88 protein-coding genes and 1 tRNA gene (1 of these 89 running past the window's edge) are annotated in these 115,343 nt (G+C 74.3%); 31 read left to right on the plus strand and 58 right to left on the minus strand.

The window, feature by feature from the left end; genetic code table 11:
* Positions 1-1,337, plus strand: partial view of a xylulokinase gene (gene xylB / locus JE024_RS05305; protein WP_205372466.1) — the 3' portion only. It extends 148 nt beyond the left edge of the window; the window shows 1,337 of its 1,485 coding nt (coding positions 149-1,485); the start codon falls outside the window, past its left edge; it ends in the stop codon at positions 1,335-1,337.
* Positions 1,338-1,822: 485 nt separating this feature from the next.
* Here the strand turns inward: xylB and JE024_RS41890 are convergent, their stop codons facing one another.
* A complete protein-coding gene (locus tag JE024_RS41890) occupies positions 1,823-2,458 on the minus strand; it encodes an ATP-binding protein (RefSeq protein ID WP_280521547.1) in 636 nt (211 codons plus the stop codon).
* Between the two features lie 292 nt (positions 2,459-2,750).
* On the opposite strand from JE024_RS41890, the gene JE024_RS05315 reads away from it, so the two are divergent.
* The 3 genes from JE024_RS05315 to JE024_RS05325 all read left to right on the plus strand — a co-directional run bounded on the left by JE024_RS05315 (position 2,751) and on the right by JE024_RS05325 (position 8,814).
* Entirely contained in the window at positions 2,751-5,621 is a 2,871-nt protein-coding gene (locus tag JE024_RS05315) for an ATP-binding protein (RefSeq protein ID WP_205372467.1), read from the plus strand.
* Between the two features lie 220 nt (positions 5,622-5,841).
* Entirely contained in the window at positions 5,842-6,243 is a 402-nt protein-coding gene (locus tag JE024_RS05320) for a hypothetical protein (protein WP_205372468.1), read from the plus strand.
* A 225-nt stretch (positions 6,244-6,468) separates the two neighbouring features.
* Complete coding sequence (locus JE024_RS05325; protein WP_244882597.1) at positions 6,469-8,814, plus strand: FlgD immunoglobulin-like domain containing protein; 2,346 nt, start codon at positions 6,469-6,471, stop codon at positions 8,812-8,814.
* Here the strand turns inward: JE024_RS05325 and JE024_RS41895 are convergent.
* On the minus strand, positions 8,730-9,398 hold the full coding sequence (locus JE024_RS41895; protein ID WP_205372469.1) for a hypothetical protein: 669 nt from the start codon (positions 9,396-9,398) through the stop codon (positions 8,730-8,732). The genes JE024_RS05325 and JE024_RS41895 overlap by 85 nt on opposite strands.
* 566 nt (positions 9,399-9,964) lie before the next feature.
* On the opposite strand from JE024_RS41895, the gene JE024_RS05335 reads away from it, so the two are divergent.
* On the plus strand, positions 9,965-10,414 hold the full coding sequence (locus JE024_RS05335) for an Lrp/AsnC family transcriptional regulator (protein ID WP_205372470.1): 450 nt from the start codon (positions 9,965-9,967) through the stop codon (positions 10,412-10,414).
* 120 nt (positions 10,415-10,534) lie between these two features.
* On the opposite strand, the gene JE024_RS05340 is transcribed toward JE024_RS05335, so the two are convergent.
* From JE024_RS05340 to JE024_RS05355, 4 genes are all read right to left on the minus strand, one after another.
* A complete protein-coding gene (locus tag JE024_RS05340; RefSeq protein ID WP_205372471.1) occupies positions 10,535-12,304 on the minus strand; it encodes an ABC transporter ATP-binding protein in 1,770 nt (589 codons plus the stop codon).
* Between the two features lie 111 nt (positions 12,305-12,415).
* Positions 12,416-13,483 carry a hypothetical protein gene (locus tag JE024_RS05345; RefSeq protein ID WP_205372472.1) on the minus strand — a complete coding sequence of 356 codons (1,068 nt, stop codon included), beginning with the start codon at positions 13,481-13,483 and terminating at the stop codon, positions 12,416-12,418.
* A 279-nt stretch (positions 13,484-13,762) separates the two neighbouring features.
* A complete protein-coding gene (locus JE024_RS05350; RefSeq protein ID WP_244882599.1) occupies positions 13,763-15,091 on the minus strand; it encodes an MFS transporter in 1,329 nt (442 codons plus the stop codon).
* Positions 15,092-15,435: 344 nt separating this feature from the next.
* The gene (locus tag JE024_RS05355) at positions 15,436-16,029 is read right to left on the minus strand and encodes an MBL fold metallo-hydrolase (protein WP_205372473.1); all 594 of its coding nucleotides are present in this window, start codon (positions 16,027-16,029) and stop codon (positions 15,436-15,438) included.
* Positions 16,030-16,119: 90 nt separating this feature from the next.
* Here JE024_RS05355 and JE024_RS05360 point away from each other — a divergent pair, with 90 nt between their 5' ends.
* The gene (locus JE024_RS05360) at positions 16,120-17,085 is read left to right on the plus strand and encodes a GlxA family transcriptional regulator (protein ID WP_205372474.1); all 966 of its coding nucleotides are present in this window, start codon (positions 16,120-16,122) and stop codon (positions 17,083-17,085) included.
* Positions 17,086-17,218: 133 nt separating this feature from the next.
* On the opposite strand, the gene JE024_RS05365 is transcribed toward JE024_RS05360, so the two are convergent.
* Complete coding sequence (locus JE024_RS05365; RefSeq protein ID WP_205372475.1) at positions 17,219-17,971, minus strand: maleylpyruvate isomerase family mycothiol-dependent enzyme; 753 nt, start codon at positions 17,969-17,971, stop codon at positions 17,219-17,221.
* Between the two features lie 221 nt (positions 17,972-18,192).
* On the opposite strand from JE024_RS05365, the gene JE024_RS05370 reads away from it, so the two are divergent.
* Genes JE024_RS05370 through JE024_RS05380 form a run of 3 tightly spaced genes read left to right on the plus strand, consistent with a single transcriptional unit; the run spans position 18,193 to position 20,806 of the window.
* On the plus strand, positions 18,193-19,164 hold the full coding sequence (locus JE024_RS05370; protein WP_205372476.1) for an ABC transporter ATP-binding protein: 972 nt from the start codon (positions 18,193-18,195) through the stop codon (positions 19,162-19,164).
* Complete coding sequence (locus JE024_RS05375; RefSeq protein ID WP_205372477.1) at positions 19,161-20,000, plus strand: ABC transporter permease; 840 nt, start codon at positions 19,161-19,163, stop codon at positions 19,998-20,000. Before JE024_RS05370 ends, JE024_RS05375 begins: the two co-directional genes overlap by 4 nt.
* Before the next feature lie 5 nt (positions 20,001-20,005).
* Positions 20,006-20,806, plus strand: a complete 801-nt coding sequence (locus tag JE024_RS05380; RefSeq protein ID WP_205372478.1) for an ABC transporter permease — start codon at positions 20,006-20,008, stop codon at positions 20,804-20,806.
* A gap of 90 nt (positions 20,807-20,896) precedes the next feature.
* Here JE024_RS05380 and JE024_RS05385 read toward each other — a convergent pair whose 3' ends face one another.
* From JE024_RS05385 to JE024_RS05405, 5 genes are all read right to left on the minus strand, one after another.
* Positions 20,897-22,552: an N-acyl-D-amino-acid deacylase family protein gene (locus JE024_RS05385; RefSeq protein ID WP_205372479.1), complete on the minus strand. Its 1,656-nt coding sequence runs from the start codon at positions 22,550-22,552 to the stop codon at positions 20,897-20,899.
* Positions 22,553-22,626: 74 nt separating this feature from the next.
* The gene (locus JE024_RS05390) at positions 22,627-24,066 is read right to left on the minus strand and encodes a Na+/H+ antiporter NhaC family protein (protein WP_205372480.1); all 1,440 of its coding nucleotides are present in this window, start codon (positions 24,064-24,066) and stop codon (positions 22,627-22,629) included.
* A 225-nt stretch (positions 24,067-24,291) separates the two neighbouring features.
* Positions 24,292-25,683 (minus strand): type III PLP-dependent enzyme domain-containing protein, encoded by a 1,392-nt coding sequence (locus tag JE024_RS05395; protein WP_205372481.1) that lies wholly within the window; start codon positions 25,681-25,683, stop codon positions 24,292-24,294.
* A 126-nt stretch (positions 25,684-25,809) separates the two neighbouring features.
* Entirely contained in the window at positions 25,810-27,516 is a 1,707-nt protein-coding gene (locus JE024_RS05400; protein ID WP_205372482.1) for a PucR family transcriptional regulator, read from the minus strand.
* A 124-nt stretch (positions 27,517-27,640) separates the two neighbouring features.
* On the minus strand, positions 27,641-28,597 hold the full coding sequence (locus tag JE024_RS05405; RefSeq protein WP_205372483.1) for an SMP-30/gluconolactonase/LRE family protein: 957 nt from the start codon (positions 28,595-28,597) through the stop codon (positions 27,641-27,643).
* Between the two features lie 100 nt (positions 28,598-28,697).
* Here JE024_RS05405 and JE024_RS05410 point away from each other — a divergent pair, with 100 nt between their 5' ends.
* On the plus strand, positions 28,698-29,150 hold the full coding sequence (locus tag JE024_RS05410) for an Lrp/AsnC family transcriptional regulator (protein ID WP_205372484.1): 453 nt from the start codon (positions 28,698-28,700) through the stop codon (positions 29,148-29,150).
* Positions 29,151-29,418: 268 nt separating this feature from the next.
* Here the strand turns inward: JE024_RS05410 and JE024_RS05415 are convergent, their stop codons facing one another.
* The 3 genes from JE024_RS05415 to JE024_RS05425 all read right to left on the minus strand — a co-directional run bounded on the left by JE024_RS05415 (position 29,419) and on the right by JE024_RS05425 (position 32,527).
* On the minus strand, positions 29,419-30,249 hold the full coding sequence (locus tag JE024_RS05415) for an SAM-dependent methyltransferase (protein ID WP_205372485.1): 831 nt from the start codon (positions 30,247-30,249) through the stop codon (positions 29,419-29,421).
* 116 nt (positions 30,250-30,365) lie between these two features.
* Positions 30,366-31,043: a response regulator gene (locus JE024_RS05420; protein WP_205372486.1), complete on the minus strand. Its 678-nt coding sequence runs from the start codon at positions 31,041-31,043 to the stop codon at positions 30,366-30,368.
* Entirely contained in the window at positions 31,040-32,527 is a 1,488-nt protein-coding gene (locus JE024_RS05425) for a sensor histidine kinase (RefSeq protein WP_205372487.1), read from the minus strand. Before JE024_RS05425 ends, JE024_RS05420 begins: the two co-directional genes overlap by 4 nt.
* Positions 32,528-32,659: 132 nt before the next feature.
* Between JE024_RS05425 and JE024_RS05430 the strand changes: the two genes are divergently transcribed.
* Together JE024_RS05430 and JE024_RS05435 are read left to right on the plus strand one after the other, a co-directional pair.
* Positions 32,660-33,571, plus strand: a complete 912-nt coding sequence (locus JE024_RS05430) for an ABC transporter ATP-binding protein (RefSeq protein WP_205372488.1) — start codon at positions 32,660-32,662, stop codon at positions 33,569-33,571.
* A complete protein-coding gene (locus JE024_RS05435; protein ID WP_205372489.1) occupies positions 33,568-34,461 on the plus strand; it encodes an ABC transporter permease subunit in 894 nt (297 codons plus the stop codon). Before JE024_RS05430 ends, JE024_RS05435 begins: the two co-directional genes overlap by 4 nt.
* A gap of 211 nt (positions 34,462-34,672) precedes the next feature.
* Here JE024_RS05435 and JE024_RS05440 read toward each other — a convergent pair whose 3' ends face one another.
* Entirely contained in the window at positions 34,673-35,215 is a 543-nt protein-coding gene (locus tag JE024_RS05440; protein ID WP_205372490.1) for a GNAT family N-acetyltransferase, read from the minus strand.
* 262 nt (positions 35,216-35,477) lie between these two features.
* Here JE024_RS05440 and JE024_RS05445 point away from each other — a divergent pair, with 262 nt between their 5' ends.
* Both JE024_RS05445 and JE024_RS05450 read left to right on the plus strand, forming a co-directional pair.
* On the plus strand, positions 35,478-36,674 hold the full coding sequence (locus JE024_RS05445) for a hypothetical protein (protein WP_244882600.1): 1,197 nt from the start codon (positions 35,478-35,480) through the stop codon (positions 36,672-36,674).
* A gap of 57 nt (positions 36,675-36,731) precedes the next feature.
* The gene (locus JE024_RS05450) at positions 36,732-37,247 is read left to right on the plus strand and encodes an HAD domain-containing protein (RefSeq protein WP_205372491.1); all 516 of its coding nucleotides are present in this window, start codon (positions 36,732-36,734) and stop codon (positions 37,245-37,247) included.
* A 36-nt stretch (positions 37,248-37,283) separates the two neighbouring features.
* Here JE024_RS05450 and JE024_RS05455 read toward each other — a convergent pair whose 3' ends face one another.
* From JE024_RS05455 to JE024_RS05480, 6 genes are all read right to left on the minus strand, one after another.
* Positions 37,284-37,616, minus strand: a complete 333-nt coding sequence (locus JE024_RS05455) for a glyoxalase superfamily protein (protein WP_205372492.1) — start codon at positions 37,614-37,616, stop codon at positions 37,284-37,286.
* Between the two features lie 140 nt (positions 37,617-37,756).
* Positions 37,757-38,404 (minus strand): SMI1/KNR4 family protein, encoded by a 648-nt coding sequence (locus JE024_RS05460; protein ID WP_205372493.1) that lies wholly within the window; start codon positions 38,402-38,404, stop codon positions 37,757-37,759.
* Between the two features lie 150 nt (positions 38,405-38,554).
* A complete protein-coding gene (locus JE024_RS05465) occupies positions 38,555-39,199 on the minus strand; it encodes a gamma carbonic anhydrase family protein (protein WP_205372494.1) in 645 nt (214 codons plus the stop codon).
* Between the two features lie 111 nt (positions 39,200-39,310).
* On the minus strand, positions 39,311-39,763 hold the full coding sequence (locus tag JE024_RS05470; protein WP_244882601.1) for a DUF6336 family protein: 453 nt from the start codon (positions 39,761-39,763) through the stop codon (positions 39,311-39,313).
* Positions 39,764-39,841: 78 nt separating this feature from the next.
* Entirely contained in the window at positions 39,842-41,845 is a 2,004-nt protein-coding gene (locus tag JE024_RS05475) for a glycoside hydrolase family 5 protein (RefSeq protein ID WP_244882602.1), read from the minus strand.
* A gap of 145 nt (positions 41,846-41,990) precedes the next feature.
* Entirely contained in the window at positions 41,991-42,578 is a 588-nt protein-coding gene (locus tag JE024_RS05480) for an isochorismatase family protein (protein WP_205372495.1), read from the minus strand.
* Positions 42,579-42,626: 48 nt separating this feature from the next.
* Here JE024_RS05480 and JE024_RS05485 point away from each other — a divergent pair, with 48 nt between their 5' ends.
* On the plus strand, positions 42,627-42,803 hold the full coding sequence (locus JE024_RS05485) for a hypothetical protein (protein WP_205372496.1): 177 nt from the start codon (positions 42,627-42,629) through the stop codon (positions 42,801-42,803).
* Complete coding sequence (locus tag JE024_RS05490) at positions 42,800-43,612, plus strand: N-formylglutamate amidohydrolase (protein WP_205372497.1); 813 nt, start codon at positions 42,800-42,802, stop codon at positions 43,610-43,612. Before JE024_RS05485 ends, JE024_RS05490 begins: the two co-directional genes overlap by 4 nt.
* Positions 43,613-43,645: 33 nt before the next feature.
* Here the strand turns inward: JE024_RS05490 and JE024_RS05495 are convergent, their stop codons facing one another.
* Entirely contained in the window at positions 43,646-44,110 is a 465-nt protein-coding gene (locus JE024_RS05495; RefSeq protein ID WP_205372498.1) for a pyridoxamine 5'-phosphate oxidase family protein, read from the minus strand.
* Positions 44,111-44,353: 243 nt separating this feature from the next.
* Here JE024_RS05495 and JE024_RS05500 point away from each other — a divergent pair, with 243 nt between their 5' ends.
* Positions 44,354-45,451, plus strand: a complete 1,098-nt coding sequence (locus JE024_RS05500; RefSeq protein WP_205372499.1) for a hypothetical protein — start codon at positions 44,354-44,356, stop codon at positions 45,449-45,451.
* Between the two features lie 153 nt (positions 45,452-45,604).
* Here JE024_RS05500 and JE024_RS05505 read toward each other — a convergent pair whose 3' ends face one another.
* The 4 genes from JE024_RS05505 to JE024_RS05520 form a co-directional block, all read right to left on the minus strand.
* A complete protein-coding gene (locus tag JE024_RS05505; protein ID WP_205372500.1) occupies positions 45,605-47,692 on the minus strand; it encodes an iron ABC transporter permease in 2,088 nt (695 codons plus the stop codon).
* Between the two features lie 4 nt (positions 47,693-47,696).
* Complete coding sequence (locus tag JE024_RS05510) at positions 47,697-48,680, minus strand: ABC transporter substrate-binding protein (RefSeq protein ID WP_205372501.1); 984 nt, start codon at positions 48,678-48,680, stop codon at positions 47,697-47,699.
* Positions 48,677-49,486, minus strand: coding sequence for an ABC transporter ATP-binding protein (locus JE024_RS05515; protein WP_280521570.1), 810 nt, complete (start codon positions 49,484-49,486; stop codon positions 48,677-48,679). Before JE024_RS05515 ends, JE024_RS05510 begins: the two co-directional genes overlap by 4 nt.
* A 530-nt stretch (positions 49,487-50,016) precedes the next feature.
* On the minus strand, positions 50,017-51,891 hold the full coding sequence (locus JE024_RS05520; protein WP_205372502.1) for a rhamnogalacturonan lyase: 1,875 nt from the start codon (positions 51,889-51,891) through the stop codon (positions 50,017-50,019).
* A 274-nt stretch (positions 51,892-52,165) separates the two neighbouring features.
* Between JE024_RS05520 and JE024_RS05525 the strand changes: the two genes are divergently transcribed.
* The 4 genes from JE024_RS05525 to JE024_RS05540 all read left to right on the plus strand — a co-directional run bounded on the left by JE024_RS05525 (position 52,166) and on the right by JE024_RS05540 (position 54,868).
* Positions 52,166-52,648 carry a nucleotide triphosphate diphosphatase NUDT15 gene (locus JE024_RS05525; protein ID WP_205372503.1) on the plus strand — a complete coding sequence of 161 codons (483 nt, stop codon included), beginning with the start codon at positions 52,166-52,168 and terminating at the stop codon, positions 52,646-52,648.
* Between the two features lie 276 nt (positions 52,649-52,924).
* A complete protein-coding gene (locus JE024_RS05530; protein WP_205372504.1) occupies positions 52,925-53,425 on the plus strand; it encodes a DUF6232 family protein in 501 nt (166 codons plus the stop codon).
* Positions 53,422-53,778, plus strand: coding sequence for a hypothetical protein (locus tag JE024_RS05535; protein ID WP_205372505.1), 357 nt, complete (start codon positions 53,422-53,424; stop codon positions 53,776-53,778). The genes JE024_RS05530 and JE024_RS05535 overlap by 4 nt, the downstream gene beginning before the upstream one ends.
* Before the next feature lie 229 nt (positions 53,779-54,007).
* Entirely contained in the window at positions 54,008-54,868 is an 861-nt protein-coding gene (locus JE024_RS05540) for a thermonuclease family protein (RefSeq protein ID WP_205372506.1), read from the plus strand.
* A 132-nt stretch (positions 54,869-55,000) separates the two neighbouring features.
* On the opposite strand, the gene JE024_RS05545 is transcribed toward JE024_RS05540, so the two are convergent.
* Both JE024_RS05545 and thrS read right to left on the minus strand, forming a co-directional pair.
* On the minus strand, positions 55,001-56,563 hold the full coding sequence (locus tag JE024_RS05545) for a right-handed parallel beta-helix repeat-containing protein (RefSeq protein ID WP_205372507.1): 1,563 nt from the start codon (positions 56,561-56,563) through the stop codon (positions 55,001-55,003).
* 338 nt (positions 56,564-56,901) lie between these two features.
* The gene (gene thrS / locus JE024_RS05550; RefSeq protein ID WP_244883128.1) at positions 56,902-58,077 is read right to left on the minus strand and encodes a threonine--tRNA ligase; all 1,176 of its coding nucleotides are present in this window, start codon (positions 58,075-58,077) and stop codon (positions 56,902-56,904) included.
* 476 nt (positions 58,078-58,553) lie between these two features.
* Here thrS and JE024_RS05555 point away from each other — a divergent pair, with 476 nt between their 5' ends.
* Both JE024_RS05555 and JE024_RS05560 read left to right on the plus strand, forming a co-directional pair.
* Positions 58,554-59,603 carry a DUF2804 domain-containing protein gene (locus JE024_RS05555; RefSeq protein WP_205372509.1) on the plus strand — a complete coding sequence of 350 codons (1,050 nt, stop codon included), beginning with the start codon at positions 58,554-58,556 and terminating at the stop codon, positions 59,601-59,603.
* 183 nt (positions 59,604-59,786) lie between these two features.
* On the plus strand, positions 59,787-61,211 hold the full coding sequence (locus JE024_RS05560; protein WP_205372510.1) for an MFS transporter: 1,425 nt from the start codon (positions 59,787-59,789) through the stop codon (positions 61,209-61,211).
* A 139-nt stretch (positions 61,212-61,350) separates the two neighbouring features.
* Here JE024_RS05560 and JE024_RS05565 read toward each other — a convergent pair whose 3' ends face one another.
* The 9 genes from JE024_RS05565 to JE024_RS05605 all read right to left on the minus strand — a co-directional run bounded on the left by JE024_RS05565 (position 61,351) and on the right by JE024_RS05605 (position 81,836).
* Positions 61,351-64,209, minus strand: coding sequence for an AMP-binding protein (locus JE024_RS05565; RefSeq protein ID WP_205372511.1), 2,859 nt, complete (start codon positions 64,207-64,209; stop codon positions 61,351-61,353).
* On the minus strand, positions 64,206-65,924 hold the full coding sequence (locus JE024_RS05570; protein ID WP_205372512.1) for an ATP-binding cassette domain-containing protein: 1,719 nt from the start codon (positions 65,922-65,924) through the stop codon (positions 64,206-64,208). The genes JE024_RS05565 and JE024_RS05570 overlap by 4 nt, the downstream gene beginning before the upstream one ends.
* 205 nt (positions 65,925-66,129) lie before the next feature.
* Positions 66,130-67,935 carry an ATP-binding cassette domain-containing protein gene (locus tag JE024_RS05575; protein WP_205372513.1) on the minus strand — a complete coding sequence of 602 codons (1,806 nt, stop codon included), beginning with the start codon at positions 67,933-67,935 and terminating at the stop codon, positions 66,130-66,132.
* The gene (locus JE024_RS05580; RefSeq protein WP_205372514.1) at positions 67,932-68,627 is read right to left on the minus strand and encodes a thioesterase II family protein; all 696 of its coding nucleotides are present in this window, start codon (positions 68,625-68,627) and stop codon (positions 67,932-67,934) included. The genes JE024_RS05575 and JE024_RS05580 overlap by 4 nt, the downstream gene beginning before the upstream one ends.
* Complete coding sequence (locus JE024_RS05585; protein ID WP_205372515.1) at positions 68,624-70,336, minus strand: beta-ketoacyl [acyl carrier protein] synthase domain-containing protein; 1,713 nt, start codon at positions 70,334-70,336, stop codon at positions 68,624-68,626. Before JE024_RS05585 ends, JE024_RS05580 begins: the two co-directional genes overlap by 4 nt.
* Positions 70,333-73,845, minus strand: coding sequence for an AMP-binding protein (locus JE024_RS05590; RefSeq protein WP_205372516.1), 3,513 nt, complete (start codon positions 73,843-73,845; stop codon positions 70,333-70,335). The genes JE024_RS05585 and JE024_RS05590 overlap by 4 nt, the downstream gene beginning before the upstream one ends.
* 195 nt (positions 73,846-74,040) lie before the next feature.
* On the minus strand, positions 74,041-75,102 hold the full coding sequence (locus tag JE024_RS05595) for a phytanoyl-CoA dioxygenase family protein (RefSeq protein WP_205372517.1): 1,062 nt from the start codon (positions 75,100-75,102) through the stop codon (positions 74,041-74,043).
* Positions 75,103-75,123: 21 nt separating this feature from the next.
* Positions 75,124-80,601, minus strand: coding sequence for a MupA/Atu3671 family FMN-dependent luciferase-like monooxygenase (locus JE024_RS05600; protein WP_205372518.1), 5,478 nt, complete (start codon positions 80,599-80,601; stop codon positions 75,124-75,126).
* Between the two features lie 20 nt (positions 80,602-80,621).
* Positions 80,622-81,836 (minus strand): beta-ketoacyl [acyl carrier protein] synthase domain-containing protein, encoded by a 1,215-nt coding sequence (locus tag JE024_RS05605; protein ID WP_205372519.1) that lies wholly within the window; start codon positions 81,834-81,836, stop codon positions 80,622-80,624.
* Between the two features lie 665 nt (positions 81,837-82,501).
* On the opposite strand from JE024_RS05605, the gene JE024_RS05610 reads away from it, so the two are divergent.
* The 5 genes from JE024_RS05610 to JE024_RS05630 all read left to right on the plus strand — a co-directional run bounded on the left by JE024_RS05610 (position 82,502) and on the right by JE024_RS05630 (position 85,679).
* The gene (locus JE024_RS05610) at positions 82,502-82,759 is read left to right on the plus strand and encodes a hypothetical protein (RefSeq protein ID WP_205372520.1); all 258 of its coding nucleotides are present in this window, start codon (positions 82,502-82,504) and stop codon (positions 82,757-82,759) included.
* Complete coding sequence (locus tag JE024_RS05615; protein ID WP_205372521.1) at positions 82,734-83,264, plus strand: DUF6879 family protein; 531 nt, start codon at positions 82,734-82,736, stop codon at positions 83,262-83,264. The genes JE024_RS05610 and JE024_RS05615 overlap by 26 nt, the downstream gene beginning before the upstream one ends.
* Before the next feature lie 26 nt (positions 83,265-83,290).
* Positions 83,291-84,139: a helix-turn-helix domain-containing protein gene (locus JE024_RS05620; protein ID WP_205372522.1), complete on the plus strand. Its 849-nt coding sequence runs from the start codon at positions 83,291-83,293 to the stop codon at positions 84,137-84,139.
* Between the two features lie 603 nt (positions 84,140-84,742).
* Positions 84,743-85,174, plus strand: coding sequence for a UCP032817 domain-containing protein (locus JE024_RS05625; RefSeq protein WP_307840721.1), 432 nt, complete (start codon positions 84,743-84,745; stop codon positions 85,172-85,174).
* Positions 85,175-85,247: 73 nt separating this feature from the next.
* Complete coding sequence (locus JE024_RS05630; protein WP_205372523.1) at positions 85,248-85,679, plus strand: hypothetical protein; 432 nt, start codon at positions 85,248-85,250, stop codon at positions 85,677-85,679.
* Positions 85,680-86,233: 554 nt separating this feature from the next.
* Here JE024_RS05630 and JE024_RS05635 read toward each other — a convergent pair.
* A tRNA-Leu gene (locus JE024_RS05635) sits at positions 86,234-86,321 on the minus strand.
* A 167-nt stretch (positions 86,322-86,488) separates the two neighbouring features.
* On the opposite strand from JE024_RS05635, the gene JE024_RS05640 reads away from it, so the two are divergent.
* Positions 86,489-87,799: a DUF2254 domain-containing protein gene (locus JE024_RS05640; protein ID WP_205372524.1), complete on the plus strand. Its 1,311-nt coding sequence runs from the start codon at positions 86,489-86,491 to the stop codon at positions 87,797-87,799.
* A 264-nt stretch (positions 87,800-88,063) separates the two neighbouring features.
* Here the strand turns inward: JE024_RS05640 and JE024_RS05645 are convergent, their stop codons facing one another.
* The 18 genes from JE024_RS05645 to JE024_RS05730 all read right to left on the minus strand — a co-directional run bounded on the left by JE024_RS05645 (position 88,064) and on the right by JE024_RS05730 (position 111,581).
* A complete protein-coding gene (locus tag JE024_RS05645; RefSeq protein ID WP_205372525.1) occupies positions 88,064-88,726 on the minus strand; it encodes an HAD family acid phosphatase in 663 nt (220 codons plus the stop codon).
* 224 nt (positions 88,727-88,950) lie between these two features.
* A complete protein-coding gene (locus JE024_RS05650) occupies positions 88,951-90,126 on the minus strand; it encodes a sugar phosphate isomerase/epimerase family protein (RefSeq protein ID WP_205372526.1) in 1,176 nt (391 codons plus the stop codon).
* Positions 90,127-90,195: 69 nt separating this feature from the next.
* Positions 90,196-91,650, minus strand: coding sequence for an alkaline phosphatase family protein (locus JE024_RS05655; RefSeq protein ID WP_205372527.1), 1,455 nt, complete (start codon positions 91,648-91,650; stop codon positions 90,196-90,198).
* Positions 91,647-92,819: a metabolite traffic protein EboE gene (eboE, locus tag JE024_RS05660; RefSeq protein WP_205372528.1), complete on the minus strand. Its 1,173-nt coding sequence runs from the start codon at positions 92,817-92,819 to the stop codon at positions 91,647-91,649. Before eboE ends, JE024_RS05655 begins: the two co-directional genes overlap by 4 nt.
* Before the next feature lie 10 nt (positions 92,820-92,829).
* Positions 92,830-93,681: a TatD family hydrolase gene (locus JE024_RS05665; protein ID WP_205372529.1), complete on the minus strand. Its 852-nt coding sequence runs from the start codon at positions 93,679-93,681 to the stop codon at positions 92,830-92,832.
* Positions 93,681-94,364: an EboA domain-containing protein gene (locus JE024_RS05670; RefSeq protein ID WP_205372530.1), complete on the minus strand. Its 684-nt coding sequence runs from the start codon at positions 94,362-94,364 to the stop codon at positions 93,681-93,683. The genes JE024_RS05665 and JE024_RS05670 overlap by 1 nt, the downstream gene beginning before the upstream one ends.
* Complete coding sequence (locus JE024_RS05675; RefSeq protein ID WP_205372531.1) at positions 94,361-95,236, minus strand: sugar phosphate isomerase/epimerase family protein; 876 nt, start codon at positions 95,234-95,236, stop codon at positions 94,361-94,363. The genes JE024_RS05670 and JE024_RS05675 overlap by 4 nt, the downstream gene beginning before the upstream one ends.
* Positions 95,233-96,486 carry an SCO3242 family prenyltransferase gene (locus JE024_RS05680; RefSeq protein ID WP_205372532.1) on the minus strand — a complete coding sequence of 418 codons (1,254 nt, stop codon included), beginning with the start codon at positions 96,484-96,486 and terminating at the stop codon, positions 95,233-95,235. The genes JE024_RS05675 and JE024_RS05680 overlap by 4 nt, the downstream gene beginning before the upstream one ends.
* A 296-nt stretch (positions 96,487-96,782) precedes the next feature.
* Positions 96,783-97,964: an inositol-3-phosphate synthase gene (locus tag JE024_RS05685; RefSeq protein ID WP_205372533.1), complete on the minus strand. Its 1,182-nt coding sequence runs from the start codon at positions 97,962-97,964 to the stop codon at positions 96,783-96,785.
* Between the two features lie 143 nt (positions 97,965-98,107).
* Positions 98,108-101,797, minus strand: a complete 3,690-nt coding sequence (locus JE024_RS05690) for a ThuA domain-containing protein (protein ID WP_205372534.1) — start codon at positions 101,795-101,797, stop codon at positions 98,108-98,110.
* Positions 101,798-102,148: 351 nt separating this feature from the next.
* Positions 102,149-103,156 (minus strand): sugar phosphate isomerase/epimerase family protein, encoded by a 1,008-nt coding sequence (locus JE024_RS05695; RefSeq protein WP_205372535.1) that lies wholly within the window; start codon positions 103,154-103,156, stop codon positions 102,149-102,151.
* A gap of 12 nt (positions 103,157-103,168) precedes the next feature.
* Positions 103,169-104,395 carry a Gfo/Idh/MocA family protein gene (locus JE024_RS05700; protein WP_205372536.1) on the minus strand — a complete coding sequence of 409 codons (1,227 nt, stop codon included), beginning with the start codon at positions 104,393-104,395 and terminating at the stop codon, positions 103,169-103,171.
* Between the two features lie 106 nt (positions 104,396-104,501).
* Positions 104,502-105,551, minus strand: coding sequence for a substrate-binding domain-containing protein (locus JE024_RS05705; protein ID WP_205372537.1), 1,050 nt, complete (start codon positions 105,549-105,551; stop codon positions 104,502-104,504).
* Between the two features lie 88 nt (positions 105,552-105,639).
* Positions 105,640-106,671 (minus strand): ABC transporter permease, encoded by a 1,032-nt coding sequence (locus JE024_RS05710; RefSeq protein ID WP_205372538.1) that lies wholly within the window; start codon positions 106,669-106,671, stop codon positions 105,640-105,642.
* The gene (locus JE024_RS05715; RefSeq protein ID WP_205372539.1) at positions 106,668-108,191 is read right to left on the minus strand and encodes a sugar ABC transporter ATP-binding protein; all 1,524 of its coding nucleotides are present in this window, start codon (positions 108,189-108,191) and stop codon (positions 106,668-106,670) included. The genes JE024_RS05710 and JE024_RS05715 overlap by 4 nt, the downstream gene beginning before the upstream one ends.
* A 371-nt stretch (positions 108,192-108,562) precedes the next feature.
* Positions 108,563-109,744 (minus strand): ROK family transcriptional regulator, encoded by a 1,182-nt coding sequence (locus JE024_RS05720; protein WP_205372540.1) that lies wholly within the window; start codon positions 109,742-109,744, stop codon positions 108,563-108,565.
* A gap of 364 nt (positions 109,745-110,108) precedes the next feature.
* Positions 110,109-110,570 (minus strand): NUDIX hydrolase, encoded by a 462-nt coding sequence (locus JE024_RS05725; protein WP_205372541.1) that lies wholly within the window; start codon positions 110,568-110,570, stop codon positions 110,109-110,111.
* Positions 110,571-110,633: 63 nt separating this feature from the next.
* Entirely contained in the window at positions 110,634-111,581 is a 948-nt protein-coding gene (locus tag JE024_RS05730; RefSeq protein ID WP_205372542.1) for a beta-ketoacyl-ACP synthase III, read from the minus strand.
* Positions 111,582-111,921: 340 nt separating this feature from the next.
* Between JE024_RS05730 and fdhD the strand changes: the two genes are divergently transcribed.
* Positions 111,922-112,761: a formate dehydrogenase accessory sulfurtransferase FdhD gene (gene fdhD / locus JE024_RS05735; RefSeq protein WP_205372543.1), complete on the plus strand. Its 840-nt coding sequence runs from the start codon at positions 111,922-111,924 to the stop codon at positions 112,759-112,761.
* Positions 112,762-112,901: 140 nt separating this feature from the next.
* On the opposite strand, the gene JE024_RS05740 is transcribed toward fdhD, so the two are convergent.
* On the minus strand, positions 112,902-113,948 hold the full coding sequence (locus JE024_RS05740) for a bile acid:sodium symporter family protein (protein WP_205372544.1): 1,047 nt from the start codon (positions 113,946-113,948) through the stop codon (positions 112,902-112,904).
* A 195-nt stretch (positions 113,949-114,143) separates the two neighbouring features.
* Between JE024_RS05740 and JE024_RS05745 the strand changes: the two genes are divergently transcribed.
* A complete protein-coding gene (locus JE024_RS05745; RefSeq protein WP_205372545.1) occupies positions 114,144-115,031 on the plus strand; it encodes a LysR substrate-binding domain-containing protein in 888 nt (295 codons plus the stop codon).
* Positions 115,032-115,343: the final 312 nt, after the last annotated feature.

The following is a 115,343-nucleotide window of genomic DNA, read 5'->3' on the forward strand; positions in this document are numbered from 1 at the left end:
CGGCGGTCTGGTGGAGCGCCCTGCGGGACGCGGTCGCCGAGGGCCTCACCGCCCTGCGGAGCACCGGGACCGACGCCTCGGCCGTCACCGGGATCGCGGTGGCCGGGCAGCAGCACGGCCTGGTCGTGCTCGACGGCGCGGGCGTCCCGCTGCGCCCCGCCCTGCTGTGGAACGACACCCGCTCGGCGCCGCAGGCCGCCGCGCTGACCGAGGCCCTCGGCGGCCCGGACGCCTGGACCGCCCGCACCGGGTCGGTGCCGGTGGCCTCGATGACCGCGTCGAAGTGGCAGTGGCTGCGCGAGCACGACCCGGCCGCGGCGAAGGCGGCCGCCGCGGTGCGGCTGCCCCACGACTTCCTCACCGAGCGGCTGGCCGGCGTCGCCGCCACGGACCCGGGCGACGCCTCCGGCACCTGCTGGTACTCGACGGCCACCGGCGCCTACGACCCCGAGCTGCTCGACCTGGTCGGCCTCGATCCCGCCCTGTTGCCGCCGGTGGCGGCGACCGGCGGCACCCGGGTGGGCACGCTCACCGCCGCGGCCGCGGCGGAGCTGGGCCTGCCCGCGGGCATCGCCGTCGCCGCCGGCACGGGCGACAACATGGCCGCCGCCGTCGGTCTCGGGCTGGGCGGCGAGGGGCTCCTCGACCATCCGGTGCTGAGCCTCGGCACCTCGGGCACCGTCTTCGCGGCGACCCGCTCCCGGCCCGCCTCTCCGGCCCTCGCCGGGTTCGCCGCCGCCGACGGCACGTACCTGCCGCTGGCGTGCACGCTCAACTGCACCCTCGCCGTGGACAAGGTCGCCGCCCTGCTGGGCCTGGAGCGGGAGGCGGCGCTGCCCGGCGGGGACGTGGTGCTGCTGCCGTACCTCGACGGCGAGCGCACCCCCGACCTGCCGGGCGCCTCCGGCCTGCTGACGGGCCTGCGCCACACCACCACGCCGCAGCAGATCCTCGGCGCCGCCTACGAGGGCGCCGTGGTCACCGTGCTGCGCGCGCTGGACGAGGTCATCCGGGCGTGCGGGGAGGACCCGGCCGCCCCCGGCGCGGCCGACCGCCCGCTGCGCCTGGTGGGCGGCGGTGCGCAGGGCCGCCACTGGGTCGAGACAGTGCGCCGCCTGTCGGGCAGGCCGCTGATCGTCCCGGAGAGCACCGAGCTGGTCGCCCTGGGCGCGGCCGCGCTCGCCGCGTCCGCCGCCTCGGGCGAGGACGCGGTCGCGGTCGCGACGTCCTGGGGCACGGGGTCGGGCCGTGCGCTCGACGCGGTGGAGCGCGACACGGAGACCTGGGACCGCGTCTCCTCGGTCCTGGACCGCGCCTCGGGCCCGCTCCTGTCCTGACCCTCGCGGGCCGCGCCGCGACGACCGGCCGCACCCCTCAAGCCCGTCCGGCGCTTGAGGACACGGACCGAAGGGCCGTGCCACGACCACCGGCCGCACCCCTCAAGCCCGTCCGGCGCTTGAGGACACGGACCGAAGGGCCGTGCCACGACCACCGGCCGCACCCCTCAAGCCCGTCCGGCGCTTGAGGACACGGACCGAAGGGCCGTGCCACGACCACCGGCCGCACCCCTCAAGCCCGTCCGGCGACCGAGGACACGGACCGAAGGGCCGTGCCACGACCACCGGCCGCACCCCTCAAGCCCGTCCGGCGACCGAGGACACGGACCGAAGGGCCGTGCACACCCCACCGGCCGGTGGGCGCGGCACCGCCTGCGGCGGCGTCCTCAAACGCCGGACGGGCTGAGGCCGCCGGTCGCCGGACAGCACCCCCGGCGCACGCCGGACGGGCTGAAGAGGCCCGGGCCGAAGGGCCCCGGGCCCGGTCAGGACCGGGCGTCCAGGTCCAGGTCGAAGTCGAGGTCGCGCTCCATCTCCTCGATCTCCATGTCGTCGAGTTCCTCCGCCAGCTCCCGGTCCCGCTCCGCCTGGGTCCCTTCGTCGAGGGCGTCGGCGAACTCCAGCTCCACCTCGAGCTCCAGATCCGGGTCCGCGTCCCCACCGGGAGGCTCCCCCGCCGCACCGTCCTCCGCCGGTGCGCACAGCCCGCGGCCCGCCTGCTCGCCCTCGGCCGCGTGCCGCGCGGAGCGGTCGCCGTCGAGGGCGATCTCGGCCAGCACCACGCTCCCGGTCTCCGACCGGCGGGCGACGGTGCTGTGCGCGTACGCGTCGACCAGGCGCAGCCCGCGTCCGCAGGGCACGTCCGCGTCGAGCGGCTCCTGCCGGCGGTCGCGGCGGTGCTTCCAGCAGCCGGCGTCCATGACCTCCACCGTCAGCGCGTCCCCGCGGAAGCTGATGACGGCGGACACCCAGGGGCTGCCGCTGTGCATGACCACGTTCGTCACCAGCTCGGTGACGATGACCGACAGCGCCTCGTCGAGATGCTCGGCCAGTCGCCATCGGCGTGCGACTGCCCGGGCGAAGCGCCGTAGTCGGCGGGCGGCCTCGGGTGAGGCCGGCATCGCGCAATGGGCCAGACCTCGCAGGGCAGCCGTCGGACCGGCCCGTTGCCGGGCCGGTTCCGAGGCACGTTCAATGGCGATCACTTGGGCTCCTGTTCGGTCGGGCACCGATGCCCTGACCTGGGTCCAGCGGCCGTGGGGCGGGCATGCCCCGCCGGCCGTCGACAGCCATGCAGACCTTCTGCGGCAGCACAACACTGGTCGCCGAGGCACAAGGGGTGCAATCAGGGACACTGAAACCCGTATACGTAAAGAAACGAATTGCCCCGGAACCTCCCAGGAGAGTGATTCGGTGGACACGGTGAGTGAGCGCGCGGCGGACCACTGGCTGACGCGCGCGCTGGAGAACGCCGGCGCCCCGGACGACCGCGCCCTCCACCAGCAGCCGGCCGCGCTGCTGCTGGTGGAGGGCGCGGCCGGGACGGGCAGGTCGCGCCTGGCCCGGCTGATGCTGGAGCGGGCGGCCTCGGCCGGCGCCGGGACGCTCGCGGTGGGCTTCACACCGTTCGGGGCCACGGTCACCGCCCGCCCTCCCGCGGCCCCGTCGCCGCCCCCGGCACCCCGCGTCCCGGGAAGGCCGCCGCCCGGCGGCACCGGCACCGGCACCGGGCGGCACGGCGACGAGGGCGACGGCCGCCCCCGCGGCACCCTGCGCGAAGCCCTCGCCCCGCTGTCGGGCGCGGACCGCACCCCCGGCGGCGTCCCCCTGCTCCTGGTCGCCGACGACGTCCATCTCGCCGACCGCCCCGCCCGGGACGCGCTGCGCAGGGTGCTGGCCCGGCCGCCCGCCGGGCTGGCCGCCGTGCTGACCTACCGGCCCGAGGAGCTGCGCGAACCGGGGCTGGTGCTCGGCCGCACCGCCGCCCTCCCCGCCTCCCTCGCGGTGCGGCGCCTGACGCTCGCGCCCCTGGACGGCGAGGAGGTCCGCGCGCTCGTCGACGAACTGCTGGGCGGCCCCGACCGCGGCCCCACCGAGCTGTACACCCGCATCACGCAGCGTTCGGGCGGGGTGCCGCAGGTGGTCGTCGATCTGGCCGGTCTGCTGCGGGAGACCGGTGAGCCGCGCGAGCGGTACACGCTGCGGGACCTGGAGGCCGCCGGGGTGCCGCCCCGGCTGCGGCAGCTCGCCCTCGGCCGGGTCGCCGCCCTCCCCGAGGAGCTGCGCCCGGTCGCCTTCGCAGCCGCCGTCCTGGACGAGCCCGCGGAGGCGGAGGAGCTGGGGGCGGTCGCCGGGCTGACGGCCCAGGCCGGCACCGAGGCGCTGGTGCGCGCGCTGCGCGGGGGCGTGCTGCGCGAGGACGGGCTCGGACGGTACGCCTTCTTCGTCCCGCTGGCCGCCACCGCCGTGTACGACGCGATACCCGGGCCCGTCCGCCGTCTGCTGCACCGCAGCGCGGCGCGGGTCCTCTCGCACCGGCGCCCGGAGCCGTGGGTGGCGCTGGCCCGGCACCGGCGCCACGGCGGCGAGGTGCGCGGCTGGCTGCACGCCGTGGAGCAGGCGGCCACGGAACGCGCGGCGGCGGGCGACCACCAGGCGGCGATCGACCTGCTGGAGACGACCCTGTCCCGGACGACGGTCCCGCTGCACGCCCGGGCCCGGCTGGCGCCGCTGCTGGCGCACAGCGCGGTGCTCGGACTGCGCTCCGAGCAGACGGTCACGGTGCTGCGGCAGATCCTCGACGAGCAGTCCCTGCCGGCCGCGGTGCGCGGGCAGATCCGTCTCGACCTCGGACTGCTGCTGTGCAACCAGGCGGTGGCCGGGATGCAGGGCTGGCTGGAGCTCCAGCGGGCGGTGGAGGAGCTCCAGGAGCGGCCGGTGATGGCCGCCCGGGCGATGGCCGCGCTGGCGATGCCGCTGCTGTCGACCGTCCCCCTGGAACGCAATCTGCACTGGCTGCGGCGGGCGGAGAAGGCGGGGGCGGAGAGCGACGACGAGGAGGCCCGGACGGCTGTCGCGGCCAACCGGGTGGGCACCCTGATGTACATCGGCGACCCGGCGGCCTGGGAGGCGCTGGAGGCGCTGCCGAGGGACACCACCGACGCGGTGTACCAGCAGCACGTCGCCCGCGGACTGTGCAACGCCGCCGACGGGGCCATGTGGCTCGGACGACTGGCACCGGCGCGCGAACTCCTCGCGGAGGGAGTGGAGTTGGCCACCCGCAGCGGTGCCGCGTACGTCGAGGAGGGCGCGCGCGGCACCTCGCTGCTGCTCGACTGGGCCGAGGGGCGCTGGGACGATCTCGCGGCCCGCGCGCGGGCGTTCGCCGCGGAGGCGGAGACCATGCCCGGCATGGCCGTGGACGGCCGCACCGTGCTCGGGATGCTGGCGCTCGCGCGCGGGGAGTGGCAGCAGGCGACGGCATGGCTCGTCGGCGAGGGGCCGCGCGAGCCGAACGCGGCCGCCGTGCCGCATGTGGCCGCCGCCTCCGGCGCGATGATCCGGATGGCGCTGGTCCGGGACGACGTGGACGCCGCGGTGGCCGAGGCATCGGCGGCCTGGGACCGGCTGCGGGACAAGGGCGTGTGGGTGTGGGGCGCGGAGCTGGCGCCGTGGGCCGTCGAGGCGACCCTGCGCTCGGGGCGGACCGCGGTCGCGCGGGCGATGGTCGCCGAGTACGCCGCGGGCCTCGAAGGGCGCCAGGCGCCCGCCTCGGACGCCGCCCTTGCGTGGTGCCGCGCCCTGGTGGCCGAGGACGCGGGCGACCACACGGCGGCGACGGCGCTGTTCCGGCAGTCGGCGCTGGTGTACGCGGGGCTGCCGCGCCCCTACGCGGCCGTGCTGGCGACCGAGGGCGCCGCCCGTTGCCGGCTCGCCGCGGGCGGGGACACGGCCCCGGCGGTCGCGGACCTCGCCTCCTGCGTGGGCCGGCTGACGGAGCTGGGCGCCGTCTGGGACGCCGCCCGCGTCCGCGCGCTGCTGCGCGCCCACCAGCCGGCGGACGGGCACCGGCCCCGCGGCCGTCCCGCGTACGGGGACCAGTTGTCACCGCGCGAGCAGGAGGTGGCGGATCTCGCGGCGACCGGGCTCACCAACCGGGAGATCGCCGCGACCCTCCATCTCTCCCCGCGCACCGTGGAGCAGCACGTGGCCCGCGCCCGCCGGAAGCTGGAGTCGCAGTCCGGGCAGAGCCTGCCCCGGGGCCGCGCCCGGCGCCCCGGCTGATCCTCGCCCGGGGCCCCGGCCGAGCACGACCGGCCCGCGCCGGGTGTCCCGGCCGAGCACCGCCGACCGCGCCGGGCGTCCCGGCCGAGCACCGCCGACCCGTGCCGGGCGTCCCGGCTGACCCGCGTGCGGAGCCCCGGCCGACCGTGCCCCGGGCCGGTGGCCGCCTGCCGCCTGCCGCCCGGGACGGGTGTTCGAGGCGGCGTGGTTGAATGCGCGCATGATCGAGCTCGTGCTGACGGCCGTGGTGCTGGCCCTCGCCGTATGGATGCTGAGCAAGCAGCTCCGGCAGCGGTCCGCCGGCACCACCGCGGAGAAGCCCACCGGCGTGCCCTGCATGCTCGCCTCGGGCAAGGGACGGCCCAGGTTCCGGCCGGGGCGGCTGGTCGTCGGATCCGAACCGCTGACCTGGAAGCCCTCGCTCGGCGGCCGTGACGTCGTCCTGCCCGCCGATCTCGCCCACACGGCCACGCGCTCGGTCACCGTCAGGGAGGCCGTCGGCGTCAACCCCCGGGCGCGGATCGTGGAGTGCGCGTCGGCGGACGGCGCGTGGCTCATCGCCGTCCTGCCGGAGGAACTGGAGCACGTCCTCGGTGCGGTGCGGCCGGCCACGGCCGCCTGAGCCCCCCTTTCCGGCGCGGGCGGTTCCGGCCCGCCTCCACCTCTCCTCCCTGCCCTCCCCCCTCCCTCCCCCTTCAAGGCCCGCACTCCGTGCGGGCCTTCGTCGTGCGCCCCCGACACGCCGCCTCCTGGGCGCCGCTGTACACAACTCCGTTCACCAGTTAGCTTGTTGACTCGGTTCACAGCGATATGCCGTGAAGTCCGCGACTACACATTGGGGGGTCAGGTGTTCCGTCACCTGCTCATGTACCGCCGCACGAACCGCACCGCCTTCACCACCGTCACGACCCGCACCACCGTCCCGACCCGCACCGCCTTCACCGCCGTCACGTCCGCCGCGATCGCCGTGGCGCTCGGCGCCGGGCCGGCCACCGCACTGCCCGCCACCGCCCGCGCCGCCGGACCGGCCGGTCCGGCGCAGGGCACGGCGGGCGCCGAGGTGCTCGTACCGGCGCCCGCCGTCCACGCCGACGGCCCGCAGACCCTGCTGACCAGCGGCAGCGACGGCATGCTGCACCGCGAGGGCGGCGGCTACCTCTGGACGACCACGTACAACCGCACCACCAGGCCCGTCCCCGAACTGGACGGTGTGCCGGAGGAGTCGATCGTCCGGCAGCACGACACCGTCAACCGGGTCACCTACACCAGGCCGCGCGAGGACGGCGGCACCGACATCGTCCGGATCGGGATGGAGGACCCCCGCTTCGGCTCCACGCTCACCGTCCCGGCGGGGTATCTGAACCCGACCGTCGCCGGCGGCTGGGTGCTGGCCACCGTCGACCAGGGCGACGGCACGTACCGGCTGGTGGAGTACCGCAACGGCCGGGAGAGCCCGATCCGCCTCCCCGACGGCGCCACCACCGGCGCCGAACCGGTCACGTACGGCTCCGCCTACGGCCGGCTGCTCATCGGCTGGACCGGCGCCGACGGCACGCCGGGCTACGGCGTCGTCGGCACGCCGGACAACACGGTGACCCCGCTGCCGGTGCGCGGCGAGGCGAGCAGCCTGCGGGTGACGCAGGAGGAGGTGAGCTGGGTGACCCGCGACGGCGGCACCACCGCCGTGCACATCAGGGGCGTGGACAGCACCGCCGCGCCGCGCGTCGTCCCGCTCGACGTCCGCTCCCCCGGCAGCGCCGTGCAGGCGTACCCCGTCGGCGACAACGTGCTCTGGTACGAGGGCGAGGGCGGCACCCTGCGCCTGACCCCGTACGCGGGTGCGGAGACGTCCCGGGACCTGCTCACCGGCGTCGAGTCCGGTTACCAGCTCATCGAGGGCCGCGGGGAGTTCGCCGCGCTCGGCAGGGACGCGGACGGCCGCCGCGGGATCCATCTGTTCGGCGTGGACGGCCTCGGCCTCGTCTCCGACCTGGCCGTCCGCCAGGCGCCCCGTACCCAGGTGGGGCGGGGCACCGTCCGGGCACTGTCCCTGGCCGGGGGCCGGCTCCGGCACACCACCGACCTGTCCGGCACGACGACCCTGCACGGCCTGGACGTCGGCGTGGGCCCGCAGCCGCGGCACGGCGCCGCGCTGCCGGACTTCGCAGGACTCGCGCCGGGGCGGTTCGCGGACGGCGGCGACGAGGGGACGGCCCGGCTGCTGACCGACCCGGAGACGGGCCACGACGTCCTGGTGACGGGCGACGACCCGCGGCAGCCGGCGGACACCTTCGCCCTCCCGCACGCGGACGGCCGGATCACCGGCGTCTCCCCCGAGTTCCTGCTGTACCGCGCGGGCGGGCGCGTCCTCGTCGTCGACACCGCCCGCGACCGGATCGTGCGCGACCTGCCGGAGCAGGCCGCCGCCCTGGACCACGGCACCCTGCTCGTGGCGTCGCGGTGGCTGCCGGGCACCGTCCACGGCATCGACCTGCGCAGCGGCCGGATCACCGGCGCCCTGCGGACCGGCGCCTCCTGTGTGCCGGACGAACTCCAGAACAGCGGCACGCTGCTGTACTGGAGCTGTGCCGGGCAGGACACGGCGGGCGTCCGCGACCGGGCCACCGGGCGGACCTGGCCCGCACCCGCCACCGGCACGCTGCTCGGCGACCGGTTCCTGGCCGCCCGCAACGGCGGCACCCTGCGGCTGACGGGCCTGGAGGCCGACGGCGGCACGACGGACCTGGGCGTCGTCGACCACCTCAAGCCGACGGCGTCCGGCGAGGACCGCGGCCGGACGTGGACCGTCGACCCGGGCGCGGGCAAGCTCGCCTGGGTCGACGCGGACGACACCGTCCATGTCACCGCCCCGCAGCAGGCCGTCTCCCCGCTGACGGTGGCCGACTCCGTCACCCCCGCCACCGCCGGGGCCGCGGGATGGGACGGGGTCTGGTGGCTGTCCAAGCCCGCCGCCTCCTGGACGCTGGTGCTCACCGACCGCCGGACCGGCGCCGAGATCCGCACCTGGACGGGTGCGGACACCCGCGGCAGCGTCCGGGTGAGCTGGGACGGCACCTCCGCCACCGGCGCCCCGGTCCCGCGCGGCGGCTACGTCTGGAAACTGACCGCCGCCCCGGCCGACGGCACGGGCGGGCCGGCGACGGCCACGGGGCAGGTGCGCGTCACCGGCTGATCCGGCGAGGGCACCGGCCCCTCCCCCGGGGCGGGGCCGGTGCCGTCTCCCGGTGCCGTCCCGGGGAACGGCACCGGCCCCGGGACTCCACGACCACGCGGAAGCGGTACCCGGGCGGCGCGGGCGGCGCGCCCGCGCTCCGTCACCACGCGGACCCGGCGCACGGGCCTCACGAGGCCACGGGGACGGGGACGGGGACGGGGCAACCGCGGCACCACGGCGCGGAGACGGGGACAGGGACGGGGCAACCGCGGCACCACGGCGCGGAGACGGCGCACCGGCCGCACCGCGGCCCGGGCCGCCGGACCGGTGAGGGCCAGGGCGACGAGCGCGACGGCGAAGGCGAGGACCCCGAGGCGGGCCGCCGTCACGGACAGCACCAGGACGAACGCCAGGGTGCCGACGGCGGACCGGGCCGCCCCGCGGCTCATCGCCGCCGCGGCGGCCGGCCCAGCCGCGCGGTGCGCGGCGGGAACCATGATCGCGAGCAGCACCGGGAGCGAGGAGAGGACACCGCCCGCCCGGGAACCGAGCGCGCCGGCCGCGGCCACGGCGGTCAGGACCGTCGTGGCGGCCAGCGCCATGCGCGCGGGCAGGTCCCACCACCGGGGCGCGCGGCCCGCTCCCGCCGGCGCGGCGGGGGCGGACCCGCGCGGGGCCGGCCGCCGCGAGCACGGCGGAGAGCCCCGCCGTCGCCCAGACCGACGGGGAGAGCGCCCCCGCGCAGGCACCGGCGCCCGCCGCCGCCAGGGCGGCTCCGAACGCGCCGGCGGGGCGCAGCCGGGTGGCGAGCCACGCGTAGGCGAGGCAGAAGCAGACGACGGCGAGCTGGCCGGTGACACCGCCCTCGGCGGCCTCGGCGGCCGCCGTGCCGCCGCTGTCGCAGCACATCAGCAGGAGGAACGGGCCGGTGGTGGTCGGTGCGCCGAGCAGCCGCCCGCCGAGGGCCGGCCCGGCACGGCGCGCGACGAGGGAGACGACGAGGACGAGGGAGGGGGCCAGCAGGATGCGAAGCAGTGCGATGTCCACGACTGCGATCGTCTCAGTGAATCGCCCGACTTTGGCTCGGAGTTCATGGCCGCAGGGGCCCTTCCACCGAATAATCCTCGGCGCCTCATCGCTGGTGCCGAGTTTTCCGTATCCTTGCGGGATGGACCGTATCGACCGGCAGATCCTGCACGTCCTGCTCACCGACGCCCGCGCCACCTACCAGGAGCTGGGCCGGCGGGTGCAGTTGTCCGCCAACACCGTCGCCGAGCGGGTGCGCAGGCTCCAGGCGAGCGGTGTGGTGCGCGGCTACCGTGCCGAGCTGGATCTCCACGCCCTCGGCCACGGCATGGAGATGATCAGCAACATCCGCCTGCGGGAGGGCTTCGACCGCGCCGCCTTCGAGGAAGGGCTGCGGACCGTCCCGCAGGTCGTCGGCGCGATGCGGCTCACCGGGGACTTCGACTACCAGCTCCGGATGGCCTGCGCCGACTCCCGCGAGTTCGAGGCCGTGATCGACCTCCTGAAGGCCGAGCACGGCGTCCAGCGCCTGAACAGCCGTCTGCTGCTCCACGAGGTCGACCTGGGGCCGGGACGGCTGGTCGCCCCCTGAGCGCGCCGCGGCACCGCTCGGCGCCGGGTGACGACCGGGCGGGGGCGGGGGCGGCCCGGCACACGGGCCGCCCGTCCCGGGAGCGGACGGCCCCGCGCCGCCCCCGGACCCGGGAGCGGATCAGCCCCGCGCCGCCGCCGGCTGGAGCTCCGCGTACGCCCCTCCCCTGGCGAGCAGTTCGTCGTGGGTGCCCGATTCGCGGACCGTGCCGTTCGCCATCACGACGATGCGGTCCGCGCCCTGGATGGTGGAGAGCCGGTGCGCGACGACGAAGACCGTGCGCCCGTGCACCAGCCGGGCGAGCGCCTCCTGGACGAGCGCCTCGGAGCGGTTGTCGAGCGCCGAGGTCGCCTCGTCCAGCACCAGGACACGCGGGTCGCGGATGAGGGCGCGGGCGATGGCGAGGCGCTGCTTCTGGCCGCCGGACAACCGGGCTCCGCGCTGGCCGACCACCGTGTCCAGGCCGTCGGGCAGCCGCTCCACGAACTCCAGGGCGTTGGCGTCACGCAGGGCCTGCTGGAGCGTCCGCTCGTCGATGTCGCTGAGCCCGTACGTCACGTTGTCGCGGATGCTGCCCTCGAACAGGATCGATTCCTGCGGGACGACCGAGAGGAAGCGGCGGTAGCTGCGCAGATCGAGCGTCGACATGTCGACGCCGTCCAGCAGGATCCGGCCGGACGTGGGCCGGATGAAGCCGATCAGCAGGTTGAGCACGGTGGACTTGCCCGCGCCCGAGGCGCCGACCAGGGCGATCGTCTCGCCCGGGCGCGCGGTGAGGCTGAAGCCCTCGACGGCCGGGGCCGCGTCGTCGTAGGCGAAGCCGACCTGCTCGAAGTCGATCCGGCCGGTCACCCGCTCCACCGGCGCCTTGCCCTCGTTGCTCTCCAGGTCGGGCGCCTGGAGCACCTCGCCCGCGGAGCGCACGGATTCGAGCCCCTTGCTGATGACCGGGGCCAGGCCGAGGAGCGTGGTCACGGAGCCGGTGAGGACGGTGAAGAAGGAGCTGAGCATGACGACGTCGCCGGGGGTGACGGGCAGCCAGCCGTGGTAGGCGACCAGCGCCGAACCGGTCAGGCACAGGACGCCGAGGATGTTGAGGGTGACCCAGGCGGCGGAGTTGAAGCGGCCGTTCATCACGTCGAGCCGCAGACCGGCCGCGAACACCTGGCGCAGGCTCCCGTCGACACGGCCGAGCGCGGCGCGTTCGAGGCCGTGGGCACGGGTGATGGGGATCAGCGTGGTCATCTCCCCGACCTGGGAGGAGAACTGCTCCACCTCCCGCCGGAAGTCCTCGTTGTGGCTGCGCAGGTGCCCGCGCAGCCGCATCACCAGGAAGCCGGCCGCGGGCACCACGATCAGGAAGACGGGCAGGAACTCGGGGGTGCGGATACCGATGACGACGAGCCCGCCGGTGAGCGTGACCAGCGCGCCGAGCCCCAGGTCGGCGCTCTGCTGCACCATGTGCTCGACCGACTCCACGTCCCGGACGACCTTGGTCTGCAGGACGCTGGCATGGACGCGTGCGTGGTAGCCGATGGACAGGTGCTGGAGCCTGCGGCACAGCGCCGAGCGCAGGGCGGTGCCCATCCGCCGGATGCTGCCGCCGAGGAGGCGGACGTACCACTGGTGCAGCGGGTAGTTGATCACCAGGATGAACAGCAGGACGCCGGTGGCCTGCCACAGGTCGCCCAGCGAGCCGTGCTGGACGACGACGTCGAGCACGGTCGCGGTGATCAGCGGCAGCAGCCAGATGGGGCTGTGCTTGACCACGAAGATGGCCGCGGCGAGCAGCAGTTTCCCGCGGTCGGGGCGGAAGAGGTGGCCGAGGGTGCGCACCGGGTTCTCGCCGCGGTAGCAGTGGTCCAGGTGGTTGGGGACGTGTTGCGTCATGCCTCCATCCCACCCCATTCCGCGCCGGACAGTAAGCGCTTTCTCACATCGCGGGCACCTGCCGCCCCGGGCCCGCGCCGCCCCCGGCGCCGCGGGCCCGGCCGCCACGGGTCAACCGGCCTCCGGGGCCCAGCGGTCGAGGGTCTCGCGGGCGGGGTCGAAGGTGAGCCAGGTGCCGTCGCCCAGGGGCCGGACGTGGCCGCCGCCCCGGCCCGGAGGGTAGGCGACCGTGCCGCGCACGCGCAGGGTGCGGGCGTCCAGGAGCCAGTGCCGCCCGGCCAGGTCCTCGTCGCTGTCGGTCGTCGAGGCGATGACGGTGTCCGCGTCGACGAAGCCGCAGCCGTAGTCCCAGAACGCCGGATCGTCGTCCGGATCCTCGGGCGGCAGGGGCGCGCCCTCGGCGAGCACCGTGCCGTCCGGTGCGTGCAGGACCAGGTCCTCGCCGTAGTGCTCGACCGTGAGGAAGCCCGGGTGGTCCCGGTGGACGTCCACCAGGATCCGGTCCTCGCCCCCGCCGGCCTCCCGGAACACGGGCCGCGGGCCGTCCAGGCGCGCCCAGCGGGTCAGGACGCCGTCCTGGCCCATGCCGACGCACAGGCCCATGTGGACGCCGTCGGGGTGGGAGAGGTGGTGCGACCCGGAGGCGCAGCTGTCCAGGGGGAGCCGGCCCGTCTCCCGGCCGTCCCGGGCGTCGAGGACGACCCAGTACTCCGGATCGGCATCCCCTTCGGGGTCTGCGACGACATGCGCCCAGACGAACCGCCCGTCGTCGGAGACCCGGCAGGAGCCGTGCTCGCTCCCGCGGCACACCTGCTGTGCGTCACCGGTGTGCGGATGCCCGAGCTCCGGGCCCCAGCAGGCGTGCGGGTGCTCCCACAGCGTCCGGCCGTCCCGGGCCACGGCCCGGACCGCGCGCTGGCCGGAGAACACCGCGAAGGTGCCGTCCGGGCTCACCGAATGCACGCCCCCGTGCCAGCCGGGCCAGGGGGAGGGGAAGACGGCGGCCGGGGCGGACTCCCCCGCGAACAGCTCGCGCAGGTCGTGGACGAACAGCTCGTCTCCGCGCCGGAGCAGTGCGCGAGAGGGCCCGCCCCGGCGGATCTCGAAATCTGATCCGTCGACGAGTGCGGCGCCGCCGGGCAGCCGTACCGAGTCGCGCGGATGTGCGGTGATCGACATGCCCCGACGGTAACCGGGCCCACCGACAACGCCGTTGCCCCCGGGGCACCCCGGGCCCGCCCACCGTCCCGCACGCGCCCGCCGCCGCGGCGGGCTCCGGCACGGCGGCCGCGCCGCCGCCGCGTCTCTGCCGGCCGGCGGCCCCGGGGCCACGGGTGCGGGGCGCGGCGCACACGGCTCAGGCCGCGGGCGGGGTTCCCCGGCGCCATGCGGGAGCTCGCGCCGGCCGGCGGCCCGGGCGGCCCCGGGGCCACGGGTGCGGGGCGCGGCACGCGCGGGTCAGGCCGCGGGCCCGGAGTGCCCCGGCGCCGCGCCCGCACGGATGTCCGCGGCGCGCGCGGCGCGGGCGACCGACGGACGGGAGGCGACGGTCACCGCGATCGACGCCGCCGCCACGGCGGTGATCGCCGCGGCGGGTGCGAGCACCGAGGCGACGCCGCCCGCGACGGCGGCACCGAGGCCCTGCCAGGTCATCCGGCCCGCGGACTCCACGCCCTGGACCTGGCCGCGGACCGCGTCGGGTGTCGCGGCGAGCAGCAGTTCCTGGAGGGGAAGCGTGGCGGCGAAGCCGGCACCGGAGACGAACACCGCCACCAGGGCGAGCGGCAGCGGCGGATGGAGCGCGAAGAGCAGATAGGGGACGGCGAGCAGCAGCCGGAGCGGGAACGCCGCGCGGCGGCGGCCCGCGGCCGTGAGCAGCCGTCCGACGACCAGGTCGCCGAGGAGCATGCCCGCCGACGCCGCGGCGAGGAGGGAGCCGGCGTGGTCGGGGGCGTAGGAGAGGAACAGCGCCTCGCAGCCGACGACCAGGCCGTTGGGGACCCACAGGTTCAGCAGCAGCGCCCGGCGCCCCGGGTCGCCGATGAGCTCCCGGTTCGCGGCCCGGGTGCGGCGCAGCCCCGGCCGGCCCGCCGGGCGGATCGAGTGCTCCCGGACGGTCGCCGCCACGACGGCCAGCCCGGCCGCGGTCAGCGCCGCGGCGACGAGGAACACCTGGTACGGCGTCAGGTGCCGGGTCAGGACGCCGCCCACGGCGTAGCCGAGGACCGCCGTGGCGCCCGCGGTGACGTTCATCAGCGAGCGCGCCGGGGCGTACCCGGCGCGCGGGACCACCTCCGCGAGCAGCCCCAGCCGCGTCCCGGTCCCCAGCGACTGGAAGAAGCCGAGCAGCAGGAGCAGGCCGAACCGGGCGGCCAGCGGCAGCCCCGGCAGTGCCTGGGCGGCGACGCCCGCCAGTGAGACGCACTGGAGCGCGACCAGGGTCCGGCGCGGGCGCCCCCCGTCCGCGACCGACATCAGGGTGAGCGCGCCGATCACGGTGGCGAAGGTGGCGCCGTACATGCTGACGGCCGTCAGGAAGGGGGAGCCGGTCCGCGCGTCGACGAGGGTGCCGAGGGCGAAGCCCGAGAGGGTGCTCGCGGCCACCGAAAGGGTGAGCCCGGCGTAGAGACCGGCGAACTCCCGGTTGCGGAGCAGCGCGCGGTAGCCGTGGCCGGTGCCGGACGGCCCGGCCGCCGGTGCGTCGGGGGCGGTCGAGGGCGAAGGGCCGGAGGGAGGGGGGACGTTGCCGGAAGGGGTGGCGCCGGAGGCGGAGGTGTCGGAAGGCATGAAAAAAGCCTCCGAGCGCACCCGCCGGGGGCGCCGAAGGCCAACTCCCCCATTCTAGCCCACCGTCCTTCGCCCACCGCCCTCGGGCTCGCCGCCCTCGGGCCCGCCGGGCCCCGCCGGAGACCTACCGCCCTCGGGCCCGCCGGATGCCCACCCTCCTCCGCCCACCGCCAGGTGCCCCCACAGCAGGGCGCCCACAGCCGGGTGCCCCGCCGGATGCCCACCGCCAGGCACCCACCGCCCTCGGGCCCGCCGGATGCCCCCCTTGCCGAGGCCCTGCCGCGCGCCGCGGCACGCGGGCCCGCCCCCGCCCGCCCCGGCCCGCCACGCCCCGGCGGGGGCCGCTAGCGCGGCGCGGAGCCGTCGGCCGGGAACGCCGGGCCGTGGCCGGGGACGATCACGTCGGCGGCGGCGAGGACGCGGAGCCGGGAGGCCTTCAGGACGCCGTGGTCCGGGGCCACCGGGTCCTCGACCGGGCCGTCGGGCCGCCACCACAGATCGCCGGCGAAGGCGACCACGCCCGTGTCCGTGCCGGCGAGCAGGGTGATGTCCTCGGCGCTGTGGCCGGGCGTGCGGATCAGGCGCAGGGACGGGGCGAGTTCGTGGCCCTCCGCGTCACGGTCGGTCCACTGGTCGTTCTCGTAGATCGCCTTGTGGTCGTGGACGCGGGCGCGGCCGAAGAGGCCGACGTTCATGGTGTTGTCCGGATGGTGGTGGCTGAGCACCACATCGGTGATGTCGTCGGGTCCGAGGCCCAGTTCGGCGAGCGGACCGAGGATCCGGTCGCGACCGGCCACCATGCCGGGGTCGACGATCACATGCCGGTCCCCGTCACGGACGTAGGAGACGGTGGCGGCCACCCCCGGCCCGGTGGAGAGCGTGTAACCGGTGGTCAGGATCGTGTAGGCGGCGCTGCGTCCGCGCGGTGCGTCGGTCATGGCCCCAGTCTCCGGTGGGGCGACGGGCCCGACGAGTGGCCGTGATGCCACCGATCGCAGGAATCGTGCCAACCGTGCCACACTCGCCGGATGACGCCCTTCGTCTCCGTCGCCGCGTACGCGCCGCCCGGTGTCGGCATGCTCGGGGCCGGCATCGTCTCCGAGGTCTTCGACGTGCGCGGGCAGGGCCTCCCCCGGTTCGACTTCGCGCTGTGCACCGACCGGCCCGGGCGGATCCGGAGCGACACCGGGCTGCCGCTCTTCGTGGAGCACGGCCTCGACCGGCTGGCCTCGGCCGACCTCGTGATGGCCCTGCCCTGGGCGGATTTCCGTACGCCGCCCGGCGCGGCCGTGCTCGACGCGCTGACCGCCGCGCACGAGCGGGGCGCACTGGTCGCCGCCCACTGCGTCGGCGCGTTCGCGCTCGCCGCGGCGGGGCTGCTCGACGGGCGGCGCGCCACCACCCACTGGCGGTTCGCGGGCCTGCTCGCCGACCGCCACCCGGCCGTCACCGTCGACGCCGCCGCGCTGTACGTCGACGAGGGACCGATCGCCACCGGCGCGGGGGCTGCGGCCGGCTTCGACCTCTGCCTGCACCTGCTGCGGCGGGAGCACGGGGCCGCCACGGCCAACGCGATCGCCCGGGACCTCGTGCTCCCGTCCCACCGCGACGGCGGCCAGGCCCAGTACCTGGCCGCCCCCGTCCCCGAGGACTCCCGGGACGACCGGCTCGCCGAGGTGCTCGCCTGGGCCCGCACCCGTCTCCACGAGCCGCTCGGGGTGGCGGAGATGGCCCGCCGCGCCCTGATGAGCCGCCGCTCCTTCGCCCGCCGCTTCGCCGCCTCCACCGGGACCACCCCGCACGCCTGGCTGCTCGGGCTGCGGCTCGCGCACGCGGAGGAACTCCTGGAGACCACGGACCTCCCGGTGGAGGAGATCGCCCGCCGGGCCGGCTTCGGCAGCGCGGCGGTGCTGCGCGCGCAGTTCGTACGCCGCCGGGGGGTGCCGCCGCGCACCTACCGCCGGTCCTTCACCCGCCTGCCCCCATCGCCCTGACGGACCGTCGGCGGGCCCGTGGGGCGATCCCGGCTCGACCCGCCCGGCCGCGCGGTCGGGGACCCTCCGCGTCCCGGGCGGGTCCCCGCCCCTGCCCCTGCCCGGCGGCTCCGGCACACACCGGGCGATGAGGTCAGCCGATCCCCGAGGTCCGGCGCCAGAGGTCCGCGAGGGCCCGGTCGCCCGTGACGGCCGCCGCATCGAGGGGCAGGCGGTTCCACAGCAGGAGGTAGAGGGTCTGCGCCGGGCCGCTCAGCTCGCAGTCGGCCGGGCCGTCCGCGGACCGTTCGGCGCGCGGCGGCGCGTCGGCGGACAGCCGCACGGTCCACACCGGGCCGGTGTCGGTGTCGGTGGGGCGCACGCGCAGGGTGCGCGGACGCTCGGTGCGTACGCGGCTTCTCGTGCGGGCGTGGAAGCCGGTGAGCAGTTCGTCGATGCCGTCGGCCGCGAAGGCCGCGTCCAGGGGGGTGAGTTCACCTCTGCGGGCGGACTCGGCGTCCACCCGGTGCACCGCCGTCTCGTGGGCCTGCCGCCGCGCCCAGAACGTCAGGGGCGGCGGTGCGCCGGGCAGGAAGGTCCAGCAGTCGGCCGCCGGGCCGGCCGCTTCCAGCGTCCGGAGCAGAGCCGCGTGTCCGTCCCGGAACCAGGGCCACAGGTCCGTGCCGGTGGGCACGCCCGGCGCCGGATCCTCCGGTACGGGCCCGGGCAGCGACCCGGCGACGATGCGGGCCGCCCAGCGGTGGAAGGTGCTCGTGTGCCGGACCAGGTCGCCCGTGGTCCAGCCGGGGCAGGTCGGGACGGGGGCGTGCTCACCCGCCCGCTCGGCGGCGTCCGCGAGGAGTTCGCCCTCTCGCCGCAGGGTGTCGATGTACTCGGTCGTCTCCATGCGGCGGATTCTGCACGTACGGCGCGCGAGGCGCCGGGGCGGGCCCGCCGTGACGACGCGCGCCCGGACTCCGCCGCGGGCCCGAGGCGGCCTCGGCGCGGTGCCGGAGGGCAGCACCGTGCCGCCGCACGGAAATTGATTGGACTAGACCAAGTCGCCGTGTGCACACTCGCTGCTCGACCGTGCCCGACAGGGCACGGCCCGCTCCAGGAGAGGCACACATGCCCGTCATCGAGGTGGCAGACCTCGTCAAGGAGTTCAGCCGACCCACCCGGCAGGAGGGCGCCTTCGCGGGCGTCCGTACGCTGCTGACGCGGGAGCGGACCGTCAAACGCGCGGTCGACGGCGTGAACTTCACGGTCCGGCAGGGCGAGATGGTCGGCTATCTCGGCCCCAACGGCGCGGGGAAGTCCACCACCATCAAGATGCTCACCGGCATCCTCGTGCCCACGTCCGGCACGGTCAGGGTCGCCGGCGCCACGCCCTGGCGCGACCGGTCGCGCAACGCCCGCCGGATCGGGGTGGTGTTCGGCCAGCGCAGCCAGCTCTGGTGGGACCTGCCGCTGCGCGACTCGCTCTGGCTGATCAGCCGCCTCTACGACGTGCCCCAGGACCGGTTCCGGGCGAAACAGCGGCAGTTCGGCGAGGTGCTCGACCTCGGTCCGTTCCTCGACACCCCCGTGCGCCAGCTCTCCCTCGGCCAGCGGATGCGCGGCGACCTCGCCGCCGCGATGCTCTACGACCCGGACATCCTCTACCTGGACGAGCCGACCGTCGGGCTCGACGTCGTCGCCAAGGAGCGGATACGCGCCTTCGTCGGTGAGCTGAACCGCGCGTCGGGCACCACGGTCGTCCTCACCACCCACGACCTCGACGACGTCGAGGAACTCTGCGACCGCATCATCCTCATCGACCACGGCAAGGTCGCCTACGACGGCGCGGTGGACGAGCTGAAGGCCCGCTACGCCCCGCACCGCGAACTCGTGGTGCAGACCGACGGGCTGGAGAGCGTCGAGGGCGCGGAGGTCGTCCGCCGGGAGGGCGGCAAGGTGTGGCTGCGCTTCGACCCCGTCCGCACACCGCCCGCCGAGCTGGTGGCCGCGGTGCTGGCGCAGCACCGGGTGACCGATCTGTCGATCGTGGAACCCGAGCTGGAGAGCGTCATCCACCGGATCTACGCGGACCGCGGATGACCGCGCCGACGGCCCCCGCCGCCGTGCGGCAGCCGCCCCGCACCTGGCTGAGGGCCCATCTCGCCTGCGCCCGGATGGAGTTCCGCGCCGCCCTCACCTACCGCACGGCCTATCTGTCGTCGTTCGCGATGATGCTCCTCCAGATCTGGCTGCTGACGGTCGTCTGGAGGGCCTTCTACGACGGGCGGGCGGAGGTGGACGGGCTCGGCCTCGCCACCATGACGGCGTACGCGACGCTGACGACGCTCCAGTACCAGCTCGTCAGCCCGTGGCGGTCCTCGCCCATCGACCAGCGGGTGCGGGAGGGCAAGGTCGCCGTGGACCTGCTGCGGCCCGTCGGCTTCCCCGGGCAGATGCTCGCCGGCCAGCTCGGATGGGCGTCGGCCGCCGTCCCGGTCCTGGTGGTGGCACTGCCGTTCGCGCTGCTGATCGGCGCGGGCCGGGCGCCCGCGTCGGCGGCCGCGGGGTTCGCCTACCCCGTGGCGCTGGCCGGCGCGCTGCTCGTGAACCAGCTGCTCGGGCTGCTGCTCGGCATGGTCTCCTTCTGGACCCTGGAGGTGAGCGGCGCCCTCATGGCCTACCGCTTCGTCGCACAGTTCTTCTCCGGGGCGCTGGTCCCGCTGTGGTTCATGCCGGGACCGGTCAGGGCGGCCGCGGAATGGCTGCCCTTCCAGGCCACCGCGTACACCCCGGCGGCCGTCTACCTGGGCGAGATCGAGGGCGCCGGCATCGCGGCCGCCCTCGGTGTGCAGCTCGCCTGGATCGCCGCCCTCGGCGCGCTGGCCGCGTTCGTCTGGTCGCGCGCCCGGCGCCGTGTCATGTCGCAGGGGGGATGAGGACGATGCGAGGTGCGCGTGTCTATCTGCTGCTGGCCGGTGCGGCGTTCCGCGCCGAGTTCCAGTACCGGGGGAACCTGTTCGTCAACATCATCGGCGGCCTGTTCTACCAGGGCGTCGGGCTGGCCTTCATCTGGGCGGTGCTGGACCGCTTCGGGCAGGTCGGCGGCTGGGGGCTGGGGGAGATCGCGTTCCTCTACGGGATGCGGCTCACCGCCCACGGGCTGTGGCTGCTCCCCGGCCACCAGCTGGTCCACGTCGACGAGGTCGTCATCGAGGGCGAGTACGACCGCTATCTGGTGCGCCCGGTGTCCCCGCTGGTCCAGCTCCTCACCCGCAGGGTCCGGCTGAGCTCGCTCGGCGACCTGGCGGGCGGAGTGGCCCTGCTGTCCGTCGCCTCGGCCTCCGCGCCGGTCGACTGGTCGCCGGGGGCCGTGTGCTTCCTGCTGCTCGCGGTGGTGGGCGGTGCGCTGGTCGAAGGCTCCCTGCAACTGGCGGCCTCCGCGCTGGTGTTCAGGATGAAGCGGGTCTCCCCCGTCAAATTCGCCATCGACATGATCTTCAGCGACTTCGGCAACTACCCGCTGAAGATCTTCGGCCCGGTGGCCGGCTTCGGGCTGACCTTCGTCTTCCCGCTGGCCTTCGTCGCCTATCTGCCCGCGACCGTGCTGATGGACCGGGAGGAGGAACTCGCCGTGCCCCAGTGGCTCGCCTGGGGCGCCCCGGGCATCGGCGTGGTGCTGATGTACGCCGCGTACCGCTTCTGGGAGCGGCAGTCCCGCCACTACGAGAGCAGCGGGCACTGAGCGGGCCGGCGGGCCCCGGGACGGCCGGCGCGCACGGAGCGCGCCGCCCGGTCCCGGGGCCTCCTCACCCGGCGATGACTCCCCCGGGCGTCACACCGCGGCGGGCTCCCGGCGCAGGGTGCGGCCCGGGCGGGCGCCGGTGGTGTGCCCGTCGCGCAGGACGCACGTCCCGGACACGAACACGTCGCGCACACCGACGGCGTACTGCCACGGGTCCGCGAAGGTCGCCCGGTCGGCCACGGCCTCCGGGTCGAGCACGACGAGGTCGGCGATCTGCCCGGCGGCCAGCGTGCCGCGCCCGGGCAGCGGCAGGCGGGACGCCGGCAGGGACGTCATCTTGCGTATGGCGTCGGCGAGTTCGAGGACCCGCTGCTCGCGGACGTAGTGCCCGACCACCCGGGCGAAGGTGCCGAAGTTGCGCGGGTGGGGGTGTCCCTCGCCCGGTGCGTTGAGCACCCAGCCGTCGCTCGCCACCGCGCTGCCGGGGTGGCGCAGCACGGTGTCGACGTCGTCCTCCGCCATCGCGTGGTTGACGATCATGACCTCGCCGCGGTGGGCGGCGAGGACCTCCAGCACCGCCTCGGCCGGCTCGACGCCCTCGTCGCGGGCGATGTCGGCGATGCTGTCGCCGATGCGGTCGCTGTAGCGCCCCGGCCCGGTCATGGCCAGGACGACGCCCTCGGGGAGGAAGGTGCGGCCCACGGCCGGACGCAGATCGTCGAGGACCCGGGCGCGGGTGCCGGGGTCGGCGAGGCGATCGACGAGCGCGTCCGTGCCGCCGTCCATCGCCCAGTCGGGCAGCCGGGAGGTGAGCCGGGTCGAGGACGCGGTGTACGGGTAGACGTCGCAGGCCACGTCGAGGCCCTCGGCGGCGGCCGCGTCGATCAGGGCGAGCGCGGTGCGGACCTTGCCGTGGTTGGCCGGGCCCATCGCCTTGAGGTGCGAGATCTGGAGCCGGACGCCGGAGGCCCTCGCCACCTCCAGGGCCTCCTCGACGGCCTCGGTGACCTTGTCGCCCTCGTCGCGCATGTGGGTGGCGTAGAGCAGTCCGCGGCGGGCGGCCTCGGCGGCGAGGGCGGTGATCTCGTCGGTGCCGGCGAAGGAGCCGGGGGCGTAGATCAGGCCGGTCGACATGCCGAACGCGCCCTGCTCCGCCGCGGTCGCCAGCAGGGCCCGCATGGCGTCGAGTTCGGCGGGGCCGGCCGGAGTCCTGGCCGCGCCCGTCACCGCCGTCCGCAGGGCGCCGTGCCCGACGAGGGGGGCGATGTTGACGGCGGGACGGGCGGCGTCCACAGCCGCCGCGAAGGCGTCGAGGTCCGCCCATCCGCCGCCGCCCAGGGTGCCCGGCGCGGGGTCGGCCGGGGCCTCGGCGGCGGGGTTCGGGAAGGGGGAGAGCCCGCAGTTGCCGGTGACGAGCGTGGTCACCCCCTGCCGCAGGCACGCCTCGGCGTCGGGCATCGCGAGGACGGAGAAGTCCGCGTGGGAGTGCAGGTCGACGAAGCCCGGGGTGACGGCGAGGCCGGTCGCGTCCAGGGTGGTGACGGCGCGTGCGTCCGGCTCCGGGTCGCCCACCCGGACGACGCGGTCGCCGCGCACGGCGACGTCCGCGCGGCGCGGCGCGGCACCGGTCCCGTCGATCACGGTGCCGCCGGTGATCAGCAGGTCGTACGGGACGGTCGCGAAGTCCGGGCCGGTCACGGTGTCCGGGGCGGTCGCGGTGTCCGGGGCGGCGGTCTGGTCGGGCATGGCGGGCTCATTTCCGGGTGGTGCGGGCGGAGTCGAGGGGGTGGCGGGCACGAGCGGGGTGCCGGGGCGGCGGCTCACAGGATGAAGACGAGCAGCACGGTGTACAGGGCGCACGCCGGGATCAGCAGGGCCCATCCGGTGCCCAGCAGATAGGGCAGCCGGTCGGCCCGGGCCAGCCCCATGGTGCCGACCATGTTGGCGTTGGGCAGCGGCCCGTAGGTGTCCGCCTTGGACGCCCACAGCAGCACGACGACCCAGGCGGCCGGTCCGATGCCGAGTTCGGTGCCCAGCGGCCCGAACACCTCGCCGATCAGGATCACCTGGGCGGCCGTGGCGCCGGGGACGCCGACCCAGCCGAGGGCCGCCACGGCGAGCGCGAACGGCAGGGCGGACATGTGCCGCAGCTCCGGTCCGAAGGTGTCGAGGACGACGTCGTACGGCTTGGCCAGGTCGATGAAGCCGAACAGCGCGGCCAGCATCCAGAACAGGGCCAGCATGGGGAGCATGCGGCGCGCCCCGGTCAGGAAGGCCCTGACGGCGCGGCCCGGCGGGAGTCCGGCCGCCGCCACGGTCACCGCGGACAGCAGGGGCAGGGCGATCAGCGGGAACGTCGTGCCGGCCCTGGTCACGGTGGCGTAGCCGACGGTGATCACGAGGGTGAGCGCGAACGCCCAGGTCGCGCGGCGGGCGCGGTCGGGCCGCCCGGCGGCGTCCGACGGCTCCTCGGCGGCCTCCTCGGGCCGGTAGAAGTCCTGCTGCGCGGCGCTGCGCCGCTGGACCCAGGGCACCACCACCGCGGCGAGCAGCAGCGACAGCACCGCGAGCGGGCCCGCGCCCACGGCGACGTAGAGCAGGTAGCCGGCGTCGGCGGTGTCCATGATGGCGATGTTGGAGCCGGCGAAGGGGGCGAGGGCGAGGCCGGCGCAGCCGCCGAGGAACATGGTCGCCGCGGTCGCGGACCGCGTGAACCCGGTCCGGGCGGCCACCGGGACGAGCAGCGGTCCGGCGATGGCGAGGGCTCCGGCGAGGGTGCCCAGGCTCGCGACCAGCACCAGGCAGGCGAGCATCATGCCGTACATCAGGACCGTCCGGCCGCGGCCGTCGGTGAGCCGCAGGATGGAGCGGACGAGGGTGTCGGCGACTCCCGTGACCCGCAGCACCTCCCCGGTCGCCGCGCCGAAGACGATGATCAGGCCGATGACGGTGACCGGGTCGGTGACGGATCCGCCGAGCACGTCGGCGGCCTTCCCGGGCGCGGGCAGCACCACCAGGGCGGCGCTCACCAGCGCGAGCGCGGTGACGGTGACGAGCGAGGTGCCGGTCAGCGCGAGCACGGCGTAGAGGGCGATCGGCAACAGCCCCCAGGCGGTGGGGCCTTCGGTGGTGAGGCCGACGGCCAGGCTGAGCAGCAGGGCGGCGGCCGCCGCGCTCCGGGTGAGGAGGAGCCGGCGGCGGGCGGGGGCCGGCGGCGGGCCGCCGTCGGTGGCGGCCGTGGGAACGGCGGACTGAGGCATGGCGGATCCTCGGGGATGGGCGGGCAAGGGGGTCGGGGGCCGGGGGGCACCCGGTGACACGACCGGGTCGGCGGCGTGCCCCGGCACGGGGATTCGGCGCGGGGTGTGCAGGGGGTCGGTGTGCCCCGGCACGGGGTTCAACGGAAGGAGCGCAGGGCGTCGGTGTGGCCCCCGAAGGGTGCAACGCCGGGCACGCAGGGCGTCAACGCGCCCCGGCACGGGGGTTCAGCGCAGGGTGTGCAGGGCGTCGGCGTGCCGCGCCCCGCTCTCCGCCGCGATCTCGTCGAGGGTCTGGGCGTCCCGGACGGGTGCGCAGCGCACCTGCCCGCCGTCGAGGACGTAGCCGTGCACGGCGGGCCGGGGCAGGCTGTTGTACGCCCACGGAGTGGAGAAGTAGTAGGCGCCCGTGTCGTAGAGCACCACGTGGTCGCCCTCGGTGAGCGCGGGCAGCGGGCGTGCCTCGGCGACGACGTCACCGGCGAAGCAGCAGGGCCCGGCGACGTCCTGCACGACGTCGGGGCCGGTCTTCGGGTGTCCCTGCGCGTCGAAGGCGCCGACGCGCAGCGGCCAGGCGCCGGGCATCAGCACGGTGCGGGTCGCGGTCTGCGCCCCGGCGTGGGTCACGGCGATCCGCCGGCCCCCGGCCTCCTTGGCGTACTCGACACGGGCCGCGATGAACCCGTTCTTGGCCAGCAGCGACCGGCCGAACTCGGTCACCAGGCCGTAGCGTCCGTCGAACAGGCCCGGCACCGCGGCCCGCAGGGCGGCCGTGTAGTCGTCGAACGTGGGGCGGACGGTGTCGTCGGCGAAGTTGACCGGCAGGCCGCCCCCGATGTCGAGGCCGGTGATCTGACGCCTGCCGAGCCGTTCGTTGATCTCCTCTGCGAGGCGGTACGTCTCGGCGACGCCCTCCGCGATGAGCTCCAGCGGGCAGCCCTGCGAGCCGACATGGGCGTGCAGCCGGGTCAGCCAGGGCCGCCGCGCGAACGCGCGGTGCACGGCCTCGCGGGCGCCCTCGTCGCGCAGTGCCACCCCGAACTTGGAGGTGGCCGTCGCGGTGCTCATGGCGCCGATCGACCCGCCGCCCACCTGCGGGTTGACGCGCAGTCCGACGACGGAGGCGCAGCCGTCCGGGCGGAGGGCGTCGATGCGGTCGAGTTCGTCGAGGTTGTCGGCGTTCAGGGCGACGCCGAGGGCGAGCGCCTCGGCGATCTCCTCGCGGGTCTTGGCGGGCGAGTCGAGGACGATGCGCGAGGGGTCGCAGCCGGCGTCCAGCGCGAGGCGCAGCTCACCGGGGCTGGCCACCTCGCAGCCCATGCCCAGGCCGGTGAGCAGCCGCAGCACCGGCACGAGGGAGGACGCCTTCACGGCGAAGGTGTGCAGGACGTCGGGGACGGGGGCGAACGCGGTGTGCAGGGCCCTGACCGTCTCCCGGACGCCGTCGGTGTCGAGGAAGCCGGCGACGGGCTCCCGGGCGGTGAGCAGCCCCTCGTCGAGGGCGTGGCGCAGGACCAGGCCCGCGCGCCCGGCGGCGGTGGACGTGCCGACCGCGGGCTGGGCGGTCGGGGTCGGAGTCGGGTCAGCGGGGACCCCGGGGTGCGGAGAGTGCGAAGTCACGGGCCGGCTTTCGTCGCGGATCGGATGGCACGAGGGTGCTCCGCGGGCGTCGCCGCCGTCTTCGTGGCGCGGGACAAAGGAAGCGCGATTGCTTGTCCGCCCGGCACAAGACCGTGCCGTACGGGGTCAAATCCCCTCACCCGTGGGGCGGTCGCCGCCGGTGGCGAGGCGTACCGCCAGGGTGACCAGCAGCCGGGTGTCGGGGTCGTCGAGGTCGATGCCGAAGCGCTCCCGTACACGGCGCAGCCGGTACCGCAGGGTGTTGGGGTGCAGGACGAGGCTCTGCGCGGCCCGCGGGACGTCACCGGCCGCGTCGAGGTAGGCGGTGAGCGAGCGGACGAGTTCGCCGCCCGCCGCGAGGTCGGCCAGCACCATGTCGTGGACGGGGCCGCCCTGGGTCTCCCACAGCGGGCGGACGGCGTCGAGCACCCGGAGCACGGCCACGGTCTGCGCCACCTCCCCGGGCCCGGCGTGCCGCACGGGCCGCTCCCGCCGCTCCGGCGCCCCGGCCCCGGCGGTGCGGCCGGGTGCGGCCCCGCGGGCCGCGCGCTCCCGCAGGGCGCGGACGACCAGCACGGCCTCCGCGCGGGAGTCCGCCGCTTCGAGCGGTGAGCCCACCAGCCGGCCGGCCCCGATCCAGACCGCGGGGGCGTCCGGCATGGCGGCGGCCAGCGAGTCGAGCTCCCTGGCGAGCGCCAGGGCCTCCCGCTCGTCGCCGTCCGGCACCGGGAGCAGCACGGTGAGCCGGTGGCTCTCGCGGAGCACGCGCACGGCGGACCGGTGGGCGGACGCCTGGAGCGCGAGTGCCTGGAGGCTGCGCTCGGGCACCGGGGCGGTGGTGAGGTCGCGTTCGGCGACGAGGACGACGCAGGGCAGTTCCGGGGCGAGCCCGAGCGACCAGATGTGGGCACGGCGGTCCCCCTCGCCGCGCAGCAGTTCCCGCAGCGCGTGCTCCTCGCGGCGCCGGTTGCTGCTCACCCGCAGACGGTGCTGGAGCAGGTACGGCACGGCGACCTCGGCGGCGCGGCGCAGGGCCTCGCGGGCGTCCGGCGAGAAGCTGCGGCCGTCGGCGGCCGCCCAGATGGAGCCGAGGATCTCGCCGCCGCTGCGGATCGCGACGACCAGGCGTTCCGGATCGGTGCCGTCCGCGGCCCGGTGGATCACGTCGCGTGAGGTCCACAGGGCCTTCAGCAGTCCGCTGCGCCGCAGTTCCGCGACCCGCCAGTCCGGCACCTTGCCGCCGAGGATGGTGGACTGCCGCACCGGGTCGGCCTCGGGGCTGGTCGCGGAGTGGGCGAGGACCCGGAAGCGGGTGTCCTCGACGGTGATCGAGGCCTGGCAGTAGCGGGCGACGACCGAGGCGAGGACGGCGAGACCGCCGCCCGCGATGTCCCCCGCGAGACGGTCCCCGGTGCCCACGGCGGCGAACGCGAACGCCGCGCGCAGCATCTCGACGGTGTCGGCCCAGTCCGCCCAGCCGCCCCGGGCCAGCAGCGCCACACCCGTCTCCCGCGCCGCCGCGACCACCTCGGCGGCCGGGTCCCCGTCCCCGCGCCCGCGGACCACGACCGCACCGGCACCCCGCCGCGCCGCCTCCCGCACGGCCTCGGCCGCGCCCGCACCGGCCTCCGCGGAGACGCCCGTCACCAGCACGATCCGCCCCGCGTACGGGCGGCCGCCGTCCTCGTCCCCGATGATCACGCCGACCAGCTCGGCGTCCTGCCCGCGCGGGGCGAGCACCAGCCGCAGGATCCCGTCCTCGTCGTACGCGAGCAACTGCCGCAGCGTGACCACATCCTGCGGAGCGCTCGCCTCCGCCCCCTCGCCGATCATGCGGGGACGGCACGGCGGGCGGTGGGTGCGTTCATGCCGCCAGCATAGAAACCCAGCTCGGGGGACCGCCGTCACGGGCCGCGCGGCGCGGCGGGGACCGCCCGCAGCCCTCCTGCTCCCCCTCCTACTCGCCCGCGTACGGCACCCGCCTGCGGCCCGGTCCCGTGGGGTGGGTGCCGGTGACGCCCATGACGATCGAGTAGAGGCTGGTCTCGGCGGTGACGAAGAGGCGGTTGCGCTTGACGCCGCCCCAGGTGATGTTGGCGACGCGCTCGGGGATGTCCAGCCGGCCGATGAGCGTGCCGTCGGGGTCGTAGCAGTGGACGCCGTCGTCCATGGCGGCCACCCAGAGCCGGCCCTCGTCGTCGAAGCGGAGGTTGTCGAAGCGGGCCCCTTCCCGGCTGGTGGCGTCGGCGAAGACCTCGCCGTCCGAGATGGTGCCCTCGTCGTGGACGTCGAAGACGCGGATCACGTTCGCCCTCGTGTCGGAGACGAGCAGCCGCTTCTCGTCGGGCGAGAAGACCAGGCCGTTCGGTGCGCCGAAGCAGTCGGCGACCAGGCGCACGTCACCGGTGGCGGGGTCGGTCCGGTAGACGTTGCCGGCCCCGATCTCGCTCTCGGCACGGTGGCCCTCGTAGTCGCTGGTGATGCCGAAGTCGGGGTCGGAGAACCAGATGGAGCCGTCGGACCGCACGGTGGCGTCGTTGGGGCTGTTCAGCCGCCTGCCCTGCCAGCGGTCGGCCAGCACCGTCAGCGAGCCGTCGTGCTCGGTGCGGGTGACCCGGCGGTTGCCCTGCTCGCAGGTGATCAGCCGGCCCTCCCGGTCGAGGGTGTTGCCGTTGGTGTGGCCGGCGTCGCGCCGGAAGACGGAGACGGCTCCGGTCTCCTCGTCCCAGCGCAGCATCCGGTCGTTGGGGATGTCGCTCCAGACGACCTGCCGCCAGGCGGGGACGTAGACCGGCCCCTCGGCCCAGCGGCAGCCGGTGAACAGGACCTCGGCCGCGTCGTCGCCGTTCATGCACCTGCCGGTGCGGAAGCGGTCGTCGAACTTCTCGTACAGTGCGTGCCGTTCACGGGCCATGCCGGTCTCCCCATCCGAGCGTCACCGAATCACCTTCGGTACGGATCGAAGATTGCGAGATGAGATATGGTCGACGCAAGTCATTACCGAACGGAGAGTCGTGGATCACATCGACCGCACCTTGCTGGCGCAGCTTCAGGAGGACGCCACCCTGTCGTACGCGGCGCTCGGCGAGGCGGTGGGCCTGTCCGCCGGGGCGGCCCACGAGCGGGTCCGGAAGATGCGTGAACGCGGGGCGATCCGGCGCACCACCGTCGACGTGGACCCGGCGGCGGTGGGCAGCGGCGTCCTGGCCTACGTCATGGTCGACTCCACCGCGTGGATGGGCGATTCGGCGGCCGGCTTCGCCGCCCTCCCCGAGATCCTGGAGGCGCATGTCATCGCGGGCAGCGCCTCCGTCCTGGTCAAGGTCAGGACGGCGACGACCGAGCAGCTCCAGGACGTGCTGCGCCGGATCTACGCGATCGAGGGGGTCAGCGGGACGCAGGCGACGGTGGTGCTGGAGACCTTCTTCGAACGGCCCGTCTCACCACTGGAGCCGGGCGGGGCCTGACGCGGCCACCCCCGGGTGCTCCCGGTGCGCCGCTCCCCACGCCGGGCACGAGGGCGGCCAGATCGGTCATGCAGGGCCCGAAGAGAGCGTTCTCGACGTCCAGCGGCCCGGGGAGCACGAACGGGGTGGCCTCCGCGCGCCGGGTGATCGCCTCGGCCGCCGCCCGGTGCAGCCGCACCCGCCCCGCCGGCAGGGCCGGGCGGGGTGCGGGCGGCGTCGCGCCGGACGGGGCCGGGGGCGACCGGGCCCCGGGCCGTCGCGCGGCGGGCTACGGCTTGCGGGCCACCGCGCCGTAGAGGGAGATCACCGCGTCGGGGGCGACGGTCTCGTTGACGCCGAGTTCCGGGTGCCACTCGGTCAGGGTGACGACTCCCGGCTCGACGACCTCCAGCCCGTCGAAGAACCGCGCCACCTCGGCGTGCGTCCTCGGGGCGAGGGTGACGCCCGACGCGGCGTACATCTGGACACCGCGCATCACCGCCGCCGGGTCGAGGTCGGCCGTGAGCTGGGACAGCACCAGGTAGCTGCCCGGGGGCAGCGCGTCCACGAGGGCGGACACCAGCTCGTAGGGGCGGTCGTCGTCGCCGAGGAAGTGGGTGAGCGCGACCAGGGAGAGCGCGAGCGGCCGGTCGAAGTCGACCGTCTTGCGGGCCTGTTCGAGGATGCGGGCCGGGTCGCGCACATCGGCCTGGACGTAGTCGGTGGCGCCTTCCGGTGTGCTGCGCAGCAGCGCCTCGGCGTGGGTGAGCACGATCGGGTCGTTGTCGGTGTACACGACCCGGGCCTCGGGGGCGACGGACTGGGCGATCTGGTGCAGGTTGGGCTCGGTGGGTATGCCCGTGCCGATGTCCAGGTACTGCCGGACGCCCGCCTCGCGGGCGAGCCAGCGGGTGACGCGCTGCATGAACCAGCGGTTGGTCCGGGCGACGTGCTGTGCGGTGCCGTCGAGGCTCATGATCTGCCGCGCGAGCGCCTCGTCGACCGGATAGTTGTCCTTGCCGCCGAGGTACCAGTCGTACACCCGCGCCGGGTGGGGCTTGCTGGTGTCGATCCGTCCCGACGCGGCTAACGCGTCGCGCGGGGCCTCGGTCCCGGTCATGGTTCACGCTCCTCGTGTGCGACGGCACGACACCGTCGCGTCGGCCGGGCATGATCCTCGCAGCAGGCGGCTCGACGGGCAACCAACGGGCCCACCGCGTGCGGAGGTCGGCCGTCTCACCGCGAGGGCGTCACCAGGCCCCACTCGTAGGCGGTGATGACGAGGTGGACGCGGTCACGGGCGGAGAGCTTGGTGAACAGGCGGCCCACATGGGCCTTGGCGGTGGCCGGGCTGATGAACAGGGCCGCCGCGATCTCGGCGTTGGACAGGCCGCGGCCGACGAGCGTGAGCACCTCGCGTTCCCGCTCGGTGATCCCCTCGCCGCCGCCCGCGCCGCTCCCGGCCCGCGGTCCCTCGGGGCGGGCGGCGAACTCCGCGATCAGGCGGCGGGTCACGGCGGGCGCGATCAGGCCGTCCCCGGCGGCGACCACCCGGATCGCGGTCAGGATGGCGTCCAGGTCCATGTCCTTGACGAGGAATCCGGCGGCTCCGGCGCGCAGGGAGCCGTAGACGTACTCGTCGTCGTCGAAGGTGGTCAGGACGAGGACGCGCGCGCCACCGGGGCCGCCGGTGATGCGCCGGGTGGCCTCGATGCCGTCCGTGCCGGGCATCCGGATGTCCATCACCACCACGTCCGGGCGTACTTCGGCCGCCAGCCGGACCGCCTCGTCGCCGTCGCCGGCCTCCCCCACGCACACCAGGTCGCCGGTGGTGTCGACGAGGACCCGCAGTCCGGCGCGGACCAGCGGCTGGTCGTCGACGAGGAGCACGCGCACCCCGGGCGCCGCGGTCATCGGGCGCCCTCCGGCAGCGGCAGCCAGGCGGCGACCCGGAAGCCGCCCTCGGGGCGGGGGCCGGCCGTCAGCCGGCCGTCCAGCAGGGCGGCGCGCTCGCGCATGCCGGTGATCCCGTACCCGCTCCCCGCCGGGAGCGCCTCCCGCCTGCCGTCGGGACCCCGCGTGCCGTGCGGGCCGGTCCGGGCGGGGGCGTCCGGGCGGCCGGGCGCGTCCCGGGGGCCGTCGTCGGTGATCTCCACCGCCAGGCGGTCCGTTCCGTAGTCGACGACGAGGTCGCACCGCCGGGTGCCCGCGTGGCGGACCACGTTGGTGACGGCCTCCTGCACGATGCGGTAGGCGGAGAGCTCCACGTCGGGCGGCAGGGCGCGCCGCTCCCCGCGCCAGCGGACGGCGACCTCCAGGCCCGCCTCCCGGAAGCCGGCGAGCAGCCGTTCGAGGTCGCCCAGCCCCGGCGCCGGGTCCCGGGGGCTCTCGTCCGGGTCGGCCCGCCGCAGACCGCCGAGCATGCGCCGCAGCCCGGCGAGGGTCTCGCGCGAGGTGGACTCGATGGCGGCGAGCGCGTCCCGGGCGGCGGCGGGCCGGGTGTCGACGACCCGGCGGCCGACGCCCGCCTGGATGGCGATCACACCGATGCTGTGCGCGACCATGTCGTGCAACTCCCTCGCGATGCGCAGACGTTCCTCGGTGACGGCCTGCCGCGCGGCCTGCTCGCCGACCGTGCGGGCGTGCTCGCGCCGTTCGCGGATCATCAGGCCGGCCAGCCAGGCGATGGCCACGGCGAGGACGAACATCAGCACGGCGGAGACGAACCGGTCCGACCCGGACCGGTGGTAACTCGCCGCCCCCACCTGGACGGTGAGGGCCGCGCACGCGGCGGCCACCACCGTCCGCGCCCTCCGCGTGGCGGCGAGGTACACGAGCGCTGCGTCGATCACCACCGCCTGGAGCGCGGCGATCTGCCAGGCGTTGCCCTCCGCTCCGAGCTGCCGGGCCCCGGGCGGGCCCGTGTGCCCGGGCCCGGTGTGTCCGGGGCCGGCGTACCCGGGGTCCGCGAATCCGGCCCCCGCGGCGAGCACCGACGCCGCGGTCACCGTGGCCGCGAAGGTGCCCGCGAGCACCAGGGCCAGTGTCACCAGCGGCCGTCGGCGCAGCAGGGCGACCGGCAGCACCGCGAGGAGGGCGGGCAGCGCGAGCCGCGTGCCGGTCGGCTCGCCCTCGTTCAGCACGGCGGTGTGGAGCAGTACGGGGTAGGCGAGGGCGGCGCACCAGGCCGCCACGGTCCGGGCGGCACCGGGAAGCCTGCGGGGCGGCCGGGCCGGGGTGCTCTCGGTGCCGGCCCCGCCGTGGCGGGCGCCCACGGCACCGCCGTCCTCGTCCGAACGCGTCGCCGCCGCACCCGGGCGGGCCGGGCGGACAGCGGATACGGGTACCCGGCGCCACCAGGCCCTCACGGTCCGGCGACCCGGCTGCGGGGCGGTCATGGGGCGATCCTAGGGAGCCCGGGGCCGGCGGACATCGGCCCGGGGGCGTACACCCCGGGGCCACCTCGCCCGGCGGCGCCGTGACCGGCGGGCCGATGCGCGGCGGTCCGCGCCACCGGCACGGTGGGCGGTGTGATCGACATCCACGAACTGACCAAGAGATATGGGGCGAAGACCGCCGTGAACGGTCTGAGCCTCACGGTCCGCCCGGGCCGGGTCACCGGCTTCCTGGGCCCCAACGGCGCCGGAAAGTCCACCACCCTGCGCCTGATCCTCGGCCTGCACACCCCCTCCGCCGGGACGGTCACCGTCGACGGCCGGCCGTTCCGCGACCGCCCCCGGGGGCTGCGCCACGTGGGCGCGCTGCTGGACGCCCACGACGTGCACGGCGGGCGCAGCGCCCGGGCCCATCTGTCGGCCCTGGCGCACGGCAACGGGCTCGGCGGCCGCCGGGTCGCCCAGGTGCTGGAGGAGGTCGGGCTGACCGACGCGGCCCGCCGGCGGATCGGCGGCTTCTCGCTCGGGATGAAGCAGCGGCTCGGCATCGCCGCGGCCCTGCTCGGCGACCCGCCCGTGCTGCTCTTCGACGAGCCGCTGAACGGCCTCGACCCGGAGGGCGTGCTCTGGGTGCGCGGCCTCTTCGCCCGGCTGGCGGCCGAGGGCCGCACGGTGCTGGTGTCGAGCCATCTGATGCGCGAGATGGAGCACACGGCCGAGGAACTGGTCGTCATCGGCCGGGGCGAACTCATCGCGGCGGAGAGCCTGGCGGCCTTCTCGGCGCGGGGCACCCGGCGGACGGTGACCGTCCGGACGCCCGACACCGCCGCGCTGGCCGCCGTGCTGACGGCGGAGGGCGGAGAGCTGCGCACCGAGGCGGACGGCTCCTGCACGGTGACCGGCCTGGCCGCGGACCGGGTCGGCGCGCTCGCCCACCGGCACCGGCTGATGCTGCACGAACTGACCCCGCAGGCCTCCTCCTTGGAGGAGGCGTTCATGGAACTGACCGCCGACAGCGTCGAATACGGCTCGGGAGACCGACGATGAGCGCACCCGCCACGGGCCGGGCCCCGGCCGCCCGCCCCCGCCCGGACACCCCGCCCACCGCGGAACCCCGGGCGCGCTTCCGTCATCTGCTGGCCGCCGAGTGGATCGCCCTGTGGTCGCTGCGTTCGACCCACTGGGTGCTGTGGGCCGGTGCGGCACTGGTCAGCGGGATCAACGTGAACTCGGCCCTTTCGAACGCGCGTTGGCTGGCCGACATGCCCGAGCCGCCGCCGGGCCTGGAGCAGGGGGCACGGCCGGAGTTCCTCTTCGACCCGCTGACGAGCGCGTTCACCACCCCGGCGTGGCAGATCCTGATGGTGATCGCGGGCAGCCTCGGCGCGATGGCCGTCTTCGGCGAATACACCACCGGCCAGATCCGCACCACCTTCGCCGCGGTCCCGGACCGGCGGGCGGTGGTCGCGGCCAAGGCGTCGGTCCTGGCGGCCGTGACGCTGGCGCTCGGCACGGTGGTGACGGCCGTCTCGTTCGGGGTCACCCAGTGGATCCTGCGGGACCACGACGGACTGTCCGTCACCTCGCCGGGCGCCCTGCGCGCGGTCGCCGCGTCGGCCCTGCTGGCCCCGCTGTGCGCGCTGGTGGGCCTGGCGCTGGGCGCCGTGATCCGTCACGCGGCGGGCTCGGTCGCGGCGGTGGTCGGTGTGCTGGTGCTGCTGCCGACGCTGTTCCTCGGCGAGACGTACCGGTGGGTCAAGGAGATCGGCAACGCGATGCCGTTCAACGCGTGGAACGCCCTGGTGGAGAACCCGGCCCGGGACCACGCCCCGCAGAAGTACCCGGTGTCGCTCACCGAGGCGTGGACGGTCTTCGGGGTGTGGGCGCTGGTGGCCGTGGCGGTGGCGGTGGTCATGACGGACCGCCGGGACGTGTAGCGGGCCACGGCGGTGCGACGCTCCCGGCCGGGGTGCCCGTTCGCCGGGGGCGCGCCGGCCGGGCGGCCCGTCGGCGCGTGGGCCTCGTCCGGGCGGCCCGTGGGCGCGTGGGCCCTCGTCCGGGCGGCCCGTCGAAGCGTCAGCCCTCGTCCGGGCGGCCGGCCGGCCTGTCGCCCCCGGCCTGCCGGCCCGCACCGGCCCCCTCGTCCGGTCAACCGGTCGGCGATCCGGCCACGCTCCCCGTCGCGTCCGCCGCCCCGCTCACCGCCCCGTCCACCGCCCCGGCCGGTAGCTCCACGACCACCTCGTCGCCCTCGGACGCGGCCGTGGGGCGGAAGCCCAGGGACGTGTAGAGCTTCCCGGCGGCCGTGTTGCCGGGCTCGTACGACAGGCGCAGCACGTGGCAGTCCTCGCGTCCGGCCAGCCAGGCCATCAGCGTCCGCACGGCCGCCCGCCCGACGCCCGCGCCCTGCTCGGGGCCGTCGATCAGCATGCCGCCGATCCAGTGGGAGCCGTCGTCCTCGTCGCGCGCCCACATCACATGGCCGACCACCGTGCCGCCGGCGGTCACGGCGAGCGAGTGCCACACGCCCTCGCGCGACGACAACAGCAGATAGCGGGCCGCGAGCGCGGGCGCGAACGCGCGCTGCTCGTCGAGCGGGGCCACGTCGGCGACGGCCCGCCAGTTCTCGTCGTCCACCTCGCACAGGGCGATGTGCCGCCCGGCCCGGTCCGTAAGTCCTGCACTGATCATCGGCGCAGACTACGCAGCGGCGGCCGTGACGCGCAGTCGATTTCGACGAGGCCGCCCGTCCCGTCGGCGGCGTCCGCCCCTCTCGGCGACGCCGCCTGGCCGTGCCGCCCCGATTGCCCGCTCCCGCACCGGAGCAGCCCCTCCGACCTGCGCCGATCGTGATCCGTTCGTGCTGGCCGAGCTCTCGGGCGCCGTGCACGATATCCCCATCGTGCATGCACAAAGGGTGGGGAACGCGAAGACCGCAGGTCGTAGAAGAGCCGTGCTGGCACTCCTGCCGGTGCTCCTGGGCACCGCCGCGTGCGGCTCGGGCACCGAGGAGGCGCCGGGCGAGGCCGTGTACGGAGTGCCGCTCGCCCAGCAGTTCCACGCGGCGACGGCGGCCACCCGGGAGGCGGGCACCTCGCGCTTCCTGGCGACGCTGACCTACGCGACGTCCGGGGCGAAGACCGTCGAGAGGGCTTCCGGGACGCAGGACTACGCCGCCCGGACCTCCAGCGCCACACACGAACTGCACATCCCCGCGGACTTCCCCGAGAAGGACGCGGGATACATCGGGGAGGCCGCACGCGTCGCCGTCGCCACCGCCGGCGACGACGTCTACGTCCGGCGCGACGACTCCAGTTGGCTGCGCTACTCACCGGCCGCGTTCACCGTGCTGGGCGACGGGGCCGAGGAGCTCTCCGTCCACGCCGCTGGCGAGGTGGCACCGTGGTCGGGCACCCTCGCGGACCTCGTGCCCCGCTCGGTCCCCCGGGAGGAGCCGCGCCGCGAGAAGGACGGCAGCCGTGTCTACGAGGTCACGGCCCTCCCCGAGAACGCCGCCGGACTGCTGCCCTCGTCCGTCAAGGTCGGCCCCGGCGACAGCTGGGGCGACGAGCAGGTCCCGATGACGGTCCGGCTGGACGCGGAGGGCCGCCTCAGCGAGGTCACCGCCGACCTGCGGCCGCTGCTGGACATCCTGCACGAGGACGGGATCCTGAAGGAGGTCACCGGCCTCCGGGCCTCCTACACCCTCAGCGAATTCGGCGAACCGGTCGACAACGGCGTGCCCGCCGAAGGCGTCGAGGACGCGGAGAAGACGGTGGCCTCCCTCGACGCCCTGGACCCGGGCCGCTGCGCGGACCACAACACCGGAGTGGCCTCGCGGATGGTCGTGCGCACCGTGGACTGCTCGGCGCCCCACGACATCCTCGTCGTCGCCCAGGTCGTGCTGGACGAGACGATCCCCGGCAAGAAGACGGACAAGGACCCGGACTGGTTCGCGAAGAAGAAGTGCGACACCGCCTTCGCCGAGGCCCCGGACAGCCTCCTCCGCGAGAGCCGTCTCCCCGGCAAGACCCTCGCCTACGCCGGCTCGGCCGTGCAGGGCCTCCAGGTTGCCCAGGGCCAGACCTCGACGACCGTGACCGGCACCTACACCTGCTTCGTCGTCGACGAGGACCTCACGGAGCGGTGAGCGCCGTGCGGTCGTACCGGCAGCCCTTGCGCACCACCCGCCCCCTAGAGTGCCGTCGTGACCAGTCCCCCCAAGCGGCGCCCGCTGCTCTTCCTCGATGTGGACGGCCCGCTCCTGCCGTTCGGCGGTGAGCCGGAGGAGTACCCGCGCTTTCGGCACCCCGGCGCCGATCCCGGCGGGAACCCGCTGTTGTCCAGGCTCGATCCCCGGCACGGTGCCCGCCTGGCCGGTCTCGGGTGCGATCTGGTGTGGGCCACGACCTGGATGGACGACGCCAACGACTGCCTCGCGCCCCTCCTCGGCCTGCCCCGCCTCCCGGTCCTGGACTGGCCGGACGCGCCGGACCGGAACACGGCGCTGCACGCCAAGACCCGGGCCGTCGTCGCCCATGCGGCCGGGCGCCCGTTCGTCTGGGCCGACGACGAGATCACCCCGGCGGACCGCGCCTGGGTGACGTCCCACCACCCGGGCGCCGCCCACCTCCACCGGGTCGATCCCCGGCGGGGCCTCACCGACGGGGACTACGCGACGATCGCCGCCTGGCTCGACGACCGCTCGCCGCGGGAGCGCTGACGCCGAGGGGTGCGCGCGCCCGCGCGGGATCCGTGTTCAGCCCGTCGGTGTGCCGATCCGGAGGCGATTGCCGTCCGGGTCGCGCAGTTCGATCTCGCGCGCCCACGGAGCGTTCTCCACCGGGACGCCGAACGCGGCGGCGACGGCCTCGACATCCCGGACGCGGAGGTAGACCAGCGTGTCGGGGCGGGCGTCTCCCGTGTGCTCCGACAGGAACAGGCGCAGGCCGCCCCGGGCGACCTCGACGAACGCGGGGAGTCCCGGCTCGAAGCGGTGTTCCCACTGCGGGGTGAAGCCCAGGCGTTCGTACCAGGCGACCGCCGCCGCGGCGTCCGCCACGCGAAGAATGGGGATGACCTCTTCGTCCATGGAGCCATCGTCGCAGAGCGCCGGATGCCGTCCCCGTCGGCGGCCTGCGCGACGGGTGGAGCCCGATGAGGGCGTCCTCCCCTGTGCCCGCCGGCCCGGGGCACCGTGCGGCCCTCCCGCCGGAGCCCGGACCTCGCGCGCTACCGCGCGCTCTCGCCCCGGGCAGTGCGTTCCGCCCAGGTCAGCCAGTGGTGGTACCACTCGGCGAAGGACAAGTACCCCTCGGTGGAGGCGAGACGCTGCGGGACGACGCCTTCGCCGACGGCGCGGACGTCCTCCCACACCGTGCCGCTGTGCGGGCCGCCCACCACCAGGACGGAGTAGTAGGCGCAGCCGCGGTCTCCGATGTGGAGGGTGCCGTCGACGAGGGCGTCGTCCAGGGCGTCCTCGCGGGTCCGCCAGGCGGCGTGGGCGGCGCGGAACGCCTCGTCGTCGGGATGGCCGGCAGGCCGGGGCTCGTCGAGGGCGTGTGCGTCGACCAGGGCCGTGAGTTCGGGGCGGAAGGGGCGGGCGGCCTGCCGGTCCGCGGGTGGTGCGCCGGGTGCCGGGGGGCGGATCGGGAACAGGCCGTAGTCGGGGCCCGCTCCCCCGGCGCCGACCTCCAGCAGGAAGGTGCGGTACTCGTGCGGCAGGGTGACGCCGAGGTGCGCCTCGGCGGCGGCGAGTTCGTCCGGGGTGAGGGCGGGGAGCAGCTCGAAGCCGTGGCCCGTGCGGTCCGCGCCGAAGACCTTGCGCCAGTGGGGCGCGTCCCGCAGCGCGAGCACCCGCTCACGCACTCCCGTCCACATGTGGTCCTCCCCTGTGCAGGGCTCGCCGGCCGCGGACGCACGACCGCATACCGCCGTCGTCGCGGCGCCCCCTTCGGACGCTCGGCAGCCCTGGAAGCGTCCGAGGTCATGAACCTCGCAGACGGGGCGCCGGCGGCGCAACCGCGTTCCTCACGGGCCGGGTTCCAGCACCTCGTCGTCCGCGTGCGCGGCGAACTCGGCGGCCCGCACCTCCGCGACGCGCTCGTACCGGCTGATCCGGTCGGTCCCTCCGGCGTCGACGCCGAAGGCCACCTGCGCGAAGCCCACTCGGGCGACGGCCTCGGCGAGGCCGGGGTCGCCGGCGGCGAGCAGCCGCACCGGCGTGTGGAGCGCCACGGTGTGCGGCGGCACGAAGAACTCGTCCGGCAGGACGGTCCGCGCGTGGACGAGGGCGCCGACGGCGACGACCGAGCCGTCGCCCAGCCGCGCTTCCTGGAGGACCGTCGCCGCCGTCGCCACGTAGACGCACCTGCCGACCCGGCAGCCGAGCAGGGTGGCGTGCGGTCCGACGAAGGTGTGGTCGCCGACGACCACCGGCTGGTCACCGGCGACGGCGGAGGCGCGCAGCACGGCGTTCTCGCAGATCGACGCCGCTTCCCCGATCTCGACGCGGGACCCCTCGGCGTCGAGCACCGCGCCGTACATCACCCGCGCTCGCGGGCCCACGCGGACATCGCCCACGAGGGTGGCCGTCGGGGCGACACAGGCGCTGGGATGGACCTGCGGTTCCCGCCCGCGGTGCCGGATACGGATGCCCTGCGCTGCTGTGGTCATGGGCCCATGCTCGCCCGGTGGCCCACGGGCTCGCTGGCGGGTTTCGGACATCGCGTTCCGCCCGGTCGGCGCGGCGGCGGCGGTACGGGACGAGGGCGGGCCGACGCGGCCCTATTCGCCGTACAGGAAGCTGTCGTAGGCCGCCGCGTCGACCAGTTCGTAGAGGCCGAGGGCACCGGGGAACAGCACCAGGGCGAGCATGCCCGTGCGCACCAGCGCCGGGCCCATGATCGTGACGGCCCCGCCCTGCCCGGTGATGGTGCGCCAGTCGCGCCAGCGCCGGACATCGCGGCCGGAGACGGCCCAGAGGAGCGCACCGAAGAGGAGGCAGACCGCGGCCCCGACCATGGCGAAGCCGGCGACCACGGCGAGGAAGGTCTCGCGGTCGTGGTGGCCGGTGACGAGCAGCATGCCCGCGGCCAGTACGAGCACGGCGGCGGTTCCGTGGGCGGCACCGCGCAGGACGACGTCGCGCACCCGCAGACGGGGCAGGCGGACCCCGTCGGCGTCGGTGGGGTGCGGTGCCACCGGCCGGGGAGGGACCGGTGGTCGGGCTGCGGGCATGCCCGGCACGGTATCGCAGCCGGCCGGGCCTCCCGTGGAGGGGCTCCCCTCACGCGGGGCCCGCCGGCACCGGTGGCCTCATCCGAGCTTCCGGCACAGCAGCGCCGCCGGGTTCCCCGAGGAGCCGATGCGGGTGGTGTAGGCGATGCCGGCCGCGTACTCGTCGTCGGCGCACTGGCCCTTGTACCGGCCGTGGGCGAACTCGCCGCCGCGGGCGTTCGCGGGGCGGTTGTCGCCGCGGTCGAACCAGACGGTGCGGGCGGCGGCGCCGAGCGCGGTCCGGGACTCGGCGCACAGCGCCGAGGAGACGGCGGCGCCGCGGACGGACCAGCCGGTGAGGAAGTGGCCCGCGGGGCACTGGAGTTTGGTGTATCCGCTCGCCCAGTCGCCGCCCTGCGGCACATGGCGTTCGTCGCGGACGGCCTCGTGGCGGCCGCCGGTGGCCCACAGGTCGCGGGCGGCCGTGTCGGTGCACAGGCCGCGGTTGCCGGTGCGGCTCAGGCCGGCGAGGCGCTGGCCGTCGGGGCAGGCGGACTTGCGGGCGCCCTGGTCCCAGTCGCCGGCGTCGCGCATGCGCAGGGACTGCACGGCGTCGGCGTGGTCGGGGGCGAGCATCGACCAGCGGTCGGTGACGGGCACCGGGCCGGTGCGCCCCTGGGCGCCGACCAGGCGGCTCCAGGCGCCGGCCCGCCAGTCGTCGCCGTCGAAGACGCCGGCGCGCCGGCCGGCGGAGTCCCAGTGGAGCAGGGCCCAGCCGTTGCCCTTGCGGTCCTGGTGCCAGCCCACCAGGGGCCAGTACGCGAAGTCGGCGTCGGCGGCGACGAGATGGTCCACGAAGTTCTCGAACCAGGCCCGCTGCTTCACGCCGTGCTCGTCGCGTCCGCCGACCCCGAACTCGCTGATCCACACGGGTGCGGTGAAGTGCCGGTCCCCTTCGGCGGCGACGTAGAGGGCCTGCCGGTTCAGGACGTCGAGCAGTTCGCCGCGGGTGAAGTCCTGGTAGCGGGGGTCGGTGGTCTCGCCGATGCCGGTGGCTCCGCTGTGGTTCGGGCCGGTGTAGCCGTAGAAGTGGGCGGAGTAGACGAGTTTGCCGGAGCGCACGAGGGTGTGGGAGAGGTGCCGGACGGGCTCCAGGGTGGGGCGGCCGTGCGGGAGGCCGTCGACGGGGATACCGGTCCAGTTGATGCCCTCGACGATGACCAGCAGCTCGGGGTCGGCCTCCCGCAGGATGCGGTCGGCGACGCGCTGGGAGGCGGCGAACCAGTCGTGGCGGTCGCCGCGCCCCCAGTTGGGGTCGTCGAGCACGGTGCGGCGCACCTCGTTGTAGAGGTCGGCGCCGACGACGCGCGGGTTGTCGCGGTAGCGGCGGGCCATGAACAGCCAGTCGGCCTCCCACTCCGCGTCGGTCCGGCTCGCGTTCCAGCGTTCGTTGCCGTCGACGGCGCAGCACCAGCGGGTGGTGTTGGTGTGGTTGTTGAGGATGACGGCGAGGCCGGCGTCGGTGAGGGCGGTGACGGCGGCGTCGTAGACGGCGAGCGGGGTCCGGCCCAGCAACTGGGGGTTGGCGGCGACGGAGGCGTCGGCCACCGGGCGGGTGTCGTGCACCATCTCGTTGGAGAACGGAAGGCGGACGCTGTTGAGGCCGAGTTCCAGGAAGCCGTCGACGATCTCGGTGATCGGCGCCCGGTCGAGGCCGAGCGGGATGCGGTCCGCCTTCTCGCCCGCGTGGTGGTTGGCCGGGTCCTCGCGGTCGCCCGAGCCCGTCCAGGTGCCGCTCGCGCCGTGCCAGTTGCCGGACTTGAGCTTGAAGCGGTCGCCGTCCGCGTCGACGATCCAGCGGCCCCGGGTGCTGAGCGGCGGCGTCCAGTCGGCGGCCCGCGCGACGAGGGCCCGGGATGCGGCGGCCTGCGCGCCGGGGGCCCGGGATGCGGGAGCCTGCGCGCCGGGGGCCCGGGATACGGGAGCCGCCGCGCCGGGTTCGGCCGAGGGGCCGGTGGCGGCCGGCGGGGCGGCGCCGACGAGCATCAGGGCCGAGAGCGCGGCGGCCAGTGCCGCCCGGACAGGGGTGAGGTGCAGGGCCATCCGTCCGCCTCGGGGAGCTCGGTCGACGCTTGTCATGACTGCGCCATCATGCTGGCCGAACGGCTCGTTGGCCACCGTGCCCGCACGCAGTCGGCCGGATCCCGTCTGCGGCGGTACGTCGCGCAGCGGGTGCCCCGAGGGGCGCTCAGGCGCCGGGCGCACCGCCCGGCGGCCCGAAGACCACGTCCGCCGCCCGTGCGACGACCTCCGCGTCGCTGCCGAGGGCCCACTCCGCGACCCGGGAGACCACGGCGGCCGGCACCCGGTCGCCGAGGCCCTGGGCGGGCGGGATGTCCTGGGTGGCGTGGGCGTCGTGCGGCAGGACGACGCGGTAGTCCAGCGCCAGGGCCGTACGGGCGGTGGCCTGGACGCACATCTCGGACATCACCCCGCACACGGCGAGCGCCCGCACACCGTGCCCGACGAGCAGTTCGCCGAGCGCGGTCTCCGCGAAGCCGTCGTCGTGCGGCTTGCGTATCACGGTCTCCAACGGGCCCTCCTCGACGGGGTGGTGGAGCTCCCATCCCGGCGTGTGCGGCTCGTCCTCCGCGCCGGGCGGACCGTCGTTCTGGAGGTGCACGACGAGGGCGCCGGCCGCGCGGGCGCGCGCGAGGAGGTCCGCAGTCCGGCCGGCCAGCCGCACGGCGTCGGGCACGGCGCCCGGACCGGTGACGAAGGCGGACTGGACGTCCACGACGATCAGGGCGCCGACGGGCGGCACGGAGTTGCTCATGCCGCCATGATGTCGGCCGGGGCGGACGCTGCTCCAGCGGGTTTCCCGGTGCGCACGGAAACCCGGTTCGCAGTGCTGTCGGTGCCGTCAGTGCTGTCGGTGCCGTCAGTGCTGTCGGTGCTGTCGGTGCTTTCGGTGCTGTCGGTGCTGTCGGTGCTGTCGGTGCTGTCGGTGCTGTCGGTGCTGTCGGTGCTGTCAGTGGGGTGTGGTCGGATGACGGCATGAACGAGACCGCCGCCGGCTTCCGGCTGCTGCCCGGAGCACCGGACTCCCCCGTGCTGCTGCACGTCCCGCACGCCTCGCGGGCCGTGCCCGGCGACGTCCGCCGGGACATCGTGCTGGACGGGCCTTCGCTCCACCGCGAGCTCGACCACATCACGGACGCGTGGACGGACGAGATCGCCGCCGGAGCCGCCGCCGACGCGGCGGTCCGCCCCTGGCGCTTCGTCAACCGGCTGTCCCGGCTGGTCGTCGACCCGGAGCGGTTCCCCGACGAGCGCGAGGAGATGCTCGCGGTCGGCATGGGCGCGGTCTACACCCGGACCACGCACGGCGAGGCGCTGCGGCCGGCGGATTTCGACGGACGCGACCTGGTCGCACGGTACTTCGCGCCCTACGCGCGGGCGCTCCAGGAGGCCGTGGACGCGCGGCTCGCGGCCACCGGCCGCGCGGTGGTCGTCGACGTGCACTCGTATCCGACGGCCCGTCTCCCGTACGAGCTGCACGGGGAGGGCCCCCGGCCGCCGGTCTGCCTGGGGACGGACGCCTTCCACACACCGCCGGAGCTGGTCGCCGCCGCGCGGGAGGCGTTCGCGGAATTCGGCGGGACGGCCCTGGACAGCCCGTTCGCCGGCACCTATGTGCCGTTGAAGCACTACGGGAAGGACCCGCGGGTCACGGCGCTGATGATCGAGATACGCCGCGACGTCTACATGTCCGAGCCGGGCGGCGCCCCCGGCCCGGGCCTGGGCGCGCTCGCCGGGGCGCTGGCCCGGCTGGTGGACACGGTGGGCGCGCCGGGGGCGCCGGGGTGAGCGGCACCCGGGCGGGAGGGGCGGCCCGGGGTCTCAGGCGTGCCAGCGGCCGTCCGTCATCAGCTCCCGGCCGCGCATCTCGTTCACCTCGCGCCATGCCTGCACGCTCACGGGCGTGACGCGGAAGTACGGGTACGGGGGCCGGGCGGCCCGCGGGTCGAAGCCCGTACGCGCCGCGAAGGCGTCGGCCTCGCCGGGGGCGAGACCGTCCGCCTCCAGCAGGGCGGCGGTGCCGTGGACGAGCACGACGTCCCGGGTGACGCCGAAGGCGAGGCGTGCCTCGCCGCTCGCGAGGAGGTTGCGGGCGGTGGGGTTGTTGCGGTGGGTGGAGATCAGGAACGCCGCGCCGTCCCAGTGGAACGACAGCGGCACGAGGTACGGGTGGCCGTCCGCGTCCGCGGTGGCCACCCAGACGTCGACGTCGGTCTCGAACCGCTTGCGGGTGTCCGCCAGCCGCTCGTCGAGGCTGCGGGGTGCGTCGGGTGCGTCGGTGGTCATGTGCCGCTTTCCGTTCGGGTCGGCCGGCCGTGAGCCGGAGGCGCGTGCCGGGGCCCGGCGGGTGCCTGGCGCCAGCATGGCGGACGGCGGGGGCAGCCCACCTCCCGGGGGCGCTTCCCGGGCGGTGCGCGATCTTCCCAGCGGCGTTGCCCTGCGGGACACTTGGACGTTTCGCAGCACCGCACCCGCTCCCCCGTGCCGTCCGCGGCCCGGGCGGGCGCCCGGCGGAGGGAGACCCCGCGCATGACCGGCGCAGCACCCGACCCGTTGTCCGACGACGAGATCCTCGCGGCGGTCGCCGCGTACCTGCGACTGCCCGACCCCTCGGACCGGCTGCGGCTGGCCGGCGCTGCCCGGATCGCACGGCAGCCGCTCCTCGCATGCACCGTCACCCGTTGCGTGGAGTCGCGCACGGAGTCCGAGCAGACCCGCCCGGCGCCCCACGACCTGTCGGACGTCCCGGTCTACGGCGACCTCGGCACCTACGATCCGGGCCCGGTGAAGGACGTGCACCGGCACACCACGGTGCACCTGGTGCACGACGGCTCCGCCCGGGAGACCGGCTGCACGAAGTGCAGCCACGGGCGGCGGCAGTGCGCGAACTGCGGCGGCAGGGGCCGTCAGCCGTGTCCCGCGCTGCAACCGTGCGCGCTCTGCCGTGGTGCGAGACCGTGCACCGCGTGCGAAGGCAAGGGCACGGGGCGCAGAGCCGCCGTGCGGCCGCGGGCGGCACGGAAGGTGAAGCAGCCTGACGTGCGGACCGGCTGCGACCTCTGCGGGGAGCAGGGCACCGCCTGCCCCGGCTGCGGCGGGCGCGGCAGGACCCTGCACGAGGAGTGCGGCGGCTCCGGGGAGGCCGAGTGCCGTACCTGCCGCGGGAACGGCACCGAGGAGTGCGGCGTCTGCGAGGGCAGGGGCAGGCTCACGGTGTGGACGCGCGGGACGATCGAGCGGACCCCGGTCACGGAGACGGTCGGACCCCCGCCGCCGCACCCGCCCTGGCTGGTGCGGCGGCGGCTGCGGAACCGGGGCGCGTGGCGCACCCATGTGCTGGGGGACGGCGACGCGCTGCCCGAGGAGCTGGCGGAGCATCACCGCCGGGCCGTGCGGGAGCGCCTGGTGCGGCGGAAGGGCGAGATCACGCGGGAGGTGTCGCTCCGTCACCTCCCGCTGGCACGGGTCGAGCTGCACGAGCTGCCCGGCAAGGTGCTCCATGTGTACGCGGGGCACACGGAGCCGGGCGTCGTCGCGCTGCCGTCGCGCCGGGTGGTGACGCGTCTCTCCGCGGCCGCCGCGGGGTGTGCGGCCGTGGTGGTCCTGCTGCTGGCGACGCTGCGCTGAGCGGTGGCCCGCGGCACCGGACGCCGGGAGCCCCGGGGGCTTCGGCCCCCGGGGCTCCCGGCCGGGCGGACGACAGGCCCCGGGCCGTGTCCGACGGATCCCGCAGGGCGCGCGACGCCCCGCGGGCGGACGGCGCCGTGCGCCGGACACGCCCTAGCGGCGGCTCCGGACCAGGAGCCACAGGAAGTACGGCGTGCCGATGACCGCGGTCATCAGGCCCGCGCCGAGCTGCGACGGCGCGATGACCGTGCGGCCGAGCAGGTCCGCCGTGCACACGAGGACCGCGCCGAGCAGCATCGAGACGGGCACCACCCGCACATGCCGGCGGCCCACCAGGGCGCGCGCGGCGTGCGGGGCCACCAGGCCGACGAAGGCGATGGTGCCCGCCGCCGCCACGGAGGTGGCGCTCAGCAGGACCGCGGCCGCGAGGAACCCGAACCGGGTGCGCGAGAGGTTCAGGCCGAGCAGCCGCGGTGTGTTCTCGTCGAGGGAGACGAGGTCCAGTTCGGTGCGCCGTACGGCGGCCGCGACGGCGGCCACCGTGAGGACGCCCAGCAGCGGCAGCGTGTCCGGCATGGTGCGGCCGTAGGTGGAACCGGACAGCCAGGTGAGCGCCTTCGTCGCGTTGAACGGGTCGGTCAGCACGATGAGCAGGCTGATGAGGGCCGTGGTGCCGGTGGCGATGCCGATGCCGACGAGGACGAGCCGGTTCTGCTGGAAGCCGCCCCGCGCGGACAGCCCGAAGACGAAGACCGCGGCGACGGCGGCACCGGCGAAGGCCGCGCCCACGATGCTCCACGAGCCCGCCAGGGGCACGGTGGTGACGAGGAGTACGGCGCCGAGGGCCGCGCCGCCGGAGACGCCCATGACGCTGGGGTCGGCGAGCGGGTTGCGGGTCACCGCCTGGATCAGGGTGCCGGCGAGGGCGAGCGCCGCGCCGGCCAGGATCGCGGCGACGACCCGGGGCACCCGGGTGTCGAGGACGAAGGTGATGGACCGGCCTGCGCTGCCCTGCGCCCAGTTGACGACGTCGCCGAGGAGCAGTTTGGCGTCGCCGAGGAGCACTCCGGCGATCGTGACGCCGACGAGGGCGGCCACCAGGACGCCGACGGTGGTGAGGAAGGCGGCGCGGCTGCGGATGCGGAGCCGGTCGACGGCCGCGGCCCCGGCGGTGTCCTTGACGCGGACGGCCATCACCACGAGGAAGACGGCGCCGACGATGCTGGTGACGACACCGGTCGGGACGGCGACGGCCAGGTCGGCGCTGACGAAGGTGCGCAGCAGGACGTCGGCGCCGAGCACCAGCCCGGCTCCGGTCAGTCCGGCGACGGGGATCGCCGTCCGGGACCTGGTGAAGCCGCGGAACCGGCGGGCGAGCGGGCGGACCAGCGCGGGGGCGACGAGTCCGACGAAGCCGATCGGTCCGGCGAGGGTGACGGAGGCGGCGGACAGCAGCGCGGCGAGCGTGACGACGGTGACGCGGGTGGCGCGGACCGGCACGCCGAGGCCGCGGGCCGCGTCGTCGCCGAGGGCCAGGGCGTCGACCCTGCGGCCCGCGAGCAGCAGGCCCACGAGGCCGACGAGGGCCAGCGGCAGCATCTGGAGGACGCCGCCGAAGCCGTTCTGGCCGATGCTGCCCTGGTTCCACTGGTAGAGGCCCTCGGTCTGCTCGGGGAAGAGCAGCAGCAGGCCCTCGGTGACCGAGGCGAGACCGAGCATCAGGGCGGTGCCGGCGAGGACGAGCCGGACGGTGCCGGCGCCGAGGCCGGAGAGTCCGAGCACGACGGCGGCGGCGGTGAGGCCGCCGATGAGGGCCACGCCGGACGAGGCGATGAACGGCAGCGAGACGCCGGTGACCGAGACGACGGCGAGCGCCAGGTAGGAACCGGCGTTCACGGCCAGGGTGTCGGGCGAGGCGAGCACGTTGCGGCTGACCGCCTGGAGGGCGGCGCCCGCCATGCCGAGGGCGAGTCCGACCATGATCGCGGCGGTCATCCTCGGCAGCCGGGAGGCGATGACGACGGACGCGTCGCCGGGCTCGGCCCGGCCGGTGAGCGCCTTCATCACCTCGGACGCGCCGACCGCCGCGGTGCCCTGGGTGATGTCCACCAGGGCGAGTACCGCGACGAGCAGCACGAGCGCGGCCGTCACCGCGGCCGCGCCCGTCCGCGGCGTGGCCTTCGTCTCCGGCTGTTCCTGCGAAGGCCGGCGGGTGTCGGGGGTGGTAGCGGTGACGGCCATCGCGTTACTTCGTGAGCGCGGCGACGACGGCGTCGATGTACGCCTCCATCGAGACGGGTCCGCCGAACATCCAGATGCCGTCGTCCAGGCGGTGGACGTTGCCCTTCTTGACGAACTCCAGGTTCTTCCAGACGGCGTTGTCGGCGAGCTCCTTGCCGAACGGGTCGCTGGAGGCGTCGGTCTTGTTGCCGATGTAGGCGAAGTGGACGTCACCGAGGGAGGTGAGGCCCTCGACGTCGGTGGAGGCCAGACCGTAGGCCGGGTCGCCCTCCATCTTCCAGGCGTTCTTCAGACCGATCTTCTCGTTGACCGCACCGAGCAGCGAGGTGGCGGTGTACGGGCGGACGGAGACCTGGTTCGACTGGACGTAGCCGTCCGCGAAGGCGAACCCGGCGCCGCCGAGACCGGCGTCGGCGAGGGCCTTCTTGCCCTCGGCGACCTTGGCGTCGAAGGACTTCCTGGTCTCGTCGGCCTTCGCCTCGGTGCCGGTGGCCTGGGCGATGAGGTCCAGGTTCTTCAGCATCTGGCCGATCTGGTCCTTGCCGTCGGCCGAGGTGAGGGTGAGGACCGGGGCGACCTCGCGGAGCTGCTTCACGGCGGGCGCGGGCAGGTCGCTGGTGGCGACGATCAGGTCGGGCGCGAGGGCGGCCACGGTGTCCATGCTGGGCTCGCCGCGGGTGCCGATGTCCTTGGGCTCGTTCTTCAGCGGGACGCCCGCGGCCCAGGCCTTGTAGCCCTTGACGTCGGCGACGCCGACGGGGTCGACGCCGAGCGTCACGAGGCTCTCGACGACGTTCCACTCGGTGCCGACGACCTTCTTGGCGGGGCCGTCGAGCTCGACCTTGGCGCCGGTGGCGTCGGTCAGGGTGATGGAGGTGGGCTCGGCCGAGGCCTTGTCGGCGTCGTCGGCGGCCGGTTCGGTGGTGCCGCACGCGGACAGGGCGAGCGCCGCGGCGACGGTGGCCGCGGTGGCGATGAGGCGTCTCATGAGGGTGTGCCGAGCCTTTCGGTTCTGGTGTGGTGGCGGCCTATCGCGCGGGTGCGCAGGCGGCCGGTGAGGGGGTCGGTGTCGACTTCGATGCGGATGCCGTAGGTGGCGGTGAGCCGCTCGGGCGTCAGCACCTCCTCGGGCAGGCCGTCGGCGATGACGCGTCCGGCTTCGAGGAGTACGACGCGGTCGGCGACGGCGGCGGCCTGGTCGAGGTCGTGGAGCACGACGCCGACGGCGATCATGTGGTCGTCGGCCAGATCGCGTACCAGGTCGAGGAGTTCGATCTGGTAGCGGAGGTCCAGGTACGTGGTCGGTTCGTCGAGCAGCAGGACGCCGGTGTCCTGGGCGAGGCAGCCGGCGAGCCAGACGCGCTGGAGCTGGCCGCCGGAGAGGTGTTCGGCGCCCCGTTCGGCGAGTTCCTCGACGCCGGTCAGGCGCAGGGCGCGGTCGACGGCCGCCCGGCCGCCCGGGTCGGCTCCGCCCCAGCGCCCGCGGTACGGGTAGCGGCCGAACTCGACCACGTCCCGGACGGTCAGGCCGCTGGGCGTGGGGCGTGCCTGGGTGAGCAGGGCCACGCGCCGGGAGAACTCCCGCGGGCTCAGGGCGAGGGCGTCGGTCTCCTCGTCGATGGTGACGGTGGCGCTCCGGGGGCGCTGGAGTCGTGCCAGCGTCCGCAGGAGCGTGGACTTGCCGCTGCCGTTGGGCCCGACGAGGGCGGTCACACGGCCGGGCCGCAGGGTCATGGCAGCGTCGTGCACGACGTCGACACCGTCATAGGCGACGGTGACGCCGGTGGCCGACATGGTGTGCCCGCCCACGGTGGGTGCGTTGGCCGCTTCTTCAGCAGATCTCACGCTGCGAAGGTTAGCCTAACCTAAACCTTGCTGTTCAGCAGGGGGCGGAAACTTTTCGCCGCCCCCGGCCCCCGACGGCCGGGCGCACGCCCCGGCGCACGGAAGCGCCCACCCGCCCGGGCCACCCGGCGGCCGAAAACCACCCCTGGTCCGCACCCGCCGGGGCGGAGCCCGGCCGGCGGCCCTTCCGCGTGGACACGCGGCGGCTCACCAGGTGGGACGCGCGCTGGAGTTCGGCCCGCAGGGCACCGCTCGTCCGCGGGCTCCCGGCTCGGCGCGCCCTCTCCCCGCGCACCCGCGGCCGGTACGCGGAGGGCTGTGCACGAAGGGCGCACCGGGGCGCGAAGAGGCGCACACCCGGGCGCGCACCGCGGCCCGACCGGGGACGAACCGGACAGCCACCAGGCCGCGGCCCGCGCCGGGCATGCCGGTGGTGCCGCCGGGCGGGGCCGGCGGCACCACGGGGCGGAGCGGGCGGGTCAGTTCTGGCCGAGGTAGAAGCTCGGGTGCGGGGGCTGGTTGTACGCCGTGTTCTGCCAGGCGAGGGCCGTGCGGTACATCCGGTCCTGGAGCAGGGTGGTGAAGCGGTGGCCGGTCTCGATCGGGGTCGAGTAGATCCGCAGGGCGCTGTCGTCACTCGTCGGCCAGACGACCTCCTCGCGCCAGTCGCCGAGGATGTCGCCCGAGAGCGAAGGGGTCGCCTTGGTGCCGTTGTTGGAGTGGACGCCGGAGGCGGTCAGCAGCCGGGTGTCGCCGCCGGTGCCGTACTTGTCGATGCGGGTGCCGTCGAGGAGTTCGCGGGTGGTGTCGCCGTCCCACCAGGCGAGGAAGTTGACGGAGGAGGGCTCCCGGCCGCGGGTCGCGCCGGTGCGGTCGCGGATCGAGGTGTCGGCCGCCGACCACATCTCCGCGCCGGCGTTCCCGGCCCAGATGTCGCCCGCGACGCCGCGGCCGTTGTCGCTGCCGGTGCCCGTCTTCCAGCGGAAGGCGCCGTTCGACGGGTCGATGTACAGGGACGAGGGCTGCGAGGACGACTCGGAGACCTTGAAGTACTCCAGGCCCGGGTCGGCCGGGTCGAGGTCGGCGAGGTGCTGGGCGTCGCCGTGGCCCGTGCGCGTGGTCCACAGGCCGTGGCCGTTGTCGTCGACCGCCATCGCGCCGTAGACGATCTCGTCGCGGCCGTCGCCGTCGACGTCGCCGACGGACAGGCTGTGGCTGCCCTGGCCGTCGTAGCCCTTGCCGGCGTTGGTCGAGCTGTTGGTGTCGAAGGTCCAGCGGCGGGTGAGCCGGCCGTCCTTGAAGTCCCAGGCGGCGATGACCGTACGGGTGTAGTAGCCGCGGGCCATCACCAGCGAGGGGGTGCTGCCGTCGAGGTAGGCCGTACCGGCGAGGAAGCGGTCCACCCGGTTGCCGTAGTCGTCGCCCCAGCCGCTCACCGTGCCCCGGCCGGGCACGTAGTCCGCGGTCGACAGGGCGGCGCCGTCGGAGCCGCGGAACACGGTGAGGAACTCCGGCCCGCTCAGCACCCTCCCCTCGCCGTTGCGATGGTCGGCGGACGCGTTGCCGATGACGGTCCCGACACCGTCGCGGGTGCCGTCCGCCGTCTTCGTCGCGACCTCGGCGCGGCCGTCGCCGTCGTAGTCGTACACCTGGAACTGCGTGTAGTGCGCGCCCGACCGGATGTTGCGGCCGAGGTCGATGCGCCACAGCCGGGTGCCTTCGAGGGTGTAGCCGTCGAGGACGGTGTTGCCGGTGACGCCCGACTGGGAGTTGTCCTTGGAGTTGGTCGGGTCCCACTTGAGGACGAAGTCCAGGTCGCCGTCGCCGTCGAGGTCGCCCACGGAGGCGTCGTTCGCGGTGTAGGTGTAGCCGGAGCCGCCGGCGGGCTTGGAGATCGGCACGTCGAGGTAGCCGGCCCGGAACTGCACGGCGTGGGCGGAGAACTCCTGCTCCTGGCCGCCGACGACGGCCTTCACCCGGTAGTCGGCGTGCGCCGGGGCGTCCTTGTGGCGGAAGTTGGTGGAGCCGGTGATCGGGGCGTCGTTGACCTTGACGGTGCCCCGGTACACGTTGAACGCCACGCCGGCCGGGTCGCCGGACAGCAGGCGCCAGCTCACCAGGTTGTCCGCACCCTCGTGGATGCTGACGAGTCCGCGGTCCAGGTTCTCCGCCCGGACCGAGGGCCCCGGCGCGGTGGCGGCGTACGCGCCGCCCGACTGCGGACCGAACGACGGCAGCGCGGCGGCCGTGACGACGGCCAGGCCCGCGGCGACGACCGCGCGCAGCGGCCTCGGTGTACGGGACGGGCGCCTCGGGCGCCCGCCGGTTGGGTTGCGCACGTGTCCTCCTGACATGGGGGGGCGAGGTCAGTGGCCTCGTTCCTCTGTCAGTGGGCGCCGGGGGGAGGGAGGTTGCCGCCCGTTTCCCCCGGGTCTCCGGGATGTCTCCCGGGTGTTGCGGACAGGGTGCCGCCGCCCGGCTCCGGGTGTCCCGGGTGATGCGGGTGGTGCGGGTGATGTTGGTGGGGTGGTGCGGACGGGGTGCCGCGTCCGGCTCACGCGGGTCCGGGCGGGAGCGGCGGGTACAGTCCCGTCCGGACCAGGTCCCGACCAGGAGAGGTGTGCCCGCATGGCATCCGGCCCGCGCCCCGAGCGGGCGTTCCCCGCGCCCAACGGTCTCATCGGTGTCGGTGTCGTGGTGCCCGGCCCGGCGGGGCGGGTGCTGCTGGGGCTCGGGCACGACGGCCGCTGGGAGCTGCCCGGCGGCAAGGTCGACGCGGGCGAGGGCTTCGAACAGGCGGCGGTCCGTGAACTCGCCGAGGAGACCGGCCTGTCGGCGCGGCCGGACGATGTGCGCGTCGCCGCGGTGCTGGTCGACGCGACGGGCGGCATCCCCCGGGTGACGGCCGCCGCCCGGGTCGGGCGGGCCACGGGCACGCCCTCGGTCCGGGAGCCCGACAAGATCGCCCGCTGGGAGTGGTTCCCTCCGGACGCGCTGCCCGGCGCCCTCTTCGCCCCCTCGGCGGCGGTGCTGGCGAGCTGGTTCCCCGGGGCGGTCGCCCGGGACCCCGCGTTCCGCGGATACCCGGTGGCCGGCACGGACGGCACCTGACGCGCCCTTGGCCGGGGCAGCCTGGCCGCGTGGGGGCGCACATCCGGATGCGCCCTCCGTTTTTGGCTGCTTTTCGTCTCTCCTCCGGCGCCCCCGCACCCCCTAATGGTCCGCACAGTGATGTCAGTGAGGTCAGTGACATCGGACCTGACGGGGGACGGATGGACAGCACGCACACCCCCGGGGGCCCTGCCGCCCCCACCGCCGCACCGGCCGCCCGCGACGCCGCCACGCCCCGCGCCGCCACCGCCACCGCAGCCGTCGGGCGATGTCGTCATGCGCGTGGGCGCCAACCTGCTGTGGGTGGGCGAGGCGGCCTACCCGTTGCGCAACATCACCCGCGTCCACACCTTCGTCCTCGAACCGAAGCGTCTGGAGGCCTTCCTCGGCTTCCTCAAGTGGTTCGCGGTGACGGCGCTCTCGGCCCTGGTGCTCGCCGCCGCGAGCGAGGACTCCTCCACCGGGTCGGGCCAGACGGTGCTGGTGCTCGGCGGCGTCGTCGCGATCGGCCTCGTGGTGCAGCTGGTCAAGGAACTCGCCGCCCCGTCCCAGCACGTGCTGGAGGTGGAGACCTCCGGCGCCTCCACCGCCATGGTCACCCTGCCCGACCCGGCGCGGCTGCGCCGCCTGCTGGAGGCGCTCGTGCACGCCATCGAGCACCCGGAGGTCGAGTTCCAGATGCGGGTCGAGCGGGTGCTGGTGAATCCGAAGAACTACCACTTCGGCGACAACGTCAACATGTACGGCGGCATCAACAACACGGGGGTGAGCAAGTGAGCGAGGGCACCGGGCACCACTACGGCAGCAACGTCCACGGCGGCGACAACGTCAACATCTACGGCGGGAGCCACATCAATGGCATCGTCAAGCACCAGGCACCGGCGCCCGGGCTGACGGAGGCCCTCGCGCGGCTGGAGCAGCTCGTGGGCGAGCTGCGCGCACAGGTCGAGCCCGGCAGCGCGCGGGTCCTCGACAGCTCCCTCCCGGCGATCACCTCCGACGCCACGGCGCCAGCGACCCGGCGCGACGCCCTGGTGGCCGTCGCCACGATCGCGGCGACGGTGGGCGCGCTGGGGCAGCCGGTCGTGGACGCGGTGACCCAGGTGCTGGCGCTGCTCGGAATCGGCTGAGACCTCCTCTCCGGCGCGGCACCGGAGAGGGCTGAGACCTCCTGTCCGGCGTGCGGCACCGGAGGTGCGAAGCGGTGGATCGAGGCGCACCATCTGAAGTGGGGGACGTGTCGGACGGGGTCCGGGGCCCGGTTCAACTCGGCGACGGGGCAAGGGGTTCGGCCGTCCGTCGTGGCTCCCCGCGCGGTCCCTCGCAGCCATCACACCGTTCCACCGCCGAGGAGTCGCCATGCCCATGCTGCTCATCAAGGGCTTCTACCAGATCGAGGGATCGCAGCCGGACGGCGACACCGTCCACTTCACGGCGGACGACCCGGCCGAGTGGGGTCTGGTCGGCGGCGGGGGCGGCCGCGCGGTCGGGCACAGCGCGACCGGCCGCGCGAAGCTGCGCCTGGACGCGGTCGACGCGCTGGAGACGCACTACGGCCCCGGCCGCGTCCACCAGCCGCTGCGGTTCGCCCATGCCGCACGGGACGAACTGCTGAGCCGGCTCGGGTTCACCGATGTGCAACGCCGCCCTGACGAGACGGTGACCGCCACCACCCCCGCCACCGTGCCGGGCTTCGTCCTCACCCGGGGCTCCGACGTCCACGGCCGTTGCGTGGCCCTGGCCGGAGCCGGCACCGCGCCCGGCACCAGCGGGCTGGAGATCGACGTGGACGTGGCGACGCTGCGCACGACGGTGAACCACCAACTGATCGCGCAGGGGTTCGCCTACCCGACCTTCTACCGCAGCCTCTTCACCGGTCTGCGCACGGAGATGGCCGCCGCGGCCGTCGAGGCGCGGGCGGCCGGGCGGGGCCTGTGGGAGAGCGATGTGACCACGGACGGAGCGAAGATCACCGGCCTCGACTCGCTCACCGAGGACGTGGTGATCCTGCCCAAGCTGTTCCGCCGGCTGGTGGACCATCTGCGTCTCGGGCTGCCGCTCGCCTGCTTCCCCGCGTTCCTCGCCGGAGTCGGGGACCGGTACTCCGTGCTGTCCACGGGTGAGCGGCGCGCCGGTCTGCAGCACGTGGTGGAGACGGCGAACGGTCATACGGTGCGGATGACGCACCCGCCGGAGGACCTCCTCTTCGAGGACGCCTGACACGCCGGCGGCCCGGTCCGCCGGGGTGGGGCTCCCGACGGGCCGGGCCGTGGTGTCGTGGTGGGGCGTCTGTCGTGGTGGGGCGGTGCTGGAGGGCGCGTCCGCGGTGGGGCCGCGGGCGCGCGGGGCAGGTCAGCCGAACGTGACGTTCAGCCGGCCGTCGGAGGCGTACGACCAGCGCAGCGCACCCGCGTAGGCGGAGCACTTGGAGCCGTTGGTGCCGGTCCAGAACTGGTTGGAGCCGTCCGCGTTGCCGACGGTCTTGTCGTTGGAGCCGTCGCCGCTGCGGCACGAGACGTTGTTGCGGAAGACGGACGAGCCGTTGTCGAAGGAGAAGTTGCGCTCGGTGTTGTCGATGCTGATGTTGTCGGAGATCGTCATGCTGCCCAGGTTCCTGTTGTAGGTGAACCCGTGCTTGCCGTTGTCGTAGGCGATGTTGCGCCGGATGACGTGGTTGACGCCGATGTCCTCGCCGCCGAGCTTGTAGCCGTTGCGGTCGCCGCTGGAGTTCTGGGTGCCGTCGGAGAGGGTGCCGTTCTCGTAGGCGAGGGAGTCCTCGATGGTGACGGCGCCGATGGGGCCGGTGTCCGTCTTGGTGTACAGGTCCCAGCCGTCGTCGATGTTGTTGTGGGCGACGGCGTAGCGGAAGACGTTGCCCGGGCCGGAGGTCAGCTTGGCGGCGAAGCCGTCGGCGTCCTCGCCGTCGGAGTCGGCGTTGTCGTGCGACTCGGCGCTCAGGATCAGGTTGTTCGAGGGCCACTGGTCCTTGGGCGTGCTGGAGAGCATCCGGGAGAGCTGGAGCCCGGTGTCGCGGTTGTAGCGGGTGACCGTGCGCTCGAAGATGTTGTTGCTGCCTCCGACGAAGATGCCGTTGTCACCGGCGCGTTCGACGACGATGCCCTTGACGTGCCAGTACGAGCCGTTGACCGCGAGGCCGCGGTTGGCCGGGTCCTCGGTCTGGGCCGAGAAGTTCAGCACCGGGGTCTCCCCCGGGTAGGCGGACAGCTCGGTGCGGTCGGCCGCGGTGCCGTTGTTGCCCTGGGGGATGGTGACCGTCTGGGAGTGGCGGTAGGTGCCGCCGCGCAGATGGATCGTCCCGCCGGGGGTGATGCGGCTGATCGCCGAGGTGAGCGTGGTCGGGTCGGACAGCGTGCCGGCCGCCCCGTCGGTGCCGCCCGGGGCGACGTACAGCGCGGCGGAGGACGGCGGCGGCGTGGTGGTGCCGCCGCTGGTCTCGGCCTCCAGGTAGTCGATGTTGGCGAGGCCCGCCGAGGTGGTGGGGTTGAGCCGGACGGTGTTGCTTCCGGCCGCCACCGGCACGGTGACGGTCTTGGTGACCCAGGTGCTCCAGGCGCCGGTGCCCTCGAAGGACAGGGTGGCGACGGTGGTGCCGCCCACGACGACCGCGGCGGGGCGCGCGGTGGTGGTCCCGTTGGCGAAGCGCACGGTCAGGGTGGCGGTGCCGGCGGCCGGTGCGTTCACGGTGAACTGCACGTGGGCGCCCACCGCGTTGGTGGCGTTGCAGAACCCGCTGCCGGACCAGCCGGCCCACTCGGTCTCGACGGCGCCGGTGCAGATCGCCGGGGCCGTCTCGGCCTCGTAGCGCACGGTGGCGGCGTGCGCCGGTTGGACGGACACCACGGCTAGAGCACCTGCCAGCAGGCCGGTGCACGCGAGGGCGGCTCTCATGTGCATGGTTGGTCTCCATGTCGGTCGGCTCGGGCGGCCCGTCGGGCCGCTGATGGGGGGCGAGCACGGGGTGGGGCTGTGCTGCGCACGGTCCCGGCGCCGCGGTGGGCGCCTGTTCGGCGGAGTGAACGGGTGGGGCGCCCGTCGCCCCCCGCCGAGGACCGTGTGAACGGCGCTGGGTAAGCGCTTTCGTCGGGAACCTAGGGCTCTCCCGCCGGACCGTCAATGACTTGTACATGATTTGAGTTCATGGACATGAACTTTCTGACACCGTTTCGGACATCCGGCACGGCTCGGTCAGGACGGCCGGGCGGGGCCCCCGGCGGAAGCCCGGCCCGGCTCGGTCAGGGCGCCGGAGAGGGATCCCCGGGGAGGTCGTCGAGGCGGCCCGCGACCGCCGCGGCGATACGCTCCAGCACCTCGGCGACGGGGGCCGGCGCGGTGCTCCGGCCGTCCCGGAGACGGACGGCGGCGAGCCCGCCCGCCGCCTCCCGCGCACCGGCGACCATCCGGTAGGGCACCAGCCGCGCGGCCCGCACCCGCGCGCCGAGGGTGCCCGCCTCCGGGCCGTCGAGCCGGGCGCGCAGCCCGAGCTCCAGGCAGCGGGCCACCAGCCCCCGGGCGTACGGCAGTTGGGCGTCCGGCACCGGCAGGACCGCCAGTTGCACCGGGGCCAGCCAGGCGGGGAACGCTCCCCCGTGCTGTTCGAGGAGATGCGCGACCGCACGCTCCACACTGCCGACGACACTGCGGTGGATCATCACGGGCCGGTGCTTCGCCCCGTCCGGTCCGGTGTAGTGCAGGCCGAACCGCGCGGGCTGGTGGAAGTCGATCTGCACGGTGGACAGGGTGGCCTCACGGCCGGCGTGATCGGTGATCTGCACATCGATCTTGGGCCCGTAGAACGCCGCCTCGCCCTCCACCGCCTCGTACGGCAGACCCGCGCGGTCGAGCACCTCGGTGAGCAGCGCAGTGGCTCGGCTCCACATCTCGGGGGCGTCGACGTACTTGCCGCCCGGCCCGGGAAGGGAGAGCCGGTAGCGGGCCGCGGTGATCCCGAGCGCCGCGTAGGCGTCCCGGATCAGAGCGAGCGCGGCCGCCGCCTCGCCGGCCACCTGGTCGAGGGTGCAGAAGACGTGCGCGTCGTTGAGCTGGATCGCCCGGACCCGGGTCAGCCCGCCGAGCACCCCGGACAGCTCGGCGCGGTACATGCCGCCGAGTTCGGCCATCCGCAGGGGAAGTTCCCGGTAACTGCGGCCCCGCGAGCGGTAGATGAGGGCGTGGTGCGGACACAGGCTCGGCCGCAGCACGACCTGCTCACCACCGAGGTCCATCGGCGGGAACATGTCCTCGCTGTAGTGGTCCCAGTGGCCGGAGATCTCGTACAGCTCCCGTTTCCCGAGCACCGGCGAGTACACGTGCCGGTAGCCGGCCCGCCGCTCGGCCTCCCGGATGTACTCCTCCAGCGCGTGCCGCACGACGGCCCCGTCCGGCAGCCAGTACGGCAGCCCGGCCCCCATCAGCGGATCGGTGTCGAACAGACCGAGCTCCCGCCCGACCTTCCGGTGGTCGTACCGGGGACGCCCCCCGGGCGCGGGGTCTTCGGCAAAGGCCTCGGGGACGGGGTTTCCGGCCGCGGCATCCTCGGGTTCGGAATTGCCGCTCGAGGCATCGGAGTTGGGGCCTTCGGCCGCGGCACCCTCGGGCTCGGGTCCCCCGGCAGGGTCCTGTGCGGCGCGGGCGGGACGGGCTGCGTGCATGGTCGGTCCTCGTGGTCGTGGGACGAGCGACCGCAGCACGAAGCCCCGGGGCACTCGCCCCGGGGCTTCGGATCAGGCATCGATCAGCGCGCCGGGACACTCCTCGGCGTCGTCGTCATCGCAGCGCGCTTCATGTGCCGGAGGCTAGCAGCGGACCCGGCGGCCCCCGCAAGGGGATTTCCGCGGGCGTGACAGCGGGCGAGCCCGGGGCCGAACGGCCCCCTAGGCTGCGCCCCATGACGACCCATGAGCGCGAGATCACCGAGCCCGTCGACCTGTGCCGTGCGGACGGGAGGCTGGAGGCGGAGGCCGTGGGGTGGTCGCGGCGGCCGTTGCACCGGACGGGGATGCGCGGCTGGGGGCGCGGCAAGCGGTGGGAGTACTGGTGTGTGACGACGCCGACGCATCTGGTGGCGCTGACCGTGAGCGACCTCGACTTCCTGGCGCTGCACACCGTGTACGTGCTGGAGTACGGCGCCGGGGGGCTGGAGTTCGAGCGGACCGCGATCGTGCCCGGCGGCTTCGGGGTGGCGCTGCCCGACGCGGTGGCCGGGGCCCCGGGGACCGCGCCGGTGGTGGTCGGGCCGGCGCGGCCGGTGCGGGGGCAGGTGCGGGTGGAGATCCGGTCCGAGGGGGCCGGGACACGGTTGCGGGCGCGCTGTCTGACGCCGGGCGGGCGGCTGCCGGTGGAGGTCGATCTCCTGGTGGGGATGGATGAGGGGCACGAGACGCTGTCGGTGGTGGTGCCCTGGAGCGAGCGGCGCTTCCAGTACACCTCCAAGCAGACGGCGCGGCCCGCGTCGGGGACGGTGCGGGTCGGGGAGCGGGTGCTGGAGTTCGGGGAGGACGCCTGGGGCACCCTCGACCACGGGCGCGGCCGGTGGCCGCGCTCGGTGGACTGGAACTGGGGCGCCGGCTCGGGCCGGACGGACGGCCGCACGGTGGGGCTCCAGTTCGGCGGGGGCTGGACGCGGGGCACCGGGAGCACGGAGAACGCGCTGTGCGTGGACGGCCGGCTCAGCAAGATCGGGGACGAACTGGAGTGGGACTGGTCCCCCGCCGACCATCTCGCCCCGTGGCGGGTGCGCACCCCCGGCGGGGACGCGGTGGACCTGGTGTTCACCCCGTTCCACAACCGCTCCACCCGGACCGAGGCGGTCCTGATCGCCAACCGCACCGACCAGTGCTTCGGCCACTGGTCGGGCACGGTCCGCACGGACGATGGCGAACGGATCGCCGTGGACGGGCTGCTGGGATGGGCCGAGGACGTCCATATGCGCTGGTAGAGGCGACGGGCGCGGGAGCCGGGCACGACGCGGGTCGTCCCACATGGTGATACGGGCTGACTGAACCATGAGATGTCTGAGATCGTCAGCAGACCCGTGCCCCACGCACGGATCTCGTACAGGGAGGCTCCGCCCGCGGCGGCCGGTCTCCGCACCGCGTGAACGAACGTGAAAGACCGAGACATGCCCGCACCATCCACCGGCCAGGCGCCCGCCCCCGTCAACTCGCGGTCACGCGTGCTCGTCGCGAGCCTCATCGGCACGACGATCGAGTTCTACGACTTCTACATCTACGCGACCGCCGCCGTCCTGGTGTTCCCCACGCTCTTCTTCCCGAGCAGCGACCCGACCACGGCGCTGCTCTCCTCCTTCGCCGTCTTCGGGGCCGCGATGGTCGCCCGTCCGATCGGCGCCATCGTCTTCGGGCACCTCGGCGACCGGATAGGGCGCAAGGCCACGCTGGTGGCCTCGCTGCTGACCATGGGCGTCGCGACCTTCCTCATCGGCGTGCTGCCCACCTACGAGCAGGCCGGATGGATCGCCACCGCGCTGCTGGTGCTGATGCGGCTCGCCCAGGGCTTCGCCATCGGCGGCGAGTGGAGCGGAGCCGCCCTGGTCGCGACGGAGAACGCGCCGAGCGGCAAGCGCGCGCTGTACGGCACCTTCCCGCAGCTCGGCGCCCCGCTGGGCTTCATCATCGGCAACGGTCTCTTCCTGCTCATCGGCGCCCTGCTGCCGTCCGCCGCGGGCGCCGACCCCTCGCAGCCCTCCGAGGCGTTCCTGGAGTGGGGCTGGCGGGTGCCGTTCCTGTTCTCCGCGGTGATGGTCGCGATCGGCCTGTGGGTGCGGATGCGCCTGGTCGAGTCGACGGTCTTCTCCCGGACGCGCGAGGCCGGGCTGGTGCGCAAGCTGCCGCTGGCCACCGCGTTCCGCAGCCACTGGCGGCAGCTGATCCTCGGCACGTTCTTCATGCTGGCCACGTACGTGCTCTTCTATCTGATGACCACGTTCTCGCTGAGCTACGGCCGCACCGCGACGGACGCCGCCGTGCCCGGTCTCGGGTACAGCTACACCACGTTCGTGCTGATGATGATCTTCGGCGTGCTGTTCTTCGCCGCGTTCACCCTGATCTCCGGCCCGCTCGCCGACAAGTACGGCCGCCGCGCCACGCTGATCGCGGTCACCGCCGCGATCGTGGTCTTCGGCCTGCTGTGGGTGCCGCTGACCGGCATGGGCACCCTGGGCGTGGTCCTGTGGCTGGTGCTCGGCTTCACGCTGATGGGCATGACCTTCGGCCCGATGGGCGCCCTGCTGCCGGAGCTGTTCCCGACGAGCGTGCGCTACACCGGGTCGGGCATCTCCTACAACGTCAGCTCCATCCTCGGCGCGGCCGTCGCCCCGTTCGTCGCCGTGGCCCTGTGGGAGGCCGGCGACGGCTCGCCGTGGCTGGTCGGCGTCTACCTCTCCGCGATGGCCCTGCTGACGCTGGTCGCCCTGCTGCTGGGCAAGGAGACGAAGGGCGTCGCCCTCGACGGGGGCGAGACGCCCGAGGCCCCGGAGCAGGACACCGCCGCGGACGCCTCCCCCGCCGTCCCCGCGTCCCGCTGAACCCCGTCGCCGCCGGTCCTCCGCCCCGGGGTGCGGAGGACCGGCGGCGACGTGTGCGCGGGGGCGCCGCCCGCGCAGTGCGCGGCCGCGGGTCCGCACGAGGAGACCGGCAGCCGGAACGCGGGCGGCCCCGCCGCGCTCACCCGGCCGCGGTGGCCGCCACCTCGTCGAGGGCCCATTCGAGGGACCGCGTCCACAGCACTGCCAGGCGCTCGGCGTCGTGGGCCTCCATCGCGCCGAGGGCGTAGCGGAAGGCTGCCTTGAGCCCGGCGGCGGTGTCCGAGACCTCCGCCATCAGTTCCAGGCCCGTCTCCGTCAGATGGAGCGGGACGTCGGCCACCTCCAGGCCCTCCAGTGCCCAGTTCGCGTCCACCTGCATGGCGGTGGGGACGAAGACGATCTGCCAGATCGGGTTGCGGCGCGCGGCGGTGACCGCGGGGTCGCGGAACTCCTCGGTGAGGAGGGCGACCGGGTGGTCGCGGTGTCCCAGGGCCGCTCGGACGGCCTGCTTGCAGTCGTCGACCAGCCGCCACGGGTCCGCGTCGGCGGGGGTGCGCGAGCGCAGCGGCACGAGGTTCTGGAAGAAGCCGACCGTCTCGAAGTCCTCCACCGTGCCACGGGTGTCGGCGGGTGCCACCACGAGGATGTCGTCCTCGTCGGCGAACTGCTTCATCGCGCGGAAGAAGGAGGCCAGCAGCAGCTCGAACCGGGTGCACCTGAGCCGGCGGACGAGGCCGTCGATCTCGTGGCGGCGGTCCCCGAGGAGGTCGAACTCGTGGCTGCCGGCGCGGAAGGCGGCAGGGTCGGCGACCGGGTCGGGGCTCGGCAGCACACGAGGCGGCAGGGGGTCGAGCGCCGCCAGCAGGACCGGCACCTCGCGGGCCGGCGGGAAGTCGCCGCGGATGCGGGCGGGGTCGTAGGGCACGGCGGGGCCGAGCTTGTGCCCGTCGCCCTGGTAGAGGAGGGCCAGTTCCTCCTGGAGCATCGCCTTGGAGCGCTCGTCGACGGCGATGTGGTCGAAGATCAACAGCAGCGAGAAGAGTTCGGGTGCGCGGCGGTACACCACGGCCCGCATCATGCTCTGGCGGTCGGGGTCGGAGAAGCGCTTCTCCTCGTCCCTGAGAGCGCGTTGGACGTGCTCCGCGGCCGCCCGGTCGTCGAGTACGCCGTTCAGCGGGCGTACCTCCACCACGTCGTCGGCGGGCCCCTCGTGCACCACTGCCACCACGCGCCCGTCGAGCTCCGCGTAGGTGGTGCGCAGGATGGAGTGGCGTGCGACCAGCTCCCGCAGGGCGGTGGTGAGGCGGGGGAGGTCCAGGGCGCCGCGGATCACGAGGTGGTTGGCCACCATCAAGTGGGGCGGGCGCCCCGGGATGCGCCGCATGCCGATCAGGCGTTCCTCGGGGAGGGACACGGGGCGGACGGCCGCCCAGCCAGCGCGGCGGGCGGCCGGAGTCCCGGCGGCGCCGGCAGGGGCGGACGGCTGACGCGGCGGCAGGGGGCGCAGCCCGCACTCCTCGGTCAGGCGGGGTACGTCGATCTCCAGTTTGGCGGTGCGGGGAAGGCGCTCCACCACGCGCAGGACGGTCGGCACCATGTACAGCGGCAGCACGGCCGCGAGGCGGCTCCGGCAGGCCGCGGCGGTGACCTCGCTGGACTCGACGACCGCGCCGAGGGTGATCCCGCCGTCCGCCGCCCCGGTCGGGTAGACGTGGCAGTCCGTCACACCGCCGACGCCCCGCACGGCGGCGGTGACCTCGGCCAGGTCGACCCGGGCTCCGTGGATCTTGAACTCGTTGTCCTGCCGGCCCACCCAGTGCAGCAGCCCGTCCTCGTCGAGCCGGCCGAAGTCACCCGACCGGTATGCCACTTCGCCTGCGGTGACGTCGGTCGGGACGAAGCGGCCGGGGACCTCTCCGGCCAGGACGCGGGTGGTCCGCGCCGCGATGCCGCCGATCAGGATCTCGCCGACCACGCCGGTGGGCACCGGCCGCAGCGCGGAGTCGACGACCGTCAGGGTGGTGCGGTCGACGGGCCGGCCGACGGGTACCGTCGAGCACCGCTCGTGCTCCTCGCCGCAGACCAGCCAGGACACGTCGATGCAGCACTCGGCGGGCCCGTACTGGTTCAGCACCGTCGCGTTCGGCAGCGCGGCCCGCGCCTTCGCCAGCGTCGCGCCGGACAGGGGGGCTCCGCCGGAGAACACCCGGCGCAGGCCGGGGCAGCCTCCCGACGAGGCGGCCAGGTCGCTGAACTCGTCGAGCATGCGGGGGAAGAAGTGGACGGCCGTGGCTCCCTCGTCCTCGCAGCGGCCCAGCAGAGTCTCCGCACTCGCCGCCTCGAAGGCGGTGGTGAGGACCAGGCGGGGGCCGAAGCAGAGGGCGGCGGTCACCTCCCAGACGTAGAAGTCGAAGCTGGGGCGGGAGGTCGACAGCAGCACGTCGTCCGGACCGAGCGGGTAGGCGCCCTGTCCCCACCGCAGGCGGTTCTCCAGCGCCGCGCCGTCCACGCGCAGCACCTTGGGCTCGCCGGTGGTGCCGCTGGTCTGCACGCAGTAGCCGCCCGGGGTGAACGAGGGCTCGAACGGGATGTCGCCGGCGCCGGGCCCGTACGCCGTGCGCACCGGAACGACCGCCGTCGCGGTGCGGGCGAGTTCCTCCTGGTGGCCCCCGGGCGCGTCGGTGTCCAGGACCAGGCAGCTAGGCCGGAGCACGTCGAGGAAGCGCGCGGCGCGGGCGGGCGGGGCGTCGAGGTCGATCAGCGCGAAGTCGGCCCCGGAGTACACCACGGCGGCCAGCGCGACCACCTGTTCCACGTTCTGCGGGAGGGCGATCGCCACGGTGTGGCCGGGCCCCGCGCCCTGTGCCCGCAGGGCCGCCGCCAGCCGTGCCGCGGCCGCGTGCAGCGTGGCCCCGTCCAGGGAGCGGCCGTCCGCACCGGTCACGGCGGGCCCGTCGCCCCGGCGCAGGAGCGAGCTGTGCATCAACGATCCGATCATCGGCTTTCCTTGTTCTCCTGAGTCGTGGCGAGGGAGGACTCGGAACCGCGCGCGTAGGCGCGCCGCTGGGCCCCGTACAGCTCCCGGTAGAGGGGATGGGCGAGCAGGTCCTCGTGCGGGCCGACGGCGAGCACTCTTCCCCGGTCCAGCAGGATCACCTCGTCCACCTCCCGCACCATCGAGAGCCGGTGGGTGACGACGACGGCGACCCCCGAGGCGGCGCGGGCCGTGCGGCGCGCCCAGGCGGCGAGGTCGGACAGCAGCCGGTCCTCGGCGAGCGGGTCGACGGCCGAGGTGGGCTCGTCGAACATCAGCAGGCCGACGCCGTCCGGCAGCAGCCCCCGGGCCACGGCGATCCGCTGCCACTGGCCGCCGGAGAGCTCCGTGCCGTCCGGGAAGGAGCGTCCGAGCCGGGTTCCGTCCTCCAGCCGTCCCTGGTCGAGGAGTTCGGCCAGGCCGGAGTCCCGGTAGGCGCGAGCGCGGTCCGAGGCGGTGGCGTCCTCGGATCCGAGGGCGACACTGTCGGCGAGCGCGAACTCGAAGCGGGCGAAGTCCTGGGAGACCAGGGAGGCCGCGCCGCGCCGGCGCGGATCGACGCACGGTCCGCCCTCGACCGTCCCGGAGGCGGGCGGCAGGAGTCCGGCGAGCACCTGGACGAGAGTGCTCTTGCCACTGCCGTTCGCACCGACCAGGGCGTACACCCGGCCCGGCCGGAGCGTGAGGTCGACCGCGTCCAGGGCGGGGGCGCCGGCCCCGGGGTAGCGGAAGGTCGCACCGCGCAGGGTGATACCGCTCCGGGCCCCGGCCGGCGCGGCGGGGAGCTCGGTCTCCTCCAGCCGCCCGCGCGTCTCCAGCAGGAGCCGGGTGACCCGCAGGGAGTCGGAGAGGGCGGACGCGTACCGGATCAGGGCTCCGGTCAGCGCCGTGACGCTGGACAGCAGCAGCAGGGCGGCCAGACCCGTGACCACGGACGTCGAGCCGTCGCGCAGGGAGCCGGTGAGCGCGGCGATGCCGGCGCCGTACGCCGCCGCCAGCACCAGGGCGCCCAGCGCCGACCAGGCGAACCCGGCCCAGGCACCGCGTGCGCGGATCCGCTCGGACGCGCGGCCGTGGGCGTGGTGCCGGGCGAGGGTGAACGCGCGGCCGCCGGTCAGCCGCAGCTCGTCGCGGTGGTCGGGGTCGGTGCCCAGGGCGAAGTACTCGGCCCGCAGCCGGGCCGCCTCCGCTGCCGCCTCCCGGCCGCGCTGCCGGGCGTGTTCGGCCCTCAGGGTGCACGCGTAGGAGACGGCCGAGGCGGCCGGCACCAGCAGCAGCCAGCCCGTGGCGAAGGCGGCGACGGTGACGGTGCAGCCCAGCCGCAGCAGCGTGCCGGCGATCAGCCCGGTGACGTCGGCGCCCTCGGTCAGCCGGGGCCGCTCGGCGCGGACGACCTCCAGCGTGTCGAGGAGTGCGGGGTCGTGGTAGTGCTCCAACGTCCGCCGGTGGTGCAGCAGTTGCTGGAGCTCGCCGTCGACCAGACGTCCGGTGCGGTCGACCATCCGGGCCGAGATCGCCAGGGAGGTCTTGGCGGACGCCAGTTGGACGACCAGCGCCGCGCACGCGCCCGAAGCCAGCGCGAGTGCCGTGCCGAGGTCCCGCTCCAGCAGCGCGGCGAGCATCCCGGCGAGCCCCAGTGCGAACAGCACGGTGGCCAGCGGCCGGAGGGTGAACAGCACGAGGGTCGCCCAGGCTCCGCGGCGGTCAGCCCGGAAGGACAGTCCGAGGAACAACGCGAAGGGGCGCTCAGGGCGCCGGCTACGCCCCGGACGCCCGGCGGGCGGGCCGTCCCCCGAGCCGGGATCCGCTCCGGTGGCCGTCTCCTCAGCGGCCGTCTGCTCAGCGGTCGTCTGCTCAGAGGTCGTCTTCTCAGCGGCCGTCTTCTCAGTGGTCATAGCGCCTCGCCTGGGCCGTGAACATCTGCGCGTAGCGACCTGGCCGCCGCATCAGCGAGGCGTGGTCGCCCCTCTCCCGGATGTGTCCGTCGGCGAGTACCAGGATCTCGTCGGCGTCCTTCACCCCGGAGAGCCGGTGGGAGACCATCACCATGGTGCTGCCCGGTCCGGTCAGCGCGCCGGCCTCGCCGAAGAAGCGCGCCTCCGCCTGGGCGTCGAGAGCGGCCGTCGGCTCGTCGAGGACCAGGACGCGGCAGGTCTCCGGATCGAGCGCCTGCACCGCGCGGGCCGTGGCCACCCGCTGCCACTGCCCCCCGGACAGGCCCGCCCCGCCGCGTACGCCTTGGGCCAGCAGGGGCGAGGGCTCCTCCTGCGGGACGAGGCCGGCCACCAGGGCGCGGGCCGCGGGCCGCACGGGCACGGTGCGCGCCGTCAGGGTGACGTTCTGGTCCAGCGTCGCGGGATAGCGGACGAAGTGCTGCCCGAGGAAGGCGAAGGCGGGGGCGGGCCGTTCCTCGGGCGGGCCGAGGGGCTCGCCGTCGCAGGTGATGGAGCCCGCGTCGGGGCGGAGCACACCGGTGAGCAGCCGGACCAGGGTGGATTTGCCCGCACCGTTGAGGCCCACGACCGCCAGGCTGCGCCCGAGGCGTACCTCGAAGCTGAGGTTCTCGAAGACCGGATCGCCGCCGGGGTAGCGGAACGACACGTTCTCGAAGCGGATCACACTGCCCTCGCCCGGCACCGGCCGCCCCGCGGAGGCGGACGCGGGCCCGGAGGGACGCTCGGGCGGGTGCTCGGGCGGGTGCTCGCCCGGAGGCGTCCGCCGTGTCCGTCCCCGCAGCACGCCGGCCTCCCTGACCTGTGCGAAGAGGGCCACCGCCAGGCCGGAGTGGACGACGTTCATGGTGACCGCGAAGACGCCGGTGAGGGCGGTGAGGGCGGCCACACCGACCGCAAGCCCGCCGGCGTCCAGCAGGCCGTCGGCCGAGCGGCGGGCGAGGTCGGCCAGCAGCAGCACCCCGGACAGGAGGACCGCCGCGTACGCCACGCGCAGCGGACGCGCGGTGCGCGAGGAGACCTCGCCGTGTTCGGTGGCCGCCTCCTGGTAGCGGCGCACGATCCAGTCCGCGGCGCCGAACACCTTGATCTCGCGCGCGGCGGCCGGGTCGAAGGCGAGCGAGAGCAGGTGGCGGGGCCGCCGGGTGGAGTCGGCCACCGAGTAGGCGCGCGCCTGTTCCCGGTCGTAGTCGGCCTCCAGCAGCAGCGCGCAGACCAGGAAGCACACCACCGCCACCGCCCCCGTCGGCGGGGCGAGGGCGACGAGCAGACAGCCGGCCAGAACCGCCTGTCCACGGGTCAGGAGGTGCTGGCAGGTCGCCACCACCAGGTGGCGCACCGGCCCGGTGTCGCGCAGCCGCTCCACCAGTTCGCGCACCGGGGCGTCGGCGCCGGTGCGGGCGTCGACGAGGGCCTCGATCGCGGCCCGCTCGACAGCCCCTTCGAGCACACCGCCGTACAGGTCGGAGACGGTCGCCACCAGCAGCGTCGCCAGCTGCCCGACGAGGAAGACGACGACCAGGGCTGCCACCACCGGTGCGATCGCCGCCGTGCCCGAGGCCCCCGGCAGCGCGGCACCGACCAGCAGGCCGGTGCACCAGGCGGAGGCCGCGGGCGCGGCGGCCGCGACCAGCAGGGCCGCGGCCGTGCCCAGTGTCCAGCCAGGGGCCACCCGCGCCCCCACCGCCAGGGGCGTCAGCCGCAGCCGGTCGGTCCAGACGCGTCGCTCGCCGCTCACCCGGCCCTCCAGTCGCGTATCGCGGCGGCCGTCGCCGCCGGGTCGTCCTGGTGGAACATGTGTCCTCCCTTGACCTCCACGCAGGTCAGCCGGGTGACGTGGGGGGTCCAGTGGCGCCGCGCGTCGAGCGGGCAGACGGGGTCGTCGGTGCCCAGGAGCAGCAGCACGGGAGTCTTCTCCAGCCGGCCGTCGACCCGGTGTCCCTCGTACACCCGCAGGTCCCGGCGCAGCCGGGGTGCGAAGGCGGCGAACACCTCCCGGTCGGCGGGCGAGGGGCGCCGGCCCCGGACCACGTCGAAGGACCAGTCGAGGAGTTCGTCGTCGGTGCAGGTCTGCGGGGAGATCCGGGCGGCCGGGCGGACGGCGCCCCCCGGCACGCAGGCGCCCATCACCAGGGCCGCGGCCGGCGTGCCGCGCCGTTCGAGGCGCACCGCGGTCTCGAACGCGACCAGTCCGCCGAGGCTGTGCCCGTACAGGCAGGCGTCCTCGAATCCGGCGTCCGCGCATCCGGCGTCCTCTCGCGAGCGGAGCCAGCCGTCGACGAACTCCCCCACGCTCGCGGGCGGCCCGGCCCCTTCCACGGCCTGGGGGTAGTCGACGGGATGGAAGCGGTCGGGGGCGATCTCGCGGGCCAGCGGGCGGAGTTGGTGGGAGAGCCCGCCGCTGTGGGGGAAGCAGTACAGGCCGGTCATGAACCCGTGCCGCCGCCCGCCACGCGCCCGGTGATCTCGTCGATCATCTCGTCGACGCTGCTGAACATCAGCATGTCGATGACGTCCAGCTCGACTCCCCAGCGGGAGGCGATCACCTTGCCGACGGCGAGCAGGTCCACGGAGTCCAGTCCCAGTTCGACCGCGCCCAGGCTGCCGGCCGCCTCGGGGTCGGGCCGGTCGGCGGCGATCCGGTCCAGGACCAGTTCCAGCACCTCGCGCCGGACGGTCCCCGCGTCGGCGGGGTGCCCCGGCGCGGTGGCCGTCTCCACGCGGGCGGTGGCGGTGGACGCGGCGGAACCCGGTCCGCCGTCCACCGCGCCGTCCACCGGGCCGGACGCCGGGGCGGCGGACGCGGGCCGGTCACGACGGGGAACGGTCACCGCGCGGTCGGAGACCACGGCGTGCACGCTGGTCCCGCTGGCACCGAAACAGCTGATGCCGACGCGGACGAGGCCGTCGGGGCCCGGGACCAGTTCCGTCGGTGCGGCCGAGGGACGCGCGACGCCGCCGGACAGGGCGTCGGGGGTGCGGGTGAAGTTGACCGTACCCGGCATGGATCCGCGTCGCAGTCCGAGCAGCACGTTCACCAGGGAGGCGACGCCCGCCGCGGTGTCCAGGTGACCGAGCGCGGGCTTGACGGATCCCACGGGCAGGGGCGTCGCGCGGTCGGCGAACACCTCGTTCAGGACGGAGAGTTCGACCAGGTCGCCGACGGGAGTGCCGGTGCCGTGGGCCTCCAGGTGGGCCAGGTCGTCCGGTCGGGCCCCGGCATCGCGCAGCGCACCGCGCAGGACGCGCAGTTGACCGTCGTAGGCGGGGGCGGTGTAGCTGGCGCGGGCCGACCCGTCGCTGCCCATGTGGATGCCCTCGACGACGCCGTGGACGCGGTCGCCGTCACGAACCGCGTCGTCGAGGCGCTTGAGCACGAACACGCCGCCGCCGCTGCCGCCGACCGTGCCGTTCGCCTCGGCGTCGAAGGCGCGGCAGACGCCGTCGGGGGAAAGGATGCCGCCGCGCTCGTAGCGGTAGCCACGGACCCGGGGGAAGTACAGGGAGGCCGCCCCCGCGAGAGCCAGGCCGACCCGGCCCGACCTGAGCAGGAGGCAGGCGTACTCGACGGAGGCGAGCGCGGTGGAGCAGGCGGTCTGCACGTTGACGGCCGGCCCGGTCAGCCCGAGCCGGTAGGCCACCCGGCCCACCGTGTGGTCGCTCGCGTTGCCGACGAGGATCTCCGGAGGGACCGACTCCTCCAGCAGCGCGGTGTCGTGCCGCAGGTGTTCGGTGAAATGGCTCGACAGTCCGTTGCCCGCGTACAAACCCATGCCGACGCCGCCGACGCACGCCACCTCCCGCCCGGACACCTCGCGCAGCGGGATGCCGGCGTCCTCCAGTGCCGCCACCGCGCAGTCCAGGAAGAGGAGTTGCTGCGGGTCGGTGACGAGCCGCTCGCGCGCGGAGAGCATGTCGATGTGCTTGGCACCCTCGACCGTCCAGCCGGTCGACGCCGAGCGGGGCACGTAGTCGGGCCGGTCCGCCTCCGCCGGAGCGACGCCCTGCTCCAGCAGTTCCTCGCGGCTGTGGGTCCGCACCGCGCTGCGCCCGGTGGTCAGGAAGTCGTCCAGGTCGTCCAGGCTGTCGCCGCCCGGCAGGTGCGCGGCGTAGCCGATGACGGCGACGGGCCCGTTCATCGTCCTCCTCCGCCGCCCGTGGTGGCGGGCCGGGCTGCCGCGCGGGCGTGCAGCGCACCGGCGAGGGCGGTGACGCTGGGATAGCGCATCATGTCCACGAGCGTGATCTCCTGTTTCTCCTCGCGCGCGATGCGCTTGGCCAGCAGCGGCAGGTCGACGGAGGTCAGTCCGAGGTCGAACCAGTTGTCCTCCGGGCTCGCTTCGAGGCCGGGCAGCACCTCACGGGTGAGGCGCAGCAGCCGGGCGGTGAGGTCCTCGCCGTCGCCCGCGGCCGTCCCGGCGTGGGACGGGGCGAGGGCGGGGTCGGCGGCAGGCCGGCTGGCGGGCGCGTCGGCGGGGGCGGCGGGCCGGGGAGCGGGCGCTTCGGCGAGGCGTACCCGCAGGCGGCGGGCCCCCTCCTCGTTGACGTACCGGTTGCGGGGCGCGACGCCCAGCAGCAGGGACGGCGGCCGGCCGGGCGTGGTGAGCACGCCGACGAGTTCCTGGAGGGCGACGGTCCGGATGCCGGAGAGGGTCGCGACGTCCTCGCCGCCGGTGAGGTGCTCGGCCCCTTCCACCCGGGAGCAGGAGATGACGGTGACCTCGCCGCCGGTCAGCGCGGCCCGGGCCTCGGCAGCGCTGCAGGCCGCCGCGTAGTGGGGCACACCCGCGCCGCCGAGGTGGGCGTTGACGGAGGACAGGACGGTCACGCTCGCACCCGTCTCCCGCGCGACCGCCAGGGTGCGGGCCAGGCCGTCGGTCTTGGGACCGAGGATCTCGGAGGGCGTCGAGGCGCCGGCGACTCCGGGCGGGCCAGCCAGGTGGACGAGGTGCACGGGGCCGTCGTCGGTGTCGCGCAGCGCGTGGCGCAACGCCTCCTGGCCGGCGTCGGTGGTGATGTCGCAGAGGAGGTCGGCGTCGGGGCCGCGGCCGGCCACCGTCACCCGGTGGCCGCGGGCCGCGAGCAGGCCGGCGAGGGCCCGGCCGAGCCGGCCGGTGCCACCGATCAGCACCTGGTGTGCGGGCGGGGCCGAGCCCGGCGGCAGAGCGAGGGGTTCCAGGACGCGCGTCCAGGTCGTCCCGTCGCCGTCCAGGAAGCGGTCCCGCAGGTCGGTGACGCCGACGGCTCCCGCCACGGCGTCCCGGCCGGCCCCGGGGGCGGCCCACAGGGTGCGGACGTTGGCGAATCCGCGTTCGGCGAGGTGCGCGCGGATCCACCCGGCCAGCGGGTGCGAGGCAGGCCCCGGGGTGCCGCCCCGGCTCTCCTCGCGGACCAGGACGGTGACCAGCGCCGTCCTGGGCAGCCGTTCGCACAGGGCGGTCAGCCAGGGGCCCCAGCGGTCGCACCGGGCCTGCAGGTCGGCGGAGGTGACCAGCGCCGTGCCGGGGCCCAGCCCCTTGCCGTGCAGGACGATGCCGCGGGCGTCCGGGGAACCGCCTTGCGGCGCCTCGGCCGGGTCGGCGGCGTCCGGTCCCAGGATGCGGAAGGGGGCGGGCGGACCGGTCCGTTCGGCGGGCTCCTGGCGCCGCCAGACGATGCGTGAGGCCCGCACCGATCCGGCCGGGGCGGTCGCGGGGGCGGGGTCCGGGCCGCCCGCGTCCTCGGCGAGGAAACGCTGGACGAGCTGCTTCTTGCGCACCTTGCCGATGCCGGTGCGCTCGATGTCGGCGGGGTCGACGACCAGGACCCGCCGCACGCCCAGCCGGAGACCGGCCAGCAGGTGGTCGCGCACGGCCTGGGGAAGGGCCGCCGGGTCGCCGCCCTCGGCGGCGGCGCAGAAGACGACGAGTTCCTCGGTGCCCGAGCTCCGGGCGCGGTGCCCGACGGCGACGGCGGTGCCGGGGACGACGCCCGGGGCGCCCTCGACGCAGGTCTCGATGTCCGCGGCGTTCCAGTTGACGCCGTTGATGATGATGCGCCCCTCGTCCCGGCCGGAGATGTGCAGGCCGTCCTCGGCGATCCAGCCGAGGTCGCCGGTGCGGAACCAGCCCTGCGCGTCGGGGTCCGCCGCACCGGCGCCGACCGCGTACCGCTCCAGGACGGACGGCCCGCGCACCTCGACCCGGCCGATGAGCGGCCCGTCGGCCGCCTGCTCCTCCAGTGGCACGACGCGGATCTCGACGCCGGGCAGCGGGAAGCCCACCGAGGGCACGCCGGGTTCGGCGGTGCGCGCGTCGAGGTGGGTGTGGTACGTGACGCCCGAGCAGGTCTCCGTCATGCCCCAGGCGGGGGCCACGACGCCCCGTGGCAGGCCGAACGCGGCGAGCCGCTCCTCGAACTCCCGGACGTCGCCGACCGACACGGCCTCGCCGCCGTTGAGGTAGAAGCGCAGGCAGGCCAGGTCGTAGGACGCCCCGTCGGCCAGGGCCGCGGTCGCGGTGCGGGAGAGCAGTTTGAGAGCGAAGTTCGGCGACCAGGTGGCGGTGACCCGGTGGGCGTCCACCAGGCGGAACCACTCCTCGGGGTCGGAGAGGATCCGTCCGGGGGCGACGGTGATGTGCTCGGCGCCGATGTAGGCGTCCCGCACCAGGTTCATCATGATGCCGCCGACGTGCGACAGCGGCATCCAGTTGAGCCCGACGTCGTTCCCGTCCAGGCCGTTCATCCAGCTCGATCCGGCGGCCACGCTCAGCAGTGCGGCGTGGCGCTGCGCGATGACCTTGGGGCGTCCCGTGCTGCCGGAGGTCATGAACGAGACGGTGCGCGCCGGGTCGCCGGAGAGCGGGTGGCCCTCGGCCCAGGCGGCGCGCCGCCCGGCCAGGTCCGCGGGGGGCTCCTCCCCGTCGGCGGCGAAGGCGTCGCAGCGGGTGACCGGGGTACCCGGGCCGGCCACCCGCCCCCAGACGGCGGCGTCGTAGTCGGGGGCGTCCCGGTGGGTGACGACCAGGTGGAAGCCGTACTCCTCCTGGAGACGGGTCGTCCAGGCGCGGATCTCCGGCTCGGGCGCCGTGAGGAGTTCCGCGGGGACGAGGACGGGATCGAGGTCGGCCATCACACAGGACCAGAAGGCGAGCAGCGTCGCCGACGGTTCGACGGTGGCGAGCAGCACACGTCCCGAGGACGTGCCGGCGGCGTCCCGCAGCCGGTCGCCGGTCACCAGGGCGAGGTCGCGCAACCGGGCCCAGGACAGGTGCAGTTCGCTGCCGTCGGAGTCGACGGTCCGGATGCCCCGGCCTGCTTCGGCGGCCCGGGTGAGGGTGTGGCCGAGGGTCACCAGGCGTTGCCGGTGCTCGTCGGCGGCCTCGGCGGGCGGGCCGACGAGCGCGATGATCCCGGTCTGGCGCCCCGCGCGCGGCGCGGCGGCGCCCGGCCACTCCCGCGGTGCGGGGAGTTCCTCCACCTCGACGGGGGCCAGCCGGGCGAGCCGGCGCCGCAGTTCGGCGGCGGGCTCGTCCCGCTCGAGTTCCACGTCGAGGAACGGTCCCGCGCCCGGGGTGTCGCCGCGGGTGAACCGCCGTACCCGGATGTCGCGGTCAAGGGCCTCGGCCAGCAGGCCGAGGCCGGGTGTGTCGTCGTGTCGCATGCTCATCCCGTGTCCGGCGGCTTGGGGTCGTCGAGGGTGTGTGTCCGGCGGCTTGGGTCGTCGGGGGTGCGGTCGTCCGCGGGCGCCCGTCGCCGCGGGCGCGCGGCCTCGCGGATCCGCGTCGACCGGGGCGTCTCGTCCCTCGGCCGCGGCACCGGGTTCCGGCGCGGGTGCGCCGCCCGCGGGCCGCGGCCCTCGTCGTCAGAGGCTCGGCTCGACGGGGACGCCGTCCTTGAGGATCAGGTAGTGGCTGTCCATGTAGTTCGCCGGCGTCTTCACCTGGCGGCCCCACGGGTCGAGAGCGATCCGCTGCATGCCGTCCGGGGCGTACTCCATCATGATCGCCTTGCGGGTCCAGCCGCGCTCGTTGCCGCCGGTCATGTGCGGCAGCGTGGCGGTGAAGACCGCCATCGAGCCGGCCTTCATCGGGACCGGCGTCATGCCCTTGGGGTCCTCGCCGAAGACGTAGTTGCCGAACTCGCTCCGGTGGTGGCGCAGCGTCCCCACCCGGTGGCCGCCGGGCAGGACCCGCAGGCAGCCGGACTCGACGTCCACGTCGGTGAGGGCGATCCACACCGTGAAGAGCTGCTCGTAGTCGACGAACGTGTAGCCGGTGTCCTGGTGCCAGGGGAACGGGTCGGAGCAACGGGCCGGCTTGTAGACCGACTGGTCCCAGTACAGGCGCACGTCGGGGCCGATGATGTCGTGGCCGAGGTGCTGGAACAGCGGCAGGACGCAGAGCTGTTGCACCATCCGCAGTCGCCGGGACGGCTGCGCGCCGAAGCTCATCCGCTTCTCGGCCTCCGCGTCTCCGGTGCGGCGCAGGGTCGCCAGCCGGCGGGCGTCGTGCTCGTCGAGCTCGTCGGTGAGCCGCTGGAGGAAGCCCTTGTCGAAGACGTCCTCCAGGATGACGTAGCCCTGCTCGTTGTACTGGTGCGCCTCCGCCTCGGTGAGGATCCGCCGCCCCGTCTCGCCGATCGGGTCCCAGGTGAAGTTCTCGTTGAGCGGGTGGCGTTCGAAGTGCGGCCAGAGGTCGGACCGGAGGCCGAAGTTCTCCTGGCAGAACAGCGCCCAGTCGGAGCGCCGGTCGGCCGCGAGCGGTGTCCGCGAGCCCGGCAGGTGCACCCGCAGCCGCTCGTCGACGACGACCTGGACGTCGTCGGGCAGGATCCCGTCCTCGAACCCGTGGCCACGGGCCGCGGTGCCGCCGGGGTCCTCCCAGAAGGCGAACCGGCGCACGTCCCCGAGCGTCGTTCTCGTCATCGCTGTCACGGTCTTGCCCTCCTAGCCACGCGCCGGCGCGTGGGAGTCGTCGGTGCGCTCGGATTCCAGGGTGGTGTCCAGGGCCGACGCGAGGGCGTCGACGGTGGGGTGCAGGTAGACGAGATTGACGGGCAGGCTGCCGCCGAGCCGGCTGTTCAGCTCGGCGACGACCCGGATCGCGGCGATGGAGTCGCCGCCGAGGTCGAAGAAGTCCTCGTCGGCCCCGAAGCCGGTGCGGGCGAGTGCCTTCTCCCAGGCCGTCCGCACGGCGGCCCGGAGGCCCTGAGCGGTGGCGTCCTGTCCGGCGGACCCGGGGGCCGGGGTGGTGGCGGCCTGTCCCGCGGCCCCGGGGCTCGGAGCGGTGCCCGTCCGTCCGGCGGACCCGGAGCCCTGAGCGGTGCCCGTCCGTTCGGCGAGGACGGCGGCGGCCCGGTCCAGGACCGCGGTGCGGCCGGCTCCGTGCCGCGCCGTCAGGCCGTCGAGCAGGGCCGTCACCGCGGCGGGCCCGGAGGGCGTCACAGGGAGCGGCGCGTCGGCCTCGACATAGGTCCAGGCGGACATTCCCACCACGACGTGGTCGTCGCTCGACTCCCTCCCGGACGAGGTGGCGCGGATCTCCAGCAGCACACCGTCCCCCTTCTCCTCGGCGACCCGGTCGGCGAGGCCGAGCATGGCGCTGACCAGTACCGCGCCCACCAGGTCCTGCTCCCGGTCCGCCGCGATGCGCACGCCGGTGACCCGGCTGACGTCGCAGCGTTCCAGGACGGCGGCGGCAGTGGCCCGAGCCTTGCTGACGATCAGCCCCGCCAGGTGCTCCTGTCCGTCGAGACGGAGAGCGCGGACCCAGTCGTCGCCGGTGGTGCGCACCGCCGCGGCGGCGGCGTGGGCGAACGCCTCCGCCGTTCCGAGCGGGCCGGTGGCCGGCGGGGCGGGCTCCTCGGGCCGCGGAGCGGCGGCCGGGTGGACGCCGTACCGCTCGGTCAGCGAGGTGTGGAGCGACTCGAAGCACTTCTCGGCCGTTCCCTCGTCCATCCACTCACCGACGTCGAGAGAGAGGGTGACGGTGTCGCCGGGCTCCACGGTGAAGGTGACCGCGAGCGGGAAGCGGACCACCTCGGTGCGCTGGGGGAGTTCGCGGATGGCCGCCTCTCCGAGGCGCATCGAATCGAAGTGGTCCCAGGCGAAGGTCACATCGGGCATGACCCGCCGCCGTTCGGGGTCTCCCGCGGTCTCGCTCTCGAAGATCTGGGTGAAGGTGAGCGAACCGTGCCGCAGCCCGTCCAGGACCGCCGACCGGCAGTGCGCGCGCAGGTCGCCGGAGGCCGTGTCGGCCCACAGCGGCAGCAGGTTGGCGTTGCTGCCGTACTCCTCGGTGCGGGGGCGCAGCGCCGGGAACGAGTAGAGCAGGGGCCGCCGGGAGAACGCGTCGAGGCTCTCCACGGTGGTCGCGAGGGTTTCGACGAACGGGGTGACGCGGTGCCGGCGGCCCTGGGCCTTCACGGCGTCGAGCCAGTCGGCGGGCAGTCTCCTGCTGAGCCGCCGCCCTCGCCAGCTGCGGTCGAAGACCGGCCGGCCGAGGGCTTGGTCCAGGGTCCTGCGGGGGATCCGGGCGACGGTCTCGCGCCAGAAGGCGCGGTCGCGGTCGCCCTTGGACGTGTCGACGGGGGCGCGGGCCGGGAGGCCGGGCAGCTCGGTGCCTCCGGCGTAGACCTGCCCGACCTGCGTCAGGATCTCGGAGAACTGAGTTCCGTCGATGATCGCGTGGGAGGCGGCGAGGTGCAGGAAGACGCCGTCGGCGCCGGGCTGGCAGCGCAGCACGATCCCCGGGCTCCGCTCGGGGTCCAGCGGCGTGGCCGCCAGGTCGGCGGCGACCCGGTCGCAGAACGCGTCCTGGTCGGCGGCGACCCCGTCGTAGAGCACGAAGGCGTCCTGGTGCTCGGTGGAGAACTCGGGGATCACGCCCCCGTCGCCCGCGGTCCGCACGGCCAGCCGCAGCGCGGGGTCGTGCCGCATCACCGCGCGGAAGGCTTCCCCGAGCCGCTGGAGGTCCACTCTGCCGCGGATCTCGAACAGCCGTTGGATGGTGTAGGCCGCCATGGCGTTCGGGCTGGACTTGGAAGCGGCCCAGATCTCCACGGCCCCGCGGGTCAGGGCGACGTCCCGGCCGGTGACCGGCGTCGGCGCCGGGGCGGGCGGCGTGAGGGCGGCCGGCGTGAGAGCGGGCGGCGTGAGAGCGGGCGGCGTGAGGGCGGCTGCCGTGAGGGCGGGCGGAGTGGGGGTGGCCGGAGTGGGGCGGGCGATCCGCTCGCGCAGGGCGGTGAGGGCCTCGACCGTGGGCCGCCAGCTCTCGGGCCGGGTGGTGAAGTCGATCAGGCAGGAGATCTCGGTGGCGCCCGCTTCCCGGAGCGCCCGGCACTGCCGGTCCCAGGCGTCCTGGTCGCCGATCAGGCTCAGCCCGTCCATCAGGCGCTGGGCAGCCGCCCGGGTGCGCGGCGTCCAGTCGACCGTGTCCAGGGAGGCGGGGTCGGGGTGGGTGCTGCGGAAGGTCTGCAGCATGTAGCTCTCGAGGTCGCGCACGGCAGCCTCGCGGGTCTCCTCGTCGGGCGTGTACGCGGTGTGCACCAGGACGGTGACCTGGCCGCCGTCGGGGTCCAGCCCCGCTTCGCCGCGGGCTTCCCGGTAGACGCGCAGCTTGGACTTCAGCTCCGCCAGGTCCTGCTGGATGAGGTTGGTGAGGATGTTCCGTCCGGCGCGGCCCGCCTGGCGGAAGGACCGCTCGTCACCGAGCACCGCCTGCCACAGAGGCAGTTCCCGCTGGACGGGCTTGGGGAACAGCTCCACTTCCGCGGCGGTCCCGGCGGGGCTCTCCAGCCGGACCTTCTCCCCCGCCCACAGCCGGGTGATCTCCGTGATGCGCTGTTCGAAGAGGTCGCGCCGCGCCTCGTAGGGCGCGTCGGACAGGACGAAGTCGCGCCGCATCCAGCCGGAGGCGACGGCGAGGCCGACCCGTCCCCCGCTGGCGACGTCGAGCATCGCCCAGTCCTCGGCGACGGTGACCGGTGGGTGCAACGGGAGGACGGCGCTGCCGGCCCGCAGGGCGATGCGGTGGGTGCGGGCGGCGACCAGGGCGGCGAGCACCGCGGGGTTGGGCGAGAAGCCGGCGAAGCGGTCGAAGTGCCGTTCCGGGAACCAGAGGGCGTCGAGTCCGCCCGCCTCCGCCGCCTCGGCCAGGCCGGTCACGGTGTCGTAGAAGTTGCCTCCGTGCGCGCTGTCCTGCATGCCGAAGAAGGCCAGGCTGACGGCGAGCGGCCGGGCTGCGGCGACCTCGCGGGCTGCGGAATCGGAGCCGGCGGCATCGGATACGGCGGCACCGGCGACGGCGGGTCCGGCGGCCTCGCGCCCGGTGGCCGGGACGGTGGCGGCCTGCGGCGAAGAGGTCTCGGCCGGGCGGGCCGTTCGCGAGGGTCGCGGACGGACCGCGCGCTCCACGGCGGCGACGATCTCGTCGAGCACCTCGTCGGTGTGCGCGTCGGAGACATAGCTGAGGCCGGTCTCCGTGATGTAGACGCCCTCGGCGATCAGGTTCCGCCGGAACTGGTGGAAGTCGCTGCCGATGAACGCGAAGCTGGTGCTGTCGGCCCGCACGAAGCGGAAGGCGGTGCCCCGGCCGATGACCCTGACCCCGGTGCCCGCCTCGTTCAGCACGGCGTCGATCCGGGCCCGCAGCCGGTCGCCGCGCTCGTTCATGGCGGCCTGGAACTGCGGTCCCCGGGCGATGAGTTCGTCCATCACGGCGTTCGCCGCGGCCACCGCGAGGGGGTGCTTGACGTAGGTGCCGGCCGTGTAGGTGAGACGGTCGGAGGGCACCCTGAGATCCTGGGTCCAGGGACCGCCGTCGACGAGGTCCATGATGTCGGCGCGACCGGCCACCACGGAGATGGGCAGCCCCGCCCCGACCGTCTTGCCGTAGGTGACCAGGTCGGCGCGGACTCCGTACAGCTCCTGGAACCCGCCCGGTGCGAAACGGAACCCGGTGAGCACCTCGTCGAAGACCAGCAGGATCCCGGCCTCCTGGGTCACCCGGCGCATCTCGGCGGCGAGTTCGCCGAGGTCGCGGTCGGGGGAGCCGTTCTGCAGGGGCTCCATGACCACGGCCGCGATGTCGTCGGCGTTGTCCAGGAGGAACCGGGACAGTTCCGGGTCGTCGACGGAGCCGATCAGGACGTCCTCGGCGCCGGAGCGCGAGACTCCGGGAGCGTTCGGCGTCGCCGCCCGCCGAGTCCGGCCGCCGGGCCTGGGGCCGTAGAGCGTGGTGTCGGAGTGTCCGTGGTAGGCGTTCTTCAGCAGCAGGACCTTCGGCCGGCCGGTGTACGCACGCGCCAGCCGAACCGCGGTGAAGACCGCCTCGGTGCCGGTGACGCAGAAGTTGACCCGCTCGACGCCCGTCAGGGTGGTGATCTTCCGGGCCAGCTCACCCGTCCCGGCGATCTCGGCGCCGAGGTGGATCCCCCGGTCGAGCTGGCGGCGCAGCGCCTCGGTGACGAAGGCCGGACTGTGGCCGAAGAGATGGGAGCCGTAGCCCATGGCGATGTCGATGAGCCGGTTGCCGTCCGCGTCCCGGACGTAGGGGCCGTCGGACTCGGTCACCCAGATCGGGTAGGAGCCCGCACGCTCCTTCTCGTCGCGCTCGGCGAAGCGCCGGTTGTTGCAGAGGACATCCTGGAACCGCTCGGAGAGCCGTAGCGACGCGGCGGTGGCCTCGGCGAAGTCCCTGTCCGAGTCGGGCGCGGGGGCGGAGGACGCGACCGGCTCGGGTACGGCAGGCACCGTCGGCGCGGGGGCTGTCGTCTCCGGCTCGGGTACGGCAGGCGCCGTCGGCGCGGGGGCGGTGGACGCGACCGGCTCGGGTACGGCGGGCGCCGCCGGCGCGGGGGCTGTCGTGTCCGGGGCGGCTGTCGGGGTGCCGCCTTCCTGCTCGATCCAGCGGGCGACGGCGTCGACCGTGACCACGTCCTCGAACAACTGCTGGACCGATATCTCCACGCCGAATTCCTGCTCGACCCGGTGCGACAACTCGATCAGGACCAGCGAATCCGCGCCCAGATCGAGCAGTGGAGTTCCGGTCGGAACGTCTCCGGATATCTCCAGCAGTTCGCCGACCAGCGCGCCGATCCGTGAAGTCGACACCACCGTGCCTGCCGGGGTGGCGGCTGCGTCGGCCGGGATCTGCGCGGCGGCAGGACCTGTCGTGTCCGGGGCGGCTGTCGGGGTGCCGCCTTCCTGCTCGATCCAGCGGGCGACGGCGTCGACCGTGACCACGTCCTCGAACAACTGCTGGACCGATATCTCCACGCCGAATTCCTGCTCGACCCGGTGCGACAACTCGATCAGGACCAGCGAATCCGCGCCCAGATCGAGCAGTGGAGTTCCGGTCGGAACATCTCCGGATATCTCCAGCAGTTCGCCGACCAGCGCGCCGATCCGTGCCACGACAGTCATGTAAACAGCCCTTTCTGAATTCACTGTTCCTGGACAGGCGCGATGATCGCGTGGACATTGGTGCCGCTCATGCCGAAGGCGCTCACGCCGAGCGCGCCCGCCCGGTGTCCGGGCAGTGGCGTGTCGGCGAGGACGAGTCGGACGTTCTCCCCCGCCCAGTCGACCGTCGGGCTCGGGGCACCGGCCGAGCGCGTCCCCGGAATGACGCCGGTGCGCTGCACGGTGGTCGCCACCAGGAGCGACAGCAGCCCGGAAGCCGCTTCGAGGTGCCCGAAGCGGGGCTTGTTCGACCCGATGAGCAGGGGGCGTCCGGCGTCCCTCTCCCGGGTCCGGTAGGCGGCCGCCAGGGCGGAGACCTCGATGGGATCGCCGAGCTTCGTGCCGGTCCCGTGCGCCTCCACGTAGGAGACCGTGGCGGGATCGAGCCCGGCCCTTCCCAGGGCGCGGGTGATCACGTCCTCCTGGGCGGAGCGGTTGGGCACGGTGACGCCGGCGGTCCGGCCGTCCTGGTTGACCGCCGTGGCGACCCGGGGGCGCGCCGGGCCCGTGCGCCGGAGGGTGCCGGCCTCCAGGACGAAGGCCACCACGCCCTCGCCGACGACGAAGCCCGCCGCCCGGTCGGTGAAGGCGTTGCAGCGGGCCCCGGGGTCGATGGCTCCGGTCGCCTGTCGCAGCAGGCGGCCCTGGTCGCTGCGGACGAGGTGCGAGGCGACGACCAGAGCACGGTCGATCTCTCCGTCGCGTACGGCCGCGGCGGCCAGGTGGAGGGCGAGCAGCCCGGACGAGCAGGTCGAGTCCACCTGCATGCTCGGCCCGCGCAGGTCGAACGCGTACGAGATGCGGCCCGCGGCCATCCCTCGGTTGTTGCCGACGCCCACGGAACTCAGATTGGCCGCGGGCACCTCGGCCAGGTCGACGCCGAGGAGATGGTCCGATTCGGTCATCCCCACGTAAACGCCGGTACGTGAGCCCTTGAGCGCGCCGGCCGTCAGGCCCGCGTCGTCGAACGCGGCCCGCGCGACATCGAGCAGCAGGAGTTGCTGGGGGTCGATGTAACGGGCCTGACGCGGCGATATCGCGAACTGGAGAGGGTCGGTCAGCAGTTCTTCCGACGCGAAGGACACCTTGTGGTCCGCCGGTTCCGACGGCGCGTGGAGGATGCTCTCGAATTCCTCCGTGGTGCGCACCTTTCCGGGAAGCGCGAGCCCCGAACCGGCTATCTCGACCACAGGCATCTACAGCCCTCTCCTCGACTGGCAAGGCGACCGGCGACTGCAATGGATAACGACGGATGGGAAGAGAATGGGGACAACCGTCCGGAGAGCGGGATGCAGCCGACAACAAAGCTTCGGAATCGCATCGCCCGGCACTCGAAAAATTCGGCTTAGCTTCCCGACGGATCCGAGTATCACCGGCGGGTAGGGGGGCGTCAACAAGGCCTGGAGAGAATAGGGGTACCCCTCCCCGCAGAGCGCGCGAGTCCGATTGATCTCCATGATCACAGGAAATCCGTTGTGTCCGCCATCCCCTTCCCCGTCGTTCCCGGACGGGTCTGCGGCGACGCCGTGGCTGAATTTCGCGGCCCCCTGCGCAGGCGGGTCGGGCCCCTCGGGTGGAGGTGGCTGATTTCACGTCCCGCCCGGGGCGGAGTGGGCCAGGGCGGTGACGGTGCGGCGAGGCGGGCGTCCGGACGGGAGGCGCCGGCGGCAACCGGGTGCACCGCGAGAGCGGGCCCGGGAGCATGCGTCGGTCACGTAGCCAACGCCTGATGGGCGGGCCTGCCGCGTGGCCGAGAACCGCTCACGAGGGCTCTGCGAGCGACAGTCAGCCTTGACGCTCCGATGCCGCCGCGACGAAGCTCGTGCAAGTTGGCGTAAGCCACTCGACACCGGAGGCAGTCATGGCACTACGGTTCATCGGGATTGATCCAGACACGGGGCAGCAGGGTTCCCCCACCGTATGGGTGGACGAGGAGAAGGGGGAGCTGGTGCTTCAAGGCTGGGAGCCAGACGAGAAGCTAGAGGCGGAGTGCGCCGCGTTCGAGGTTCCCGGCCATGCGCCGGGCATTCCGCCACACGAAGCGGTGATCCGGATTCCGGCCCGCATGGTGCCGATGCTGAGGAAGGCGTGCGATGTCGCAGAAGGAACCGGGCTTTGACGAGCTGATGGCGGCGGCCCGGCACTCGGCGCTGCACCTGGAGATGCGCGACTCGTACGGGGTGGGCGACGAGGCCGAGGACTTCGAGAACTGGCAGCGCACAGGCCAACGCGACGTGGACCCTGCCTCTGCCTACTGGGCTCCCTGGGTTGATCTGATTCGCGGCACCGTGGCCCGGGGAGTCGTCGTCCGCCGGGCCCGTGTGGTGTCGGAGCCGGTCACGGAGTACATCCGGTACGAGCATGCTGGCACGGTGGTGAACCTCCACGCCGGGGAACAGGTTCGCTGGCTCCCCCGCCGTCAGGCTTCCGACATCGCACTCCCTGGGAACGACTGCTGGGTGTTCGACGGGGAGATCGTGCTCTTCAACCACTTCACAGGGGAGGGGAGCTGGTCCGAGCCCGGTTGGGAGGTACGGTCCGAACCGGCCGTTGCAGCACTGGCCTCCGCAGCGTTCGAGACAGTGTGGGAGCGCGGTATCCCACACGAGAAGTACTCGGTCTGACCTGACGAATCGCGAAGAGCCAACTCATGCCTGCATCCCCCTCGTCCAGTGCCCAGGCTGCCCGTGAAGCCATCGCCGCCCGTCTCGGGGGCCTGCGCAGAGAGGCGGAGCTGACCGGGCACGAGCTGGCTCGTCGCTGTGGCTGGAGTCCGGCCAAGTCGTCACGCATCGAGCGGGCCAAGACACCCGCGTCTGACGCCGACATCCGCGCCTGGTGCAAGGCGTGCGGAGCCGAGGGCCAGGTAGAGGACCTGATCGCGGCGAATCGGCAAGCCGATCAGATGTACGTGCACTGGCAGAAGCTCCACCGGCACGGCATGCGCCGGGCACAAGAGGAAGTCGTTCCCCTGTACGAGCAAACGCGCCACTTCCGCGTGTATTGCTCGAACGTGGTCCCTGGGATGCTTCAAACCGAGGCGTACGCAGCGGCCCTGCTCTCGACCATCGCGGCCTTCCAAGGAACCCCAGACGATTCGGAGACGGCCGCCGCCTCCCGGATCGAACGCTCACGAGTTCTCCACGAGGGTGACCACCGGTTCGCTCTGCTCCTGGAAGAAACGGTGCTCCGCTACCGGATCGGCGACGAGGCCACCATGGCCGGCCAGCTCGGGTATCTCCTGGCAGTCATGGCCTTGCCGAACGTGAGCCTTGGAGTCATCCCGTTCACGACTCAGCGCCGCGTCTGGCCCCTGGAAGCCTTCTACCTGTTCGACAGCCGCCAAGCGAGCGTCGAGCTGCTCACGGCCGCCGTGAACGTGACTGCCCCCAGCGAGGTTGCCACGTACGCGAAGGCGTTCTCACAGCTGTCCGAGATCGCGGTACACGGTGCTGCCGCTCGGGCTCTGATCTCCGAGGCGATTACGTCTCTCGGGTAGTTCCCGTGCAAGCTCGTGCAAGAGCGTAGCCGCGTGGATTCGCCACTTCCTAGGGTCGTTCCATCGACTTTGGAAGCGATCGGGAGGGGCGCGGCGCGATGAAGGCGGAACCCACTCAGCGGCATGAAGACCCGGGGACCGTCCCCTTGCGACCCCGCCTCCGGCCGGTTCCGGGTTGCCCGGAGTGCGCGCGGTTGGCACAGCTCCGTAAGGCCGCAGAGCTGGAGAGCGACCAGACGACTTCTACGGACTGCGACATCCTCATGCGGATGCACGGTACGGGCCACTGAGCTTCTTCAGCGGCCACTCCAGAGGGTGAACGGCTCTGGCGAGTTGACCAGGCTCTGATCTGCGGTCGCGCTCGGCTTCCGTAGATCAGGCTGTCACCCGATCGTGAGCAGATCGCCGAAGCTCTTCGCCTGCCCGCAACTCGCCTCTGACTCCCGCCCCTTGCGGGGGCGGAACCTCGGCCGGCACACGCACCGAGAGGAGGTGCAGAGATGACCGACCCCGGAGAGCAGGACGGCGGCGAGCAGTTCCCGCCCCCGCCCGCCGCCTGACCGGCCAGTCCTCAACCACAGAAGGGAACCACCAGTGACGACGATGCTGGAATCCCCCGTCGCCTTACGGCACGGGCGGGACCTCGTCAGTCCCGAGCTGTTCGAGAAGGTGTCGGAGTTCTGCGCGGAGGAGTACGGACACGAGCTGTCCACCGCCCGCCGGATCGTGGACCAGGCCCTTGCCTTCCTCAAGGTCATGGGCGACACCCGTGCGTTCGACATGACCCCGTCCGACGCCGTGGACCCCGGATGGCACTCGTTCGTGCTCCACACCCAGGCGTACGCCGCCTGGTGCGACGAGCAGTTCGGGTTCTTCCTCGGACACGAGCCCAGGGCCACCGTCCGCACCCGCCCGCTGATCGGTTCCGTGGTGGACCGCGTCAGGGCCGCCGGGTTCCACGTCGATGACCGGCTGTGGGGCGCGGCGAAGGACTGCAACCCGCCCGCGTGCTGCGGTGACGGCGACGGCTGCTGATCCACTCTCACCGAACGGAAGCCGTCCGGGCGTGGCCAAGGCGCCCGGACGGCCACAGCCAAGGGTTCCAAAGATGAGCAGCAATGACGAGGGCCTGACCGGACGCAGTCGGGTCACTGTGTTCGCGATGTTCGGCACGGTCTTCGGCTACGCCACCCACCATCTTGACGAACGGCGGATCGGGGACGTGGCTGTGATCGGCCCCCTGACCCCCGGTGTCGAGTGGCCACGGCTGTGGCAGATGGCCCGCTCCTGTGGTCGGCCCGCAGCCAAGGAAACCGAACTCGCACAGTGGATTCTGATCCAGGCGACCCGGGCGTTCGTTTGTGGAAGCGACCGCATCGCGCAGTTCCCTGACCAGGGCTGGAAGCTGGAGCCCGGTGGGAAGCGCCTCAGCTTCGACGCCACCTACGCCAACCGAGATCATCTGTGGACCGGCAACCTGACCGTGGACGGTCTCAGCCCGGATCAGGTAGCTGAGCGCCCTTCGCTCTACCGAGCGTAGTCCAGGTTGCAGTAGCCGAACCAACGAAAGAAGCCCCGGCCGATCGGCCGGGGCTTGCTTGGTTTGTTGGGAGGTTCAGAGCAGTGCGCGGAACAGGTTGGAATCGGAAAGCGGGGCGGCGGGGGGCCGCTTCACCGGCCTGTCCGCAGGAACGGGCTTCGGGGTCGGGCGGTAGGAGTCCAGGCGAACCACTGTGGCGCGGTTCTCCTCACGCTCCGCTCTGGCCGACTGTGGCTCAGGGGGACGGAAACTGTCACCGCGCCCGACAGATCCGGGCCCAGGAGCAGAAGTACCCCACCCTGGACGACGGGCAGAGAGCACTGGGCTGGGTCGCGGTGGAGGAGGGGAACGCCTACCGGCTTCGGAAGCCGACACGATGGCCCGGTACGGGCACTCACGTAAGGACGGAGCGCGCCGACTGGCCGCCTCCGGTGCGGGGCCGACTCGGCCTCTCGTCCCTGGTCTGAACTGGGGATTCGCTGGGCCGTTGGTCACGTGGTTGGTCACGCCACCGCCCGGAAACGCAGAAAACCCCAGCGAACTGGGGTCTCAGCTGGTGTCCGAGGGGGGACTTGAACCCCCACGCCCGATAAAGGGCACTAGCACCTCAAGCTAGCGCGTCTGCCATTCCGCCACCCGGACCAGGTGGTCGGCCCCGGTCTCCCGCGGCGACATGGACAACAATACCAGGGGAATCAGGTGGCTCTCACCCACATATTGCGTGGTCAGGGCAGGTGGGAGATGAGGTCGCGGGCTCGTTGCAGCGTGTATCCGCCTGGTTGCCGTGCGCAGTGGCTACCGTCGGGCGGGTGAGTCAACGCAACCGCCGGCGGCCCCGCCCGCTGTCCCCGCTCCGTGAGCATCTGCGCGACACCTTCTGGTTCGCGCCCACCCTGGCGCTGGTCCTGGTCTTCGGGCTCTGGATCGCGGCGGACGCGCTGGACACGGCGATCCTGGACGCGCTCCAGCAGGACCAGGACTACGAGACGGTGCGGACGCTGATCTCGTGGGCCGAGGACGCCAAGGTCATCGTGACCACGATCTCGTCCGCGATGATGACGTTCATCGGTGTCGTCTTCAGCATCTCGCTGGTCGCGGTGCAGATGGCGGCGGGCAACTTCAGTCCGCGCGTCGTGCGGATCTTCATCCGCAGCCGGATCAGCAAGCTCACCTTCGCGGTGTTCCTGTCGACGTTCCTGCTGTCGCTGCTGGTGCTCTCCTCGTACGACAGCGAGACGGACCCGGCGCGGGTCGCGTCGGTGCCGCTGGTGCAGAGCGCGGTGACGCTGCTGATGGTGGCGCTGAGTCTGCTGCTGTTCATCGCCTATGTGACCCAGACCCTCCAGCTCATGAAGGTCGGGCCGGTCGTCGAGCACGTGACCCGGGAGGCGTTCCGGACGCTGGGCAAGATGCGCGCGGCGGCGCCGAGCGAGGAGCCGCTGCCGCCGGAGGTGGCGCGGATCGCGCACAAGGGGCGTTCGGGGACGCTGCGTGACGTCCACGTCGCCCGGCTGGTGCGGACCGCCCAGCGGCGCGGGGCGGTGCTGCGGCTGGTGCCGAGGATCGGGGACTTCGTGGTGCCGGGCACGCCGCTGATCGCCGTGCACGGGGGGCGTGCCGGGCTGCCGTGGGAGCGGCTGGTGCGGTCGGCGGTGTCGGTGGGGGTGGAGCGCACCTTCCACCAGGACCTCGGGTTCGGGCTGCGGCAGCTCTCGGACATCGCGCTGAGGGCGCTGTCGCCCGCGGTGAACGACCCGACGACGGCGGTGCAGGCCGTCGACCGGATCGTGCAGTTCCTCGCGGCCGCGGCCCCGGTCCCGCTGGGCGCGGTGGCCCACCGGGACCGCCGCGCGGTGGTGCGCCTGGTCCAGGAGGGCCCGGGCTGGGGCGACCTCGTCGATCTCGGCTTCACGGAGATCCGGGGCTGCGCGATCGGCAGCCCGCAGGTGTCGCGCCGGCTCGCGGCGGGCTTCGACGATCTGCTGCGCATCGTCCCCGAGACACGGCGCGCGCCGCTGGAGCGGCAGCGGGCGCTGCTGGTGCTGGCCGTGGAACGCTCGGTGCCGGAGGCCGCCGACCGCGCCTTCGCACTGACCCCCGACCGCCAGGGCATCGGCTGACGGCGGCGCGCCCCCGGGCCACCGGCGGGCGCGGAGCGCGCGGGCGGGCGCCGAGAACGCGGACAACCGGCGCCCGGGGCAGCCAGGCGGAAGCTGGGCGCGCGGACAACCGGCGCGCGGGGCAGCCGGGCGGAAGCTGGGCGCGCGGGCGACCCGTGGACGCGGCACGGGCGCGACGGGCCCGTGCGGGTTGCCCGCCACGGGTGGCCGGGGCGGCCGGAACACCGGCCGCCCCGGCCACCCGGACGTTCCCGCCCTCCCCGGCTACGACAACTGCCCGTCGTACTCGGGGAGCTTGTACGCCTTCTCGGCGTGGCCGCCGACGATGTCGGTGGTGTTGTTGCCGATGTTGGCGATGATCGTGTAGCCCTTGCCCTCGATCTCGGCGCGCTTCTCCGTCTTGTAGGCGCTGACCTCCTCGAAGAGGTCCGGCAGGTCGCGTACGTACAGTCCGTCGACGGGGTAGCCGGCCTTCTTCAGGTTCCAGTCGGTGAGGGAGTGGATGATGCCGGGCCGGGCGGTGACGAAGAAGACGGCGACGCCCCGGGAGTCGGCCCAGCGGGCCAGGTCGCGGACCTCGGTGACGGCCGGGGTGGGGAGCTTCCAGAAGGGGTGGAAGTGGGTCTCCAGGGAGGTGTTGTCGATGTCGAGGACGATCGCCTGCTTCTTGCCGCCCGCGTCGGCGGAACGGGCCTCGATCCAGGCGCGCGCCCCGGTGAGGGCGGCGGTGACGTCGCGCTGCCAGGTCGCGTAGTCGACGCTCGCCGTGCCGGCGGAAGCGGAGGCGGCGGGAGCGGAGGCGGTGGCGGCGGTGGGCCGGTCGGGCGCCGATTCGAGGGCGGTGGCCTGGGCCACCGGGCCGGCGGCGAGGGCGAGTCCGGCCGCGAGGGTGACGGCGGCGCGGGTGGTCGTGGCGCGTGCATGCATGGGGGGTCTCCTGGGTGTGGAACCAGCTCAGGGCCCGTTCGCCGTGGTCTCCGGCGAACGAGTTGACATGCTCGCGCCCCATCATGGACGGAAGACGACGTTCTTACTACCGGTCGGTAGCGACTTCTCCGAACAAGGACTTCTCCGAACGGATCCGAACAGGGCGGCCCCGCCCGGGTGTCGTGCACCCGGGCGGGGCCGTTCCGTCAGCTCCGTCAGCTCCGTCAGCTCCTGGAACGCAGCGCGGCCAGGTTGTCGTAGCTCGCCCGGGCCACCTCGAGGGACTGCCCCGGGACCGTGGCGCTGGGCGCGCCGTCGTGCTCGATCATCGGGTTGTGGTAGTTCTTCGCCCCCACCCGCCGGAAGAACGTCCGGTAGTCGATGTCGCCCTCGCCGAAGGTGACCATGTCGTAGCCCTGGCCGTTCTGGGTGTTGACGGTGCCGTCCTTGGCGTGGAACAGCGGGTAGCGGTGGTTGTGGCGGGCGACCAGGCCCGCCGGGTCGAAGACCTGCTCCACCGTGGAGCCGTCGTGCGCGGTGTAGGAGCGGAACTTGTACTGGGCGACGTGCGCCCAGTAGACGTCCATCTCCAGCCAGACCAGGCGCGGGTCCGTCCGCTTGAGGAAGTACTCCAGCTTGCGGATGCCGGAGCTGCGCGTCGGGCGGCCCTGGGCGTCGAGCGGGCCGCCGTCCAGCAGGAAGCCGTAGGCGGCGTCGTGGTTGTGGGTGTAGAGCTTGATCCCCTCGCGCCGGGCGACGGCGCCGAGCGCGTTCCACTTGTCCGCGGCCACGTCCCAGTCGGCCCGGTAGGAGCTGCCGGTGGGGTCGCCGCCGGTTCCCATGTGGTCCATGCCGAGGATGTTGGCGATCTCCAGGTGCCGTTTGAAGGTGTCGAGGTCGGGGGTGCTCAGCGGCCAGGAGCCGGGGATGAAGCCGTGGTTGCCCTGGGCGCGCAGGCCGTAGTCGTCCAGCCAGGAGCGCAGCAGTCTCGCGCCCTGCACCGTCTCCAGGTCGGCGCCGCCCGGGGCGTTGGCGTGCTGGCGGTAGCCGGCGAACTCCACCTGGCGGTAGCCGTACCGGGAGAGCCGGCGGAAGACCTCGCGGAAGCCGGACGGGAGGTCGGTGGTGAGCGGGTCGCGTCCCGTGGCGTCGCGGACGGTGTAGAGGATGATGCCGCGCTTGTCGGCCGGCACCAGGACCGAGCCGCGGCCGGGGCCGTGGCCCTGGTGGGGGCCGCCGTGCGGGCCGCCGTGGGCGACGGCCGGCGCGGCGCCGAAGACCGGGGCCGCGACGGCGGCGCCGGCGACGGCGGTGCAGGTGCTGAGGAAGCGGCGGCGGCTGACGCCCAGGGAGCGGCGCAGGGAGTCGCCGGTGGCGGATTCGTCGCTGAACGCGGTCACGTGTTCTCTCTCTCGTGTGGGCCGTGCGGGACGTGAGGGGCGGGATCGGGGAGCGCCGCGGGCGGCGGTTCAGGAGCGCGCGGGGGCGTGCTCCGCGGCCGGTCCGAGACCGGCCAGCCGCAGCAGCAGGGACTTCACTTCGGTGGCCGCGACGCGGCCGTTCACGGCGTGGGGGGTGGAGCACAGGACGAGCGGACCTTCGTCGTCGCTCGCCGGGAGGCGGCCGTGGCTGCCGCGGATGGGCGAGGGGTCCAGCGGCACGACGGCGAGCCGGTAGCGCATGCCGACCTTCTTGCGGGCGATCGCCGCGGCGGCCTTCAGCCGCACATAGGGGTCTTCCGGGTCCATGAACAGCTCGACCGGGTCGTAGCCGGGTTTGCGGTGGATCTCGACGAGCTGCGCGAAGTCGGGCGCGCGGGCGTCGTCGAGCCAGTAGTAGTAGGTGAACCAGGCGTCCGGGTCGGCGACGGCGACGAGTTCGCCCGAGCGCGGGTGGTCGAGGCCGTGCGCCTTCTTGCCCTCGTCGTCCAGGAGCAGGTCGACGCCCGGCAGGGAGGCCAGCACCTCGCGGGTGGCCTCCAGGTCCTCGGGACTGCGCACGTAGACATGGGCGAGCTGGTGGTCGGCGACGGCGAAGGCGCGGGACGCCATCGGGTCGAGGTACTCCATGCCGTCCTGGGTGTGGACCTCCAGGAGTCCGGCCCGCCGCAGGGCCCGGTTGATGTCCACCGGGCGGCTCACCCGGGTGATGCCGTACTCGGACAGGGCGACGACCGTGCGCCCTTCGCGCCGGGCGTCGTCGAGCAGCGGGCCGATGACGGTGTCCAGCTCCGCCGCGGCCCGGTGCGAGCGCGGGTCGTCGGGGCCGTAGCGCTGGAGGTCGTAGTCGAGGTGGGGCAGGTAGCACAGGGTGAGGTCGGGCCGGCGGGTGCGCATGATGTGGCGGGTGGCGTCGGCGATCCACCGGCTGGAGACGATGCCGGCGCCCGGTCCCCAGAAGTGGAACAGGGGGAACGTGCCGAACTCCGCGGTGAGTTCGTCGTGGAGCTCGGGCGGGCGGGTGTAGCAGTCGGGCTCCTTGCGGCCGTCGGCGTAGTAGACGGGGCGGGGGGTGACGGTGATGTCGGTGTCGGCGCCCATCGCGTACCACCAGCAGATGTTGGCGACGGTGTAGCCGGGGTGGGCGCGCCGGGCGGCGTCCCAGATCTTGTCGCCGGAGACCAGCCCGTTGTGCTGGCGCCACAGCAGGACGTCGCCGAGTTCCCTGAAGTACCAGCCGTTGGCGACGATGCCGTGCTCGGCGGGGAGGGTGCCGGTGAGGAAGGTGGACTGGGCGGCGCAGGTGACCGCGGGCAGGACGGTCGACAGCGGGGAGCGCGAGCCCGCGTCCGCGAGGGCCCTCAGGTTTGGCATGTGGTCGAGGAGCCGGGGGGTGAGGCCGACGACGTCCAGGACGAGCAGCGGGGTCGGGCTCCGGGTGCCGTCGGCGGGGGTGCCGCCGGTGCCGTCGGTGAGGTGGCTCATGGCAGCTCCTTGAGTCCGAGGTCGGTCAGCAGGTCGCGGGCCAGGGTGAGTTCGGCGGCGATGCCGTCGGCGAGCTGGGTGCGGTTGCGGGGCCGCAGCTCGGGCGGGAGCGCCTGCCAGGTGTAGGTCTCGACCTCCAGGTGGCGGGTGCGGGGGGCCGGCCCGCCGACGAGCAGCGCCAGGGTCTCCGTGAGGACCGGCAGTGTGGAGGTGAGCGGCGGGGCGGGCGGGGCGTGCAGGGGGACGTGGAAGTGGGAGCGCCAGGGGCTCCCGTCGGGCAGGGCCGCGCCGCCGACCGCCTCGGCCAGGTCGTCGGTGCCGCGCAGCCCGGCCGCGGTGCTGGTGCGGGTCTGGTGCAGGAAGCGGGGTTCGGCGAAGGCGGCGAGGGCCTCGCGGACCTCGGGCAGGTGCGGGTGCTCGGCGTGCAGGGCGGCGGAGAGCTGGGCCTTCGGGACGGAGACGCCCGCGTCGGCGAGCGCGGTGAGCGCCGTGCGCGGGTCCTCGAAGGAGGTCGCCAGATGGCAGGTGTCGACGCAGACGCCGATGCGGTGCGGGGCGCCGACGGCCGTGATCGGGGCGATGGCGTCGGCCGTGGTCTCCACGGTGCAGCCGGGCTCCGGTTCCAGGGCGATCCGGATGGATCTGCCGGTCAGCTCCTGGAGGGCGTCGAGGCGTTCGGCGAGGGTGGCCAGGGCGGCGCGGGCGGTCTCGGCCCGGTCCGCGCCGAAGTCCGTGCGCCAGGCGAGCGGGAGGGTGGAGACGCTGCCCTCGGTGACGTCGTCGGGCAGCAGGGCGGCGAGCAGCCGGGCCAGGTCGGTGGTGTGGGCGAGGCGCTCCGGGTCCGTCCAGTCCGGCCGGTAGACGCGGTACTTGACCTCCTCGGCGCCGAAGCCCTCGTAGGGGAAGCCGTTGAGGGTGACGACCTCCAGTCCTCTGCGCTCCAGCTCCGCGCGCAGTCCGCGCAGCGCGGCGGGGTCGTTGATCAGGGCGTGGGCGGCGTCCCTGGCGAGCCACAGGCCGATGCCGAGCCGGTCGCGGCCGAGGCGGCGGCGGACCGGTTCGCAGTGGTCGCGGAGCTGGGCGAGGACGCCTTCGAGGGTCTCGGCCGGGTGGACGTTGGTGCAGTAGGAGAGATGGACGACGGACCCGTCGGGGTGGCGGAAGCGCATCCGGGGGACCTCATTCCCCGCCGCGGAGGATGGAGTTCCCCTCGTGCAGGGCGCCCTGTGGCGGCGGGACGTCGAGCTGGAGCCGCCCGCTGAGGCCGTAGAACGCGACGGGGTTGCGCCACAGCACCTTGTCGACGTCGTCCTCGCCGAAGCCGGCGGCGAGCATCGCGTCGGCGACCTTGCGGGTCTTGAGGGGGTCGCTCCTGCCCCAGTCCGCGGCGGAGTTCACCAGGATCCGGTCCGTCCCGTACGTCCTGAGCACGGCGACCATCCGGTCCTCGTCCATCTTGGTGTCGGGGTAGATGGAGAAGCCGAGCCAGCAGCCGCTGTCCACCGCGTGCTTCACCGTCGTCTCGTTGAGGTGGTCGACGAGGACGCGTTCGGTGGCGAGGTCGGACTCGCGCACCACGTCGAGGGTGCGGTGGAGTCCGGCGAGTTTGTCGCGGTGCGGGGTGTGGACGAGGGCGGGGAGCCCGTGGTCGGCGGCGAGCTGGAGCTGCGCGGCCAGCGCGGTGTCCTCGGCGGGGGTCATGGAGTCGTAGCCGATCTCGCCGACGGCGACGACGGAGTCCTTGACCAGGTAGCGGGGCAGCGCGTCGAGCACGGGGGTGCAGCGGGGGTCGTTCGCCTCCTTGGGGTTGAGCGCGAGGGTGCAGTGGTGGGCGATGCCGTACTGGGCGGCGCGGAAGGGCTCCCAGCCGAGGAGGGCGTCGAAGTAGTCGAAGAAGCTGGCCGGGGAGGTGCGCGGCTGCCCGAGCCAGAAGGAGGGCTCCACCAGGGCGCGGACCCCGGCCGCGTACATGGCCTGGTAGTCGTCGGTGGTGCGGGAGGTCATGTGGATGTGGGGGTCGAAGATGCGCATCAGGACTCCTCGGACCGCGGGGGCGTCGTGGTGGCCAGGGCGAGCACCCGGTCCAGGTCGTGGGGGACGGTTCGGCCTGCTGCCGTGCGTTCGGCGGCGTAGTCGGTGAGCATGCGGGCCAGGTCGGCGTCGCCGCGGGCGCGGCGCTCCAGGGCGGCGACGGCGTCCACGGGCACCTCGGTGAACAGGCACTTGAGGAGGGCGTGCCGCCAGGCGTGCCGGTCGAGGTGGATGGCCGCGTAGGGGCCGACGGCCGCGGCGACGAGCCGGGTGTCGTTGGTGCGCAGCGCGTCGTCGACGAGGGGCAGGGCCTGGGGGCCGGGGACGAGGTGGGGCAGGGCGTGGAGCACCGCGAGGCGTTCGGCGGCACTGCCCTGGCGGTAGAGGCGGGTGAGGGTGTCCAGGTCCGCCCGCGCCTCGGTCAGCAGCAGGACGCGGACGGCGTCGGCGCTGCGGCTGCCGCAGTGCCGCCCGGCGGCGGCGAACCGCAGCTCCCAGCTCCGGACGGTGTACGGGGAGGAGCCGGCCGGCGGCGCCCCGGCGGCGCCGGCCGCCTCGGCGACGGCGTCCGCGAGCCAGGCGCGGGCGGTGTCGTCGAGGTGCGCGCCGAGAGCTTCGGGGGTGGGGGCAGCGGGGGCGGGGCCCGGGGCCGTCGGTGTGCCGGGCGGAGGTGTGGTGGTCATGCGTCCGGGGCTCCCTTCGGTGCCGGCGCGCGGAGGAACTCGATGGACCGGCGGGCGAGTTCGGGGCCCGCGTGGGAGTGGCGCGGGAGCTCGACGACGGTCAGGCCCCGGTAGCCGCTCTCGGCGAGGGCGTCGAGGACGGGCGGGAAGTCGATCTCGCCGTCGCCGAACGGCAGGTGCTCGTGGACTCCGCGCCGCATGTCCTCGATCTGCACGTGCCGGAGCCAGGGCGCCGCGGCGCGCACGCAGTCGGCCGGTGACGCGGGCTCCAGGCACTGGCAGTGGCCGATGTCGAGGGTCAGGCCGAGGGGCGTGGGGTTGCCCATCACCGTGCGCAGATGGTGGAAGTCGTCGAGGGTGGCGAGGAGATGACCGGGCTCCGGTTCGACGGCGAGGGGCACGCCGGCGGCCGCGGCGGCGTCGACGACGGGCCACAGCGCCTCCTCCAGCCGCTTCCAGGCGGTGCCCGGGTCGGTGCCGGGCGGGGTGATGCCGCTGAAGCAGTGCACGGCGTGGGCGCCGAGGTCCGCGGCGGTGCGCACGGCCGTCACGAGCAGCGCGGTGCGGGCGGCGCGGCCGTCGGGGTCGGGGTCCAGCAGCGACGGGCCGTGCTTGCGGCGCGGATCGAGCACGTAGCGCGCTCCGGTCTCGACGGTGGCGGTGAGCCCGAGCTCGCCCAGCCGGCGGGCCACCCGGGCGGTGCGGGCCGGCAGGTCCGGGGCGAGGGGGTCGAGGTGCATGTGGTCGAGGGTGAGGCCGACGCCGTCGTAGCCGAGGTCGGCGAGGAGGCCGAGGGCGTCGTCCAGCCGGAGGTCGGTGAGTCCGTTGGTGCCGTAGCCGAAGCGGAGCGGGGAGGGGGGCGCGGTGCTCATGTGGGACTCACCTTTCGTGCGAGGCGGCGGGCGAGCGGGACGAGACCCATCACCGCCAGCCCGGTCGTGGCCGCCCCGGACCGGGCGGCGAGGGCGGCCTGGAGCGGGATCATGGCCCGGATCCCGCCGCCGACGGCGCGCTGGGTGAGCTGCGGGGACGGGTTCAGCGCGGCGTGCAGGAACGGGCGGGCGGCGGTGCGTGCGTAGGCGGCCGCGAGCAGCGCCCCGGCGACCCGCCCGGCCTCCGGGCCTCCGGGGCCGTCGCGGTGGCGCGCCGCGAACCCGGCGACCGCGGCCGCCGCCGCGAGCGCGGCCAGCGGCGCGCGCGTCGACCCGCCGTGCACCTCGTGCCGCGACACGGCGGTCACGGCGTACGTGTGCACCCCGAGCACCCCTGCGGCGGGCAGGGCTTCCCGAAGCGCGCGGAGCAGCCCCTCGGCGGGGGCGGCGGCGCTCGCGGGTGCCGCCCCCGGGCTGGGGGCGGGGACCGTGGGTCCTGCCCCGGCGCGGACCGCGGCTCCCGGTCGGCGGGCGGAGGACGTGACGGGGAGACCCCCGGCCCGCGCGGACGCCGACGAGGCAGCCGCGAGCCCCGCCCCGCCGCCGGAGCGTCCCGCGCCGCCCTGGGCAGACAACGTTGCCGTGGCGCCGAGGAGGAGGTCGAGTGCGCGGGCGGTGGCCATGGCCGCGGGGCCGGCGGGGGTGTGCTTGAGGCGGAGGTCGTAGGCCCAGACCGTCGCGGAGAGTGCGGTGGCGACCGCCAGGGCGGGGCGCCCCGCGCGGGCGGCGAGGGTGAGGCCGGCGGCGGTGAGCACCCCGGCGGCGACCAGGGCGTGCCGTGGGGCGATCCGGCCGGAGGGGACGGGGCGGTGGGGGCGCTCGGCGGCGTCCTCCTCGCGGTCCGCCCAGTCGTTGAGCGCCATGCCCGCCTCGTAGAGGCACAGCGAGGCGCCGACGGCCAGGGCCGTGCCCCGGCCGGGGCGCGCACCGACGGCGGCGGCACCGGCGAGGGCGTCGCCGGGGACGCTGAACAGGGCGGACACGCGCAGCAGTTCGGCCCACGCGCGGAGCCGTTCACGTGCCCCTTGCGGGGCGGGCGCGGGAGGTACCTCCGCTCCGGCACCGCGCGCCGCGCCCGGCTGCCGCCGGGTGGCGGGGAGGTCCGGGCCGTGGGACCGGGCCTGCGCACCGGCGGGCGCGGGGACGCCGGGCCCGGCGTCCGCGAGCGCACCGCCGTCGGCGGCCGGCACGCCGGCACCGGCGTCCGTCGGAATCCGTGCCCCGGTCGTGGCCTCCCCCGGCTGCCGCCCGGTGGCCCCACGGGGCCCGCCCGGCAGCGCGTCGTCCGGGCCCGGCGCTGAGAGGCCCGGCGCGGCCGGTCCCGGCGCGCCCGGCCGCGGGCCCGAGCCCGGCGCGGGGGCCCTGGTCGGCGTGGGGTAGCCGGTCACCACGGAGGTCCCGGTCACCGCGGAAGTACCGGTCGCTGAAGAGGCTGCGGAGGCCGCGGCGGACGCCCCGCGCCCCAGGCGCAGGAGCAGGGTCCGGATCACCGGGCCTCCCGGAGGCGGGTAGCGAAGGCGAGGAGCGCGGTGAACTGGTCGGACAGGCCTGCGGGGCCGCCGTCGGGGTCCTTGAAGTAGAAGCCCAGTTCGGGGAGGGGCCCCGTGATGCCGGCCTCGTGGGCGCGGGCGAGGAGCCGGGCGAGGTCCAGGACCAGCGGGGCGGCGAGGGCCGAGTCGCAGCCCTGCCAGATGGTCTGGAGGATCATCCGGGAGCCGAGGAAGCCGTCGAAGGCGATGTGGTCCCAGGCGGTCTTCCAGTCGCCGAGGGCGGGGACGTCGTCGATGTGGACCTCGCCCTCGGGGGTGTGCCCGAGGGTGTCGGCGAGGACGCGTTCCTTGCCGGCGTTCTTCGCGGCGGCGGCCGCCGGGTCGGCGAGCGCCGCGCCGTCCCCGCCGCCGAGCAGGTTGCTGCCGGACCAGGCCCGGACGTCGAGGGCGCGCTGGACGAACATCGGGGCGAGCACGGACCGCAGCAGGGTCTGGCCGGTCTTGCCGTCGCGGCCCGCGTGCGGAAGGCCGCTCGCCGCGACGGCGGCCGCGAGGGCCGGGCTGCGCAGCCCGGTCGAGGGGGTGAAGTTGACGTAGGGGCAGCCGGCACGGAGGGCGGCGGCGGCGTAGAGGGAGCTGGGCGGCAGGCGGTCGGCGCCGGGCTCGGGGAGCGGTTCGGTGGAGGCGACGTTGACGACGACGACGCGGGCCAGCCCGTGGCGGTCGCGGAAGGATTCGATGTCGTCGGCGAAGCGCGCGGTCAGCTCTCCGTCGGTGCGGGTGTCGCCGGCGGTCGGTCCGCCGAAACGTATCTCCTGGTCGGCGGCGTCCAGTTCGGACCGGACGGCGGAGGCCAGTCCGGCGGGGAGCACGCCCGCGCCGGTGAGGTGTTCGGCACGCTTGGGCAGCGGGCAGGACGCGGTGTCGTGGCCGCCGAAGACGAGGGAGGCCAGCGGCGGCAGGCCGGTGCCGCCGAAGGGCGGTGTCTCGGTGACCATGCCGGTGGGCGGGTGCAGTCCCGCGGTGACGGCCGCGCATCCGGCGACGGCGGTCGTCGCCACCGATCCGCGGGCTCCGACGAACCAGACTCCGGTGCGTGCCCGGTGGTCGTGGGTGACGGCGTCCTGGGTGAGGGTGTCCGTCGCGTTCCCGTCGTTCACGGGCTGCCTCCCTGCCATGTGGGTGTTCCGGTGGGGTGGAGGACGGCGGGCGGGGGGTACGGCGCCTCCCCGCCCGCCGCCGGCTCATGGGGCGGCCCCAGGGGCCTCCCGTCCGGATCCGGGCGGTGTCGCGTGCCCGGATCCGGAGGGGAGTCCGTGCCTTACGAGGGCAGCTCCTTCAGCGTGATGTCCCGGAAGGACACCTGGTCGGCGGCCCCGTGGTTCTGGATGCCGATGTAGCCGTTCTTCAGGCTGCGGGCCGGGTCGGTGTTGGTGAAGTCGTTGATCTTCACACCGTTGAGGAAGACCTGGAGCCGCTCGCCCTGGACCTTGATCTCGTAGCTGTTCCACTGGCCGGGCGGCCGCAGGACCTGGTCGCGGGCCTTGATGTTCGCCGACTTGAAGCCGTAGACGGCTCCGGTGGTGCGGTCGGCGGCGTCGGTGGCGTCGATCTGGATCTCGTAGCCGTTGTTCACGGCCGACCAGGGGTCGTCGGAGGCCGGGAAGCCGACGAAGATGCCGGAGTTGTCGTCGCCCTCCATCTTCCAGTCGAGCTTCAGGGAGTAGGACCCGAGCTCCTTGGCCTGGTACCAGAGCATGCCCATGCCGCCCACGGAGCGCAGTTCGCCGTCCACGACGTCGAACGACCCGGGTCCGGCCTGCTTCCAGCCGTCCAGCGTCTCGCCGTTGAAGATGCTCCGGTGGCCGGTGCGGGGCTTGCAGTCGGCCTTGACCTGGCCGGTGGCGTAGCGCAGTCCGCCGAGGAGGTGCTGGCGGAACGCCGGCTCGGCGTAGGACTCCTTGGTGTGGCCGCCCCCGGTGTAGAAGGAGCGTCCGCCCTCGTACGTCTGGCACCAGGCGATCGGGTGGTCGCCCTTCATCGAGCCGCCCTGGTAGGTGGTCTCGTCCAGGGTGGCCAGGACCCGGGCCTGCTCACGCGGGTTGGTGCGGTAGTTGTACCACTCGTCGGTGCGCTGCCAGGGGCCGTCGACGTGGGCCGTGGCCGGGTGGTCGTGGTCCTCGACGCGGACGGTCGCGGACTGGATCTGCGGGTGGGAGTCGAAGTAGGCGCCGACGAGGCCGCCGTAGAACTCCCAGTCGTACTCGGTGTCCGCCGCCGCGTGGACGCCCATGTAGCCGCCACCGCCGGCCACGTAGTTCTCGAAGGCCTTCTGCTGCGCGGTGTCGAGGACGTCGCCGGTGGTGGAGAGGAAGACGACGGCGTCGTAGCGGGCGAGGTTGGCGGTGGTGAACTGCCCGGCGGCCTCGGTGGCGTCGACGGTGATGCCGCTCGACGCGCCGAGCTCCTTGAGGGCGGCGACTCCGGTGGCGATGGAGTCGTGGCGGAAGCCGGCCGTCTTCGAGAAGACGAGGACCCGCTTGGCCGCGCGGTCGACGGGGGTGTCCGACAGTTCGAAGTCGTCGATGTCGTACAGCGCTCCGGATCCTCCCTTGAAGACGAGGAACAGCTCGGTGGTCTTCTTCGGCACCGAGCGCAGCGGCACCTCGATGTCCTGGAAGTTCTCCCAGCCGCCGGTCACGGGCACCGGCGCGGAGCCGAGGAGCGTGCCGTTCGCGGATCCGGTGCGCACTTCGAGGAAGCCGCCCGCCCCGCCGGAGGAGATCCGGGCCGTGAGCTTCTTGCTGCCGCCCAGGTGGTAGGGCGTGAAGGAGATCCAGTCGCCGTTGTCGATGTCGCCGACGGTGCGGCCGCCGTTGGCCGGGGCCTTGTCGTGGACCTTGACGCCCGAGGAGTCGTCGAAGTGCTCGGCCTGGCGGTGGCGGGGCTGGAGCTTGGCCTGGTCGTGGGTGGTCAGAGCGGCCTGGCCGCCGCCTCCGCCGTCGGTGTACTCCGCGTCGAAGACACCGAAGATGTCCGCGTTCGGGTCGTGTCCGCCGTCGGAGGACGTCTTGATGGTGCCGGTGCAGCCGTTGGCGGAGGTGACGGGGTGGCCGTGGCTGTCGTGGCCGAGGACGTACGTCACCTTGACCTTGGCGCAGTCGATCGCGCCGTCCTCCTTGTCGGTGACGGTCACCTTGAAGGGGATCTCGTCGCCGAAGGAGAACAGGGCCCCCTCCGCCGGCAGGTCGAGCATCACCTTGGGCGCGGTGTTGCCGACCACGACCCGGACGCTGGCGGAGCCGGTGCGGCCGGTCGGGTCCTTCGCGGTGAGGGTGGCGGTGTAGGTGCCGTTCTTCCGGTAGGTGTGGACCGGGTTCGCCGCGGTGGAGGTGGAGCCGTCGCCGAAGTCCCACGCGTAGGTGAGCGCGTCGCCGTCCGCGTCCGCGGTGCCCGCGGAGGAGAAGGAGACCTTCAGCGGCGCGGTGCCCGAGGTCTTGTCCGCGGCGGCCTCGGCGACCGGGGAGCGTCCGCCGGTGGCGTTCTCGATCCGGTAGAGGCCGGCGTTCTCGTCGCCGCCGAACCAGGCGGTGCCGTAGTCGAGGACGTACAGCGCGCCGTCCGGCCCGAAGGCCATGTCCATGATCTGGGTGCCGGTCCAGGGGACCGGGTTGATCGACTGGACGGCCCCGTCCTCGCCCTGCTCGATGCGCTTGATCCAGCGGCGGCCGAACTCGCCGGCGAAGAAGTCGCCGTCGTACTCGGCGGGGAAGGCGACCGGGGAGTCGTTCGCCGGGTCGTGGCGGTAGACCGGTCCGCCCATCGGGGACTCGGAGCCGCTGCCGAACTCGGGCACCGATCCGCCGTCGTACGGGATCCAGGCGGCCTGCGCGGGCGGCAGGTCGGTCAGGCCGGTGTTGTACGGCGAGTCGTTCTTCAGGTTCGCGCAGTCGAACGTGGCGCCGGAGGTCTTGGTGGCGAAGTCGTAGTCCACGTAGGGGTCGTTGTCACCCGTGCAGAACGGCCAGCCGAAGTTGCCGGGCCCGGTGACCCGGGCGAACTCGACCTGTCCGGCAGGCCCTCGCTTCGGGTCGGCGGCGCCGGCGTCGGGACCGTAGTCGCCGACGTAGAGGATGCCGGTCTTCCGGTCGACGCTGAAGCGGAACGGGTTCCGGAAGCCCATGGCGTAGATCTCGGGCCGGGTCTTCCCGGTGCCGGGGGCGAAGAGGTTGCCCTCGGGGACGGTGTAGGAGCCGTCCTCGGCCACCTTGATGCGCAGGATCTTGCCGCGCAGGTCGTTGGTGTTGCCGGAGGTGCGGCGGGCGTCGTAGGCGGGGTTGCGGCCCGGCCGGTCGTCGATCGGGGTGAAGCCGTCGGAGGCGAACGGGTTGGAGTCGTCACCGGTCGACAGGTAGAGGTTGCCGTCCGCGTCGAAGTCGATGTCGCCGCCGACGTGGCAGCAGATGCCGCGGGTCGCCGGGATGTCGATGACCTTCTTCTCGCTGGCGTTGTCCAGGGTGCCGTCCTCGCGGAGGAGGAAGCGCGACAGCCGGTTGACGCCGTCGAACTTCGCGAACTCCTCCGGTGTGCCCTCGTTGGGGGCGTCGCCGGCGGGGGTGTCCAGCGGGGGTGCGTAGTAGAGGTAGATCGCCCGGTTCTCGCTGAAGCCGGGGTCGAGGGCGATGCCCTGGAGGCCTTCCTCGTCGTGCGAGTAGACCGGGACGGTGCCGACGACGCGGGTGTTGCCGGCGGCGTCCGTCATCCGCAGCTCGCCGCTGCGGGAGGTGTGCAGGACGCTGCGGTCCGGCAGCACGGCGAGCGACATCGGCTCGCCGGTCTCCTCGCCGCCCTTGGCGAGGGTCACCTGCTGGAACTCGGCGGCCGCCGGGGCCGCTTCGGGGTCGGCGGCGGATGCCGCGGTCGGCGCTGAGAGGGCGAGCGATGTTGCCGCGAGGAGACTTCCGGTGAGGAGAGCGAGAGCCTTGCGGACTCCTGGCCTTGTTCTGTGCACGAATGTCCTCCGGTTGGGCCGGTCGAACGGGCGGGTTGCCGTGGAGCGCCGGGGAGGTGTGGTGTCCCCCCTGTGCCGCGCTCGCCGCGGGGATCCGGTGCGGCTCGCTCGGTCCGTCTGCGCCCTGGGGCGTCCCGTTCCGGGCTCGGTGCCGTGGAACCGGAGTGCGCCGTCACTCCTGGACCACCTGTTTCGTGTACGCGAGATGGGACGGTAGCCGGGTTCCTCCTGCTCGGAAAGGCCTTGTGCAGTGCGGAAGTTGAACTTTTACCCGCAGCAGGACAAAGCCGCGTCCGGGCAGGCCGGACCGGCCCGGCGGCTCCGGGGCCACCGGGCTCGGGCCTGCGGGTTCTACTGTTCGCCGCCCGAGAAGGCGGCGTCGAAGGAAGCGCTGGGCAGGTCGAAGTCGAACTGCTTGAGATGGGCAAGCGCTTGCGGGGCGCCGGCGAGCCGGTCCATTCCGGCGTCCTCCCACTCGACCGACACGGGCCCCTGGTAGCCGATGGAGTTCAGCATCCGGAACACGTCCTCCCAGGGCACGTCGCCGTGGCCGGCCGAGACGAAGTCCCAGCCGCGCCGCGGGTCGCCCCAGGGCAGATGGGAGCCGAGCCGCCCGTTGCGCCCGTCGAGGCGCTTGCGGGCCTCCTTGCAGTCGACGTGGTAGATCCGGTCCCGGAAGTCGTAGAGGAAGCCCACCGGGTCGAGGTCCTGCCAGACGAAGTGGCTGGGGTCGAAGTTGAGCCCGAAGGCGGGCCGGTTCCCGACGGCCTCCAGGGCGCGCTTCGTCGTCCAGTAGTCGTAGGCGATCTCGCTGGGGTGCACCTCGTGGGCGAAGCGCACGCCCTCGGTGTCGAAGACGTCGAGGATCGGGTTCCACCGCTCGGCGAAGTCCTCGTAGCCGCGCTCGATCATGCGCTCGGGCACCGGCGGGAACATGGCCACCAGATGCCAGATCGAGGAGCCGGTGAAGCCGATGACGGTGTCGACGCCGAAGGCCGCCGCCGCCCGCGCGGTGTCCTTCAGTTCCGCGGCCGCCCTGCGGCGCACCTCCTCGGGCTCCCCGTCGCCCCAGATCCGGGCGGGCAGGATGCCCTGGTGGCGCTCGTCGATCGGGTTGTCGCAGACCGCCTGGCCTACCAGGTGGTTGGAGATCGCCCAGCACTTCAGGCCGTACTTCTCCAGCAGTGCGTGCCTGCCGTCCAGGTAGGACGGGTCGGACAGCGCCTTGTCCACCTCGAAGTGGTCGCCCCAGCAGGCGAGTTCCAGACCGTCGTAGCCGAAGTCGCGCGCGAGCGCGCAGACCTCCTCCAGCGGCAGATCGGCCCACTGACCGGTGAACAGTGTGAACGGGCGTGGCATCGGACCTCCTTCTCAGACCTGTGCCCGGGCCGGCACCGGTTCGAGCACCGGTACGGGCGTGTAGACGGCGTTCTTCCCCGCGCTCTCCTCCACCGCGGCGAGCACCCGCTGGACCTGGAGCCCGTCCGCGAAGGACGGCACGGGCTGGGTCCCGGCGGCGATGGCCACCACGAGGTCGCGCGCCTGGTGGGCGAAGGTGTGCTCGTAGCCGAGCGCGTGGCCCGGCGGCCACCACGCCTCCAGGTACGGGTGATCGGCCTCGGTGACCAGGATCCGGCGGAAGCCGGCGGTCACCGCGGGTTCGGCGTGGTCGTGGAAGAGCAGCTCGTTGAGGCGCTCCAGGTCGAAGGCGATCGAGCCGCGCTCCCCGTTGATCTCCAGCCGCAGCGCGTTCTTGCGGCCGGGGGCCATCCGGCTGGCCTCGAAGACGGCGAGCGCGCCGGAGGCGAGCCGGCCGGTGAAGACGGCGGCGTCGTCGACGGTGACGGGCCCGCGGTCGCTGCCGCCCGAGGCGCTCAGCCCCGCCGACGCGCCCGCGAGCAGCGGCCGTTCCCGGACGAACGTCTCCAGCTGCGCGGAGACCCCGACCAGCGGCTCCCCCGCCAGAAACTGCGCGAGGTCCACGATGTGCGCGCCGAGGTCGCCCAGCGCACCGGAGCCCGCGTGCTCCCGCTCCAGCCGCCAGGTCAGCGGGAAGTCGGGGTCGACGAGCCAGTCCTGGAGGTAGGTCACCCGCACATGCCGCAGCGCGCCGACGCGGCCCTCGGCGATCAGCCGCCGGGCGTAGGAGATGGCGGGCACGCGCCGGTAGTTGAAGCCGACCATGGCGAGCTGGCCGCGTTCGCGGGCCCGCTCGGCCGCGGCCGCCATGGCCTCGGCCTCGGCGACCGAGTTGGCGAGCGGCTTCTCGCACAGGACGTGCTTGCCCGCGTCGAGTGCCGCGACGGCGATCTCGGCGTGGCTGTCGCCCGGTGTGCAGATGTCGACGAGCTGCACATCGTCGCGGGCCACCAGGGCGCGCCAGTCGGTCTCCGCCGCGGCCCAGCCGTGCTTGTCGGCCGCCGCGCGCACGGCGGCGGCGTCGCGGCCGGCCACGGCGGCGAGCACCGGCCGCAGCGGCAGGTCGAACACCCGTGCCGCGGTGCGCCACCCCTGTGAATGCGCGGCGCCCATGAACGCATAGCCGATCATGCCCACGCCCAGCGGCGGGGGCGCCGCGTCGCTGTCCGTCCGTTCCATTCGGTTCCTCCTCGTCGGTGTGCACGGTGGCGGCCGGGCCCGGTCCCGGGCGGGCCCCGCGGCCGCTGCGCCGCGGGGCCCCGCCCGTACGGGCCTTCGCCGACCGTCAGTTGAAGCCGGTGGGCAGGTACTCGTCGACGTTGTCCTTGGTGACGACGGCGGAGTACAGGGTCAGGGAGGCCGGGATCTCCAGCTCCGCCATCCCGCTGACGCCCTTGCCCTGGCCGAGTGCGCGGGCCAGGTCGATGGCGGAGGCGGCCATGGTCGGCGGGTAGAGGACGGTGGCCTTGAGGACGCTGTCACCGGCCTTGATCGCGTCCATGGCGGACTTGGCGCCCGCGCCGCCGACCATCAGGAAGTCGTCGCGGCCCGCCTGGGCGATGGCGCGCAGCGCGCCGACGCCCTGGTCGTCGTCGTGGTTCCACAGCGCGTCGAACTGGGACTGCGCCTGGAGGAGCTGGGCCATCTTGGCCTGGCCGGACTCGACGGTGAAGTCGGCGGCCTGGCGGGCGACCTTGCGGATGTTGGGGAAGTTCTTCAGCGCGTCGTCGAAGCCCTGGGTGCGCTGCTTGGTGAGCTCCAGGTTGTCCAGGCCGGCCAGCTCGATGACCTTGGCGTCCGGCTTGTCCTTGAGCTGCTCGCCGATGTAGTTGCCGGCGTTGAGGCCCATGCCGTAGTTGTCGCCGCCGATCCAGCAGCGGTACGCCTGCGGGCTGGCGAAGATGCGGTCCAGGTTGACGACGGGGATGCCCGCCTTCATGGCCTGGAGTCCGACCTGGGTGAGCGCCTTGCCGTCGGCGGGCAGGATCACCAGGACGTCGACCTTCTTGTTGATGAGGGTCTGCACCTGGCCGATCTGGGCCGCCGTGTCGTTGGAGCCCTCGGTGATCTCCAGGGTGACGTCGGAGTACTTCTCCGCACGGGACTTGGCGTTCTGGTTGATGGCGTTCAGCCAGCCGTGGTCGGCCTGGGGGCCGGCGAAGCCGATGGTGACGGCCTTGCCGGGCTTGTCGTCGGCGACGGGGGCGTTGTCGGCCGCCGCGTCGTCGCTCTTCTTCGGCTCGTTGCTGGTGCAGGCGGTGAGCAGGGCTCCGGCGGAGACCGCTGCGGTTCCGAAGAGCAGACCTCTGCGGCTGGGTGCGGGGATCTGTGGCATGGCGGGATCAACCCCTGTCGAAGGAGGGAATGGGTGCTGGACGTGCTGGACGTGCTGGACGTGCTGGGGGGCCGGGATGCGCCGCCGGTCAGTCGGCGCCGCGCAGGGTGCGGTGCTGGACCAGGACGGCGGCGACGATGATCGCGCCCTTGGCGATCTGCTGGACGGCGCTCTCCAGGTTGTTCAGGGCGAAGATGTTGGTGATGGTCGTGAAGACCAGCACACCGAGGACGGAGCCGACGATGGTGCCGCGTCCGCCGCTGAGCAGCGTCCCGCCGATGATGGCGGCGGCGATGGCGTCGAGTTCGTAGAGGTTGCCGTTGGTGTTCTGGCCGGAGCCGGCCAGCACGATCAGCATGAACGCGGCGATGCCGCAGCACAGTCCGGACAGCAGGTAGAGGTACAGGCGCTGGCGCCGTACGTCGATGCCGGCGAGGCGGGCCGCCTCCGCGTTGCCGCCGACGGCCACCGTGCGGCGTCCGAAGGTGGTGCGGTTGAGGATCAGCCAGCCCACCAGGGTGACCGCGGCGAAGACCAGGACCAGCGGCGGGATGCCGAGGATGTAGGCGTCCCGGATGCCGAGGTCGAGGACCGAGTCCACGGTGACCATCTGGGTCTTGCCGTCGGTGATCTGGAGGGCCAGGCCGCGGGCGGAGGCAAGCATCGCGAGCGTGGCGATGAAGGGCACCATCCCGCCGTAGGCGATCAGCAGCCCGTTGACCAGCCCGCAGCCGAGGCCGACGACCACGGCCGTGAACAGGATGCCGGCGAAGCCGAACTCCTGGGTCGCCAGGGTGGTGGCCCAGACCGAGGCCAGGGCGACGATCGCGCCGACCGACAGGTCGATGCCGCCGCTGGTGATGACGAAGGTCATGCCGACGGTCACGACGCCGATGACGGACGCCTGCGTCAGCACGAGCTGGAGGTTGCTCGTCGCCAGGAACTCGTCGGGCTTGGTGAAGCCGCCGACGGCGATGAGCACGGCGAGCACGCCGAGCAGGGAGAGGTTGCGCACGTCCAGGCGGAAGCCCAGCGGCCTCAGGGCCGTGCTTCTGTCCGGTGCGGACTTCGCGGGTGCGGCCGGCGCGTCCTGCTGCGCCGGGGAGGCTGGCTGCGTCATGCCGTCGGGCTTCCTTCCATCACAAGGTCGAGTACGCGGTGTTCGTCGAGCTCCCGGGCGTCCGCGGTGTGCACGACGCTGCCTTCGCGCAGCACCAGCACACGGTCGGCGAGCCCCAGCACCTCGGGCACCTCGCTGGAGACGAGGAGGACCGCGAGGCCGTCGTCGGCCAGCCGCCGGATCACGGCGTACAGCTCGGCGCGGGCGCCGACGTCGACGCCGCGGGTCGGCTCGTCGAGGAGCAGCACCTTGCAGCCGCGCAGCAGCCAGCGGGCGAGCACCGCCTTCTGCTGGTTGCCGCCCGAGAGGGTGCGGATCCTGGCGTCGGGGTTGTCGGGCCGCAGCGACAGTTCGCGGGTGGCCCGCCGGGCGGCCTCGCGCTCCTTGCCGTGGTCGAGCCAGCCGCCGCGGGAGAAGCGGGAGAGGGTGGAGACGGAGACGTTGCGGGTGACCGACTCCAGCATCAGCAGGCCCTGCGCCTTGCGTTCCTCGGGCGCGAGGCCGATGCCGGCGCGGACGGCGGCGCGGACGCTGCCGGGCCGCAGCGGGACGCCGTCGACGAGGACCCGGCCGGCGGTGGGGCGGCGGGCGCCGTAGACCGTCTCCAGGATCTCGCTGCGCCCGGAGCCGACCAGTCCGGCGAGGCCGACGATCTCGCCGGGCCGCAGTTCCAGGTCGACGGGCGCGAACTCGCCCTTCCTGGCGAGCCCTTCGACCCGCAGCACCGGTTCGGCCGCGGCGCGGGCGGTGGGGTCGGGGCGCTCGGGGAAGACGTACTCGACGTTGCGGCCGGTCATCAGGGCGACCACGTCGGAGGTCGGGGTGGACTTCGCGGGCAGATTGCCGGCGACCGCCCGGCCGTCCTTGAGGACGGTGACCCGGTCGCCGATGCGGCGGATCTCCTCCAGGCGGTGCGAGATGTAGACGACGGCGACGCCGTCGGCCGTCAGGTCGCCGACGATCCGGAAGAGATTGTCGACCTCGTCCGGGTCGAGCGCGGCGGACGGCTCGTCCATCACGATCAGGCGCACCTCGTGGGAGAGCGCGCGGGCCATCGAGACGATCTGCTGCTGGGCGGCGGAGAGTTCGCCGACGTGGCGCGCGGGGTCGATCTCGGGGTGGCCGAGGCGTTTCAGCAGCTGGGCGGCGGCGGTGCGGGCGGTCGACTGGCGGACCACGAAGCCCGCGGAGACGGGTTCATGGCCGAGGAAGACGTTCTCGGCGACCGACAGCCCTTCGACCAGGTCGAGTTCCTGGTAGATGGTGGCGATGCCCAGCCGCATCGCGGCGATCGGGGAGCCCAGCGACACGGGCTCGCCGCGCCAGGTGATCTCCCCGCCGTCCGGCTGGTGGGCACCGGCCAGGACCTTGATCAGGGTGGACTTGCCGGCGCCGTTCTGGCCGAGGAGGCAGTGGACTTCTCCGGCCTGGACCTCCAGGTCCACGCCGTCGAGGGCGCGGACGCCCGGGAACGACTTGGTGATGCCGGACATGGTGAGCAGGGGTGGTTCTGGTGCCATGACGAATCCCCTCGGCGGGTGCGGCCGGTGAGCGGGCAGGGCGGACGGTCCGCGGACGCCGGACCGGGTACGGGTGCGGGGCGGAAATCGGGGTGCGGGACAAGAAGCGGAACGGGAAACGGAACGGGAAACGGAAGCAGGGGCGGACCGGAGGGCGGAGCGGGGCCACGGGTGCGGGGGTGTGCCGGGACACGCTCACCGCGGTGCGGCGGGAGCGTTGCGGGACGGCGCGGCGGGCGGGGGCTCGCCGCGCGTCGACCAGTGCGGTGGTGCCGTGCGTCCCTCGTACGGGAGGGACGTGCGCGTACGGGCGGTGCGGGTGGTGCGGGTGGCGCCTGGCACCCCGGGCGGGGGTGCCGGCCGGCCCGGGATCAGGCCGGCGAGAACAGGTGGTCGCTGATGAGCCGGGCCGCGCCGATGACTCCGGCGGTGGGGCCCAGCTCGCCCAGGACGATGGGCAGGTTGCCGGTCGCCAGCGGCAGCGAGCGCCGGTAGACCTGGGTGCGCACGCTCGCGAGCAGCGTGTGGCCCAGTCCCGTCACCCCGCCCCCGATGACGACGAGACCGGGGTTGAAGAAGCTCACCAGGCCGGCGATGACCTGGCCGACCCGGTCACCGCCCTCCCGGATCAGGTCGAGCGACGCGGCGTCGCCCGCCGCGGCGGCGGCGGAGACGTCGGCGGCGGTCAGCGAACCGGCCGCCTCCAGCCGGGCGGCCAGCTCGGGCGAGCGGCCGCCGCGCGCGGCGTCCTCGGCGTCGCGCGCCAGCGCGGCACCGCTGAAGTGGGCCTCCAGGCAGCCCCGGTTGCCGCAGGCGCAGGCCCGCCCGTCCGGGTCGACCTGGATGTGCCCGATGTCTCCGGCGCTGCCCGTCGTACCGCGGTGGACCTCCCCGCCGACGACGATGCCGCAGCCGATGCCGGTGCCGATCTTGACGCAGAGGAAGTCGCCCACCGAGCGTGCGACGCCCGCGTGCTGCTCCCCCATGGCCATCAGGTTCACGTCGTTGTCGACCATCACCGGGCAGCCGAGGTCCTGGCTGAGCGCCTCCCGCACGGGGAAGCCGTCCCAGCCGGGCATGATCGGCGGTGCCACCGGGACGCCCTCGGGGAAGCGGACGGGCCCCGGCACGCCGATGCCCGCGCCGTCGAACCCCTCGGCGAGACCGGAGGCCCTGAGCTTGCCGGCCATCGACAGGACCTGCTCGAAGACCGCGACCGGTCCCTCCCGGACGTCCATCGGGTGGTTGAGGTGCCCGAGCACCTCCAGTTCGGCGTTGGTCACCGCCACGTCGATGGAGGTGGCGCCGATGTCGACGCCGAGGAAGCGCAGGGCCGGGGCGAGCCGGATGTTGTGCGAGCGGCGCCCGCCGCGGGAGGCGGCGAGGCCGTCGGCGACCACCAGGCCCGTCTCCAGGAGCCGGTCCACCTCCACGGCCAGCTTGGAGCGGGAGAGGTCGACCTGATCGCCGAGCTGGGCACGGGAGTTGGGTCCGCCGTCGCGCAGCAGCCTGAGCAGCCGCGCCTGATGCGCGTTCGCGGGTCGAGCCGTCATGCGTCTCACGTACCCCTCCCCTCCCCTGGGGCCGGCCCGCCGGGCCCGGCGTGGTTCGCACCACGGCCCGGTCCGGACGGAAGGCGGCCTCTCGCCTCAGCCCTCGGCGCGGGGAACCTCGGCCTTGTCCGTCTGCTTTCGAGGGGGAACGTAGCAGCGCTTTGCCCAACGGGGAAGAACTTGCGCACAGTTCCGGCTCAACTTTCTCCACACTCGGGACAAAGGCCGGGACACGGGTCCGCCGGACGTCAGCGCCGGGACCGCCGGGACGCGTCGCGGCGGGACGGCGGCACGCGTCGCGGCGCGGGTCCGGCACGCGTCGCGGCGGGACGGCGGCACGCGCACCGGGGGTCGCCGGGAGGCATCACAGCAGCGGTGCGAGCCGCTCCAGGAAGATCCGCTGGCCCGCCACGAGCAGCGGCCGTGCCGCGTCCGGGGTGAACCACCCGGCCCGGTCGATCTCCGGGAACTCCTGGAGCACCCCCGAGCCCCGGGGCCACTCCATGGTGAAGGTGCCGGGCACGACCAGCGAGGTGTCGAGGTCGCCCTCCATCGCCCAGACGACGACCACCTTGCCGCCGGGCTGCCGCATCTCGCCGAGCGGCAGCCAGTCACCCGCGGGCGGCTGGAGCCCCAGCTCCTCCTCGAACTCCCGCCGCGCGGCGGCCGTCGGCTCCTCGTCGGGGCCGTACTCGCCCTTCGGGATCGACCAGGCCGCCTCGTCGCGCGACGCCCAGAACGGCCCGCCCATGTGGCCGATGAGCACCTCGGTGCCGGTGCCGCGCCGCCGGAAGAGGAGCAGCCCGGCGCTTCGCTTCGTCGTCATGCGGCCCAGTCTGCCGCGCGCCCGGCCGCCGGGAACGGCACCGGGAGCCTCCCGCGCCCGGTGTCACGGGCAGCGGATCACCTGGCCCGCGTAGCTGAGGTTCCCGCCGAAGCCGAAGAGCAGGACGGGGTCGCCCGAGGAGATCTCGCCGCGCTCCACCAGCTTGGAGAGCGCCATCGGGACGGAGGCCGCCGAGGTGTTCCCCGATTCGACGACGTCGCGGGCGACGACCGCGTTGACGGCCCCGATCTTGGCGGCCAGGGGCTCGATGATCCGCAGGTTGGCCTGGTGCAGCACGACCGCGGCCAGGTCCTCGGGGGTGAGGCCCGCCCGTTCGCAGGCGCGGCGGGCGATGGGGGGCAGCTGGGTGGTCGCCCAGCGGTAGACGGACTGGCCCTCCTGGGCGAAGCGCGCCGGGGTGCCCTCGATCCGCACGGCGTTCCCCATCTCGGGCACCGAGCCCCACACCACGGGACCGATGCCGGCCTCCTGGCCGGGCCGCACCGGCTCCACCACCGCGGCGCCCGCGCCGTCGCCGACGAGGACGCAGGTGGTGCGGTCGCTCCAGTCCGCGATGTCGCCCATCTTGTCGGCCCCGATGACCAGCGCCCGCGTCGCGGCACCGGCGCGCAGGGTGTGGTCGGCGGTGGCCAGGGCGTGGGTGAAACCGGCGCAGACGACGTTCAGGTCCATCACGGCGGGCGAGCCCATGCCGAGCCGCGCGGCGACCCGGGCGGCCATGTTCGGCGAGCGGTTCTCGGCGGTGGAGGTGGCGACCAGCACCAGGTCGACGTCGGCCGGGGAGACCCCGGCGGAGGCCAGCGCCTTGGCTCCCGCGTGGGCGGCGAGCTCGTCGACGGACTCGGCGGGCCCCGCGATGTGGCGCGTCACGATGCCGACCCGGCTGCGGATCCACTCGTCGCTGGTGTCGACCATGGCCGCGAGGTCGTCGTTGGTGACCACCCTGCTGGGCTGATAGTGCCCGACGGCGACGACGCGTGAGCCGGTCATGCTGGGTTCCCCCTCGGGTGACGATGCCAGGAACCAACCAGTCAAGGCTGCTACCAACCGGTACGGGGGCAGGTGATCCCACAGCTTCACGGCCCGGTCTTTGGAGCCTTCCCAACGGACCCGCGTGATTCCGGCGCCGGGGCGGCCCCGGCCGCGCGCGGTGTCGGCGCAGCGGTCGCGGCCGGTCACGGACGGTAGGCGCGGTGGTCCCGTCCGCCGCGTGCAGGACAATGAGACCGCCGGGGGCCGCCTCGCCGCACGACGGCCGGCGACCCGCGGCGACCTCGGCATCAGGGGCCGCGCGGGCGGCCGACACACGGACAGGACCGGGACGATACGCATGGGACGGGTGACCGAACGCCGCCGCACGCTGCGCATCAGGGACGGGGCGGTCTCGACCCGCCCCGACACCCTGGTGGCGGAGGAGCCCCTGGAGATCCGTCTGAACGGCAGACCCCTGGCGATCACCATGCGCACCCCGGGGGACGACTTCGCGCTGGCCGCGGGCTTCCTGGTGAGCGAAGGAGTCCTGGGGGCGGCCGCCGACCTGCGGTCGATCGTGTACTGCGCCGGGGCGCAGGCCGACGGCTCCAACACCTACAACGTGGTCGACGTCGGGCTGGCGCCCGGTGTCCCCGTCCCCGACATCACGCTGGAGCGCAACGTCTACACGACCTCGTCGTGCGGTCTGTGCGGCAAGGCCAGCCTGGACGCGGTGCGCACCACGGCCCGCTTCCCGATCGCCGACACGCCCCCGGTCCGTGTCACGCCCGCGCTGCTCTCGGCCCTCCCGGACCGGCTGCGCGCCGCCCAGCGGGTCTTCGACCGCACCGGGGGGCTGCACGCGGCGGCGCTGTTCTCCCCGGAGGGCGAGCTGCTGGACGTCCGCGAGGACGTCGGACGCCACAACGCGGTCGACAAGCTGGTCGGCAGGGCCCTCCAGGACGACCGGCTGCCGCTGTCCCGATCGGTCCTGCTGGTCTCCGGCAGGGCGTCCTTCGAACTGGCGCAGAAGGCGGTGATGGCCGGCATACCGGTGCTCGCCGCCGTCTCCGCGCCGTCCTCGCTCGCGGTGGACCTCGCCGCCGAGACCGGCCTGACCCTGGTCGGCTTCCTGCGCGGCAGCAGCATGAACGTGTACGCGGGCGAGGAGCGCGTCGACCTCGGCCCGGTGGCCTGAGAGGCACCCTGGCCCGGGAGGCCGCCGCCGCGAGCAGGCGCGCGGGCACGCGTGCGGACGGGACGATTCCGGGTCCCCCTCGGGGATGGCACGTCCCGCCCGGTTCATCACCCCGCCGGCAGCGCGTGCCCCCGCCCGGGTCACCCCGCCGGCAGGGCGGGCGCCGCGCCCGGGGACGCCTCCCGGGGCGCCCCCGGCCCGGGCTCCGGGTCCGGCTCCGGGTCACGGGCCCGGCGCCCCGCGATCACCGCGCACACCATGAGCTGCATCTGGTGGAAGAGCATCAGCGGCAGCACGGCGAGGCTCGCCTGGGCGCCGAACAGCACGGTGGCCATGGGCAGTCCGGCCGCCAGGCTCTTCTTGGAGCCGGCGAACTGGATCGTGATCCGGTCCGCCCTGCCGAAGCCGAGGCGCTGGGCGCCGTACCAGGTGATCGCCAGCATCGCCGCGAGCAGCACCGCCTCGACGGCGAGCAGCGCGGCGAGCCGGGCGGGGGTGACCCGCTGCCAGACGCCGGAGACCATGCCCTCGCTGAAGGCCGTGTAGACGACGAGCAGGATCGAGCCCCGGTCGACGAGTCCGAGCACCTTCCGGTGGCGCGCCAGGAACCCGGCGATCCAGCGGCGCAGCAGTTGCCCGGCGAGGAACGGGACGAGGAGTTGGAGCGCGATCCCCAGCAGCGACCCGGCCCGGAAGCCCCCGGCGCCGCCCAGCAGCAGGGCGGCGAGCAGCGGGGTGAGGAGGATGCCCGCCAGGCTGGAGAAGGAGCCCGCGCAGACGGCCGCCGGGACGTTGCCGCGTGCCATGGCGGTGAAGGCGATCGACGACTGGACGGTCGAGAGCACCAGGCACAGGAAGAGCAGGCCGCCCGCGAGTTCGGGGGTCAGCACGCCCGGTTCGAGCAGCCGGCCCGCGAGACCGAGCAGCGGGAAGACCACGAACGTGGCGGCGAGCACGGTGAGGTGGAGCCGCCAGTGGCGCAGGCCGTCGAGCGCCTCCCGGGTGGACAGCCGCGCCCCGTAGAGGAAGAACAGCAGCGCCACCGCGCCCGTCGTCGCGCCGCCCGCGGCCTCGGCGGCCGCGCCCGAGACGGGCAGCAGGGCGGCGAGGGCGACCGTGCCGAGGAGCGCCAGGACGTACGGGTCGACCGGCAGCCGGTACGGCGGGCGCGGGATACGGGGGCTCATGGGCTCCACTTGCTCTCGGTTCGGCACTCCCGTCCCCGCTTCCGGGCCCGGGCCCGGAAGCGGGACCTGATCCCACGGTTCCGGATCGCGGTGCTGCCGGGCCCTCCCATGCTGCTCCCCGCCCCGCCGATCGGGAATCCCGCATTCCGCACTCACTGTCATCACGTTCCGCGATGAGCGCCGTAGGCTGGGGCCGTGTACGACCCGACGCAGCTGAGGACCTTCCTGGCCGTGGCGCAGACGCTGAGCTTCACGCAGGCCGCGCGGCGGCTCGGGCTGCGGCAGTCCACCGTGAGCCAGCAGGTGCGCCGGCTGGAGGAGGCCACGGGCCGGCCGCTGTTCACCCGGGACACCCACAGCGTGGAGCTGACCGAGGACGGCGAGGCCATGCTCGGCTTCGCGCGGACGATCCTCCAGGCGCACGAGCGGGCGGCGGCGTACTTCGGCGGCACCAGGCTGCGCGGCCGGCTCCGGTTCGGCGCGTCCGAGGACTTCGTGCTGACGCGGCTGCCCGAGATCCTGGAGTCCTTCCGCCGCGAGCACCCCGAGGTGGACCTGGAGCTGTCGGTCGAGCTCTCGGGGACCCTGCACAGGCGGCTGGAGTCGGGCCGCCTCGACCTGGTGCTCGCCAAGCGCGCTCCGGGGGCCGGCCAGGGGGAGGTGGTGTGGCGGGACCGGATGGTGTGGATCGCCGCCGAGGGCGTCCGGATCGACCCCGAGCGGCCCGTCCCGCTGATCCTCTTCCCGCGTCCCGCCGTCACCCGGGCCCGTGCGCTGGAGGTGCTGGAGCGCGAGGGCCGGGCCTGGCGGATGGCGTGCACCAGCGGCAGCCTCAGCGGGCTGGTCGCCGCCGCACGCGCCGGCCTCGGGGTGATGGCGCACACCCGGGGCCTGATCCCGCCGGGCCTGGTGCCGGTGCCCGAGCGGGCCGGCCTGCCCGACCTCGGGACGGTGGACTTCGTGCTGCTCCGGGGCAGCCGCAGGCCCGCCGCGCAGGAGGCGGCGGCGGCGCTGGCGCGCGCCCTGCTCGCGGCGGGCGACCGCCTCCACGGCCCGGTGCCGGCCCGCCGGCACGGCGGCTGACCCGGGCTCCCGCGCCCGGCCGGGGCACCCCCGCCCCCCGCCTGACCAGGGCGGGAAGGGCGCGGGCACGGTGGCGCGGCGGTGATCGGCGCGTACAGATTCGGTGGAGATCCGGGACGAGACTCCTTACCGACCGGTCAGAATTGATCTCAACACCCGTGCGGTGGCACCCCGTTCCCGTCGCTGACCAGTGCGGATACCGATCGGCGGGTGCGGACGCGGCCCCTCCCGCAGGCCGTCGTCGTGGGGTACCGTCACGGCGCTGTGCGGAGCGCCACAAGGAGCAGGCCATTGCGCGAGTTCACTGTCCCA

This window comes from Streptomyces zhihengii (assembly GCF_016919245.1).
GTDB lineage: Bacteria > Actinomycetota > Actinomycetes > Streptomycetales > Streptomycetaceae > Streptomyces > Streptomyces zhihengii.

What these genes read in the sequence shown, in the direction of transcription:
- thrS (WP_244883128.1), bottom strand. Translation starts at nt 58,077, where the DNA reads ATGGGGGCCGGGCTGCCGTACTGGCTGCCGGACGGGGCCGTCGTGCGG.
- JE024_RS05530 (WP_205372504.1), top strand. Translation starts at nt 52,925, where the DNA reads ATGCGCGTGGGCGCCAACCTGCTGTGGGTGGGCGAGGCGGCCTACCCG.
- JE024_RS05620 (WP_205372522.1), top strand. Translation starts at nt 83,291, where the DNA reads ATGCCTGCATCCCCCTCGTCCAGTGCCCAGGCTGCCCGTGAAGCCATC.
- eboE (WP_205372528.1), bottom strand. Translation starts at nt 92,819, where the DNA reads ATGCGCTTCCGCCACCCCGACGGGTCCGTCGTCCATCTCTCCTACTGC.
- JE024_RS05580 (WP_205372514.1), bottom strand. Translation starts at nt 68,627, where the DNA reads ATGACCGGCCTGTACTGCTTCCCCCACAGCGGCGGGCTCTCCCACCAA.
- JE024_RS05465 (WP_205372494.1), bottom strand. Translation starts at nt 39,199, where the DNA reads ATGACCACAGCAGCGCAGGGCATCCGTATCCGGCACCGCGGGCGGGAA.
- JE024_RS05375 (WP_205372477.1), top strand. Translation starts at nt 19,161, where the DNA reads ATGACCGCGCCGACGGCCCCCGCCGCCGTGCGGCAGCCGCCCCGCACC.
- JE024_RS05560 (WP_205372510.1), top strand. Translation starts at nt 59,787, where the DNA reads ATGCCCGCACCATCCACCGGCCAGGCGCCCGCCCCCGTCAACTCGCGG.
- JE024_RS05720 (WP_205372540.1), bottom strand. Translation starts at nt 109,744, where the DNA reads ATGACGGCTCGACCCGCGAACGCGCATCAGGCGCGGCTGCTCAGGCTG.
- JE024_RS05705 (WP_205372537.1), bottom strand. Translation starts at nt 105,551, where the DNA reads ATGCCACAGATCCCCGCACCCAGCCGCAGAGGTCTGCTCTTCGGAACC.
- JE024_RS05670 (WP_205372530.1), bottom strand. Translation starts at nt 94,364, where the DNA reads ATGACCACCACACCTCCGCCCGGCACACCGACGGCCCCGGGCCCCGCC.
- JE024_RS05730 (WP_205372542.1), bottom strand. Translation starts at nt 111,581, where the DNA reads ATGACCGGCTCACGCGTCGTCGCCGTCGGGCACTATCAGCCCAGCAGG.
- JE024_RS05545 (WP_205372507.1), bottom strand. Translation starts at nt 56,563, where the DNA reads ATGCACATGAGAGCCGCCCTCGCGTGCACCGGCCTGCTGGCAGGTGCT.
- JE024_RS05405 (WP_205372483.1), bottom strand. Translation starts at nt 28,597, where the DNA reads ATGGCCCGTGAACGGCACGCACTGTACGAGAAGTTCGACGACCGCTTC.
- JE024_RS05380 (WP_205372478.1), top strand. Translation starts at nt 20,006, where the DNA reads ATGCGAGGTGCGCGTGTCTATCTGCTGCTGGCCGGTGCGGCGTTCCGC.
- JE024_RS05700 (WP_205372536.1), bottom strand. Translation starts at nt 104,395, where the DNA reads ATGGAACGGACGGACAGCGACGCGGCGCCCCCGCCGCTGGGCGTGGGC.
- JE024_RS05630 (WP_205372523.1), top strand. Translation starts at nt 85,248, where the DNA reads ATGAGCAGCAATGACGAGGGCCTGACCGGACGCAGTCGGGTCACTGTG.
- JE024_RS05335 (WP_205372470.1), top strand. Translation starts at nt 9,965, where the DNA reads ATGGACCGTATCGACCGGCAGATCCTGCACGTCCTGCTCACCGACGCC.
- JE024_RS05695 (WP_205372535.1), bottom strand. Translation starts at nt 103,156, where the DNA reads ATGCCACGCCCGTTCACACTGTTCACCGGTCAGTGGGCCGATCTGCCG.
- JE024_RS05370 (WP_205372476.1), top strand. Translation starts at nt 18,193, where the DNA reads ATGCCCGTCATCGAGGTGGCAGACCTCGTCAAGGAGTTCAGCCGACCC.
- JE024_RS05460 (WP_205372493.1), bottom strand. Translation starts at nt 38,404, where the DNA reads ATGTGGACGGGAGTGCGTGAGCGGGTGCTCGCGCTGCGGGACGCGCCC.
- JE024_RS05665 (WP_205372529.1), bottom strand. Translation starts at nt 93,681, where the DNA reads ATGCGCATCTTCGACCCCCACATCCACATGACCTCCCGCACCACCGAC.
- JE024_RS05425 (WP_205372487.1), bottom strand. Translation starts at nt 32,527, where the DNA reads ATGACCGCCCCGCAGCCGGGTCGCCGGACCGTGAGGGCCTGGTGGCGC.
- JE024_RS05740 (WP_205372544.1), bottom strand. Translation starts at nt 113,948, where the DNA reads ATGAGCCCCCGTATCCCGCGCCCGCCGTACCGGCTGCCGGTCGACCCG.
- JE024_RS05345 (WP_205372472.1), bottom strand. Translation starts at nt 13,483, where the DNA reads ATGTCGATCACCGCACATCCGCGCGACTCGGTACGGCTGCCCGGCGGC.
- JE024_RS05565 (WP_205372511.1), bottom strand. Translation starts at nt 64,209, where the DNA reads ATGATCGGATCGTTGATGCACAGCTCGCTCCTGCGCCGGGGCGACGGG.
- JE024_RS05685 (WP_205372533.1), bottom strand. Translation starts at nt 97,964, where the DNA reads ATGGCAGGGAGGCAGCCCGTGAACGACGGGAACGCGACGGACACCCTC.
- JE024_RS05470 (WP_244882601.1), bottom strand. Translation starts at nt 39,763, where the DNA reads ATGCCCGCAGCCCGACCACCGGTCCCTCCCCGGCCGGTGGCACCGCAC.
- JE024_RS05475 (WP_244882602.1), bottom strand. Translation starts at nt 41,845, where the DNA reads ATGGCCCTGCACCTCACCCCTGTCCGGGCGGCACTGGCCGCCGCGCTC.
- JE024_RS05625 (WP_307840721.1), top strand. Translation starts at nt 84,743, where the DNA reads ATGCTGGAATCCCCCGTCGCCTTACGGCACGGGCGGGACCTCGTCAGT.
- JE024_RS05615 (WP_205372521.1), top strand. Translation starts at nt 82,734, where the DNA reads ATGTCGCAGAAGGAACCGGGCTTTGACGAGCTGATGGCGGCGGCCCGG.
- JE024_RS05360 (WP_205372474.1), top strand. Translation starts at nt 16,120, where the DNA reads ATGACGCCCTTCGTCTCCGTCGCCGCGTACGCGCCGCCCGGTGTCGGC.
- JE024_RS05505 (WP_205372500.1), bottom strand. Translation starts at nt 47,692, where the DNA reads ATGGCCGTCACCGCTACCACCCCCGACACCCGCCGGCCTTCGCAGGAA.
- JE024_RS05555 (WP_205372509.1), top strand. Translation starts at nt 58,554, where the DNA reads ATGACGACCCATGAGCGCGAGATCACCGAGCCCGTCGACCTGTGCCGT.
- JE024_RS05710 (WP_205372538.1), bottom strand. Translation starts at nt 106,671, where the DNA reads ATGACGCAGCCAGCCTCCCCGGCGCAGCAGGACGCGCCGGCCGCACCC.
- JE024_RS05495 (WP_205372498.1), bottom strand. Translation starts at nt 44,110, where the DNA reads ATGACCACCGACGCACCCGACGCACCCCGCAGCCTCGACGAGCGGCTG.
- JE024_RS05480 (WP_205372495.1), bottom strand. Translation starts at nt 42,578, where the DNA reads ATGAGCAACTCCGTGCCGCCCGTCGGCGCCCTGATCGTCGTGGACGTC.
- JE024_RS05350 (WP_244882599.1), bottom strand. Translation starts at nt 15,091, where the DNA reads ATGCCTTCCGACACCTCCGCCTCCGGCGCCACCCCTTCCGGCAACGTC.
- JE024_RS41895 (WP_205372469.1), bottom strand. Translation starts at nt 9,398, where the DNA reads ATGGCGCTGGCCGCCACGACGGTCCTGACCGCCGTGGCCGCGGCCGGC.
- JE024_RS05510 (WP_205372501.1), bottom strand. Translation starts at nt 48,680, where the DNA reads ATGAGACGCCTCATCGCCACCGCGGCCACCGTCGCCGCGGCGCTCGCC.
- JE024_RS05520 (WP_205372502.1), bottom strand. Translation starts at nt 51,891, where the DNA reads ATGTCAGGAGGACACGTGCGCAACCCAACCGGCGGGCGCCCGAGGCGC.
- JE024_RS05725 (WP_205372541.1), bottom strand. Translation starts at nt 110,570, where the DNA reads ATGACGACGAAGCGAAGCGCCGGGCTGCTCCTCTTCCGGCGGCGCGGC.
- JE024_RS05500 (WP_205372499.1), top strand. Translation starts at nt 44,354, where the DNA reads ATGACCGGCGCAGCACCCGACCCGTTGTCCGACGACGAGATCCTCGCG.
- JE024_RS05320 (WP_205372468.1), top strand. Translation starts at nt 5,842, where the DNA reads ATGATCGAGCTCGTGCTGACGGCCGTGGTGCTGGCCCTCGCCGTATGG.
- JE024_RS05540 (WP_205372506.1), top strand. Translation starts at nt 54,008, where the DNA reads ATGCCCATGCTGCTCATCAAGGGCTTCTACCAGATCGAGGGATCGCAG.
- JE024_RS05610 (WP_205372520.1), top strand. Translation starts at nt 82,502, where the DNA reads ATGGCACTACGGTTCATCGGGATTGATCCAGACACGGGGCAGCAGGGT.
- JE024_RS05590 (WP_205372516.1), bottom strand. Translation starts at nt 73,845, where the DNA reads ATGAGCATGCGACACGACGACACACCCGGCCTCGGCCTGCTGGCCGAG.
- JE024_RS05595 (WP_205372517.1), bottom strand. Translation starts at nt 75,102, where the DNA reads ATGACGAGAACGACGCTCGGGGACGTGCGCCGGTTCGCCTTCTGGGAG.
- JE024_RS05655 (WP_205372527.1), bottom strand. Translation starts at nt 91,650, where the DNA reads ATGAGCCACCTCACCGACGGCACCGGCGGCACCCCCGCCGACGGCACC.
- JE024_RS05675 (WP_205372531.1), bottom strand. Translation starts at nt 95,236, where the DNA reads ATGAGCACCGCGCCCCCCTCCCCGCTCCGCTTCGGCTACGGCACCAAC.
- JE024_RS05420 (WP_205372486.1), bottom strand. Translation starts at nt 31,043, where the DNA reads ATGACCGCGGCGCCCGGGGTGCGCGTGCTCCTCGTCGACGACCAGCCG.
- JE024_RS41890 (WP_280521547.1), bottom strand. Translation starts at nt 2,458, where the DNA reads ATGCCGGCCTCACCCGAGGCCGCCCGCCGACTACGGCGCTTCGCCCGG.
- JE024_RS05440 (WP_205372490.1), bottom strand. Translation starts at nt 35,215, where the DNA reads ATGATCAGTGCAGGACTTACGGACCGGGCCGGGCGGCACATCGCCCTG.
- JE024_RS05435 (WP_205372489.1), top strand. Translation starts at nt 33,568, where the DNA reads ATGAGCGCACCCGCCACGGGCCGGGCCCCGGCCGCCCGCCCCCGCCCG.
- JE024_RS05400 (WP_205372482.1), bottom strand. Translation starts at nt 27,516, where the DNA reads ATGATCGGCGAGGGGGCGGAGGCGAGCGCTCCGCAGGATGTGGTCACG.
- JE024_RS05365 (WP_205372475.1), bottom strand. Translation starts at nt 17,971, where the DNA reads ATGGAGACGACCGAGTACATCGACACCCTGCGGCGAGAGGGCGAACTC.
- JE024_RS05605 (WP_205372519.1), bottom strand. Translation starts at nt 81,836, where the DNA reads ATGCCTGTGGTCGAGATAGCCGGTTCGGGGCTCGCGCTTCCCGGAAAG.
- JE024_RS05455 (WP_205372492.1), bottom strand. Translation starts at nt 37,616, where the DNA reads ATGGACGAAGAGGTCATCCCCATTCTTCGCGTGGCGGACGCCGCGGCG.
- JE024_RS05385 (WP_205372479.1), bottom strand. Translation starts at nt 22,552, where the DNA reads ATGCCCGACCAGACCGCCGCCCCGGACACCGCGACCGCCCCGGACACC.
- JE024_RS05645 (WP_205372525.1), bottom strand. Translation starts at nt 88,726, where the DNA reads ATGCATGCACGCGCCACGACCACCCGCGCCGCCGTCACCCTCGCGGCC.
- JE024_RS05390 (WP_205372480.1), bottom strand. Translation starts at nt 24,066, where the DNA reads ATGCCTCAGTCCGCCGTTCCCACGGCCGCCACCGACGGCGGCCCGCCG.
- JE024_RS05515 (WP_280521570.1), bottom strand. Translation starts at nt 49,486, where the DNA reads ATGTCGGCCACCGGCGTCACCGTCGCCTATGACGGTGTCGACGTCGTG.
- JE024_RS05490 (WP_205372497.1), top strand. Translation starts at nt 42,800, where the DNA reads ATGAACGAGACCGCCGCCGGCTTCCGGCTGCTGCCCGGAGCACCGGAC.
- JE024_RS05415 (WP_205372485.1), bottom strand. Translation starts at nt 30,249, where the DNA reads ATGACCGGGACCGAGGCCCCGCGCGACGCGTTAGCCGCGTCGGGACGG.
- JE024_RS05585 (WP_205372515.1), bottom strand. Translation starts at nt 70,336, where the DNA reads ATGAACGGGCCCGTCGCCGTCATCGGCTACGCCGCGCACCTGCCGGGC.
- JE024_RS05355 (WP_205372473.1), bottom strand. Translation starts at nt 16,029, where the DNA reads ATGACCGACGCACCGCGCGGACGCAGCGCCGCCTACACGATCCTGACC.
- JE024_RS05525 (WP_205372503.1), top strand. Translation starts at nt 52,166, where the DNA reads ATGGCATCCGGCCCGCGCCCCGAGCGGGCGTTCCCCGCGCCCAACGGT.
- JE024_RS05340 (WP_205372471.1), bottom strand. Translation starts at nt 12,304, where the DNA reads ATGACGCAACACGTCCCCAACCACCTGGACCACTGCTACCGCGGCGAG.
- JE024_RS05715 (WP_205372539.1), bottom strand. Translation starts at nt 108,191, where the DNA reads ATGGCACCAGAACCACCCCTGCTCACCATGTCCGGCATCACCAAGTCG.
- JE024_RS05600 (WP_205372518.1), bottom strand. Translation starts at nt 80,601, where the DNA reads ATGACTGTCGTGGCACGGATCGGCGCGCTGGTCGGCGAACTGCTGGAG.
- fdhD (WP_205372543.1), top strand. Translation starts at nt 111,922, where the DNA reads ATGGGACGGGTGACCGAACGCCGCCGCACGCTGCGCATCAGGGACGGG.